The 111886-nt window shown below is 65.6% G+C and carries 110 protein-coding genes (2 of these 110 running past the window's edge); 45 read left to right on the forward strand and 65 right to left on the reverse strand.

The genetic code is table 11. The annotated features are described in order from the left end of the window. From QFZ36_RS11660 to QFZ36_RS11670, 3 genes are all read left to right on the forward strand, one after another. Positions 1-423: the end of an SDR family oxidoreductase gene (locus tag QFZ36_RS11660; protein WP_306639187.1), read on the forward strand. The gene continues 426 nt to the left of window position 1, outside the view; the window shows 423 of its 849 coding nt (coding positions 427-849); its start codon lies off the left edge, out of view; its stop codon occupies positions 421-423. A 138-nt stretch (positions 424-561) separates the two neighbouring features. Further along, a complete protein-coding gene (locus QFZ36_RS11665) occupies positions 562-1701 on the forward strand; it encodes a sulfite oxidase (protein ID WP_306636599.1) in 1140 nt (379 codons plus the stop codon). 85 nt (positions 1702-1786) lie between these two features. Further along, complete coding sequence (locus QFZ36_RS11670) at positions 1787-2167, forward strand: RNA-binding S4 domain-containing protein (RefSeq protein WP_306636601.1); 381 nt, start codon at positions 1787-1789, stop codon at positions 2165-2167. Between the two features lie 9 nt (positions 2168-2176). Here QFZ36_RS11670 and QFZ36_RS11675 read toward each other — a convergent pair whose 3' ends face one another. Then, the gene (locus tag QFZ36_RS11675; protein ID WP_306636603.1) at positions 2177-2683 is read right to left on the reverse strand and encodes a hypothetical protein; all 507 of its coding nucleotides are present in this window, start codon (positions 2681-2683) and stop codon (positions 2177-2179) included. A 116-nt stretch (positions 2684-2799) separates the two neighbouring features. Here QFZ36_RS11675 and QFZ36_RS11680 point away from each other — a divergent pair, with 116 nt between their 5' ends. The 3 genes from QFZ36_RS11680 (at position 2800) to QFZ36_RS11690 (ending at position 5966) form a co-directional block, all read left to right on the forward strand. After that, on the forward strand, positions 2800-4290 hold the full coding sequence (locus QFZ36_RS11680) for an HNH endonuclease (RefSeq protein ID WP_373427040.1): 1491 nt from the start codon (positions 2800-2802) through the stop codon (positions 4288-4290). A 115-nt stretch (positions 4291-4405) separates the two neighbouring features. After that, positions 4406-5023, forward strand: coding sequence for a uracil-DNA glycosylase (locus QFZ36_RS11685; protein WP_306636604.1), 618 nt, complete (start codon positions 4406-4408; stop codon positions 5021-5023). Between the two features lie 13 nt (positions 5024-5036). Beyond that, complete coding sequence (locus tag QFZ36_RS11690; RefSeq protein WP_306639191.1) at positions 5037-5966, forward strand: hypothetical protein; 930 nt, start codon at positions 5037-5039, stop codon at positions 5964-5966. Positions 5967-5979: 13 nt separating this feature from the next. Here the strand turns inward: QFZ36_RS11690 and QFZ36_RS11695 are convergent, their stop codons facing one another. Together QFZ36_RS11695 and QFZ36_RS11700 are read right to left on the reverse strand one after the other, a co-directional pair. After that, on the reverse strand, positions 5980-7242 hold the full coding sequence (locus tag QFZ36_RS11695; protein ID WP_306636606.1) for a type II toxin-antitoxin system HipA family toxin: 1263 nt from the start codon (positions 7240-7242) through the stop codon (positions 5980-5982). Further along, positions 7239-7505, reverse strand: a complete 267-nt coding sequence (locus QFZ36_RS11700) for a type II toxin-antitoxin system Y4mF family antitoxin (RefSeq protein ID WP_306636607.1) — start codon at positions 7503-7505, stop codon at positions 7239-7241. Before QFZ36_RS11700 ends, QFZ36_RS11695 begins: the two co-directional genes overlap by 4 nt. 335 nt (positions 7506-7840) lie before the next feature. Here QFZ36_RS11700 and QFZ36_RS11705 point away from each other — a divergent pair, with 335 nt between their 5' ends. From QFZ36_RS11705 to QFZ36_RS11730, 6 genes are all read left to right on the forward strand, one after another. Continuing rightward, positions 7841-8953 carry a thermonuclease family protein gene (locus QFZ36_RS11705; protein WP_306636609.1) on the forward strand — a complete coding sequence of 371 codons (1113 nt, stop codon included), beginning with the start codon at positions 7841-7843 and terminating at the stop codon, positions 8951-8953. Positions 8954-9218: 265 nt separating this feature from the next. Next, on the forward strand, positions 9219-9848 hold the full coding sequence (locus QFZ36_RS11710; protein WP_306636611.1) for a DedA family protein: 630 nt from the start codon (positions 9219-9221) through the stop codon (positions 9846-9848). A 41-nt stretch (positions 9849-9889) separates the two neighbouring features. Then, positions 9890-10597 (forward strand): FadR/GntR family transcriptional regulator, encoded by a 708-nt coding sequence (locus QFZ36_RS11715; protein ID WP_306636613.1) that lies wholly within the window; start codon positions 9890-9892, stop codon positions 10595-10597. 29 nt (positions 10598-10626) lie between these two features. After that, a complete protein-coding gene (locus tag QFZ36_RS11720; protein WP_306636615.1) occupies positions 10627-11703 on the forward strand; it encodes an asparaginase in 1077 nt (358 codons plus the stop codon). Positions 11704-11709: 6 nt separating this feature from the next. After that, a complete protein-coding gene (locus tag QFZ36_RS11725) occupies positions 11710-13152 on the forward strand; it encodes an aspartate ammonia-lyase (RefSeq protein WP_306636617.1) in 1443 nt (480 codons plus the stop codon). A gap of 29 nt (positions 13153-13181) precedes the next feature. Next, positions 13182-14696, forward strand: a complete 1515-nt coding sequence (locus QFZ36_RS11730) for an amino acid permease (protein ID WP_306636619.1) — start codon at positions 13182-13184, stop codon at positions 14694-14696. A gap of 89 nt (positions 14697-14785) precedes the next feature. Here QFZ36_RS11730 and ggt read toward each other — a convergent pair whose 3' ends face one another. Beyond that, positions 14786-16663: a gamma-glutamyltransferase gene (gene ggt, locus QFZ36_RS11735; RefSeq protein ID WP_306636620.1), complete on the reverse strand. Its 1878-nt coding sequence runs from the start codon at positions 16661-16663 to the stop codon at positions 14786-14788. A 199-nt stretch (positions 16664-16862) separates the two neighbouring features. On the opposite strand from ggt, the gene QFZ36_RS11740 reads away from it, so the two are divergent. Together QFZ36_RS11740 and QFZ36_RS11745 are read left to right on the forward strand one after the other, a co-directional pair. Then, positions 16863-18179, forward strand: a complete 1317-nt coding sequence (locus tag QFZ36_RS11740) for an ATP-binding protein (protein ID WP_306636623.1) — start codon at positions 16863-16865, stop codon at positions 18177-18179. A 9-nt stretch (positions 18180-18188) separates the two neighbouring features. Further along, positions 18189-19448: a low temperature requirement protein A gene (locus tag QFZ36_RS11745; protein ID WP_306636624.1), complete on the forward strand. Its 1260-nt coding sequence runs from the start codon at positions 18189-18191 to the stop codon at positions 19446-19448. On the opposite strand, the gene QFZ36_RS11750 is transcribed toward QFZ36_RS11745, so the two are convergent. From QFZ36_RS11750 to gluQRS, 3 genes are read right to left on the reverse strand one after another with little or no spacing between them, the layout of a single operon-like run. After that, positions 19426-20079: an HD domain-containing protein gene (locus QFZ36_RS11750; protein ID WP_306636625.1), complete on the reverse strand. Its 654-nt coding sequence runs from the start codon at positions 20077-20079 to the stop codon at positions 19426-19428. The two genes, QFZ36_RS11745 and QFZ36_RS11750, sit on opposite strands and share 23 nt — an antisense overlap. 26 nt (positions 20080-20105) lie before the next feature. Next, the gene (locus QFZ36_RS11755; protein ID WP_306636626.1) at positions 20106-20321 is read right to left on the reverse strand and encodes an AsnC family protein; all 216 of its coding nucleotides are present in this window, start codon (positions 20319-20321) and stop codon (positions 20106-20108) included. 32 nt (positions 20322-20353) lie between these two features. Further along, entirely contained in the window at positions 20354-21241 is an 888-nt protein-coding gene (gluQRS, locus tag QFZ36_RS11760; protein WP_306636627.1) for a tRNA glutamyl-Q(34) synthetase GluQRS, read from the reverse strand. A 334-nt stretch (positions 21242-21575) separates the two neighbouring features. Here gluQRS and QFZ36_RS11765 point away from each other — a divergent pair, with 334 nt between their 5' ends. The 3 genes from QFZ36_RS11765 to QFZ36_RS11775 all read left to right on the forward strand — a co-directional run bounded on the left by QFZ36_RS11765 (position 21576) and on the right by QFZ36_RS11775 (position 24260). Then, positions 21576-22043 carry an Lrp/AsnC family transcriptional regulator gene (locus QFZ36_RS11765; RefSeq protein WP_306636628.1) on the forward strand — a complete coding sequence of 156 codons (468 nt, stop codon included), beginning with the start codon at positions 21576-21578 and terminating at the stop codon, positions 22041-22043. 79 nt (positions 22044-22122) lie between these two features. Then, positions 22123-23610: a WXG100 family type VII secretion target gene (locus QFZ36_RS11770; protein ID WP_306636630.1), complete on the forward strand. Its 1488-nt coding sequence runs from the start codon at positions 22123-22125 to the stop codon at positions 23608-23610. A gap of 137 nt (positions 23611-23747) precedes the next feature. Beyond that, on the forward strand, positions 23748-24260 hold the full coding sequence (locus QFZ36_RS11775) for a hypothetical protein (RefSeq protein WP_306636632.1): 513 nt from the start codon (positions 23748-23750) through the stop codon (positions 24258-24260). 20 nt (positions 24261-24280) lie between these two features. Here QFZ36_RS11775 and QFZ36_RS11780 read toward each other — a convergent pair whose 3' ends face one another. Next, positions 24281-24736 carry an Lrp/AsnC family transcriptional regulator gene (locus QFZ36_RS11780; protein ID WP_083435594.1) on the reverse strand — a complete coding sequence of 152 codons (456 nt, stop codon included), beginning with the start codon at positions 24734-24736 and terminating at the stop codon, positions 24281-24283. Positions 24737-24841: 105 nt separating this feature from the next. Here QFZ36_RS11780 and QFZ36_RS11785 point away from each other — a divergent pair, with 105 nt between their 5' ends. Further along, positions 24842-25480 (forward strand): LysE family translocator, encoded by a 639-nt coding sequence (locus QFZ36_RS11785; RefSeq protein ID WP_306636634.1) that lies wholly within the window; start codon positions 24842-24844, stop codon positions 25478-25480. A gap of 7 nt (positions 25481-25487) precedes the next feature. Here QFZ36_RS11785 and QFZ36_RS11790 read toward each other — a convergent pair whose 3' ends face one another. From QFZ36_RS11790 to QFZ36_RS11815, 6 genes are all read right to left on the reverse strand, one after another. Then, a complete protein-coding gene (locus QFZ36_RS11790; RefSeq protein ID WP_306636637.1) occupies positions 25488-26465 on the reverse strand; it encodes a hypothetical protein in 978 nt (325 codons plus the stop codon). 56 nt (positions 26466-26521) lie between these two features. Continuing rightward, on the reverse strand, positions 26522-26833 hold the full coding sequence (locus QFZ36_RS11795) for a nuclear transport factor 2 family protein (RefSeq protein WP_306636638.1): 312 nt from the start codon (positions 26831-26833) through the stop codon (positions 26522-26524). A gap of 102 nt (positions 26834-26935) precedes the next feature. After that, positions 26936-27439, reverse strand: coding sequence for a DUF456 domain-containing protein (locus QFZ36_RS11800; protein WP_306636640.1), 504 nt, complete (start codon positions 27437-27439; stop codon positions 26936-26938). A gap of 98 nt (positions 27440-27537) precedes the next feature. Next, a complete protein-coding gene (locus tag QFZ36_RS11805; RefSeq protein ID WP_306636642.1) occupies positions 27538-28737 on the reverse strand; it encodes an NAD(P)-dependent malic enzyme in 1200 nt (399 codons plus the stop codon). Between the two features lie 283 nt (positions 28738-29020). Further along, entirely contained in the window at positions 29021-29629 is a 609-nt protein-coding gene (locus QFZ36_RS11810; protein WP_306636644.1) for a TetR/AcrR family transcriptional regulator, read from the reverse strand. Between the two features lie 137 nt (positions 29630-29766). Beyond that, positions 29767-31089, reverse strand: coding sequence for an MFS transporter (locus QFZ36_RS11815; protein WP_306636646.1), 1323 nt, complete (start codon positions 31087-31089; stop codon positions 29767-29769). 143 nt (positions 31090-31232) lie between these two features. On the opposite strand from QFZ36_RS11815, the gene rraA reads away from it, so the two are divergent. The 3 genes from rraA to QFZ36_RS11830 all read left to right on the forward strand — a co-directional run bounded on the left by rraA (position 31233) and on the right by QFZ36_RS11830 (position 35156). Beyond that, positions 31233-31727: a ribonuclease E activity regulator RraA gene (rraA, locus tag QFZ36_RS11820; RefSeq protein ID WP_306636648.1), complete on the forward strand. Its 495-nt coding sequence runs from the start codon at positions 31233-31235 to the stop codon at positions 31725-31727. Positions 31728-31835: 108 nt separating this feature from the next. Beyond that, positions 31836-33488 (forward strand): MDR family MFS transporter, encoded by a 1653-nt coding sequence (locus tag QFZ36_RS11825; protein ID WP_306636650.1) that lies wholly within the window; start codon positions 31836-31838, stop codon positions 33486-33488. Between the two features lie 228 nt (positions 33489-33716). Next, positions 33717-35156: a sugar porter family MFS transporter gene (locus QFZ36_RS11830; RefSeq protein ID WP_306636654.1), complete on the forward strand. Its 1440-nt coding sequence runs from the start codon at positions 33717-33719 to the stop codon at positions 35154-35156. A 120-nt stretch (positions 35157-35276) separates the two neighbouring features. Here the strand turns inward: QFZ36_RS11830 and QFZ36_RS11835 are convergent, their stop codons facing one another. The 6 genes from QFZ36_RS11835 to QFZ36_RS11860 form a co-directional block, all read right to left on the reverse strand. Then, positions 35277-36494 carry an MFS transporter gene (locus tag QFZ36_RS11835; RefSeq protein ID WP_306636657.1) on the reverse strand — a complete coding sequence of 406 codons (1218 nt, stop codon included), beginning with the start codon at positions 36492-36494 and terminating at the stop codon, positions 35277-35279. 28 nt (positions 36495-36522) lie between these two features. Next, positions 36523-36969: a MarR family winged helix-turn-helix transcriptional regulator gene (locus QFZ36_RS11840; protein WP_306636659.1), complete on the reverse strand. Its 447-nt coding sequence runs from the start codon at positions 36967-36969 to the stop codon at positions 36523-36525. 34 nt (positions 36970-37003) lie between these two features. Next, positions 37004-37207, reverse strand: coding sequence for a hypothetical protein (locus tag QFZ36_RS11845; protein WP_306636661.1), 204 nt, complete (start codon positions 37205-37207; stop codon positions 37004-37006). A gap of 143 nt (positions 37208-37350) precedes the next feature. Further along, positions 37351-38514, reverse strand: a complete 1164-nt coding sequence (locus QFZ36_RS11850) for a mannitol-1-phosphate 5-dehydrogenase (RefSeq protein ID WP_306636662.1) — start codon at positions 38512-38514, stop codon at positions 37351-37353. Beyond that, positions 38514-40607: a PTS mannitol transporter subunit IICBA gene (locus tag QFZ36_RS11855; RefSeq protein ID WP_306636664.1), complete on the reverse strand. Its 2094-nt coding sequence runs from the start codon at positions 40605-40607 to the stop codon at positions 38514-38516. The genes QFZ36_RS11850 and QFZ36_RS11855 overlap by 1 nt, the downstream gene beginning before the upstream one ends. A gap of 82 nt (positions 40608-40689) precedes the next feature. Continuing rightward, entirely contained in the window at positions 40690-41415 is a 726-nt protein-coding gene (locus QFZ36_RS11860; protein ID WP_306636666.1) for a TetR/AcrR family transcriptional regulator, read from the reverse strand. A gap of 161 nt (positions 41416-41576) precedes the next feature. On the opposite strand from QFZ36_RS11860, the gene ptsP reads away from it, so the two are divergent. Beyond that, positions 41577-43262 (forward strand): phosphoenolpyruvate--protein phosphotransferase, encoded by a 1686-nt coding sequence (gene ptsP, locus QFZ36_RS11865; protein WP_306636668.1) that lies wholly within the window; start codon positions 41577-41579, stop codon positions 43260-43262. A 21-nt stretch (positions 43263-43283) separates the two neighbouring features. On the opposite strand, the gene QFZ36_RS11870 is transcribed toward ptsP, so the two are convergent. Then, positions 43284-44078, reverse strand: a complete 795-nt coding sequence (locus QFZ36_RS11870) for an alpha/beta fold hydrolase (RefSeq protein ID WP_306636670.1) — start codon at positions 44076-44078, stop codon at positions 43284-43286. A gap of 57 nt (positions 44079-44135) precedes the next feature. Here QFZ36_RS11870 and QFZ36_RS11875 point away from each other — a divergent pair, with 57 nt between their 5' ends. Next, positions 44136-44537, forward strand: a complete 402-nt coding sequence (locus QFZ36_RS11875) for a helix-turn-helix domain-containing protein (protein ID WP_306636672.1) — start codon at positions 44136-44138, stop codon at positions 44535-44537. Here the strand turns inward: QFZ36_RS11875 and QFZ36_RS11880 are convergent. Continuing rightward, positions 44500-45720 carry a PucR family transcriptional regulator gene (locus QFZ36_RS11880; RefSeq protein ID WP_306636674.1) on the reverse strand — a complete coding sequence of 407 codons (1221 nt, stop codon included), beginning with the start codon at positions 45718-45720 and terminating at the stop codon, positions 44500-44502. The two genes, QFZ36_RS11875 and QFZ36_RS11880, sit on opposite strands and share 38 nt — an antisense overlap. Positions 45721-45953: 233 nt before the next feature. On the opposite strand from QFZ36_RS11880, the gene ald reads away from it, so the two are divergent. Then, a complete protein-coding gene (gene ald / locus QFZ36_RS11885) occupies positions 45954-47072 on the forward strand; it encodes an alanine dehydrogenase (RefSeq protein WP_306636676.1) in 1119 nt (372 codons plus the stop codon). A 93-nt stretch (positions 47073-47165) separates the two neighbouring features. Here ald and QFZ36_RS11890 read toward each other — a convergent pair whose 3' ends face one another. The 6 genes from QFZ36_RS11890 to QFZ36_RS11915 form a co-directional block, all read right to left on the reverse strand. Then, on the reverse strand, positions 47166-48236 hold the full coding sequence (locus QFZ36_RS11890) for a Gfo/Idh/MocA family protein (protein ID WP_306636678.1): 1071 nt from the start codon (positions 48234-48236) through the stop codon (positions 47166-47168). Between the two features lie 134 nt (positions 48237-48370). After that, positions 48371-50071: an ABC transporter family substrate-binding protein gene (locus QFZ36_RS11895; protein ID WP_306636680.1), complete on the reverse strand. Its 1701-nt coding sequence runs from the start codon at positions 50069-50071 to the stop codon at positions 48371-48373. A gap of 49 nt (positions 50072-50120) precedes the next feature. Further along, positions 50121-52358 (reverse strand): ABC transporter ATP-binding protein, encoded by a 2238-nt coding sequence (locus QFZ36_RS11900; RefSeq protein ID WP_306636682.1) that lies wholly within the window; start codon positions 52356-52358, stop codon positions 50121-50123. Beyond that, entirely contained in the window at positions 52355-53344 is a 990-nt protein-coding gene (locus QFZ36_RS11905; protein WP_306636685.1) for an ABC transporter permease, read from the reverse strand. Before QFZ36_RS11905 ends, QFZ36_RS11900 begins: the two co-directional genes overlap by 4 nt. A gap of 2 nt (positions 53345-53346) precedes the next feature. Beyond that, a complete protein-coding gene (locus QFZ36_RS11910) occupies positions 53347-54330 on the reverse strand; it encodes an ABC transporter permease (RefSeq protein ID WP_091419553.1) in 984 nt (327 codons plus the stop codon). Positions 54331-54682: 352 nt separating this feature from the next. Further along, complete coding sequence (locus tag QFZ36_RS11915) at positions 54683-55291, reverse strand: TetR/AcrR family transcriptional regulator (RefSeq protein ID WP_373427041.1); 609 nt, start codon at positions 55289-55291, stop codon at positions 54683-54685. A gap of 128 nt (positions 55292-55419) precedes the next feature. Between QFZ36_RS11915 and QFZ36_RS11920 the strand changes: the two genes are divergently transcribed. From QFZ36_RS11920 to QFZ36_RS11945, 6 genes are all read left to right on the forward strand, one after another. Next, positions 55420-55977 carry an NAD(P)H-dependent oxidoreductase gene (locus QFZ36_RS11920; RefSeq protein ID WP_306636691.1) on the forward strand — a complete coding sequence of 186 codons (558 nt, stop codon included), beginning with the start codon at positions 55420-55422 and terminating at the stop codon, positions 55975-55977. A gap of 112 nt (positions 55978-56089) precedes the next feature. Then, the gene (gene ligD, locus QFZ36_RS11925) at positions 56090-57334 is read left to right on the forward strand and encodes a non-homologous end-joining DNA ligase (protein ID WP_306636695.1); all 1245 of its coding nucleotides are present in this window, start codon (positions 56090-56092) and stop codon (positions 57332-57334) included. Between the two features lie 125 nt (positions 57335-57459). Then, positions 57460-58269 carry a hypothetical protein gene (locus QFZ36_RS11930; protein WP_306636696.1) on the forward strand — a complete coding sequence of 270 codons (810 nt, stop codon included), beginning with the start codon at positions 57460-57462 and terminating at the stop codon, positions 58267-58269. Between the two features lie 100 nt (positions 58270-58369). Further along, the gene (locus QFZ36_RS11935) at positions 58370-59662 is read left to right on the forward strand and encodes an aminotransferase-like domain-containing protein (RefSeq protein WP_306636698.1); all 1293 of its coding nucleotides are present in this window, start codon (positions 58370-58372) and stop codon (positions 59660-59662) included. A gap of 48 nt (positions 59663-59710) precedes the next feature. Continuing rightward, a complete protein-coding gene (locus QFZ36_RS11940) occupies positions 59711-60139 on the forward strand; it encodes a universal stress protein (protein WP_091419548.1) in 429 nt (142 codons plus the stop codon). A gap of 155 nt (positions 60140-60294) precedes the next feature. Next, positions 60295-60630, forward strand: coding sequence for a hypothetical protein (locus tag QFZ36_RS11945; protein WP_306636700.1), 336 nt, complete (start codon positions 60295-60297; stop codon positions 60628-60630). Positions 60631-60672: 42 nt separating this feature from the next. On the opposite strand, the gene QFZ36_RS11950 is transcribed toward QFZ36_RS11945, so the two are convergent. The 8 genes from QFZ36_RS11950 to QFZ36_RS11985 all read right to left on the reverse strand — a co-directional run bounded on the left by QFZ36_RS11950 (position 60673) and on the right by QFZ36_RS11985 (position 69716). Continuing rightward, entirely contained in the window at positions 60673-61290 is a 618-nt protein-coding gene (locus QFZ36_RS11950; RefSeq protein WP_306636702.1) for a phosphatase PAP2 family protein, read from the reverse strand. A 13-nt stretch (positions 61291-61303) separates the two neighbouring features. Further along, complete coding sequence (locus QFZ36_RS11955) at positions 61304-62794, reverse strand: dihydrolipoamide acetyltransferase family protein (RefSeq protein WP_306636704.1); 1491 nt, start codon at positions 62792-62794, stop codon at positions 61304-61306. A 7-nt stretch (positions 62795-62801) separates the two neighbouring features. Then, positions 62802-63782, reverse strand: coding sequence for an alpha-ketoacid dehydrogenase subunit beta (locus tag QFZ36_RS11960; protein WP_306636705.1), 981 nt, complete (start codon positions 63780-63782; stop codon positions 62802-62804). Then, entirely contained in the window at positions 63782-65053 is a 1272-nt protein-coding gene (pdhA, locus tag QFZ36_RS11965; protein ID WP_306636707.1) for a pyruvate dehydrogenase (acetyl-transferring) E1 component subunit alpha, read from the reverse strand. Before pdhA ends, QFZ36_RS11960 begins: the two co-directional genes overlap by 1 nt. Before the next feature lie 149 nt (positions 65054-65202). After that, positions 65203-66321, reverse strand: coding sequence for a histidinol-phosphate transaminase (locus QFZ36_RS11970; protein WP_306636709.1), 1119 nt, complete (start codon positions 66319-66321; stop codon positions 65203-65205). A 129-nt stretch (positions 66322-66450) separates the two neighbouring features. Continuing rightward, entirely contained in the window at positions 66451-66870 is a 420-nt protein-coding gene (locus QFZ36_RS11975) for a hypothetical protein (RefSeq protein ID WP_306636711.1), read from the reverse strand. Beyond that, the gene (locus tag QFZ36_RS11980) at positions 66871-68346 is read right to left on the reverse strand and encodes a pectinesterase family protein (RefSeq protein WP_306636713.1); all 1476 of its coding nucleotides are present in this window, start codon (positions 68344-68346) and stop codon (positions 66871-66873) included. Next, positions 68346-69716: a pectate lyase family protein gene (locus QFZ36_RS11985; protein ID WP_306636714.1), complete on the reverse strand. Its 1371-nt coding sequence runs from the start codon at positions 69714-69716 to the stop codon at positions 68346-68348. The genes QFZ36_RS11980 and QFZ36_RS11985 overlap by 1 nt, the downstream gene beginning before the upstream one ends. Before the next feature lie 262 nt (positions 69717-69978). Between QFZ36_RS11985 and QFZ36_RS11990 the strand changes: the two genes are divergently transcribed. Beyond that, on the forward strand, positions 69979-70401 hold the full coding sequence (locus QFZ36_RS11990) for a phage holin family protein (RefSeq protein WP_306636716.1): 423 nt from the start codon (positions 69979-69981) through the stop codon (positions 70399-70401). Positions 70402-70454: 53 nt separating this feature from the next. On the opposite strand, the gene QFZ36_RS11995 is transcribed toward QFZ36_RS11990, so the two are convergent. Next, entirely contained in the window at positions 70455-71789 is a 1335-nt protein-coding gene (locus QFZ36_RS11995) for a hypothetical protein (RefSeq protein WP_306636718.1), read from the reverse strand. Then, positions 71789-72091, reverse strand: coding sequence for a hypothetical protein (locus QFZ36_RS12000; protein ID WP_306636720.1), 303 nt, complete (start codon positions 72089-72091; stop codon positions 71789-71791). Before QFZ36_RS12000 ends, QFZ36_RS11995 begins: the two co-directional genes overlap by 1 nt. Positions 72092-72252: 161 nt before the next feature. Here QFZ36_RS12000 and purB point away from each other — a divergent pair, with 161 nt between their 5' ends. Further along, positions 72253-73695, forward strand: a complete 1443-nt coding sequence (gene purB / locus QFZ36_RS12005) for an adenylosuccinate lyase (protein WP_306636722.1) — start codon at positions 72253-72255, stop codon at positions 73693-73695. A 126-nt stretch (positions 73696-73821) separates the two neighbouring features. Next, positions 73822-74496 carry a histidine phosphatase family protein gene (locus tag QFZ36_RS12010; RefSeq protein WP_306636724.1) on the forward strand — a complete coding sequence of 225 codons (675 nt, stop codon included), beginning with the start codon at positions 73822-73824 and terminating at the stop codon, positions 74494-74496. Here QFZ36_RS12010 and QFZ36_RS12015 read toward each other — a convergent pair. Genes QFZ36_RS12015 through QFZ36_RS12025 form a run of 3 tightly spaced genes read right to left on the reverse strand, consistent with a single transcriptional unit; the run spans position 74493 to position 76282 of the window. Next, positions 74493-75419: a serine/threonine-protein kinase gene (locus tag QFZ36_RS12015; protein WP_306636726.1), complete on the reverse strand. Its 927-nt coding sequence runs from the start codon at positions 75417-75419 to the stop codon at positions 74493-74495. The genes QFZ36_RS12010 and QFZ36_RS12015 overlap by 4 nt on opposite strands. Continuing rightward, positions 75416-75697 (reverse strand): hypothetical protein, encoded by a 282-nt coding sequence (locus QFZ36_RS12020; RefSeq protein ID WP_306636728.1) that lies wholly within the window; start codon positions 75695-75697, stop codon positions 75416-75418. The genes QFZ36_RS12015 and QFZ36_RS12020 overlap by 4 nt, the downstream gene beginning before the upstream one ends. Before the next feature lie 60 nt (positions 75698-75757). Next, the gene (locus tag QFZ36_RS12025) at positions 75758-76282 is read right to left on the reverse strand and encodes a MarR family winged helix-turn-helix transcriptional regulator (protein ID WP_306636730.1); all 525 of its coding nucleotides are present in this window, start codon (positions 76280-76282) and stop codon (positions 75758-75760) included. Between the two features lie 144 nt (positions 76283-76426). Here QFZ36_RS12025 and QFZ36_RS12030 point away from each other — a divergent pair, with 144 nt between their 5' ends. From QFZ36_RS12030 to QFZ36_RS12050, 5 genes are all read left to right on the forward strand, one after another. Then, positions 76427-76930 (forward strand): GNAT family N-acetyltransferase, encoded by a 504-nt coding sequence (locus QFZ36_RS12030; RefSeq protein ID WP_306636732.1) that lies wholly within the window; start codon positions 76427-76429, stop codon positions 76928-76930. A gap of 63 nt (positions 76931-76993) precedes the next feature. Continuing rightward, positions 76994-77428 (forward strand): acyl-CoA thioesterase, encoded by a 435-nt coding sequence (locus QFZ36_RS12035; RefSeq protein WP_306636734.1) that lies wholly within the window; start codon positions 76994-76996, stop codon positions 77426-77428. 205 nt (positions 77429-77633) lie between these two features. After that, positions 77634-78710, forward strand: coding sequence for an extracellular solute-binding protein (locus tag QFZ36_RS12040; protein WP_306636736.1), 1077 nt, complete (start codon positions 77634-77636; stop codon positions 78708-78710). Positions 78711-78762: 52 nt separating this feature from the next. Further along, positions 78763-79830 carry an ABC transporter ATP-binding protein gene (locus QFZ36_RS12045; protein ID WP_306636738.1) on the forward strand — a complete coding sequence of 356 codons (1068 nt, stop codon included), beginning with the start codon at positions 78763-78765 and terminating at the stop codon, positions 79828-79830. After that, entirely contained in the window at positions 79827-81638 is a 1812-nt protein-coding gene (locus QFZ36_RS12050) for an ABC transporter permease (RefSeq protein ID WP_306636740.1), read from the forward strand. Before QFZ36_RS12045 ends, QFZ36_RS12050 begins: the two co-directional genes overlap by 4 nt. Here QFZ36_RS12050 and QFZ36_RS12055 read toward each other — a convergent pair whose 3' ends face one another. Further along, positions 81639-82694, reverse strand: a complete 1056-nt coding sequence (locus QFZ36_RS12055) for an FAD-dependent monooxygenase (RefSeq protein WP_306636742.1) — start codon at positions 82692-82694, stop codon at positions 81639-81641. A 54-nt stretch (positions 82695-82748) separates the two neighbouring features. Between QFZ36_RS12055 and QFZ36_RS12060 the strand changes: the two genes are divergently transcribed. Continuing rightward, positions 82749-83285, forward strand: coding sequence for a TetR/AcrR family transcriptional regulator (locus QFZ36_RS12060; protein ID WP_306636744.1), 537 nt, complete (start codon positions 82749-82751; stop codon positions 83283-83285). On the opposite strand, the gene QFZ36_RS12065 is transcribed toward QFZ36_RS12060, so the two are convergent. From QFZ36_RS12065 to QFZ36_RS12075, 3 genes are all read right to left on the reverse strand, one after another. After that, the gene (locus QFZ36_RS12065; protein ID WP_306636746.1) at positions 83282-84472 is read right to left on the reverse strand and encodes a 4-hydroxybenzoate 3-monooxygenase; all 1191 of its coding nucleotides are present in this window, start codon (positions 84470-84472) and stop codon (positions 83282-83284) included. The two genes, QFZ36_RS12060 and QFZ36_RS12065, sit on opposite strands and share 4 nt — an antisense overlap. A 122-nt stretch (positions 84473-84594) precedes the next feature. After that, on the reverse strand, positions 84595-85338 hold the full coding sequence (locus tag QFZ36_RS12070; RefSeq protein ID WP_306636748.1) for an IclR family transcriptional regulator: 744 nt from the start codon (positions 85336-85338) through the stop codon (positions 84595-84597). A gap of 37 nt (positions 85339-85375) precedes the next feature. Further along, positions 85376-86479: an FUSC family protein gene (locus QFZ36_RS12075; RefSeq protein ID WP_306636750.1), complete on the reverse strand. Its 1104-nt coding sequence runs from the start codon at positions 86477-86479 to the stop codon at positions 85376-85378. 163 nt (positions 86480-86642) lie between these two features. On the opposite strand from QFZ36_RS12075, the gene QFZ36_RS12080 reads away from it, so the two are divergent. After that, entirely contained in the window at positions 86643-87470 is an 828-nt protein-coding gene (locus QFZ36_RS12080) for an amino acid-binding protein (protein ID WP_306636752.1), read from the forward strand. A 15-nt stretch (positions 87471-87485) separates the two neighbouring features. Here the strand turns inward: QFZ36_RS12080 and QFZ36_RS12085 are convergent, their stop codons facing one another. The 16 genes from QFZ36_RS12085 to QFZ36_RS12160 all read right to left on the reverse strand — a co-directional run bounded on the left by QFZ36_RS12085 (position 87486) and on the right by QFZ36_RS12160 (position 103048). Further along, positions 87486-88406 carry a diacylglycerol/lipid kinase family protein gene (locus QFZ36_RS12085; protein WP_306636754.1) on the reverse strand — a complete coding sequence of 307 codons (921 nt, stop codon included), beginning with the start codon at positions 88404-88406 and terminating at the stop codon, positions 87486-87488. 83 nt (positions 88407-88489) lie between these two features. Beyond that, positions 88490-89863 carry an NAD(P)(+) transhydrogenase (Re/Si-specific) subunit beta gene (locus QFZ36_RS12090; protein WP_306636756.1) on the reverse strand — a complete coding sequence of 458 codons (1374 nt, stop codon included), beginning with the start codon at positions 89861-89863 and terminating at the stop codon, positions 88490-88492. Further along, positions 89860-90165 carry an NAD(P) transhydrogenase subunit alpha gene (locus tag QFZ36_RS12095; protein WP_306636758.1) on the reverse strand — a complete coding sequence of 102 codons (306 nt, stop codon included), beginning with the start codon at positions 90163-90165 and terminating at the stop codon, positions 89860-89862. The genes QFZ36_RS12090 and QFZ36_RS12095 overlap by 4 nt, the downstream gene beginning before the upstream one ends. Then, a complete protein-coding gene (locus QFZ36_RS12100) occupies positions 90165-91334 on the reverse strand; it encodes a Re/Si-specific NAD(P)(+) transhydrogenase subunit alpha (protein WP_306636759.1) in 1170 nt (389 codons plus the stop codon). Before QFZ36_RS12100 ends, QFZ36_RS12095 begins: the two co-directional genes overlap by 1 nt. Before the next feature lie 301 nt (positions 91335-91635). Beyond that, complete coding sequence (locus QFZ36_RS12105; protein ID WP_306636761.1) at positions 91636-92448, reverse strand: IclR family transcriptional regulator domain-containing protein; 813 nt, start codon at positions 92446-92448, stop codon at positions 91636-91638. 11 nt (positions 92449-92459) lie between these two features. Further along, positions 92460-93170 (reverse strand): 3-oxoacid CoA-transferase subunit B, encoded by a 711-nt coding sequence (locus QFZ36_RS12110; protein WP_306636763.1) that lies wholly within the window; start codon positions 93168-93170, stop codon positions 92460-92462. A 1-nt stretch (position 93171) separates the two neighbouring features. Next, a complete protein-coding gene (locus tag QFZ36_RS12115) occupies positions 93172-93873 on the reverse strand; it encodes a 3-oxoacid CoA-transferase subunit A (protein ID WP_306636765.1) in 702 nt (233 codons plus the stop codon). A 5-nt stretch (positions 93874-93878) separates the two neighbouring features. Next, positions 93879-95093 carry a thiolase family protein gene (locus tag QFZ36_RS12120; RefSeq protein ID WP_306636767.1) on the reverse strand — a complete coding sequence of 405 codons (1215 nt, stop codon included), beginning with the start codon at positions 95091-95093 and terminating at the stop codon, positions 93879-93881. Beyond that, positions 95090-95530 carry a 4-carboxymuconolactone decarboxylase gene (gene pcaC, locus QFZ36_RS12125; protein WP_306636769.1) on the reverse strand — a complete coding sequence of 147 codons (441 nt, stop codon included), beginning with the start codon at positions 95528-95530 and terminating at the stop codon, positions 95090-95092. The genes QFZ36_RS12120 and pcaC overlap by 4 nt, the downstream gene beginning before the upstream one ends. Continuing rightward, positions 95527-96345, reverse strand: coding sequence for an alpha/beta fold hydrolase (locus QFZ36_RS12130; RefSeq protein ID WP_306636770.1), 819 nt, complete (start codon positions 96343-96345; stop codon positions 95527-95529). Before QFZ36_RS12130 ends, pcaC begins: the two co-directional genes overlap by 4 nt. Beyond that, the gene (locus QFZ36_RS12135) at positions 96338-97822 is read right to left on the reverse strand and encodes a lyase family protein (protein ID WP_306636772.1); all 1485 of its coding nucleotides are present in this window, start codon (positions 97820-97822) and stop codon (positions 96338-96340) included. The genes QFZ36_RS12130 and QFZ36_RS12135 overlap by 8 nt, the downstream gene beginning before the upstream one ends. Beyond that, the gene (pcaG, locus tag QFZ36_RS12140) at positions 97819-98376 is read right to left on the reverse strand and encodes a protocatechuate 3,4-dioxygenase subunit alpha (RefSeq protein WP_306636774.1); all 558 of its coding nucleotides are present in this window, start codon (positions 98374-98376) and stop codon (positions 97819-97821) included. Before pcaG ends, QFZ36_RS12135 begins: the two co-directional genes overlap by 4 nt. 5 nt (positions 98377-98381) lie before the next feature. Beyond that, complete coding sequence (gene pcaH / locus QFZ36_RS12145; protein ID WP_306636776.1) at positions 98382-99254, reverse strand: protocatechuate 3,4-dioxygenase subunit beta; 873 nt, start codon at positions 99252-99254, stop codon at positions 98382-98384. A 43-nt stretch (positions 99255-99297) separates the two neighbouring features. Beyond that, positions 99298-101166 (reverse strand): bifunctional sugar phosphate isomerase/epimerase/4-hydroxyphenylpyruvate dioxygenase family protein, encoded by a 1869-nt coding sequence (locus QFZ36_RS12150; RefSeq protein WP_306636778.1) that lies wholly within the window; start codon positions 101164-101166, stop codon positions 99298-99300. Then, complete coding sequence (locus QFZ36_RS12155; protein WP_306636780.1) at positions 101166-102047, reverse strand: shikimate dehydrogenase; 882 nt, start codon at positions 102045-102047, stop codon at positions 101166-101168. Before QFZ36_RS12155 ends, QFZ36_RS12150 begins: the two co-directional genes overlap by 1 nt. A 173-nt stretch (positions 102048-102220) precedes the next feature. After that, positions 102221-103048, reverse strand: a complete 828-nt coding sequence (locus QFZ36_RS12160; protein ID WP_306636782.1) for an IclR family transcriptional regulator — start codon at positions 103046-103048, stop codon at positions 102221-102223. A gap of 232 nt (positions 103049-103280) precedes the next feature. Between QFZ36_RS12160 and QFZ36_RS12165 the strand changes: the two genes are divergently transcribed. Further along, positions 103281-104600, forward strand: coding sequence for an MFS transporter (locus QFZ36_RS12165; protein WP_306636784.1), 1320 nt, complete (start codon positions 103281-103283; stop codon positions 104598-104600). A gap of 116 nt (positions 104601-104716) precedes the next feature. Here the strand turns inward: QFZ36_RS12165 and QFZ36_RS12170 are convergent, their stop codons facing one another. Continuing rightward, a complete protein-coding gene (locus tag QFZ36_RS12170) occupies positions 104717-105793 on the reverse strand; it encodes an ATP-dependent DNA ligase (protein ID WP_306636786.1) in 1077 nt (358 codons plus the stop codon). A 57-nt stretch (positions 105794-105850) separates the two neighbouring features. Continuing rightward, complete coding sequence (locus tag QFZ36_RS12175) at positions 105851-106774, reverse strand: AEC family transporter (protein ID WP_306636788.1); 924 nt, start codon at positions 106772-106774, stop codon at positions 105851-105853. Between the two features lie 170 nt (positions 106775-106944). On the opposite strand from QFZ36_RS12175, the gene QFZ36_RS12180 reads away from it, so the two are divergent. The 4 genes from QFZ36_RS12180 (at position 106945) to QFZ36_RS12195 (ending at position 111351) form a co-directional block, all read left to right on the forward strand. Beyond that, the gene (locus tag QFZ36_RS12180) at positions 106945-107973 is read left to right on the forward strand and encodes a TIGR03885 family FMN-dependent LLM class oxidoreductase (RefSeq protein WP_306636790.1); all 1029 of its coding nucleotides are present in this window, start codon (positions 106945-106947) and stop codon (positions 107971-107973) included. Next, the gene (locus QFZ36_RS12185) at positions 107970-109664 is read left to right on the forward strand and encodes an alpha-amylase family protein (RefSeq protein WP_306636792.1); all 1695 of its coding nucleotides are present in this window, start codon (positions 107970-107972) and stop codon (positions 109662-109664) included. Before QFZ36_RS12180 ends, QFZ36_RS12185 begins: the two co-directional genes overlap by 4 nt. Before the next feature lie 39 nt (positions 109665-109703). Then, positions 109704-110930 carry a pyridoxal phosphate-dependent aminotransferase gene (locus tag QFZ36_RS12190; protein WP_306636794.1) on the forward strand — a complete coding sequence of 409 codons (1227 nt, stop codon included), beginning with the start codon at positions 109704-109706 and terminating at the stop codon, positions 110928-110930. 184 nt (positions 110931-111114) lie between these two features. Further along, positions 111115-111351, forward strand: coding sequence for a hypothetical protein (locus QFZ36_RS12195; protein WP_306636796.1), 237 nt, complete (start codon positions 111115-111117; stop codon positions 111349-111351). 96 nt (positions 111352-111447) lie between these two features. Here QFZ36_RS12195 and QFZ36_RS12200 read toward each other — a convergent pair whose 3' ends face one another. Further along, a complete protein-coding gene (locus QFZ36_RS12200; protein WP_373427042.1) occupies positions 111448-111768 on the reverse strand; it encodes a MoaD/ThiS family protein in 321 nt (106 codons plus the stop codon). Further along, positions 111728-111886: the 3' end of a WD40/YVTN/BNR-like repeat-containing protein gene (locus QFZ36_RS12205; protein ID WP_306636798.1), read on the reverse strand. It continues 948 nt past the right edge of the window; the window shows 159 of its 1107 coding nt (coding positions 949-1107); the start codon falls outside the window, past its right edge — the gene reads right to left on this strand; it ends in the stop codon at positions 111728-111730. The genes QFZ36_RS12200 and QFZ36_RS12205 overlap by 41 nt, the downstream gene beginning before the upstream one ends.

The following is a 111886-nucleotide window of genomic DNA, read 5'->3' on the forward strand; positions in this document are numbered from 1 at the left end:
GACTTCCTGCCGCTCCTTTGCGGCGAAGACGGCGTGATCCGCGGGCCCGCCGGGGAGGGCGTATTTTCCGCAGTGGCGCGCGAGGACATCGCACGCTGTGCCGTAGCAGTGGTGCGGGATCCAGCAATCCACAAGGGCAAGACCTACAACCTCACGGGCCCGGAGGAACTCACCATGGCTGAGGCTGCCCGGATCCTCACCGCAGGAACCGGGCGGACCATCACCTACCACCCGGAAACCACGGAGGAAGCGTACGCATCCCGGGCCTCGTATGGTGCGCCGCCCTGGCAGGTGGACGCGTGGGTGAGTACCTACACCGCCATGGCCGCCGGGGAGATGGCCGGGATCTCCCCGGACATCCACGGGCTGACGGGGCAGGACCCCCTGAGCCTGTCCGAGTTCCTGAAGCGGCCGCAGCTGTAGCGGCTGCAGGTTTGGCCGGCGGGCGTTGACGCGGGCGTTGACGGGCCGGCGGCGTGGGCGTAAACCTGATGCAACGGGCGCTGCCCCGGGCAGCACCCGAAGCCGCAGGAATCCGAGTGCCAGCAGAATCGCAGCGCCATGACCCAAATCCAGCCAAATCCACAGTCCACCCTTCCCGCTACGGCCCCGAAACAGCAGGTGTCTGCCCCCGCCGGCCCCGCAGCCGGACCAACCACCGGACCGCTCACTCCGGAGGAACTCCAACTGGGCGCCCGCAACCACTCCATGCCCCTGGAAGCCCTTCGCCGTGATATCACTCCGCCGGGCCTCCACTACGTGCTCACCCATTTCGACATCCCGTTTATCGACAACGGGGCCTGGCACCTGCGGGTCAACGGCGCGGTGGAGCGTGCCCTCGAACTGAGCATGCCGGCGCTGCGCAGGGACCCCGCCATTACGGTGCCGGTGACGCTGGAGTGCGCGGGCAACGGCCGCTCGCTCCTGAAGCCGCGGCCACTGAGCCAACCGTGGGTGCTTGAAGGAGTGGGCACGGCTGCCTGGACCGGGGTTCCGCTCGCCTATCTCCTCGGGAAGGCGGGGATCCTTCCGCACGCAGTGGAAGTGGTGTTCACCGGCGCTGATGCCGGGATCCAGGGCGGCGTCACCCAGCGGTACGCTCGGAGCCTGCCGATCCGTGAGGCGATGCGTGCCGACATCGTACTTGCTTACAAAATGAACGGCAGCGAACTGCCGCCCCAGCACGGATACCCTCTCCGGCTGGTGGTGCCGGGCTGGTACGGCATGACGAGCGTGAAGTGGCTGGAATCCATCGAAGTGGTCACCGCGCCTTTTGGCGGCTACCAGCAGCAGGTCGCGTACCGCTACCAGGATTCAGCAGACGACGCCGGCACACCGGTTTCACGGATCAGGGTACGTTCGCTGATGGTTCCGCCGGGCATGCCGGACTTCTTTACGCGGAACCGGGTGATGCCGCGCGGTCCCGTGATGCTGCAGGGCAGGGCCTGGTCCGGGCACGGGGCCATTACTGCTGTTGAAGTAGGGATTGACGGCACGTGGCTGCCCGCGCAGCTGGAAGAATCTGCCGGCGGCTTCGCGTGGCGGAAATGGACACTGCCATGGGTGGCGGATCCGGGCGAACATGAGCTCACGTGCCGTGCCACCGATGCCAGTGGCGCCACCCAGCCCCTGGAGCAGAACTGGAACTACCAGGGGCTGGGCAACAATGTGGTGCAGCGGGTCAGCGTCAGGGTGGAATAGGCCCGGGGCGGTTCTAGGCCCGGGCCGGTTCAGATGGCGACTGCTCGGAGGAGTCCCGCTGCCGGGGCTATACTCGGTGCCAGCCATGACCAGCCTTCCTTCCTCCCCCGCCAGCGTCCGAATTGATGCGTGGCTGTGGGCCATCCGCGCATACAAGACCCGCTCGGCGGCAACCGCCGCCTGCCGTGCAGGGCACGTCCGGCTGAACGGAAGCCCGGCCAAGGCTTCTGCCACGCTCGTCAACGGGGACAGCGTCACCGTCCGGATGTCCGGTTACGAACGGATCCTTGAGGTGCGCCGGCTGATCAACAAGCGCGTGGGCGCGGAGGCCGCTTCCCACTGCTTCACCGACCACACACCGCCGCGTCCGGCAGCCCCCGCACTGGGCCTGCCGCAGCGCGACCGCGGCGCGGGACGGCCCACTAAGAAAGACCGGCGCGAGATGGAACGGCTGCGCGGGGCCTGACGGGCCTGGTTAGTTCTTCACCCGCGCGCGCACCAGGTTCGCGAACGGCAGTTTCCCGTACTCCTCGATAAAGGCTGTGTGGTACTCCGCTTCGGCTTTGCTGAGGGCTTCGGGGGGCAGTTCCATCCAGGCAATTAATAACTGCCCGGCGTCCTTGAGTTGCCAGACCAGGCGCCCATCCCAGTGCCCCGGCGGTTTACCTTGCCCGAAGTCCAGGAACTCCTGGATCTGCCTCCTCAGGCCGCGGTTGCCTTTGCTGCCTGGACCGGCCTTGCCCAGATAAAGGACGACGGCGGCCTCCACCCACGCGGCTGCAAGCTCCGGCTCCTGCAGCGACGGATCCTTCTTCTTAAATACACCTGCGGTGCTCTTCTTCAGGAAGTCCGGCTGGAACCCGTCCGGCCTCAGGACAGCGAAGATGCCCGTTCCCTGCGGGACCCGCGTGGCATCGAGGTCTTTGCCGGACCTAAAGCCCGCAAAGCCTTCATCTTTCAGGCCCTTCCTGGTGAACTGCATCCCTACATTGAACAGCATGGGCCCGGGGCGGTTGCTGCTTTATTCACAGCGGCTGGTTATCCACATAGGGCGCGAGGGTTCGTGCCTATGGCTGGGCCTGCTGGAAGACTTTGTTTATGGAAGCGGATCAGTTATCGGCAGGGGCGGTCCCGGTGGTGAAGCGTGCTGTGCCTTCTGTTGCTGATGTCCTTGCATTGCTGGCTGCTGTTCCTGTCGCTGACGACGGAGCCGGAAAGATTGATCAGATGCGGGAATTCGAGGACGTGAAGTCCGCGGTCGCCGCGAAACAGGCCCGGATTGCCGTTGCCTATGACCTTGAGGTGCGGCGGGAACAGTCAGCGGCCGGTATCCCGGCCGCTGAACTCGGCGCCGGGGTAGGCGCCGGGGTAGGCGCGCAAATCGCCCTGGCCCGGCGAGAGTCCCCGGCACGCGGCGGCAGGCTGCTGGGCCTGGGGAAAGCCCTGGTCACCGAGATGCCCCACGCGTTCGCGGCACTTCAGAGCGGGCAGCTGAGCGAGTGGCGGGCCATCCTGATCGTGAAGGAAACCGCCTGCCTGTCCGCCGAAGACCGGGCCGCGGTGGACGAAGAAATCGCCGCGGACACCGGCACCCTGACCGGCTGCGGGGACCGGGCCATCACCGCCGCCGTCCGCACCGCCGCCTACCGGCGCGACCCCCAATCCTTCGCGAAACGGGCTTCCCATGCCGTGGCGGAACGGACCGTCAGCCTGCGCCCGGCACCGGAAACCATGGCCTACCTGACCGCGCTGGTCCCGGTCGCGCAGGGCGTCGCCGCCTACGCAGCCCTCACCCGGCACGCAGACGCCCTCAAATCTTCCGGCGATGAGCGGTCCAAGGGCGCCATCATGGCCGACGAACTGATCGAACGCATCACCGGCACCCCGGGCGGCTACACCGGCATCGACCTCCAGCTCGTCATGACCGACCGGACCCTCTTCCAAGGCGACAGCGAACCCACCCGCCTCACCGGCTACGGCACCGTTCCAGGTGAATGGGCCAGGAAAGCATTCACAGGAGAACTGCTGGCCGGTGGAGGATCTGGCGTCGCCGCCATCGGACCAAAAGGTCCGGAGACGGGAGCACGTGGTTCCGGGCCTGTTGGCGATGCGTACAGTGCCGGGTTCAACGTCTGGCTTCGCCGGCTATACACAGCACCAACCAATGGGGAACTCGTCGCGATGGACTCCAAGGCCCGGCTCTTCCCGCCTGGGCTCCGCCGGTTTATTCAGGTACGGGATGACACCTGCCGCACCCCGTACTGCGACGCGCCGATCCGCCACCTGGACCACGTCATCCCTTGGCATGACGACGGACAGACCACCAGTGTCAACGGCCAAGGCCTCTGCGAAGCCTGCAACCACACTAAAGAAACACCAGGCTGGGCCGCAAAGCCGGTAACCTGGCCAGGGCAACGGCACACGGTGGAACTCCAAACTCCCACCGGGCACACTTACCGATCAACCGCCCCGCCCCTGCCCGGGGCTCCCTTGCCTGCGGCTGCTAAGCCGGCCTCCCGCCGTCGACGGAGATTACGGCACCGGATGAAAGCGCTCAAACGCGCCCATAAGACGCGATTACCGGTGTGAGCACAACCTCCGCAGCAGAAGGGAGACAACACTTCCCCTGCCCACCCTCTAGGCCGGAAGCGTAGAGTGGCCTAAGACGCCTGATTCTGGACGCCTTGCTGCTGAGGGAGAAATCGTGACGATTGACTGGGACGAAAAGAAAGCCCTGCTACAGGAACCGAACATCGCGAAGGTAACCCAGCTTTGCGACGAACTGATGGAAAAGAAGCCGGGCTCCACCGTTCCCTACATCGACCCGGTGCACGACGAGGATGAATGCCGGATCGTCAGCCTGCAGGTCAGCCCCGGAAAAGGCACCGAATCCGGCTTCGTCTCGCACTACAACGATGACGAAGCGGCCCGCCGCGCCACCCAGATTTACGAGCTCGCTGAGCTCGATTCCCGCTACGTTATGCCTTGGAACGCGTACCCCTGGGTCCGTGATCCGGGGATGCCCTCGGCGCTGAGCGTGCAGGAAAAAACTGATGGCCTGCGGCCCTTCCGCCAGTTCCTCAAGATCAACTCCCGGGTTTCAGCCATCATCGCCCACGGCACGGACGCCTCCACCTTCCTCACCCTGTTCGAGAAGACCTACCATTCGTCGCTGAAGAACAGCGGCATCAAGGTTTACAAGGCCACGGCCCTCGGGGGCCGGGCCTTTGCTGTCTCCGAAGCCAAACAGGAAGAGCTGCTGGCCAAGAACGTGGAAATCTATAAGGACGCCATGCAACGGGCAGGCATCCAGCACCTTTGAGCCCTTGATGCCAATGGATGTCCTCGATTGGCTGCTCGACGGTGACCCTGCCATCCGCTGGCAGGTCCTGCGCTACCTGACGAATGCTTCGCCTGGGGAGGTTCAGGCCGAGCGGGACCGCGTCGCCACCGAAGGCTGGGGCGCCAGGCTGCTCGCACTGCAGGGGATGGACGGTCAATGGGCAGGCGGCACTTACTGGCCGGCGAACGACGACGGCCCCGGCCAGCCTTGGACGGCGACCACCTACACCCTGCTGCTCCTGCGGGACTTCGGCCTGAACCCCAACAGCCGCGAAGCGAGGCATGCGGTAAAGCTGGTCCGCAGCAACAGCCGTTGGGAAGAAGGTAACCAGCCCTTCTTCCAGGGCGAAGTGGAACCGTGCATCAATGGCATGGTCGTGGCACTCGGAGCCCACTTCGGAGAGAACGCGGACCAAGTAGTTGAGCGGTTGATCCGCGAACAACTCGACGATGGCGGCTGGAACTGTGAGGCCGAGAGAGGCTCCACCCGTTCCTCCTTCCACACCACCATCTGCGTTTTAGAGGGCCTTCTTGAATATGAGAGGGCCACAGGGGGAACGCCGGGATCCCGCAAAGCCCGGCACCGGGGAGAGGAGTACCTGCTGGAGCGCGGGTTGCTGCGGCAGAAGTCCACCGGCGGGCTGATCAGCAGGGACTGGCTGAAGTTCTCCTACCCGACACGCTGGTTCTACGACGTCCTCCGCGGGCTCGACTACTTCCGGGCCGCCGGCGGCAACCCGGACCAGCGGCTGGAGGAGGGCATCGAAGTAGTGACATCCAACCAGCAGCCGGACGGCAGGTGGCTGCTGGAAAACACCCACCCCGGGAGCGTCCACTTCGCAATGGAGGACGGCGACGGACAACCAAGCCGGTGGAACACCCTCCGCGCTCTGCGCGTACTGCGGTGGTATCAGGGCGGCTAAGCCACGCCCGTGCTCACCCTTCCATCAGCCTGCGGCGGTGCTTCAACTCCTTGACCCACGCCCTGGTGACCAAGTCAGGAAACGGCGATCCGCCGTCGTCATTGCGCTTTGTCCCGGCTCCGCCCAAGCCACGAAAAGCCGTCCCCGACTCGAGGTCCGCAATCAACGGTCCCGACGCCTTGAGCGCGATCTCCGCCACCTGGGCGGCCGCGCGGTCCGCGAGTCCCAGCTCGGAGGCCCAACCCAGGAACTGGCGGCGCGAAATCCCCGTCCGCTTTCCGTTTATGGTCAAGGCAAGGGTCTTATCTCCGTAAACCACGGTGGAAGGGATGTCGTACACCGGGGCGATGGTCCACTCCCCGTGTGACTGCTGCACCATCGATACGTTCTTCGCGTGCAGGTCTCCGTTACCTGTCAGCCAGGCGTACGCTGCCTGGATCGCCAGGTTCCGGAGCGCCGGAAGCGGCGCGGAGCAGTGGTCCGCGAGCGCGTGGCACACCTGGCCGTACCCCACGTTGTACTTGTCGGCAGGATAGAGCTTCAGCACCTGCGCGCCGTCCTCAACGGCAAGGCGCCGAAGGTCCCGCAGCCCTGATCCTGGTTCTGTCCCCGGCTCTGGCACACGGTCAAAACGCTCCACCAGCAGCCCCGGCCGGCCGGCAATATCCCGGATCAGCTGAACGCGGCTGAGCGGGATCCGAAGCTTGGCGGCGTAACGGAACATCACCAGCTCGTTCTCGACGACGTGCGGGAACTCGGGCGCATTTAGCTTCAGGATGAACTGCCGGCCGGCATTGGCCACCGGCAGCGAAATCATTCCCGCGGACAACTTATCCTGTACCCCGGCGAGGGCTACAGGATCAATGAGGTCCGGATCACCGAGCAGCTGGTCAAAGTCCAAGGCCTGCTGCGGATCCAGCTGGACCGCGTGCTCATCCCTGTTCAGGGGTTCGCCATGCCCGACGATCTGAACGTCTCCGACAGGATTGCCGCCGGCTGCAATCAGGAGGGACAGGTCATCGTCCGCGCTGGTCTTGATGGAACGTCGCAGGGCGTTGAGCCGGCGGCCCTCCGGCAGCAGACCGGTGAAATACGGCGGGGCGGCCCCGGCGCCGGAGAGGACTGGTTGGCTGGTGAGCGGCAGGGAAGTGGCGACGGCGGGACCACCGGAGGTGAGATAGCCCGGCATATAGCTGAACCTGGTACCGCCGTCGTGCCGCTCGAGCCGCGCGGCGAGCACGCCCGCCTTGTAGATATCGGCAATGCGGTGCCTCACGGCCGGGCTTCCTCGGGGCTCGCCGTCATCGTGCCTTGCCGGGCAGAGGCGCCTGTCCGCGTAGTCAGCTGGAGGTCCAGACCGAGAGTATCCAAAAGCGCCAGGAGTGAGTCGAGCTGGACGCTCTGTTTGCCTTGTTCAACGAACCGCACGAAGCGCTCCGACACCCCGGCCAGCTGGGCGAGATCCTGCTGCGTCAGGCGCAGGATAGCGCGGCGGGACCGGGCTTCGGCGGCAAGATGGTTCGAAAAGGATGCCTTCATCGAATCTCCCCCTCCGGCACGAACGTTCCGATTAGTGATGCTGCCTCAATTCTATGGGCACCCCCATTCTGGTCAACAGCTATCTTTCGGAACGAACGTTCCGGAGAGTGGCGTGCAGACTACTGCAACTTGCGGCCGCCTATTTCCGCTCCTGCTCCAGCCACGGAATCCGCGCCGTCCGCAGGCAGGGCAGAGAACTCTCCCGATCTTGAGCTTCTCTTGAGGAAGCCTTGCGTCAGGACGTTCAGCATAAATGTAGAAAACTTCCAGGTTCTCCTAGGTTGGATCCTCTACGCCCTGAAGCATCTGGCCGTAAGTGCTAAGGAAAGCTCTGAATGAAAAACCTGATTGTGGCTTCGCTCGCCACGGCCGCACTGATTGCGGGATCCATATCAGTAGGTGCAGCTGCAAACGCAGATTCCGGAACGGTGGTGCGGGTAGTCGACGGTGACACTCTAATCGTCTCCATCAACAATGGTGATCACACCATTCGACTTCTGAATGTGGACACGCCTGAAACAAAGGACCCCAATCAGCCGGTGGAATGCCTTGGCCCGCAAGCCTCGAAGTACTTGGAAGAGACGCTTCCGAAAGGCACTCAAGTAAGGCTGGAATTTGATGTCGAACGGCACGACAAATACGGCCGCACGCTGGCCGGGGTTTTTGCTCCGGACGGTTCTCTCGTGAATGCCGAGATTGCAAGGGAAGGGCTGGGGATACCGGTGCAGTTCGGCGAAAACCGCAAGTTCCTTCCCCCCGTGCAGGCAGCCTATGAGGAAGCCCGGACCGCGCAGGCCGGCCTGTTCTCTGATGAGATCGAGTGCACGCTGCCCGCGAAGCTGGCAGAGACAACCAAAGCACTGGAAGAAGCAGCCGGAACTGCGCCGGCAACAACGTCGGCGGCCGCAAGCACGGCGGCGTCGGTACTGGTCACGAAGCTGGCCGCCGCCAAATCCCTCAGAGCCATCTTTAGCGCAACCAAGGACGCCAACAGGGCGATCTACTGGGCTGGGCTTTCCGTTGCTGCCACCACGGCCGGCCTCGCCGTTCTCGATAACAAGATCGCCACGGGGGAGCAGAAGAGGGACGAATTCAAGTCACAGCAGTCGACGTTGGCGGCAGCTGAAAAGAAGGCTGAAGAAGAACGGCTGGCAGCAGAAGCCCGCGCCGCCGCAGAAAAGAAGGCCGCTGAGGAACGCGAAGCCGCTGAGAAGAAGGCGGCCGATGAAGCAGCAGCCGCCGCAAAGACCGCTGCAGAGGAAGCCGCCCGCCAGGCCGCGGCAGAAGCAGAGCGGCTTCGGAGACTGCCCGCACCTGCGCCTTACGTGGCCCCGGCTCCCCGGCCATATGTTCCGCCCGCACCGGCGCCCTATGTACCACCGGCACCCTCCAAATACACAGGGCCTCGGTGTTATGCACCGGGCGGGAAGACCTGGAGCCCCTGCTAAATAAATAGCGAAAGCGAACGGGTCCCAGGCATTCTTGGGACCCGTTGGCGTCTGAAGCAGGAGTCTCTTATGGATTACTTGTCCGCCTCGGCGCTTTTTCGGCGCTCCTCGATGCTCTGGGCAACATTGAGGACCGCATCCTCCGAGCTGGTACACCTGATCGAGAAACGCAAGCGGAACGTTATGTACACCAGCTTCCTCGACGAACTCGGCGAGCTGGAGGAAATCAGCTCCATTTCCTGCACCTCAGGCCTAGGATGTCCCCATGACGGCCTTCGTCGACGGCCTCCTGAACGTCAGCCCGCTGGTGGCCTACATCGCCGTCTTCTGCTTGGTCTTCGCCGAAGACGCGTTGTTTGTCGGCTTCGTCATTCCCGGTGAGACGGCGGCCGTGCTGGGCGGGGTGGTGGCCAGCCGCGGTGAAGTGCAGCTGGCTGCCATGATGATCGTTGCGGTGCTGGCCGCGGTCCTGGGCGACACAGTGGGCTACGAGGTGGGCAAGCATTTGGGTTCCCGGTTCTCCAGGTCCCGGGCACTATCCAGGCACCAGAAGCAGATGACGAAGGCCGAAGACTTCCTGCAGCGCAAGGGCGGCTGGGCGGTCTTCCTGGGCCGTTTCATCGCCTTCTTCCGGGCAGTGATGCCCGCCCTGGCCGGCACGTCCCGGATGCCCTACAGACGATTCCTGGTTTTCAATGCGGCGGGAGCCCTTGTCTGGGGCGCTGGCTTTGTCCTCCTCGGGTACCTCGCGGGCAACTCCTACGAGGCAGTGGCGAAGGCAGCCGGCCGGGACATCGCCGTCGTGATCGCCGTGCTGGCCGTGGCCGGGCTCATAGCCTGGCACTTCGGTTCCCGGCGGCAGCGCCAGCGCGCAGCCCGCCAGCCGGAGAGGTAGGAAAGTTTGACAGGCACTGTGACGCCTGCCATATTTAAAGCGTGAACCTGTCAGACAGCCGGACAGCAGGACAGCCTGCGGCCCTTCCGCTCGCACGGCTTAGTGCTGCCGAAGCGGTGTTCAACGCCATCCGCCAAGACATCGAGTCCGGCCGGCTGGGAGTGGGCAGCAAGCTCAACTCGGAAGCAACTCTTTCCCAGCAATATGCAGTTAGCCGCTCGGTGATCCGGGAAGCACTCCGCTCCTGTACCGCGCTGGGCCTCACGGTAACCAAAACGGGCAAGGGCACATTCGTGGTCGCCAACAAAGTGGCCAACGATCTCACCCTGGGCCAATACTCGGCCCGGGACCTGACCGAAGCACGCCCACATATCGAGGTTCCCGCAGCCGGGATGGCCGCGGAGCGCCGCAGCAAAGAGGAGCTTGAAACCCTCCGCCACATTGTTGCTGCCATGGCCACCGAAACCGATCCGGAATCCTGGGTAGCCCTGGACTCGAGCTTCCACGCCGCCATTGCCCGCGCAAGCGGCAACAAAGTATTCGCCAGCGTGGTGGCGGACATTCGCGGTGCCCTGGCCCACCAGTCCGAAACGCTGAACATGGTGGCGGACCGGAAGCACGCCTCAGACGTGGAACACCAGGAAATCTTGTCCGCCATCGAGGCTGGCTCTGCCGAAATAGCGCGTGACGCCATGGCCCGGCACCTGCAGGCCGTGGGCCTTGCCCTCGACTCCATCCTTAACAACTAACGACCGCAACAAAACCACCCAAGGATCCCATGCCCTCCCCTGTGTTTTCCGCTGCCCGCACTGCTGCCCCGGCAGAACTGGCCCTGCCGCAGCACCAGCCCCTGGTCGCCGCAATTCGTGACGGTCTGGTGGAAAGTGTGCACTACGGTTCGGCGATTGCCGTTGCGGCTAACGGAGCACCTCTGGCGTCTGCGGGCGATCCCCTCGTGCCGTTTTATCCCCGGTCCTCTCTCAAGCCGCTCCAGGCCGTGGCCATGGTCCGCGCCGGGCTCCAGCTGCCGGCCGATCTCCTTGCCTTGGCCGCGGCAAGCCACTCCGGCGCAGCGGAGCACCGCGAAGGGGCGCTCCGCATCCTCGAGCTGCACGGATTGAGCGTCAGCGACTTCGAGAACAGCACCGACCTCCCCTACGGCGTGAACGAGCGCGAAGAATGGCTGCGCAACGGCGGCGGACCCACCCAGCTCACCCAGAACTGCTCCGGAAAGCACGCCGCCATGGCCGCCACCTGCGTCATCAACGGCTGGCCGGTAGAGGGCTACCTGGATCCCTCCCACCCCCTGCAGCGGCTTGTAGCCGAAACGGTCAGGGAGCTGACCGGTGAGGAGCCCTTCGCCCTCAGCACCGACGGCTGCGGTACACCACTGTTCGCCCTGACGCTCCGCGGCATGGCCCGCGCGTTCGGACGCATCGCGTTCGCTGCGGCAGACTCCCTGGCAATAAACGACGACGGCGGGCAGGCTGCCCAGAGTGCGGAAGCCGCCGTCGGACTCGCCATGCAGCGGCATCCGGAGATGGTAGCCGGGGAAGGCCGCGACGTCACCGAGCTGATGCGCCTGCTGCCGGGTTCGGTGGCGAAGGACGGCTTTGAAGGCGTACAGGTGGTGGGCCTGGCGGATGGCAGCGCCGTCGCCGTGAAGATTTCCGACGGCGGCGACCGCGCCCGCATGCCCGCCACCGTGACCCTGCTCGGGGCGAGCGGCGTGGACACCGCGCCGCTCGCCGCCATCGCAACCGCCCCGGTCCTCGGTGGGGGCCACCAGGTGGGCCTGCTGCAGGCCACCGACTTTTTGAACCAACCGTCCGCACCCGTCAACGAAGCCCTGTAAGGACACATGACTGCCATCGACACCGCCGGGAACCCAGCACAACCGGCTGCACCCACACGGACCCGGTCCGAACACGATCTCCTCGGGGACCGGGACGTCCCCGCCAGCGCTTACTGGGGCGTGCACACGCTCCGGGCGGTGGAGAACTTCCCCATCACCGGCCAGAAACTGTCCTCGAACATGCACCTGGTCCGTGGCCTGGCAGCGGTCAAGCTCGCCGCAGCCCGCACCAACCGCGAACTCGGACTGCTGGACCCCGAACGCGCCGACGCCATCGAGCAGGCCTGCCAGGACATCCTGGCCGGCGAACTCGCCGACCAGTTCGTGGTGGACGTCATCCAAGGCGGTGCCGGGACGTCGTCGAACATGAACGCCAATGAGGTCATCGCCAACCGCGCCCTCGAAATCCTCGGCCACCCCAAGGGCAACTACGCCCGGCTCCACCCCAACGACCACGTGAACCTCTCCCAGTCCACCAACGATGTGTACCCCACCGCCGTGAAGCTGGGCACCATCTTCGCCGCCCGGGAACTGCTGGACGCACTGGCCGAACTCGAGGAAGCCTGCGCCTCCAAGGCGCTGGAATTCCGCACGGTGGTCAAAATGGGCCGCACCCAGCTGCAGGACGCCGTGCCCATGACCTTGGGACAGGAATTCGGCACCTACGCCATCACCATCGGCGAGGACCGGCTCCGCCTCGCCGAAGCCGAACTGCTGATCCACGAGATCAACCTCGGCGCCACCGCCATCGGCACCGGCCTCAACGCCCCGGCAGGCTACGCCGAAACCGCGTGCCGGCACCTGGCCGAAATCACCGGACTTCCGCTGGTCACCGCCGTCGACCTCATCGAGGCCACCCAGGACGTGGGCGCCTTCGTGCATCTCTCCGGAGTGCTCAAACGCGTCGCCGTCAAGCTCTCCAAAATCTGCAACGACCTCCGCCTGCTCTCCTCCGGCCCCCGCGCCGGCTTCGGCGAAATCAACCTGCCGGCGGTCCAGTCCGGCTCCTCCATCATGCCCGGCAAGATCAACCCGGTGATCCCGGAAGTGGTCTCCCAGGTGGCCTACGAGGTAGTCGGCAACGACGTCACCATCACCATGGCCGCCGAAGCCGGGCAGCTACAGCTCAACGCCTTCGAACCCGTCATCGTCCACAGCCTCCACAAGAGCATCTCCCACCTGGAAGCAGCCTGCCGCACCCTCACGGCACGCTGCATTCGGGGCATCACCGCCAACACCGCGCACCTCCGCCGCACGGTGGAGCAGTCCATCGGCCTGGTCACCGCCCTGAATCCCCACCTGGGCTACGCCACCGCCACCGCCATCGCGCAGGAAGCACTCGCCACCGGCAAGGGCGTCGCCGAACTCGTCCTCGAACACGGACTCCTCACGGACACCCAGCTCCAGGAACTCCTCAGCCCCGAACGCCTCGCCAACCTCAGCAAGTAGTCCCCGACCGCCCCCTGAAGGACCCAGCCATGACAAACTCCCCCATACCCGACCACCTCATTGACGGCGGGCACGCGCACGCGTCCGAGACTTCCCTGCACGCGGAGGACAAGGGCTACCACAAGAACCTCAAGCCCCGGCAGATCCAGATGATCGCGATCGGCGGCGCGATCGGCACCGGCCTGTTCCTGGGCGCCGGCGGCCGGCTCAACGCCGCCGGACCGTCCCTGGTCATCGCCTACGCCGTCTGCGGATTCTTCGCGTTCCTGATCCTCCGCGCCCTGGGCGAACTCGTCCTCCACCGCCCCTCCTCAGGCTCCTTCGTCTCCTACGCCCGGGAATTCTTCGGCGAAAAAGCCGCGTTCGTCTCCGGCTGGTTCTACTGGATCAACTGGGCCACCACCACCATCGTGGACATCACCGCCGCCGCCCTCTACATGCACTTCTTCGGCAACTACATCCCCTGGATGGCCGACGTCCCGCAGTGGGCCTGGGCCCTGACCGCTCTCGTCGTCGTCCTCGCCCTGAACCTCGTCTCCGTCAAGGTCTTCGGCGAAATGGAATTCTGGTTCGCCCTGATCAAGGTCGCCGCCCTGGTCATCTTCCTCATCGCCGGCACCTACTTCGTCATCTTCGGCACCCCCGTGGACGGCCAACAAGTCGGCCTGAGCCTGCTCTCGGACAACGGCGGGATCTTCCCCAACGGCCTGCTGCCCATGATTATCCTCATGCAGGGCGTCCTGTTCGCCTACGCCTCCATCGAACTGGTCGGCACCGCCGCCGGCGAGACCGAGAACCCCGAAAAGATCATGCCCAAAGCCATCAACTCCGTGGTCTTCCGCATCGCCGTGTTCTACGTCGGCTCCGTCATCCTCCTGGCCCTGCTCCTGCCCTACACCTCCTACGTCAAAGGCGTCAGCCCCTTCGTGACGTTCTTCGGCTCCATCGGCATCCAGGGCGTGGACGTCATCATGAACCTCGTCGTCCTCACCGCCGCCCTGTCCTCGCTGAACGCCGGGCTCTACTCCACCGGCCGGATCCTGCGCTCCATGTCCGTCAACGGCTCCGCCCCCAAGTTCGCCTCCCGCATGAACAAAGCCGGCGTCCCCTACGGCGGGATCGCCATCACCGCCGGCGTGTCCCTCCTGGGCGTCCCGCTGAACTACCTCGTCCCGGCCGAGGCCTTCGAAATCGTCCTCAACGTCGCCTCCGTCGGCATCATCATGACCTGGGCCACCATCGTCCTGTGCCAAATCCAGCTCAAACGCTGGGCCGACAAAGGCTGGCTGGCCCGCCCCTCCTTCCGGATGTTCGGCGCCCCCTACACCGGCTACCTCTCCCTGCTCTTCCTGGCGGGCGTGCTGATCATGGTGTTCATCGAATCCCCGCTCACCATGCTCGTCACCGCCATCGCCTCCGTCCTCATGGTGTTCGGCTGGTTCGCCTGCCGCAAACGCATCCACGAAATCGCCGAAACCCGCGAAGGCCACACCGGCCTCTCCCCGGTGGTCGCGAATCCGCCAGCTGCGACATTCAAGAAGTAATCCCGCTCTAGCGCGTACGACGGCGGCACCTGGGTTCTGATTTTGGAGAACCCAGGTGCCGCCGTCGTTAGCTGTTGTTCAGTTCCTGTTCAGTGTGATCGTGTCACCACCATCGCCGAGCCACCGCCTCGCCGTACGGGTTCAGCTACGGCAGTCACGGATTTACCGTCGCGGCTGAACTCGATGGCTGTCGCGGCACCGATCTCCGCCGCGGATGTTCCAAGGGCACCCGGTGTAGTAAAGCTATGCCCGTACCGGGCCGACAAGACCTTCCCCGATGGCGAGTCGATGAATGCCTGTTCGGCCGAAACTTGGGCCGTGTTGCGCTGGGAGGCGCGGGGGGCGGCCAGGGCGTCCTCGATGCTCATGCCGAGGTCGATCCGGTTAATCAATGTCTGGAGAACCGTGGTGATAATCGAGGCTCCGCCAGGGGACCCAAGCGCCAGGACCGGCTGGTCATCCTTGAGCACGATAGTGGGCGACATGGACGAACGCGGGCGTTTGCCCGGCTGTATGCGGTTCGGGTCCGTTTCGTTGAACACCGGCGAGAAGTCGGTGAGTTCGTTGTTCAGGATGAACCCGCGGCCGGGAACCACAATGCCGGACCCGCCAGTCTGCTCGATGGTGAGGGTGTACTCCACCACGTTGCCCCATTTGTCGGAGACTGTGAGGTTGGTGGTGTTGATATTCTCGCTGTCCTTTTCGTCCTCGTGGGCACCAGGCTCAACGTCGCAGGCGCCGTCGTAGTCCACCACGTCTCCGGCCGCCACCGGCTTCGTCGCCGCGTGCAGCGGGTCGATCTCGCAGGCCCGCTCCTTCCCGAATACGGGGTCGAGGAGCGCCTTCGTGGGGACGTCGACAAAAGCGGGGTCACCCACATACTTGCCCCGGTCCGCGAATGCCAGGGCGCTTGCTTCCAGGTAGTGGTGCAGCACAGCAGATTGGTTGCTCGCATTGCCATCGCCTTTCACCAGGCCCGGCAGATCGAACGTCTCCAGGATGTTCAGTGCCTCGCCCACGGTGGTGCCACCGCTGCTGGACGGGGCCATGCCGTAGACGTCGTAGCCGCGGTAGTCCACGTGGGTGGGATCGCGGTCCAAGACCTTGTAGTCATTGAGGTCCTCGGCCTTCATGACGCCAGCTGGCCCAGGAACCGGAACCATAGGATCCAGAGAAGACGGCGCGTTCCGGACGGTGGAAACGATCTCTTCTGCCAGCTCGTCCTCGTAGAAGGCATCCATTCCCTCCCGCGCAAGGAGACGGTATGTCTGAGCCAGATCTTCGTTCTTGAAGGTTGATCCCACGGCGGGCGCATCGTTGTCCGGTCCCGGCAGGAAGAGCTTTCTGGTTGCTTCGAACGGAAGGAAACGATCCTTGTTTTCGAGGGTCTGCTTGCGGAATGTCTCGTCCACCGCAAACCCGTCCGTTGCCACGTCAATGGCGGGCTCCAGGACGTCGCCAAGGCTTAGGCTCCCCCAGCGCTTCAATGCCCGCTCCCACGTAGCAGCAGTACCGGGAACCCCCACGGAAATGCCGCTGGTCGCCTGCTTCTTGAACTCAAATGCCTCTTTGGTGCCGGGCTTTATGAACGCGTCCCTCGGCATCGCCGCCGGGGCAGTCTCCCGGCCGTCGATGGTTCTGACTTTGCCCTCCCGGGCGTCATAAAACACAAAGTAGCCGCCCCCGCCGATGCCGGCGGAATACGGCTCTGTGACGCCAAGGGTGGCTGCCGCGGCGACGGCTGCATCGACGGCGTTACCGCCTTCGCGTAGGACTTCGATGGCTGCGGCAGATGCGTCAAGATCCACCGTGCTGACGGCACCGCCGTAGCCCATGGCCGTAGGAGTCTTTTTGATCTCCTCGGCAGCCCCGGAATGTGCAGAGGCGGGGCTGATGATGGCTCCGGTGGTCACGCTCATTGCCAGCGCAGCCGTTATGGCGGCGGCCCGGCGTCCCAGAATTGGCATGATTGCTCCTGAAAGGGTTTTGAGTGATGTGGGTCACGCTACTCCTCGGCCAGTGGACACTCAACGGAATTCCCTACCCAACGGGCCCCCTCTAAGCGTCATGCAACCGACCGGCAACGCCCCGCGGCGCCCGGTTCGCATATGCTTCGCTGAGTAGCTCACGCTGGCTCAAGGACGAACCACAACAGGAGTAATGCTGATGACCAACTGGCGGATCAGGGACTTCCACTCATCGGACCTGGACGGGATCCTGCACCTCTGGGAAACCCTCAAGGCCCACAACGTCGAGCCGGTTTATGCCCTCTCCGAGGTCCTCGCATCCTGCGAGAAGGACCACGCCGTCGTGGCGGTGCAGGGCGACCAGGTGGTGGGCGCCGCCGTCGGACGCGCCGCGCACGACCAGGGCTGGATCGTTTTCCTGGCCACCCTGCCCGAATACCGCGGCCGGGGCATCGGCACGTCGCTGCTGGCCGCCGTCGAAAACCGCATGGCCCCGCATGGGCTGAACAAGCTCTCGGCACTGATGCCCGAATCCGAAACCCGGGTGGAAGCTTTCCTGGGCCGAGGCTTCGCCCTCAAGAAGAACCTGCGTTATTTCGAACGGACCATCCCGGTCCAGCGGCAGGAACTCGGCGCACTCGGCCAGCTCGGCGGGCGCGTCCTGGCCCGCGACCTGTGGGAAAACGTGGCCGGCATGCGCAAGGAAAAGGAATTGCTCGAACGCCGGCTCGTCCTTCCCCTCGCAGAGGCGGACCTTGCGGACGAATTCGGTGTAGTGCCGCCGCGCGCCGTCGTGCTCTTTGGCCCTCCGGGCACCGGGAAGACCACTTTCGCCAAAGCCATCGCCTCCCGGCTGGAATGGCCGTTCGTCGAAGTCTTCCCCTCCCGTCTCGCCGCCGATCCCCAAGGCCTGGCGGGGGCGCTGCGTGAGACGTTCCTGGAAATCGCCGAGCTGGAGCACGCAGTGGTGTTCATCGACGAGGTGGAGGAGATCGCCTCCCAGCGCTCCGGCGAACCACCGTCGCCGCTCCAGGGCGTCACCAACGAACTCCTCAAGATCATCCCGGCGTTCCGCGAACAGCCGGGCCGCCTGCTGGTGTGCGCCACCAACTTCATCCGCGCCCTGGACACCGCCTTCCTGCGCCACGGCCGCTTTGACTACGTCATCCCCATCGGACTGCCGGACCGGCAGGCCCGCGAAGCCATGTGGCAGCGCTTCATCCCTGCCCCCGTGGTGGATGCCGTGGACGTGGAGCTGCTCGTGGAACGCACCGAGGGATTCTCGCCCGCGGACATCGAGTACGCCGCCCGGAGCGCCTCCCAGCGGGCGCTGGAAAAAGCTGTGTACGACGACGGCGGGCTGGCCTCCGGCGGCACAGTTTCCGTCCGGGAGGCGGTACGGAAGGGGCCCTCCACGCAGGACTACCTCGACGCCATCGCCGAAACCCGGACCACCGTCAGCGCAGAAGTCCACCAGGAGTTCCTGGAGGACATCGACGCGTTGGGCCGCGTGTAACTTTGGTTTATGTCCTCCAATCCCCTCCGGCACGCCATGGCACGCATGGGCGGCCGGGACCCGCATGAGAAGCACCGGGCCGCGACACCGCTGGAACTCTTTTTCGACCTGACGTTTGTGATCGCGTTTGGCGTGGCCGGCAGCCAGTTCGCCCACGAAATCGCGGAAGCGCACTTCATCCCCGGCCTGCTGGGGTTCTCGTTCGCGATGTTCGCCGTGATCTGGGCGTGGATCAACTTCACGTGGTTCGCCAGCGCCTACGACACCGACGACTGGATCTTCCGGGTGGTCACCATGATCCAGATCGTGGGAGTCCTGATCCTCGCCATGGGGATCGAGCCCATGTTCCGTTCCCTCGTGGAGGGGAAGCACGTGGACAACGCCGTGATTGTGGGCGGCTACGTGATCATGCGGCTCGCGCTGGTGACTCAATGGCTCCGGGCCGCCCGGCAGGATCCGGCAGGCCGCGACACCTGCCTGCGCTACGCCAAGTACCTCGTGGTGGTGCAGCTCGGATGGATCGCCGTGCTCTTTATCGAGGCCGACGTTTCCACCACTCTGATGATGATCCTGCCCTTGATCGTGCTGGAGATGGCCACCCCTTATGCGGCCGAGCGCAAGGCCAGGACCCCCTGGCACGCGCACCATATTGCCGAACGGTACGGACTCCTGGCCATCATCGCCCTGGGCGAATGCCTGATCGGCGCTATCGAAACCCTGCGCGCCATTGTGGGGACCCACGGCTGGAGCGTGGATGCTGCATTGGTGGGCTTCGGCGGAACGGCCCTGGCCTTCGGCATGTGGTGGATCTACTTTCTGCTGCCCGCCGGACGGGCGCTCCACTTGCGCCGCCACAGGTCGTTCCTCTTCGGCTACGGCCATATTCCGATCTTCGCCGCGATCGCGGCCACGGGCGCAGGGCTGCATGTGGCCGCCTACTACATCGACCACGAAGCCCACATCAGTGCAGCAGCCGCGGTGGCCACCATTGCGGTCCCGGTGGCACTGTTCAAGGGCTCGCTGACCTGGCTGTACAGCGTGATGATTGGTCCGGACCGGACTGTTATCTCCGTGGCGGCTGGGGTGCTGATAACGCTGGCGGCTTCAGTCGGCCTTGCTGCGGCCGGAGTGTCCGTCCCGGTATGCCTGCTGGTGATTGTGCTGGCACTCGGTGCTTCCATAGTTATCGACGAGCGCCGCGGCTCCGAGCGGCTGCACCACGCCCTGGAAAAGCTGGAGGCGGAAACTAGCGCTCCTCAGCAGGCCTAGCCTCAGGCACGGCCGCGGTGGCGGCGTCCGTTTCCTCGTAGGACAGGTTCTCGTAATCCGTGGTGTCTTCCTCGTCCAGCCGGTTGTCCAGCTCCTCCAGCAGCCACGGATTGACGCGCGCGAGGATTTTCCGGACTTCCTCGACCTCGACGGCGGCGTACAGCACCGGCCGGGCGTCGCGGTATTTGGTGACTGGGGCTTTGTCCGGCCACTTCTCCGCCAGCGCCTGGACCCGCTCCGGCAGCGAGTTGTGGGCGTTGTCGGCGATCTTGACCAGGGCAGCATCGTGGTCCTCGGCGATCTCGCGGATCCCCGACTGGTAGTCGTCGGGGTTGCTGTGCAGCCGGTTGGTGACCCGTTCAATGATCTCCACGGCCCGCTCGGAGACGCCCATATCCAGCAGCGCCTGCCGGGTTATCGGAGTGTCTTCGGCGATGTCGTGCAGGTACCCCGCAATCCGGATGTCGTCGTCGAAGTCCGCCAGGGCGTCACCGACGGCGAGGACATGCTCCCGGTAAGGCCGCTTCAGCTTGTCCTTCTGCCGGTTGTGGGCCACCTCGGCCAGGACCTTGGCAGTCTCAACGGTGAACCTGGGGGCCGGATTCTGGTCCGGAAAATGCTCGTCTGACATATCCCAAGCCTAGGCTGGCCAGGACCCTACTGCTTGCCATACTTTCGGTGCACCGCCTGTTTGCTGACACCCAGGCACAGTGCAATGGCCTCCCAGGACAGTCCGGCCTGCCGCGCGCCGCGGACGAGGGCCGATTCGGTGCGGCTCACTTCCTTCTGTAATTCGGCGACGGCGTGCAAGGCCTCTGCCGGCTCCATGCCGTCCATCGATCCCACCAGCGTTTTCATCCGTTCCACCTCCATGCCGTCAACAATAGTTGACGCGCCTAATGGCGTCAACGAAAGTTGACACCCCATACCCACGGCTCCCTGGGCAACCCGGCCGGATTGAAAGCGTTCAGCGCCTGTTCCAGGGATCCGGCCGGAAGCCCCAACGATTCCAGCAGCCGGTCCCGCACTGCATCGGAAGAAACGCCAGCACCAGCCAGGTCTTGCAGCGTCACCGCGCCGTCCCGCTTCGCCAGCCGAACGCCGTCGTGGTTCACCACCAGGGGGACATGCGCATATTCGGGAACAGGAATATTCAGGAGCGAGGCGAGGTAGGCCTGCCGCGGCGTTGACGGGAGGAGGTCGTCGCCGCGGACCACCTGGTCGATGCCCTGTTCAGCGTCATCCACCACAACGGCGAGGTTGTACGCAGTCACTCCATCGTTCCTGCGGAGCACAAAGTCATCCACCATGCCGGTGTAGGTTCCGTGCAGCACATCATGCACGGTGTATTCCGAGACGCCTGCCCGAAGCCGGACGGCAGCGGGCCGGGTGGAACGCTTGAACTCCAGCTCAGCCGGGTCGAGGTTCCGGCAGGTCCCCGGATAGGCGCCCTGAGGCGCATGGGGAGCCGAGGCCGCCTCCTGGATTTCGCGGCGCGTGCAGAAGCATTCGTAGGTGAGGCCGGCGGTCTGGAGCCTGGAAATCGCTGCGGTGTACAGGGAGCCCCGGGCGGTCTGGCGTACCACCTCGCCGTCCCAGGTCACGCCAATCGCCGCCAGGTCCCGCAACTGCTCCGCCTCCGCGCCGGACCGCGCCCGGTCCAGGTCCTCCACCCGCAGCAGGAAGTTCCGGCCGGTGGAGCGGGCAAACAGCCATGCCAGGATCGCAGTCCGAAGATTTCCTGCATGAAGCTCACCGGAGGGGCTGGGGGCAAAGCGGCCGGCGGAGGTCATGGATCCAGCCTATGCGGGAGGCAGGCGCGCGGGGACAAACACAAGAGCCCCTCAGCTACCGATGACTTCGGGAGTCCGACGTCGGTAGCTCAGGGGCTCTTGCTGTGGTTGCTTCAATGACCATGGTGTGAACAAGCGTCAATCAGCGGCAGCCTCCTTGCGGGAAGCGGTGTCCAGTTGCCGGGTGATGTGCCGGGGAACCTGTAGCCTGCGGGAATCGGCGGTAGCCTTTGCCCTTGTTGCCACAATTTCAGCAGACATCCTACAGTTAGGGCAACCAGCGGAACCTGAGATGATCAGTTTGACCAATCGTGGAGCCTCCAACCGACAGGAAATGATCAGATTGCAGGAACTGGACGCCACGGACAGGCGGATCCTGAGTGCACTGGACGACGACCCCCGCGTTCCCATCATGGTGCTGGCGCAGAAGCTGGGCCTGGCCCGCGGAACAGTGCAGAGCCGGCTGGAGCGGATGACGGCGTCCGGCGCCTTGCGGCCCAACAGCAGCAGGGTGCTTCCTGCGGCGCTCGGACGGGGGGTGGCCGCCGCGGTCAGTGCTGAGTTGGACCAGAGCCACCTCAACGAGGCCATCACTGCGCTTCGGAAGATTCCCGAGGTCCTGGAATGCCATGCACCGGCGGGCGACACCGACCTGCTGATCCGTGTGGTGGCCACCAGCCCGGACGACCTCTACCGGGTGTCAGAGGAAATCAGGCTGTGCCCGGGAATCGTCCGGACCTCCACCAGCATGTTCCTCCGCGAAGTGATCCCCTACCGGACCACCGGCCTGCTGAAGGAATAGCCGCGGGCGGGGAGCTCTCCCCATCGCCTCTTCGCCAGGCGGCGGTTAGGCTGGCACGGGAGTCCAAACGGGGGGAAGCATGGCAGGGAATTTTTACGGTGCTGACCTAGTGCAGCTACGGCAGCTTGCCAAGGACCTTGCCGGCGGCGCTAACAGGCTGAACGCCCTGGGCCAGCAGCTCGGCAGCAGCATCAGCTCCACTGCATGGAGGGGGCACGACGGCGAGCGCTTCCGAAGCGAGTGGACGTCCGCCCATCTGCGGTTCCTGAAGTCCGCAACGGCAGGGCTGGAAGCGGCGTCAAAGGCGCTGCTCGCCAACGCGGACGAGCAGGAGAAGGCCAGCACCCGCGGTGGCTCGGGCGGGCCCGGCGGCGGGAGCGGAGGTCAAGGCGGCGGTTCGGGTACCGCCCAGGACCTGACGGACACCCTGAACTCCATGACCCCTGACGAACGCCGGGAATACCTCCAGAGCGAAGAATTCAAACAGTGGGCGCTGGCCAACCCTGACGCCGCCAAGGCCGCCATGGATTCTGCGGCAGACTCTGGCCTGATCACCAGGAACTCCAAGGCCTACCGGGACTTCCTCAGTTCCTACTGGAACCAGCAGGCCATGCTGGATATGGGCATTGACCTCCAGGACTGGGACACCTCAAAGGGCACCGAATACAACTGGGAAACCACCAGGAAGGTCTACGACTTCTACGGCCAGGCCTACCTCGCCAACCCTGACCTGCAGTGGGCCGGCATGGCCAACATGATCGGGCCGTCCTTCGCCGGCGGCTTCAGGGACATGGCCATGCTCCGGGATCTCGCCCAACAGATCGCGGACAACCCCGCGTCGGACATCCCGCTCCCCGTCCTGGACCAGATCGAACAGCTCGCCGGGATGACGGACCAGGAAATCCGCTTCTACGAAACCAGCATGCTGGACATGAACAAGGAAATCTTCCTGGACCAGGCCCGCCAGCACCAGGCCTACATGGACGGCGGCCTGGCCGAGATCAACAGGCTGCGCGACTCGGGTGCCATCGATCCCGGTACCGCGGAGGAGTGGGCAAAGATCGATTCCGGAGACCCCGGGCTTGTCCGGGAGGGCAACACGGCCCTGCTCTACCGTGAGCAGAACGAGATCATCGCCGACGACTACGGTTCCATGCGCAACCACCCGGGCGGCGAGGCTGTGACCTACATGGTGACACTGGCCGGCGAGCCCTCCATTCCCGGCGCGAAGAGCTACGCGGAAGTGTTCCCTTTCGAGTTCAGCGTTGAGAGTCCCGGACCGGAAAACGTGCCCTTCACCAACTGGGACAACCCCACACAGTTCCGCACCGACTTCACCACGGGTTTCCCCGACGGCAACATCTCCGACGCAGACCAGCGCTGGGCGCTCATCCGGCAGGATACGCTGCCGGCCTACCAGGACCTGCTGGCCACCGATCCTGCCCGGGCCCGGCAGGTCATCGCCTCGGACTTCGATGACCGGGTGGAACAGTACAGGCCTACCAACAACATCCCCGGGATCATGGACCGCTTCCTGGACCGCTTCGACGCGGAGGTCCACCAGTGACTCCATTACGCGGAAACGCAACCACCCGCTTAAGGCGCCAGGCCGCCGTCGTACTCCTGGCACTCGCTGCAAGCCCCGCGTTGGCGGGATGCCAGATCAGTGGGCCAGCCGCCGAACCGACCTCTCAAGGGAGCACCGTGAACACCTCCGAATTCTCCACCCTCGACGCAGCCGGTGTGGCCGCGATCCGTGACTCCAAAACCGCACGGCTGGACATGACGTCCGGGCGGCTCAGCAAGGACGACGTCCGCGTGACGCAGGACAGCTATGGGCCCGAAATCAACACCAAGGACTCGGGCAAAATCAGCCTGATCATCGCCGCACCGTCAGGCGAAATCAGCGGGGAGACGGACCGTATCCGTTTCAACACCACGGATCAGCGCAGCGATTTCAGCGAGGTCACCTACTTCCTCACGGCGAATACGCCCAAGGAGTACTTCCAGCTCATCCGCGAGGGCGTCGACCGGTACGGCATTTCAGCCGACTCAGCCGAAGAGTGGATCAGCAGCACCCAAGCTGACCCGGGTTCGAAGAGCGATTTCTCCATCACCTCCGGCCGGTCCACCGGGCTCGACGTCAACTACGACCTGCGGTACGACGGCGGCAAGGACACCCAGGTGATCATTGTCCACATCCGCCCGGTGAGCTAGGCCGGGCTTCAGCAACGTCCCTAGACCGGCGGGCCGGCGTTGGACTTCAGGTTCTTCATCACCAGGGTGGACGTCAGCCGCTCCACCCCCGGCAGAGACGTGAGTTCGGCGTCGTAGAAACGCTGGTAGGCGGGCAAGTCCTCGGCGATGACCTTCAACAGGTAGTCGGGTGAGCCAAAGAGCCGTTGCGCCTCCACGACATTCGGATTCTCCGCCACCCGGTTTTCGAAGACCTCCATGGTGGCGCGGTCCACCTGGCGCAGGGTGACAAACACAATTGCCTCAAAACCCAGTCCCACGGCGGAGGGATCAATGTCCGCCCGGTAGCCCCGGATCACACCTGATTGCTCCAGGTCACGCAGCCGCCGGTGGCACGGGGCCACCGTCAAACCGACCTTGGCGGCGAGCGCCGTGGCGGTCATCCTGCCGTCTTCTTTGAGGTGGCGCAAAATATTTCTGTCGATGTGGTCAATCACGCAAGAAGCTTACCGCCATACGACCGATACGGGCGAAAAAGGACAGCACTTCTGCGGCCAAAGTATCTAGGGTTTGTCCTGACGCACCATGTGGCAGGAGAAAGAATGAATCCGGAGCTGTTTTTGGCCTTTGTGCTGGTGGCGGCCGCCTTGGCATGCACCCCCGGCGTGGACTGGGCGTACTCCATTGCGGCCGGGCTCAGGCAGCGGAGTTTCGTGCCGGCCGTGGCAGGGCTTTGCGGCGGATATGTCCTGCATACGGTCCTGCTGGTGGCGGGACTGGCGGCCCTGCTCACGGGGATGCCCGGCGTCCTGGGCTGGATCACGCTGGCCGGCGCGGCGTACTTGTTGTGGCTCGGCATCAGCACGCTCCGTTCCTGGCGCGAAGCCAGCTTCACTGCCGGGGCTGGCACTGGGGGCAGCACCAGGCTCCGCACATTCCTTCAGGGCATGGGCACCAGCGGCATCAACCCCAAGGGCCTGCTCTTCTACGTGGCGCTGGTTCCCCAGTTCGTGAGCGCCGATGCGTCCCTTCCCGTGCCAGTGCAGTCGGGCCTGCTGGGGATGACGTTTGTGCTGCTCGCGGGCCTTGTGTACACCGCCGTCGCCCTGCTCTCCCGCACCCTGCTGCAGAGCCGGCCGGGAGCCGCCCGCCTGGTGACCCTTGCCAGCGGAGTGATCATGGTGGTGCTGGGTGCGGTACTGCTCGGCGAGCAGCTGCTGCCGGTTGTTACGGCGAAGTAAGGCCCCTTTACTCGTCGCTGAGCTTCTTCCAGTCCTGTTCCCAGATCCGGCGCATCTCCTCGTCCTTGCGGATGGGTACCGGCGCGGCGATCTCCCTCTGTGGCACGGGGTCCTCCCGGCGCCGGCCCCAGTCACGCGGGTTGAGCGAGCGCCGGCTGGAGTCCAGCACCAGCAGCGCCCGGTCCGTGAGGGCGTCATTGCGCAGCGTCAGGTGGGTCTTGCGCCGGCGCAGGACCTCGGCGAGCGCCTGGTGCGCCGCCTCGTACCGGCCTTCGCGCCGCAGGGCCCGCGCCCGCACCAGCAGCAGTGCGGCGGAGAGATCGTCGGCATTGAGCAGGCCTTCGGTCCAGTCGATCACCGTCCGGCTCCGGCCCAGGGTCAGCGCCAGTGAGCAGCGCGCCAAAGCCATGGGGAGCGACGGCGGCAAGCCGGCCAGGGCGTCCAGCGCAGCTTCCGTGCGGCCCGTCTCGCGGAACGAGTGTGCCAGCGCAAGGAATACCGACTCCTCGCTGAACAGGACCGGAATCTCCACGCGCTCGGCGAGTTCGATCCGGGTGACGATCCGGGTGAGGTAGCTGGACGAATAGCGGTTCGCTTCTTCGTCGTTCCTGGTGGTGAGCCCGCGCTGCAGGAGTTCCGATGCGCGCAGGTAGCCGCCGTGCTTGTACACGAGCAGCCCGGACATGAGGTAGCAAAGTCCTGCCCAGCCGGGGTAAGTGCGGGCCAGCGTGATCAGCCGTTCGGGCTCACGGCTGGTGAAGACGGCCTCGTGCACTGCCCTGGCCGGCTTGGGCAGCATCCGCTTGAGCCGGGGGATCTCCCCGTCCAAGGAGATCAAGGCGGGGTGGCGCCCGCCGAGCACACCGGTGAGCAGGCCGCCCACTCCGCCGGCAAGGTCATGGACGGGTGTGCGCAACTGGGGCTCGCCGAACGGTGTGAGGTCGCGGCTGTCCCAGTAGATCGGTGCAGGGTCCCCGGCGGTCATCCCTCCATGCTAACCGGGTCTTCCGGCCCGTTGGATGCCCGCCGGGACGAAGGGTCTCAGCCGCGTTCCATAAACCATTCGGTGAAGGCGGAAGCCCGGCCACCCGGGTCCAGCCGAATGACCCAGAGGTTGTCGTACGTGGGCCGGCCCCCCGAATAGGCAGTGACACCCTGGACGAAAGCGGTGCCGGCGTCCACGGCCAGCAGCTCCCAGCTGAACGTCCAGTCCCCTGGTACATCCCGGGCGGCGAGCCAGGCATCGACGATGCCGTCCTGCCCCTTCCAGGCATGCGGATCGTTGGGCCGTGTTTCGTACACAGCGTCCTCGGTAAAGAGGGCACGGATGTCCTCGGCCGGTTGTTCGTCCATGCTGCCTGATACTTGTCCATCCAGGCCTGCACGCGCTCCCGTGCTGAATCCCGCTCCGTCATGCTGCCGTTCTACGCCCAGCCCCACGCGGGCGCAAGCGTTTCAGCCGTTCGCAGCGGCGACCCACACGCCGATCACCCAGGTGCTGGCCGCGAGGCAGGCCAGGCCGAACTCGGCGAGCATTCCCAACCCCGTTGCTTTCAGGGCGGCCCAGCTGGAGGTTGCTGCGCTTCCGAGGTTCCTGGTGCGGGCGAGTTCGCTGAGCAGCAGGCCCGCGGCGAAGCCCACGAAGAGTCCCACCACGGGGATGATGAACATTCCCGCCACTCCGGCTACCAGCCCTGCCACGATGCTTAAGCTGGGGATAGCGTGCTCCTTCAGCTTCCGGCCCGTGAGGACAGCACTGGCGGCCATGCCTGCCACCACGAACACCATGGCAATCGCGAACACCACCCAGCCTGCGGTGCCGGCGCCGCCCCAGATGGCCCATGCCAGCAGGCTTGCGCCGATCAGGATGCTGCCCGGAAGCACCGGGATGACTGTGCCCGCCACGCCGACAAGAATTGCCAGGCCGCACAGGATGGTCACCAAGGTTTCGGAATTCATGCACCCCAGTCTATGGTTGGCGCCCACTTAACCCCCGACGGCGGCACCTCCCCCGCAGGAGAGGCACCGCCGTCGTACATCCGGTGAGGGAAGGGCCGCTACTCCGCTTCCACCGCGGCGGCGACGGCTGCGGTCACAGCGGGCGCAACACGCGGATCCAGCGGGCTCGGCACGATGTAGTCCGCCGAAAGGCCTTCCGCTGCAAGCTCCGCGATGGCGTAGGCAGCCGCGAGCTTCATCGCCGGGGTGATGCGGCGGGCACCGGCGTCAAGGGCGCCGCGGAAGATGCCCGGGAAGGCCAGCACGTTGTTGATCTGGTTGGGGAAGTCGCTGCGGCCGGTGGCCACCACGGCGGCGTACTTCACGGCGACCTCGGGCAGGACCTCGGGGTCCGGGTTGGACAGCGCGAAGACGATGGCGTCCTGGTTCATCAGCGCGAGGTGCGCTTCGTCCAGCTTGGAGGAGGAGACGCCGATGAAGACGTCGGCTCCGGCGAGGGCTTCGGCCGGGCCGCCTTCCACGCCGCGGGGGTTGCTGCGCCCTGCGATGTCCGCCTTCTTGCTGGCAGGGTCCGCCGCAAGGTCCTTGCGGCCGGCGTTGATGATGCCGCGGGAATCCAGCAGCACCACATCGTTAATGCCGGCGGCCAGCAGGATTTCGGCGACGGCAATGCCGGCCGCCCCTGCACCCGAGACCACCACGCGCAGGCTGTCGAGTTCGCGGCCCGTCACCTTGGCGGCGTTGGTCAGGGCAGCGAGGGCAACCACGGCGGTGCCGTGCTGGTCATCGTGCATCACCGGGCAGTCCAGCGCTTCGATGAGCTTTTCCTCGAGTTCGAAGCAGCGCGGTGCGGAGATGTCCTCGAGGTTGACGGCGCCGAAGCTGGGGCGCAGGCGGACGAGGGTTTCCACGATTTCGTCGACATCCGTGGTGTTGAGGACCAGCGGAATGGAGTCCAGGTCGCCGAAGGTCTTGAACAGGGCGGACTTGCCTTCCATCACGGGCAGCGAGGCGCTCGCTCCGATGTTGCCCAGTCCCAGGACGGCCGTGCCGTCACTGACCACTACCACCAGGCGCTCGGCCCAGGTGAGGGTGCGGGCCAGTTCAGGTTTGGCGTGGATGGCGCGGCTGACTTCGGCCACTCCCGGGGTGTAGGCGATGGACAGGTCGCGCTTGGTGGACAGCGGGACGGTGCTGGCGATGGAGAGCTTGCCGCCCTGATGGGCGTCGAAGATCTCGGCTTCGCTCAGCGCGGTGGCTGCGGAGTTGTCAGTGGCTGCAATTGCGTCAATGGACACGTCGTTGTCTCCTGGTGCTCGCCGTGGGCACACGGCACATGGTGCTCAGGCCCGAAAGAACCTGAGGCATTGGAAGAGGTGCGGCGGATTACCCAAGGGTGGCGGGTCCGATGGAGCTTCGGGGATACTCCCTGCTGCTCCGTTTCCATCATGCTAGCCAGCGGGAGAGGGCATCCCGGGACGATTTGACGGCGGTTGCCCGTGCTAAAACGTTTTTCCGACCACTTTCGTGACCCACGTCACGGCAATAAGCCGGATTTAATGACGTATTGGTCTAGACCGGTTACGCGGTCTGATGGAGTGTGTAGCTGCCCTCGGTGGCCGGAGCAAGCCGGGCGCAGGCCTTTTTGAGGTCCTCTTCGGCCTCAAAGAGGGACAGCCGCCGGTTCCTGACGGACTGGACCAGACCAGTGACCGTCAGCAGGAGCACCCTGGCCACAATGGCGTCACCGCAGGCATTGGCCACCACCTTTTCGCCCAGCGCGTCAATGTCGCGCAGCAGGACGGTGGTGTCCCGGTCCGGAAGGTACACCCCGCGGCTCAGGCACTGCTCCACTGCCGGCTGCATGACCCGCATGTGGAAGATCTCCATCACCAGGCCGCCGAGGGCCCGGCCCCGAAACCTGGCAGCGGTGGCCCGCCCTGCAGCCTGCAGCTCGCCGAGCTGGTGCCGGTAGAGCGCCAGCATCAGGTGCGTCGGGGTGGGAAAGTAGCGGTATAGCGTGCCCAGCGGAACATCCGCCTTTGCCGCCACCTCAGTCAGGTCCACGGACTCCAGGCCCTTGCGGGCAGAACTGCCGGCAGCGTCAAGGATGCGGTAATAGCGCAGCCGCTGGCGCGGGGCTGAGGGCATGGCGGCCATGGGCGGATGATCTGGAAGGGTCTCAGGCATCTGTATTCCGGGTTGAGTTTTGACGGTGCAGCAGCCAGGAGCGTCCCCATCCCGGACCGCCTGCGATCCGGTTCAACTATACGGCACAGCCATGTAGCGCAATTAGTCAGCCGGCTTACTTCCGGCATCCTGGAAGGTCAGCGGACGCCCTTGATCTTGACGACAAACACCGCACCCAGGAGGCCCATGACAGCCGCAGTAATGAACAGCGTGAAGTACCCCCCGAAGTACGTCACCGCGAGGAACGCGAGGCCGGTCGCGAACACCTGCGGCAGCGAAGCGGCCACGTTAATGACCCCCATATCCTTGCCACGGTCGGCGGCCTGCGGCAGCACCTGCGTCAGCAGCGCAAAGTCAACGGCCTGGTAGGCGCCGAACCCCACGCCCAGGATGGCGGCGCCAACCAGGGCGCCGGTCCATACTGGGAAAAACGCCATAGTGAGGCCCGCGAGGGCAATGAGGACTGAGGATCCGATCACAAACGGCTTCCGCCGGCCCAGCCGGTCGCTCCACGGCCCCGCGATCACCGCAGTAACCATCACCAACGCCGCATAAATGCCGGTCAGGATCAGGACTCCCAGCGCCGGGTTCTCAAGCTTGAGGACGTCCCCGAGGAAAAAGATCAGGTACACAATGGTCAACTGGTTGCAGACGTTCACCAGGAAGCGGGTGAGCCAGGCCCAGGCGAAGTCCGGGTGGCGGGCCGGGCTGATCCAGAAGCCGCGGAGGAAGCTGCGCCACGAGAAAGGCGGGCGGAGCGCCCTCGGCAGGGGCGGGTCATTCCGGTGGAACAGGTACGGCAGCACCGAGAACAGCAGGGCGACAGCACACAGGGCGTAGCCCACCATGTAGTTTCCCGACACCACCGCCCCGAAGACTGAGCCCAGGAGGATGCCCGCTGTTTGGCCCAAGGCCGCAACTCCCCCCACTCCGCCGCGCTGCAGCACCGGCACCCGGTCCGGGATGGCGGCGGTGATGGCCGCATAGGCCGCGTTGGCGCCCAGCTGGACCAGGCACCAGAACAGGACCATCAGGGCAACAGCCGTGGCCCCGGACAACGCCAGCAATGCTGCCGTGGCCAGGACGGCACCGCCCAGTACCCAGGGGGCACGCCGGCCGAAACCCGAGACCGTCCGGTCAGACAGCGCCCCGAACAGCGGATTGGCCACCAGGGATACGGCGGCACCGCACCCAAGTACGAGGGACGCGATGGCTTCCTTGTTTGTTTCGTCGATGCCAGTGGCCTGCTCGGCGATAAAGATGTTGATGGGCCCGAAGAACGCGGCATTGATGCCGACGTTGACCAGCACCAGCCCCGTGACCCACCGCGCGGTGACCTTCGCCGTCGGCTCGGCGAGCGCCGCCGTCGAATACTCTGCTCCGTCGCCGGGTTTTGATGAGGAACCGGGATCCGGCGCATGGCCGGGATCCGCTGCTGCGGGTATGTCTGGCAGGCTCATGGCTGGTTCCCCCTGGACGGTTAGCGATAAAAGTCAGACTATCGTGGGCTTCATGGCCCGGCTTGTTATTCGGCAACCTAATTTGCGGCAGCGTGCTGCCCGGCGACCGCAAAACGTGTGAGTACTGAAGACCTGGAGATCCCATGACGGCACCAGCCCAAAACCCCGCCAACAACATCAATACCGCCGACCTCTACGACGAACGCGGGGACGAGCTGGCCTCGGTGTCCCTGCAGTTCCAGTCCCTCGGCGGGCGCTCACACTTCAGCGGCGCGGCAAGGACCATCCGCTGCTTCCAGGACAACGCCCTGGTCAAAGCCACCCTTGGCACGCCGGGCAACGGCAACGTGCTGGTGGTGGACGGCGGCGGCTCGCTGGGCACGGCATTGATGGGGGACATGATCGCCGAAAGCGCCGTGGCCAACGGCTGGGCCGGCGTCGTGATCAATGGCGTCATCCGGGACCGCCAGGCGATCGCCGCGCTGGACCTCGGGGCGAAAGCCCTCGGCAGCAATCCGCGCAAGAGCGCCAAAGCCGGGGCCGGCGAAATTGATGTGGATGTGGAGATTGACGGTGTGACCATCCGCGCCGGCGCCATGATCTGGTGCGATCCGGACGGAATCCTCGTGGAGCGCTGAGGCGGCCAGGCCGCAAAGGACGAACACGTCCGGTTTCGGGGAATAGGTCCCGGCGTAAGATAGTTACTGAAAGCAACTATCAGAGCTTATTTCTTCCCTGGAGCACCCATGTCCCAACCCCCCGCCGCGCGCGCCGCCGGAGAAACCCTCACGCAGCGCCAAATCGTCACCGTTATGGTCGGCCTGATGCTGGGCATGTTCCTGGCCTCGCTGGACCAGACCATCGTGTCCACGTCCATCTACACCATCGCCAACGACCTGGATGGTCTCTCGCTCCAGGCCTGGGCCACCACCGCGTACCTCATCACGTCGACCGTGAGCACACCCCTTTATGGCAAGCTGAGCGACATCTTCGGCCGCCGCCCGCTGTACCTGACCGCCATCATCATCTTCCTGGCGGGTTCCCTCTACGCCGGCTCGGTGCACTCCATGACCGAACTGGCCATTGCCCGCGGCGCCCAGGGCCTGGGTGCCGGTGGCTTGCTGGCACTCGCGCTGACCATCATCGGCGACATCGTGTCCCTCAAGGACCGGGCCAAGTACCAGGGCTACTTCATGTCCGTGTTCGGCATCTCCTCGGTGCTTGGCCCCGTGGTGGGCGGCGCATTCGCCGGCTCGGCCAACATCCTGGGCTTTGACGGCTGGCGCTGGGTGTTCTTTATCAACCTGCCCATCGGCCTGGCAGCACTGGCAGTCGTTTTCCTGTTCCTGCACCTGCCGGCCAAGCACGTGAAGCAGAAGATTGACTACTGGGGTGCCGCAGCCATTACGGTGGCCATCGTGCCGCTCCTGCTGGTTGCGGAGCAGGGCCGCAGCTGGGGCTGGGCGTCCCTGAACTCCTTCCTTTGCTACGGCCTGGGCGTGGTGGGCGTTGCCTGGTTCCTGCTAGCCGAGAAGCGGGCCGGTGACTACGCGCTGATCCCGCTGCGGCTCTTCCGGAACGCAACCTTCGGCCTGTCATCGCTGCTGAACTTCATCATCGGCATCGGAATGTTCGGTGCGATCGCCATGCTCCCGATGTACCTGCAGCTGGTCAAGGGCCTCACGCCCACCGAGGCCGGCCTGATGATGATCACCTTCACCGTCGGCATCCTCACGGGCTCCATCACCGCGGGGCGCACCATCTCCTCGTCCGGCACCTACCGGATCTTCCCCATCATGGGCACGGCCATCCTCACCGCCGCCGCCATAGTGATGGGACTGTCCCTCGGCGTGGACACGGGCCTGTGGGTCCCCGGCGTAATCGCCGTGTTCTTCGGCATGGGCCTGGGCTTCTGCATGCAGCCGCTCACCCTGGCCATGCAGGTATCCGTGCCGCGCCGTGACATGGGCGTGGGCACGTCCTCCGCAGCGTTCTTCCGCTCCATGGGCGGTGCCGTAGGCACTGCAGTGTTCATCTCCATGCTGTTCAGCCTGGCGGCCAGCCGGATCGCGGACAGCATGAAAACGGCCATGGGAAGCTCCGACTACCAGGCCGTCCTGCGCGACCCAGCCGTGGCAGCGGACCCCGCCAACGCCAAGCTGTACGAGTTCTTCCAGAACGGGGCGTCCAACGATTCCCTCAACGACACCAGCTGGCTCCATACCGCCAACAGCACGCTGACCCGGCCCATCACTGAGGGCTTCGCCTACGCGATCGACACCGTTATGCTCACGGCAGCCGTCCTCACCGGCATCGCGTTCCTCATCAGCTTTGCGCTGCCCAACAAGAAGCTGTCGGACCCCAAGGCTGCCCCGCAGGAACCGGCGGCGGTGCACTAGCCCTCCCCCGGTAACGCGGACTGCCCCAGGGGCACCCCATTGAAGAGGACGACGGCGGCGCGGCCCGCCGTCGTCCTCTTGCTTTCTGCGGGGTGGTGGGAAAGCCCCGAGTGGAACAGGCCGCCATGGCGTGGAACACTGTGTAACGCGTGTGCGCCGGCCAGTGGCCGGTTCCGCAGCCGACGACGTCCGCACCGCATCCACCCGAACCCAGACCAAGGGAGCACCATGCCCACAGCCCAGGAGCAGACAACCGCCCGGATACCTCGGCGGGTGATCTGGCTGGCACTCGCAGGTGCGGTGGGCGGATTCCTGTTCGGCTTCGATTCGTCTGTGGTGAACGGCGCGGTGGATGCCATGAAGGACGAATTCGCATTATCCGAGGCCGTGACGGGCTTCGCCGTGGCCATTGCCCTGCTGGGCTGTGCGGCCGGCGCCTTCCTCGCCGGCAAGGTGGCGGACCGGTACGGCCGCATCCCCGCCATGAAACTGGGTGCGCTGCTGTTCCTGGTCAGCGCCATCGGCACCGGCTTCGCCTTCGGCGTCTGGGACCTGATCTTCTGGCGCCTGGTGGGCGGGCTGGGGATCGGCCTGGCCTCGGTCATTGCCCCCGCGTACATTTCGGAGATCTCGCCCCGCAAGGTCCGGGGCCGGCTCGCATCGCTGCAGCAGCTCGCCATCACCACCGGCATCTTCGCCGCGCTGCTCTCCGACGCGCTCTTCGCCACCAGTGCAGGCGGAGCGGACCAGGCGTTCTGGCTGGGAATTGAGGCCTGGCGCTGGATGTTCCTGGCCGCCGCCGTGCCCGCCGTGGTCTACGGCTGGGTTGCCTACACGCTTCCTGAATCCCCGCGGTTCCTGGTGTTCCTTGGCAAGGAGGACGAGGCCCGCAAGGTGTTCGATTCAATCGCCCCGGCGGAGGACACCGACCGCCACATCCGCGAGATCCGCGAAGCCATCGAGGAAGACAAGCTGGCCGGCCAGAAGGGCTCGCTGCGCGGCAACTTCTTCGGGCTGCAGGCAGTGGTCTGGGTGGGCATCATCCTGTCCGTCCTGCAGCAGTTCGTGGGCATCAACGTGATCTTCTACTACTCCACTACCCTGTGGAAGGCCGTGGGCTTCCAGGAGAAGGACTCGCTCGCCATCTCGGTGGCCACGTCCATCACCAACATCCTGGTTACCCTTGTGGCCATCGCCCTGGTTGACCGGATCGGCCGGCGGCCCATCCTGCTGGCCGGTTCGGTGGGCATGGCAGTTTCCCTGGGGGCCATGGCGCTGGCGTTCTCCTCGGCAGTGGGATCCGGCGAGGAGATTTCCCTGCCGGGCGCCTGGGGCCCCGTGGCGCTGGTGGCCGCGAACGTCTTTGTGGTCAGCTTCGGGGCATCCTGGGGCCCGCTGGTGTGGGTTCTCCTGGGCGAGATTTTCCCGTCCCGGATCCGCGCCCGCGCACTGGGCCTGGCCGCGGCTGCGCAGTGGGTGGCGAACTTTGCCATCACCCTGAGCTTCCCGGTGATGGCTGCCGGGTCGCTGCCGCTCACGTATGCCATGTACGCACTGTTCGCGGCGTTGTCGTTCTTCTTCGTGATGTTCAAGGTGCCGGAGACCAACGGCATGTCGCTGGAGCAGGCGGAGACGCTGTTCGTGGCGAAGGGCTCGAAGAAGGCCTAGCAACGCTCCATCACCTTTCGCAGTATTTCCTCCAACGCCCCATCACTTTTCGGTCTTAAACACCAAACCCTCCATCACGTGCTGTGAAGGAGGGTTTGCTGTTTTCCGGATGGGCAACGGTTACACGACGTGCGGCTCGTGCGCCGCCAGGTACTTCCGGCCGCCCAGGGCAACGCCGACGGCCACCACCATCGCCACCGCCCCGGCGAAGAACGGGACCTGCGGGCCAAAGTGCTCGCCCAGCTGTGCGGCAGCGAACGGGGCCAGGGCGCCGCCCATCCACCGCACGAAGTTGTAGCCGGAGGAGGCCACCGGCCGGGGCGAATCCGAAACGCCCATGGCCAGCTCGGTGTAGATGGTGTTGTTGATGCCCAGCAGGGCGCCGGAGACCACTACGAGGACGACGACGGCAGGCACCGAGTGCCCCGCGGCCAGCCCCAGAAGGGTGAGCATCAAGGCCAGGAGGGTTCCGGCCAGGACCCTGGTGGCCCCGAAACGGTTCTGCAGCACGGGCGCCACAAACACCGAGAAGACGGCCACGGCCACGCCCCAGCCGAAGAACACCCCGCCGATCCCGTAGGCGTCCATGCCCAGGATGAACGGGGTGAACGCCAGGATGGTAAAGAAGCCGTAGTTGTAGAACAGCCCGCTGACGGCGGTGGTGCGCAGTCCCTTATGGCCCAGGGCCAGCAGGGGATCCCGCAGGCGGACTTTCCGCTCCGGAAGCGGGGTCCTGGGAAGCAGCACGATCAGGGCCACAAAAGCGGCAGTCATCAAGGCCGCAGTTCCGAAGAAGGGTGCCCGCCACTGCCAGCCGCCCAACAGGGCGCCCAGGAGCGGGCCAAGCGAAATGCCCAGGCCCAATGCGGCCTCATAGAGGATGATGGCCGTGCCTGCACCGCCGCTGGCAACACCGACGATCACTGCCAAAGCTGTGGCAACGAACAGGGCGTTACCCAGCCCCCATCCGGCCCGAAACCCCACGAGCTGATCCACGCTGCCGGACAGGCCCGAGAGCGAAGAAAACACCACAATGACGGCGAGGCCGATCAGCAGGGTCTTCTTGCCGCCGATGCGGGAGGAAACGAAGCCGGTGATCAGCATGGCCACTGCCGTCACCAGGAAGTAGCTGGTGAAGAGCAGGGAAACCTCGCTGGGGCTGGCGTCGAGGTTGGTGGCGATGGCGGGCAGGATGGGGTCCACCAGTCCGATGCCCATAAACGCGAAAACGGCGGCCAGGGCTGTGGCCCATACCGCCTTTGGTTGTTTGAGGAACGAGGCCTTTTCGGCCTTCAGGGTTGCTTCTGCTGCCGGCAGTGTATCTGCTTGGCCGTTCATGGAGGGTGCTCCTAAAGGGGTGCTTGCGTCATTGCTGCAGCGACGCGTTGATTTTTCCGATGACGGGAAGTGCGGCCGCCAGAGTCTGCCGGTCCTGGTCGCTGAGCGAGCTGAGGATGCCGGCCATCACGGCGTTCCGCCGCGTATTGGCAGAGTCGACGGCGGCGCGACCCTCGGCGGTGAGCACCACGCGGACGGCTCGTGAGTCATCCGGGTCGGGTTCTCGGCGGGCCAATCCTGCCCGCTCCAGCTTGATGATCTGCTCCGTGGCGCTCGGCACCCGGACGCCAAGGTTCCGCGCGATCTCCCCTACCCGTATGCCGTCGTCCAGCAGCATCTTCAGGGTGCTGAGCTGGGCTGCGCTAAGTTCGCCCTCGGAATCGAGCCGCCGTACCAGGTACACACTGTGGCGGAGGGCCTCCCGGAAGTCACCGGCAAGCGCCTGCAGGGCCTTATCATCTCTTTTTCCAGTCATCGTTAGGTAGCCTAACAGTTAGGCTACCTAACAATCAAGCGTTTAGGGTTAGTTTCATGACCAGCAGGTGCGAATGGTCGGCGTCGATCGCTTGGAAGGCAAGCTCATAGGGCGCCATGTCCACGGTCCGTTCACGCCCTGAACCCAAGGCGTCGTCCGGGAGCAGCCGCACGATGGCCGGCAGATGGGCGGGTGAGGCGTGGCGGAGGCGGAAGGGATCACAGCACGACGCCGGCACTCAAGTGAGTGCCGGCGTCGTGATTGCGGACGCATTGGTCAGAAATCCGCAGGAGGTGATGGGGCGTTGGGATAAAAGCCGCAGGAGGTGATGGGGCGTTGGGATAAAGGCCGCAGGAGGTGATGGCGCGTCTCTTGCGGCCTTTAGGCGGGGGTGCGGGCCACCTCCGCCTGGCGCTCCTCAACCAGCGTGGAGACGGCGTTAAACAGCGGGTGCTCCGGCTCCAGGCCCGTGATCCGCGCCGTGGCGTCAGCGGGACTGCTGGATGCCAGGATTTCGGCGAGTTCGGTTGCCTCGGCGTCGGCGGGGTCGTTGAAGCGCAACGCAGCGGCGATAGCGCCGAGCAGGGCCTCCGGCACCACTCCCCGTTCGGCCAGCTCCGCAGCCGGCCCGATGAACCGCTCGTGCCGGCTCAGCTTCCGCAGCGGTGCCCGGCCCACCCGGTTCACGGTATCCGGCAGGTACGGGTTGGAGAACCGGACCAGGATCTTCTGGACGTAAGCTTCCTGTTCATCGTTGCTGAAGCCGTGTTTGCTGACGAGGAGCTGTTTGGTCTCTTCCAGCACCGCCCGGACGTCCTCGGCAACATCCTGGTCCGCCATCGCATCGGAAATCTTCTCCAGGCCCGCCTCGAACCCTAAGTAGGCGGCCGAGGCGTGCCCGGTGTTCACCGTAAACAACTTCCGCTCGATGTACGGCGAAAGCTCGTCCACAAAGGTGGCACCGGGAATCGCCGGGGCGGAACCGCCAAAGGCAGTCCGGTCGATAACCCATTCGTAGAACGTCTCCACTGTGACGTCCAGGCCCTGGCCCGCGGCCTGGTTGGGCACGATCCGGTCCACGGCGGTGTTGGCGAATACGGCCTTGCCATCCAGCGCCCCGGCGGCTGCCCCCGGCTGGGAAGCCACCTCCTTGGCCAAGATGTCCGTGGCGTTGATGGCGTTCTCGCAGGCCATCACCTGCAGCGGCGCCCGTCCGGGCTCCCTTGCAACGATGCCCCTGGCGATGACGGGCGCCACGAACTTGAGGATGTGTGGACCGACCGCTGTGGTGACGATGTCCGCCGTCGCGATCTCCGCGACGAGTTCAGCTTCCTGGGTGTTGGAATTCAACGCCCGGAAGTTGTCCACGGTCCGCACGGCCGGGTTTTCGCCCACCTCGTGCACGGCGTAGCTGTCCGCCTTGGCGAGCTGGTTGATGAGCTCCTCGGCGACGTCGGCGAACACCACCTCGTAGCCTGCGTCGTGCAGGAGCAGGCCTACGAAGCCGCGTCCGATGTTTCCGGCCCCGAAATGTACTGCCTTCACTATGCGTTGACCTTTCCGAAGAGCTCCAGGACCTCGTCCTCGGTTGTTGCGGCCTCAAGCCGGGCCACCTGTTCCTTGTTGGTGAAGACCTTTGCGATGGAGGACAGGATGTGCAGGTGCTCGTTGTTGATGCCCGCGACACCCACCACGAACTTGACCTGCTTGCCGTTCCAGTCGATGCCTTCCGGGTAGCGGATCACGGACACGGCGGACTTGCGGATGTGGTCCTTGGCCGCGTTGGTTCCGTGCGGGATGGCCAGGAAGCTGCCCATGTAGGTGGACACGGACGCCTCGCGCTCGTGCATGGCCCGGACGTAGTCCTCATCCACGGCGCCGCGGGCCAGCAGGAGCCGGCCGGCTTCGTCGATGGCGGCGTCACGGGTGGTGGCCGAACCGTTCAAGACCACGCTCTCCCGCGCCAGGATTTCCGGTGCCCCGGCCGCTGGCTCTTCGGTTTCTGAAGTTCCAGTTTCGGATGGTCGGGCGGCGGTTCCCGCCGCCGCAGTTCCGGCCCCTACACCGGTTGCAGGTCCTGAGGCCGACGCTCCGCCGGGCGTCCCCGCCCCGGCGTCCGGGCCTTCGGTTGCAGACGTACCCTCGGTGTTGCTGTCCCTGACCAGCTCAACGATTTCGTCATAGCGCGGGCTGTTCATGAAGTTGTCCACGGAGTAATGCACGGCGCTGGAGGTGGCCGGTTTTGCGCGCTCGGTCAGGTCCTGGTGGGTGACCACAACGTCGTAGGAGTCGCTGAGGTTGGCGATGGACGCGTTGGTGACCTTGACGTCCGGGAACCCGGCAGCCTTGATCTTGTTCCGCAGCACCGAGGCGCCCATGGCACTGGAGCCCATTCCGGCGTCGCACGCGAAGACGATGTTCTGCACTGGCCTGGCGAGGACGCCCACGCCGCCAGCTCCGGCAGCGGCACCCGCGCCGGTGAGGGTGGAAGCGACCGAGCTCTTCTTGCCCTTCATCTGCTCCATCCGGGAGGTAGCGTCATTGAGGTCAACCTCGTCACTGTGCTTGGTGGTCCTCAAGATGACCGAGGCCACCAGGAAGGAGACGGCGGTTGCCAGCAGAACAGCCAGGATGACGCCGACGTAGCTGTCACGGGAGGTCTGGGCGAGTACGGCGATAATGGATCCGGGAGCGGAAGGCGCAACCAGGCCGGAATTAGTGATGGCGAGGGTAGCGATGCCCGTCATGCCTCCGGCAATCGTGGCCAGGATCAGCAGCGGGCGCATCAGCACGTATGGGAAGTAGATCTCATGGATGCCACCGAGGAAATGAATGATGGCTGCGCCGGGAGCGGAGGCCTTGGCTGCCCCTTTCCCAAAGAACATGTAGGCGAGCAGAAGCCCGAGCCCGGGGCCGGGGTTGGCCTCGAGCAGGAACAGGATGGACTTGCCCTGGTCCAGTGACTGCTGGATGCCCAGCGGGGTGAGCACGCCGTGGTTAATGGCGTTGTTCAGGAACAGCACCTTGGCTGGTTCGATGAAGATACTGGTCAGTGGCAGCAGGCCGTTGTTAACCAGGAACTGCACCACGTTGCCGGCGCCCGTACTGAACGCGGTGACCAGCGGCGAGATGCCGTAGAAGCCCAGCATGGCCAATAATCCGCCCCAGATGCCTGCGGAGAAGTTGTTGACCAGCATCTCGAAGCCCGGGCGGATCTTGCCGTCCCAGATGGTGTCGAGTTTCTTCATGGTCCAGCCGCCGAGGGGGCCCATGATCATGGCGCCGATAAACATCGGGATGCCGGCGCCAACGATCACGCCCATGGTGCCGATGGCACCCACCACGCCGCCGCGGACGTCATAGACCATCCGGCCGCCGGTGTAGGCAATCAGGAGCGGCAGCAGGAATTTGATCATGGGGTCAACAAGGCCAACGTTCTTTACGCCCGCAGCGTTGTTGCCGAAGCCGCCCAGTTCGGGGACGGGAATCCAGCCCTTCTCGATGAACAGGGCTGTAATGAGGCCCCAGGCAATAAAGGCGCCGATGTTGGGCATAATCATTCCGGACAGGAAGGTCCCGAACTTTTGGACGTGCACACGTGCGCTGGTGCGGGGTTTTGCAACTGTCTCTGTTGCCATGTGATTTCCTAACCGTCATTCCTGCAGCTGCGCAGGATGGTCCGATATTTACGACGACGTACTGCTGGACGTTCTGGCGTTTTTAGCCCGCCGGGCTGGCGGAGATGCGGTGAAGCCACTCGAGGAAGAGTTTGAGTTCCGAGCTGGAGAGCTGGTCTGAGTGCGAGGCCTGAAGTGCGGCGTTCAGGGCAATCGCGGCCACCACTACCGAGGACTTTCCGGTGTCGCCGGGGGCCGCGCTGGCGGGCTCGGCTGACACCGCGAAGATCATGGCGTCCCGGGTCATGGTGGACAGTTCGAGGTTCCGTTCGGTGGCGGGCTCCGCAATCAGCATCAGCGTCACTCCCACGTTGGCGGCCAGGATGGACCTGGCTGCTTCCCTGGGCTGGACGTTCAGCTGGCCCGCCGCCGCTGCCTTGTTCAGCATCTCCTCCATCAGCGCCTCGGCATCTGCAACGATGGCGGGGCGGCTTTCGGGCCGGATATTGCCGAACATCACCAAGTACAACTCCGGCTGGTTAAGCCCGAACTGCACATGGTTGTCCCACATTCTCCGGATGTCCTCAAGCGGCTGTCCGGAAGGGGCGAAGTCCCTTTCGCCCGCAACATACTCTTCAAACCCTGCGGCGACGACGGCGTCGAACAGACCTTCCTTGTCACCGAAGTGGTGGTACAGCGTGGGAGCCGATACCCCTGCCAGCTGCGTGATCTGGCGTGTGGAGACCGGCGCTCCCGCGGATTTTGCCAGCAGTTCCGCGGCTGCACGGAGCAGTCGCATTTTGGGGGGAAGCTGGCCATCCAAACTCATAACCGCTACCCTAGCACCTATAGCATTGCTATATGAACTGAATCACATACAATTTTTTTCAGGCACGTTTCCCGCCTCCGGATGTAGCAGTCCCCCGGCGGACCGGCATGGCGCCGGGACAGATCGGCGGGCCTGCAACCGGCAGAGAATGAGGACCTTCAGTGCAGAACTTCCCAGGAGTAGGCGTCAGCCCAGGCCGCGTCATCGGCACCGTCCGGCAGATGCCCAAACCCATCAGTGAACCTCCGGCCGGCGAGCAGCTGGCAGCAGGCACCACCGCCGAGGAAGCCACCGCAGCCCTGAAGGCCGCCGCCCAGGCAGTGCACGACGAACTGAAGTCGCGTGCCGCCCATGCCACCGGCGACGGCAAGGCAGTCCTGGAAGCCACGGCGCTCATGGCCAAGGACACCATGCTGATCAAGGGTGCGGCCAAGCTTGTTGCCCGCGGAACCTCCAGCGAGCGCGCCATCTGGGAGTCCGGCTCCTCAGTCTCCGAAATGCTGCACAATCTGGGCGGCTACATGGCCGAACGTGCCACTGACGTCCTGGACGTGCGGGCCCGGATCGTCGCCGCGCTGCGGGGCGTGCCCGCGCCCGGCATTCCCGCCTCCAGCACGCCCTTCGTCCTGGTGGCCGAGGACCTGGCCCCGGCGGATACCGCCACCCTGGACCCGAACAAAGTGCTGGCGCTGGTCACGGCAGGCGGCGGCCCCCAGTCGCACACGGCCATCATCGCCCGTTCCCTCGGCCTTCCCGCGGTGGTTGCCGCGGTAGGGGTGGACGAACTCGCGGACGGCACCGAAGTGTATGTGGACGGCGCCGCAGGCACCATCACGTCAGCACCGGACGAAGCCCTGCGCTCCGCAGCAGAGGCCTGGGCGGCCACGGCGTCCCTGCTGGCCGAATTCAGCGGTACGGGTACGACGGCGGATGGGCACCAGGTGCCGCTGCTTGCCAATGTTGGCGGCGGCAAGGACGCCGAGGCGGCAGCCAAGCTGGGCGCCCAGGGCGTGGGGCTGTTCCGCACCGAGTTCTGCTTCCTGGAACGCGACACCGAACCCAGCGTGGAAGAGCAGGCCGCGGCCTACAAGAGTGTTTTTGATGCCTTCCCCGGCAAGAAGGTCGTGCTGCGTACACTGGACGCCGGCGCTGACAAGCCGTTGCCGTTCCTAACGGACTCAACTGAGCCCAACCCGGCCCTCGGCGTCCGCGGCTACCGCACCGATTTCACCACTCCCGGCGTCCTGGACCGGCAGCTGGAAGCCATCGCCCTGGCTGAGAAGCAATCCGAAGCGGATGTCTGGGTGATGGCCCCGATGATCTCCACGGCGGAAGAGGCTGCCCGGTTTGCCTCCATGTGCGCTGACGCCGGCATCAAGACTCCCGGCGTGATGGTGGAGGTGCCCTCCGCCGCCCTCACCGCGGAAGCCATCCTGCGCGAAGTGGGCTTCGCCAGCCTTGGCACCAACGACCTCACCCAGTACGCCATGGCCGCCGACCGGCAGTTGGGCCCGCTTGCCAACCTCAACACCCCCTGGCAACCGGCCGTCCTGCGACTGGTGGGCCTCACGGTGGAAGGGTCACGCGCGGAGGGCAACAACAAACCCGTGGGCGTCTGTGGTGAGGCGGCCGCTGACCCAGCCCTCGCCGTCGTCCTTACGGGCCTCGGCGTGAGCACGCTGTCCATGACGGCCCGTTCCCTGGCGGCCGTGGCAGCGGTTCTCAAGACAGTGACGCTGGAGGAAGCGCAGCAGCTGGCCAAGCTGGCCCTGTCCGCCCCCAGCGCTACCGAGGCGCGCGCATGGGTACGGGAAAAGCTGCCTGTCCTGGCGGAACTGGGGCTCTAACCCGCTGAACCCAGGCTGGGTTCAGGCCGTGACGCCAAACCCGTTCACGGCCCGGACCCAGCCGCTGATCGCCTGGGCGGCGATCGCCGGGGCGGTGTGCTGGAAGACGTGGCCCTGGCCCAGGACCTCGGCCATGATGCCCTGCGGGGCAACCCCGGCAAGGTTCTCGCACCAGGGGCGGCGGGCGATGGGATCCCTGGTACCGCGAAGCACCAGGACGGGCTGCCTAACGCCGGCCAGCCGTTCCTCCAGGGGGTATTCCATCATCACCGGCAGTTCGGTCAGGTACCAGCGCGGGCCAGCCCGGAAGTAGTCGCTGAACACAATCGCGTTGGAGGTCAGGGACTCGCTGAACATGGAGTCCCGCGTCAGCGCGAGGGCCTGCTGTGCCACCGTTTTCCGGCTGGGCTCGACCACCGGGCCCATGAGCACTGCCCCGGCCACCCGATCAGGTTCCTTGAGCGCCAGTTCCACCGCGAACTGGGTACCCATGGAGTGTCCCACCGGTACGTAGGTGGAAACGCCCGCATCGGCCAGGACCGCGCTGACAAACGCGGCAAAGTCTTCAACCTGCAATTGGCGCTGGGGCCGTGACGACTTGCCAAAGCCGGGGAGGTCGAAGGAGTAGACGTCGGCCGCTTCGGCCAGCTCGCGGTGCAGCCGCGCAAGGTAGCGGTGGGAGACGCCTATGCCGTGCAGCAGGACGTAGGTGGGGCGCCCCCCGGTCCCGCCAGCCACCCCTGCAGGCTGGACGGAAGCGTAGAGCCTTCCCTGTAAACCGCCGGATTCAACGTCCCGGCCACCACTCAATGCCATCAGGTGAGCATACCGTCAGAACGGCGAAGGCCCCGGTAAGCCCGATAGGCTGGGGCCATGGCACTGATCGCTCCCAGAATCGCGGACGCCCTCCCGCCCGAGGAGGCCGGGAAGCTGCAACGGGCCCTCGCCGGCAGCGACGACATCACTGTTTTTGTGGACGGCACAGTCCACCGGCTCCCACCCCTGGCGCGGGACGCCGTCGTGGACCTCCTCCGACGGTTCAGCCGCGGCGAGGCGGTGACGGTCAGCAGCGTCGAGGACATGCTGACCACCTCGAAGGCTGCGGAGCTGGCGGGAATCTCCCACACCTACCTGCGGAACATGACCGACCGCGGCGAGATCCCCGTGGAGTACCGCGGCAGCCACCGGCGCATTCCGCGGACCGCCATCATGGCCTGGCTCGAGGAGCAGAAGAAGGTCAAATCCGGGGACGAGCCGCCCAGCGCCGCATCTTGAGGGCGGCGTGGAGTTCCAGGCGGGGCATGCCCTTCAGCGGATCTACCCCGAGCAGTTGGCGGATGCGGCCCAACCGGTTGTAAATGCTGCTCCGGTGCAGATGGAGTTTGGCTGCGACGTCCTGGACAGACCCGTCATTGTCATACAGGAGTTCCAGGACCGGGATGAGTTCGCCGTTGCGGTCGTGGTCCTCAAGGACACGGAAGTAGACTGACCCGGGGTCAAACCAGGCTCCAGCCCCTCCCCCCACTGATGCCAGGAGCTGATAGATGCCGGTGGACCGGCAATCCACGAGCTCACCCAACTGCGGGTCAACGGCGGCGGCCTGGGCGGCCAGTCTCGACTGCCGGTAGGCTTCGGCGAGCTCACGGGGCTTGGCAAACCCCTCGCTGATACCCAGGATGATGCGGTGCACCGGGCGGCCGGAACGTTTGGCCAGCTCCAGCTGATAATGGACCAGGACCTGCGCATGGTTTGCCCTGCCCGAAGACTCACGGAAGAGCACCACGGAGTGGGTTTCCGTCCCCGCGCTGAAAAGGGCGACGTCCACACCCACCGTCGCCTGGAGTGCTGCGGACCGGTGGATGAGGGTTGTGGCGATCGGATCGGGGCCCCCGGCCCAGCCGTCGGCGTCCAGCACCGTCACCATCTGCCATGGCCCCCGGCCCTGGATTTCCTTCCAGCCCGCCACGGCGGCCACGGCGTTGGTTTCCCCCGCGCACGCGGCCAGGAACTCCCGTTCGCGCCCGCGCCGGAATTCTGACTCGGCGGTGTTGGAGTCCAGCAGCAGCGCCGAGAGCATCTCCACTTCGTTGGTGACGGCCGGCAACTGGGTGAGGATCGCCGTCGGATTCTCCTCTACCGAGTCCTGCTGCACCCACAGGTAACCCACCCGGAAACCGCGGACCATCAGCGGGACGCAGACGCGGCCCAGCATGCCCAGGTGCGGATTGGCCGGGACCACCACCGGGCGGACGGCGGTGGCTATGCCGTGCGAAAGCTGCCAGGCGCTCACATCCGCCGGCACTTTCTTGCTGAGGAGGAAGTTCACCCGGACGCGGTCCGCATGCGACTGGTTGGAGCTGTAGGCCAGCAGCACCCCGTCCAGGTCCTCCAGGGAAAGGCCGCGGCCCAGCTTCTGCGCCACCTGCTCGACCAGTTGTTCCACGCCCTGCTGCTGCATGGGCCAACACTACTGCTTTTGGACCGCTGCCCACGAACGGACGCGAGGCGACACTTGACGCTCCATCGCTGGACAAACGTCGAGCCAGCCGCGGGAAAAATCGCAGAATTGCGGGGTTTTACTGCGGCTGCTTTGGGCACTGAATGTCAGCTGGCTCACAACCGGATTTATCGTGGAAATACGAAATCCTTCCGCACTTTTCCGGCTTACCAGCCGAGAACCTGGAGCCCACGATGATCATCGGCGTCCCCAAAGAAATCAAGAACAACGAATTCCGCGTAGCCATCACGGCCGCCGGTGTCCACGAGTTCCGCACCCACGGCCACACCGTGCTCGTGGAACGAGGCGCAGGGCTGGGCTCAGGAATCACCGACGAGGAATATGCCATCGCCGGCGCCGAAATCGTGAACGAGGCCGACGACGTCTGGGCCCGCGCCGACATGGTCATGAAGGTCAAGGAACCCATTAAGGCCGAATACCACCGCTTCCGCAAGGGCCTGATCCTCTTCACCTACCTCCACCTCGCCGCCGAGCCCGAACTCACCCGCGAGCTCATCAACTCGGGCGTCACCGCCATCGCCTACGAAACCGTCCAGGAAGGCCGCACCCTCCCGCTCCTGGCCCCCATGTCCGAGGTGGCAGGCCGGCTCTCCGTCCAGGTGGGCGCCTCCTCCCTGATGGCACCGGCGGGCGGCAAGGGCGTGCTGCTCGGCGGCGTACCCGGCGTCCGGCCGGCCAAGGTAGTGGTCCTTGGCGCGGGCGTCGCCGGAACCAACGCCGCCGCCATGGCACTGGGCCTCGGCGCGGACGTGACCATCCTGGACATCAACATCCACCGCCTGCGCGAACTGGACGCCCAGTACCAGGGCCGGCTCAAGACGGTGGCCTCGAACAAGTACGAGATCGAGAAGTCCGTAGTGGACGCCGACCTGGTGATCGGTTCTGTCCTGATCCCCGGCGCCAAGGCACCCAAGCTGGTGACCAACGAGCTCGTGGCCCGGATGAAGCCCGGCTCCGTCCTCGTGGACATCGCCGTGGACCAGGGCGGCTGCTTCGAAGACACGCACCCCACCACGCACCAGGAACCCACCTACAAGGTCCACAACACCATCTTCTACTGCGTGGCCAACATGCCGGGCGCCGTGCCCAACACCTCCACCTACGCCCTGACCAACGTCACCCTTCGGTACGCAGTGTCCCTGGCCAACCTGGGCGTGAAAGCCGCCTTCGACCGCGACCCAGCCCTCGCAGCCGGCCTCAATATCGCCGCCGGCCACGTGGCCCACCACTCCGTCTCCGAGGCCCATAACCTGCCCCTCGTAGCGGACTGGCACGAACTGGTTTCGGCGTAGTCTCCCGGGCTCCGCCCCGCAGCGGAGACCATCCCCGCGTGCTGCTCCTTCGTCGCTCTGACGCACGCTTCCGGATGGCCTCCGCTGCGGCCGTTAACGAGCCATTGCAGCCAGTTCACGTGCTTTTTCTATGATTTTGAGGACTTCCACCGGTCCTGCCGGATCTACTGGGAGGGGTAGGGGCGACTTTGCTCCTCCGTCGAGGATCTTGTCTGCCAGGATCCGGTAGAACTCGGGGTAGGCGCCGCGTTCGGTGGGCAGGGCGTCCAAGTGGCCGTCACGGCCCAGGAGCCCTGCCCACTCGGGCGCCTCCTCGCCGTACTCAGCGTCGAGGGGACTGCCGCCGGCCACGATGTAGGGCTCCTGCGGATCAACGCCGTTCTTGGTGAAGGCCCCTACGGAACCCAGGACGCGGAACCGTGCGCCCTGCTGCGCGCACAGCATGTTCATGGTGAGGTGGCTCAGCACCCCCGACTCGTGCCGCAGCACCAGGAACACGTCGTCGTCCGCCCGCTCATCCTGCCGCCTGGCCCTCAGTTCCGCATGGGCCACGGTGGCCGGGCCGAACAGCAGGAGGGCCTGGTCGATCAGGTGGCTGCCGAGGTCGAACAGGACGCCGCCGCCGTCGGCCGCAGTGGCCCGTGCCTTCCAGGCCTTCGCTATGGTGGGCGACCACCGCTCGAAGCGTGATTCGAACCGTGCCACCTTCCCCACGGCCTCCGCTGCCAAAAGCTTCCGGAGCGTCAGGAAGTCGCCGTCCCAGCGCCTGTTCTGGAAAACGGTCAGCACCCGGCCCAGCTGACGGGCCAGGGCAGTAAGTTCCTGGCCCTCGTCGCTGCTTACCGCGAAAGGCTTGTCCACCACCACGTCCAGCCCGGCCTCCAGGGCCGCCTTGGCAAGCGGGTAGTGCGTGGCCGGCGGGGTTCCCAGCACCACCAGGTCGAGGCCGGCGGCGTGCGCGAGGACCGCATCGCCGTCGTGCACTGTCCTGACGCCCGGGTAGCGGGCAGTCGCCGCCTTCTGCCGCTCCGCGTTGGACGTGGCGATGATATCCAGCGAGTAGCGCCCGTCAGCACCGATTAAGGGGGCGTGGAAGACGCTGCCCGATAGTCCATAGCCGACGACGGCCGTGCGGATGGTGCGTTCAGCTTCAGTCCCGGTCATGGGACTACGCTACTCCCGCACGCTCTCTCACTTAATGGCCCCCTAACCGCCAACGCTCTCTCACTTCCTCGAAGAAAGTGAGAGAGCGTTGCGGGAAAACCCACATTAAGTGAGAGAGCGTCCCGGGGGCGGGGTTACTTCTTTTCCCAGCCGAGGGTGGTCCAGTCCGGAACCTGGGACAGGCTCCGGAACAGGGACGGGCCATAGTTGGCCAGGCCGGTGCGGACGAAGGAGATCTGCGGGCCGTTGAAAAGTACTCCCATGGAGAAGTACTTGGCCATGTGCTTTTTCTCGATTTCCATGGCCGCCTTGTTGCGTTCGGCATTGTCCTCGATGGAGGCCACCTTGGCGATCTCGGCATCCAGTTCGGCATCGCCGAGCTTGTTTACGTTGATTTCCGAATTGTAGAACTGTGTTACGCCTTCGGTTGCATCCGCGCTGACGGTGTAGCCCGACAGGCTGACGTCGAACTCACGGGTCCCAACGATCTTGCCGAAGTCAGCCGATCCATGCTGTGCGATTCCCACGTCCATGCCTCCGGCCTTCAACTGGTCCACCAACGTCTGTGTGGTGGCCAGGGAAGTGGGGTCATCACCGAAGTTGGCGACTTTGTAAGAGACGGGCACGCCGTCTTTCTCCATGATGCCTGAAGCGTTGGGCGTGTACCCCGCGTCGGTAAGGATCTTCTTGGCAGCCTCTGGCCCGGTTTCCTTGACGGGGTAGTTGTCTTGGTAGTACTCCGAGAAGGGCAACAACAACATGGAGCCGGAACTAGGCTCTTGCCAGTTGAGGCCGTTGAAGCGGACATTGCGGATGGCTTCCCGATCGACCGCGGCGAACATGGCTTTGCGAACAGCGGCGTCGGTAATCTTCTGGGCGTTGATGTTCATGCCACCGGCGAAAAGTCGCTGACCTCGCCTGACCTCAGAATCCTTCGTGCCTTCGAGCTGTTTGTAGAGCGAGATGGTGTTGGCTGACATGGCGTCGATTTCGCCATTCTTGAAGGCGGCAGTTTGGGCGCTGCTCTCCAACTGACGGAAGACGACGTTCTCAAGTACAGGCTTGGTGCCCCACCACTTTTCGTTAGGCACCAGGCTCACGGTCTTGGCGGCGCTGTCGTATTCGTCCAGCTTGAACGGACCGGCCATCCACTCCGGGTGCATGTCGCCACTAAAGCCCTCGTTAAAGATCTCGGGGGTATTGACGGCCGGGTGGATGATCCCTGTAAACAATGAATCCAAGGGGTAGACAGGCTGGCTCGTCTTGACGATGACTTCCTTGTCGCTGCTGCCGGCCTCCACTGATTCCACAAAGGCGTAGTTGCCGGAGCTGACGATGTCGTAGCCGGCGTCCGGGCTCTTGAGGATGTTCCACGTGTTCTGGAAGGCCTTGACGTCAATGGGGGTGCCATCGTTGTAGGTGGCCTTCTCGTTCACCTTGATGGTGATGGTCTGCTTGCCATCCTTGACTTCACTGTCCACGGACTCGCAGAAATCCTTGTTGGGGACAACCTTTCCATCGAAGGCGATGTCCCAGCAGCCCCAGGTGCCCGCTTGGTCGATGGGGCGGTGCAGTGCAGTGTTGTCCGCGCTGTTGCCGTTATTGGAGAAACCGTTGAAGTCCGGGCCGATGTTGCCCAGCGGAAGGGTGACCTTGCCGCCCTGTTCAAGATCGGCTGCCGGCTTTTCATTAATGCTGATGAGCTTGGACAGGTCACTGCCTGCCTCCTGCCCCTTCGCCGTTTCCGGCCCGCTGGCTCCGCCACCGCCGCAGGCCGTCAGGGTCAGAGCAGCGGCAATGGCCGCCGCTCCGCCGATCTTGGTCAGATTCCTCATGGTGTTCCCTTCGTTGGTGCGGGTGGTGATGCTGGTGATGGGTGGAAATCTAGGGTGCATGATGGTCCGCGGAATCGTGGACTACCAGCATGTCCTCGTCCAGTTCTCCGTCGGGGAAGAAGCAGGCGAAGCGTTGGTCCAGCGCGGGCAGCGGGCCGGCCGCCAGGGCCTGGGCAGCTGCGGAGGGTGCCACTGGTTCCAAGGGAGGTTCCAGGGTGAGGCACTTTTCCTTCTTCGCAGCCGGCAGGGCGGCGAAAACGGGGCAGCGGGTGGCGAAGTTGCAGCCCTTGGGGGCATCCAGCGGGGAGGGCAGGTCGCCTTGGAGGGTGATTCGTTCCCGGCTCCGCTCCACCTGCGGGTCCGGCACCGGGATGGCCGAGAGCAGGGCCCGGGTGTAGGGATGGCGGGGGTTATCGAACACCCGGTCCACTTCGCCGATCTCCACGATCTTGCCCAGGTACATCACGGCGACGCGGTTGGAGATGTGCCGGACCACTGAAAGGTCGTGCGCCACCAGGAGGTAGCTGAGGCCAAGTTCGGCGCGGAGCTTGTCCAGGAGGTTGATCACGCCCGCCTGGACCGAGACATCCAGGGCGGAGACGGGCTCGTCGAGGACCACGAGTTTGGGATTCACGGCCAGGGCCCGGGCGATGCCGATGCGCTGGCGCTGTCCGCCGGAGAACTGGTTGGGGAAGCGGTTGACGTGGTCCGGCTGGAGGCCCACCAGCTTCATCAGTTCCATGATGCGCTTCTTGATGGCCTGCCGGTCCATGCCTGCGTTCTGGAGCGGTTCGGCGAGGACTTCATAGACGGTGAAGCGCGGGTCCAGGGCGCCGGTGGGGTCCTGGAACACCATCTGGAGTTCCCGCCGCATCGCGCTCTTGGTCCGGGCATCGGCGGCCTGCTTGTTGCTGAGCCCGCCGATCACCACCTCGCCGTCCTGGTCCTTGTGGAACTCCATGATTTCCAGCAGTGTGGTGGTCTTGCCGGAGCCCGACTCGCCCACGATGGAGAAGCATTCCCCCTCGCGGATGTCGAAGCTGAGCCCGTCCACAGCTTTCACCGTGCCGATCCTCCGCTTGAGCAGGGCGCCTTTGGTCAGCGGGAAGTGTTTACGCACATCCTTTAACTGCAGGACTGCGGTGCGCTCTTCCCGCGGGATGGAGTCGAAGTTGGAGACGGGCACGGGCGGGGCCGAGAAGACGTCGTGGACGTCAACGTCGCCGCCGAGTGAACCGGACTTGATGCAGGCGGACCGGTGCAGGTTGCTTGCTGCCACTGGGGCCAGCGCGGGTTCGCCGTCCAGGCAGGCCTCGGAAGCGAGCGGGCAGCGGGGCGCGAATGAGCAGCCGGTGGGTGTGTGGATCAGGTTGGGCGGTATGCCTTCGATAGGGACCAGCGACGCCTTCCCCGCCACGTCCACCCGCGGCACGGCGCCCAGCAGGCCCATCGTGTAGGGCATCCGGGGGTCGTAGTAGATATCCACCACTGCCCCTGTTTCCACAGGTTTGCCGGCGTACATCACCATAATGTCGTCTGCCATACCCGCCACGACGCCGAGATCGTGCGTGATCATCACGACGGCGGCACCCGTTTCCTCCTGCGCGGTATGCAGCACCTCCAGGACCTGGGCCTGGATGGTGACGTCCAGGGCCGTCGTCGGCTCATCCGCGATCAGGACCCGGGGGTTGTTCGCAATGGCGATGGCGATCATCACGCGCTGGCGCATGCCGCCGGAGAACTCGTGGGGAAAGGCTTTCAGCCTGTCCTTGGGGCTGGGGATCCCCACCATGGCCAGAAGTTCGACGGCGCGGGCTTCTTTGGCCTGCTTGCTCATGCCGGGATGGTGGATGGTGAGCGCTTCGATGATCTGGCTGCCCACCGTATACACAGGCGTCAGGGAGGACAAAGGGTCCTGGAAGACCATGGAAAGCTCGTTGCCGCGGTAAGCGCACATCGCTTTATCGCTGAGGCCCAGCAGCTCCTTGCCATGGAGCCGGACCGAGCCGACGACCTCTGCGGTGGTGGGCAACAGACCCATGATCGCCAGCGACGTGACGGACTTGCCGGAACCGGATTCCCCCACGATGCCGAGCGTCTTGCCGGGAAGGAGGTCAAAATCAACACCCCTCACGGCGTGCACCACCCCGTTTTCGGTATTGAAGCTGACGTTGAGGTCCCGGACGGACAGGACGGCGTCGGTGGGACCGTGCAGCCCCGCGACGTGCAGCCGCTCCACGGCTGACTGGGGCTGTTCGGTAGGCCCGGCAACGATTTCGCTGCTCATGAGGCGCTCCTCTTCACAAGGGTTTTCGGGGCCTTGCGCTTGCTTGCGCTGCCGCTGGAGCTGGAGCTCGGATCGAAGGCGTCGCGCAGTCCGTCGTTCATCATGGCCAGCGAACCGGTAAGCAGGAACATCACGGCGAGGGGGACCCAGAACATCCAGGGAAAAGTCTGCACCTGTGAGGTGGCTCCGCCGATGAGGACGCCGAGGCTCACATCCGGGACCTTGATGCCGATACCGATGAAGGAGAAGGCCACCTCCGCAAGGATGGCGCCCGTGACGCCGCGGGTGACGTCCAGGACCAGCAGCGAGCCGATGTTGGGGACCAGGTGGCGCCAGACAATCCGGCGGGGCGGGACGCCCATGTACTGTGCGGCCTTGACGTAGTCCCGCTGCATCAGGGACATGGACAAGGACCGGATCAGGCGGGCTGTACCCATCCAGCTGAAGACCAGCAGCACGATGATCAGCAGCAGCCAAGAGGGCAGGTCACGCTTCAGGCCTGCGCCTCCGCCGCTGGTGGCTACGGCGACCACCAGCAGGGCCGGCATCATGATGAGCGCCTCAAGGATGAAAAGCATCACCTTGTCCGCCTTGCCGCCGAAGTACGCCATGGTGCACCCGTAGACGGCGGCGATCAGGACGGACACAAGGCCCACCACCAGGCCGATCAGGATGGAGATCCTGGTGCCTTCGACAGTCATGGCGTAGAGATCGATGCCTGCCTGGGAGGTGCCGAGGTAGTGCTCGGCCGACGGCGGAATGCCGATGTTGAAGGGGTCGATCGTCTCCTTGTCCCACTGCGTGAAGTACCCGCCGATGAAGGAAAAGATGGTCAGCCCGAGGAAGATGGCAAGGCCGGCCACCGCCGTCTTGTTGCGCAGGAAGCGGCGGAAGATGATGGTGTTTTTGCCGATGACGACGTCGGCATTTTCCAGGTGCGCGTCCTGGGCGACGGCTGCCGGGTCCACGGCGTTGAGGTTGGTCATGGCTACTGCACCCGCACTCTCGGGTCAACAAGGGTGGTGGCGAAGTCCGCCAGGATGGCCCCCAGGGCAAAGATGACGGAACCGTAGGCAAGGGTGGCCGTGGCGGCGTTGACGTCCTGGAGGGAGATGGCGTCAATGCTCCAGGAGCCCACGCCGGGCCAGGCGAAGATCTTTTCCGCGAAGAACCCGCCGGCGAAAATCGCCGGGATGGTGAACGCGATGCTCTGGGCCACGGGGATGAACGAAACCCGCAGCGCATGCCGCGAGATGGCCTGGTTCCGGGTGAGTCCCTTGGCACGGGCCGTCCGGACAAAGTCCGCGTTGACGTTGTCCAGGAGGTACTGGCGCTGGGCTATCTGGTAGGACCCCCAGCCCACCAGGGTGATGGCAATGGTGGGAACGGCGTAGTGCGCCAGCATGTCCACGAACTGCGCCCATCCCGGCGCTGTCCCGGGGGTGGAGATGCCGGTGACGAAGAAGATGCGCTCCCCCACGGTTTCGTTGATGTTGATGGCGCCAAGCTGCACCAGGAAGTAGGCGATGGGCGCGGGCACTATGTAGGCCAGGTAGCTGTAGGACGTGATGACCCGGTCCTGGAACTTGTACTGCCGGGCTGCGGAGTAAACCCCCAGCGCCACACCGATGACCAGGGTCAGGATGATGGAGGCCAGGAAAAGCCGGGTGGAGATCCAGACGCGGTCGCCAAACTCGGCGTTGATGTAGGCACCGTTGGGGCTGCGGCCCCAGTCCCAGCGCGTGACGATGGCCGTGAGCCATTCCACGTAGCGCTCCCAGGGGCTAAGGTCCGGGTCAAGGCCTTTCAGGCGCATGGAGTTGGCCACCTGCTCCGGCGTGGGCCGGGGGATGCGTTCCTGTTCCAGCAAGGCCGGTTTCAGGGAACTGACGGCCAGGAAGTATCCCGCCGAAGTGGTCAGGAAGATCATAAAAACGTACGTGATGCCGCGCTTTGCGAGGTACCTGAGCATGGGACTAGTTCTGTTTCGCCGCCGGCAACTGGATGACGGGGCACCAGGAAGTCCGCTGATGGACCAGGGTATCGGGCAAATCAACAATCACGTGCTGGATCCTTCCGTTTTCCCCGCGTTAGCGGGGGTTGTGCCGCCTCGCAGGGTCCTTTGCCAGCGGATAGCTGGCAACCCGCTGGCTGTGGGGCCAGTCCTGTGGACTATGTTGCGGGTCACATTCCAGAGGAAACTATCACAAGCGCCCCCTTAAACTGTGGGCGCATGCGCACAAAGCCACGTGCCCGTATCAGATTGTTATGAATAACTTTGTGAAATTGATGTGACTGGACGAGGGGGCTGGAAAAGGCGTAATCTAAGCGCCGCTGACAACCCGTGTGACAAGATCCCGCCAGGATGCGGCCAGCCGCTCCACACTCACACCATGTGCCTGCACGAGGTTGAGGAGCCTGTCCGGGGCGAGGGTGGCGGCCAGCGAGCGGGCCATCAGCCAGGGATCCGTTTCGAAACCCCCTTCGCGCAGGAGTACTTCGATGTGGCGGTGCCACAGGGCTGCGGCAGGGGGTTCGGAACGCCCGTGCGGCGTGTTTTCGGCCGCGCGCGCCAGATCGCCGAATTCCATGGTGTAGGCGATGCGTTCCACGCCGAACGCGATGAGGCGCCCCAGCGCCGGCGCTCCCGGGCCCAGCGGCGGCGGCCCGAACAGAAAGCGCTCCTGGAACGCCGCCTCGGATTCGCTCAGCAGCGTGAGCATGAGTCCGGCACGGCTGCCGAAACGGCGGAAGATGGTGCCTTTGCCCACTCCCGCCTGCTCCGCGAGCCGGTCCATGGTCAGCCCTTCCGCACCGCATTCACCAATCAGTTCGCGGGCCGCCATGAGCAGGCGCTCCCGGTTCCGCGCAGCATCGCTGCGTTCCGCGCCGTCCCTTGACGACTGCGGGGGCCGCATTGAGATGGAGCTCACATTCCATATTCTAGACCCGAGGAATAAGAAGCGGACCATAGTCCGTTTACATGGGTGAAGGCATCAACAAGCCTGTGTTGTTCCCGGCCGGCGGTCCCCCTCCCGCCGCCCTTACCCCAGGAGTCCCCATGACTAAGAGCACCGTCCTCACCCTCGTCGGCAGCCTGCGCGCCGAGTCCACCAACCAGAAGCTGGCCGAAGCCATCCAGCTGAACGCGCCGGAGCAGGTGGAGGTTGTCATCCACGAAAGCCTGGGCAACATTCCCTTCTACAACGAGGACATCGACGTCGAAGGCCACGTTCCCGCCGCCGCTGCCGCCCTGCGCGCCGCAGCCAACGAGGCCGACACCCTCCTGCTGGTGACCCCCGAGCACAACGGCACCGTTCCTGCCGCACTGAAGAACGCCATCGACTGGCTGTCCCGCCCCTTCGGTGCCGGCGCCCTCGCAGGCAAGCCCACCGCCGTCGTCGGAACTGCCTTCGGCCAGTACGGCGGAGTCTGGGCCCAGGACGAGGCACGCAAGGCGGCAGGAATCGCCGGCGCCCAGATCCTTGAGGACGTCAAGCTTGCCGTTCCGGGCTCCATGGTGCGCTTCGCCGAACTGCACCCGAAGGACGACGCGGAGGTTGTGGAGCAGATCAAGGGCGTGTTCGATGCCCTTGCAGCCGTCCAGACTGCCGCCTAAGCAGCAACCACAGGTGCCCGGCGCGAATCTTCGCGCCGGGCACCGTTTTGCTTAACCCGAATGGGGCAGCCGTGCTCTGGCTGCCGCAGCCGATCATTGCTAGCGTGACGCCATGAACCCCTCGAAGACCCCGGCCGAGATCCTCGACATCGCCGGCGCCGAGGTGCGCATCTCAAGCCCTGACAAGGTGGTGTTCCCCGGGCCCGGGCTGACAAAGCTTGACCTGGTGAACTATTACCTCTCCGTTGCGGACGGAGCGCTGCGGGGCGCCGGCGGCCGGCCCATGGTGCTCAAGCGTTTCCCCAAGGGTATAGACGCCGAACCGTTCTTCCAGAAGCGCGTACCCGAGAACCACCCCGACTTTATTGAGACGGCAACGCTGCACTACGCATCAGGAGCGTCAGCCGAGGAAGCCGTGATCCGCGACGCCGCAGGCCTGGCTTGGGTGATAAACCTCGGCTGTCTTGACCTCAACCCGCATCCCGTCCGCGCAGAGGACCTCGAGCACCCGGACGAACTTCGGGTGGACCTGGACCCCATGCCGGGAGTCGACTGGTCCCAAATAGTTGACACCGCCTTCGTGGCGCGCGAAGTGCTCGACGACGCGGGCCTGGTGGGGTGGCCTAAGACGAGCGGGTCCCGTGGGCTGCACATTCTGGTCCGCATCGCACCGCAATGGTCGTACCGTGACGTGCGGCTCGCGGCCGAAACGCTCGCCCGCGAGGTGGAGAACCGCGCCCCTGGCCTCGCCACCGCACGGTGGTGGAAAGAGGAGCGCGGGGAGAGCGTCTTTGTTGACTTCAACCAGAACGCAAAGGACCGCACGGTGGCGTCCGCCTACTCAGTCCGGCCCCTGCCCGATGCCCGTGTGTCAACGCCGCTGGCGTGGGATGAGGTGCCTTCTGCCCGGCCGGAGCAGTTCACGGTGCGCACGGTGCCCGGACGTTACGCGGACGTGGGCGACCCGCACGCGGGGATGGACGATGTAACGGGCTCGCTGGACGGGCTTCTGGCACTGGCCGCTGAACTCGGCCCTGCCGAAAAAGCACCGCGGAGCGGCGACGGCTCCGGGCGCCGGCAGTCGGCGATGCCGTTGATCGAGGTTGCGCGGACCAAAACCAAACCCGAGGCGCTGGCCGCCCTGGACGAGTGGAAGTCACGGCATGCCCACCTCATTCCGGCCCTGCATCCGGCGGACATCCTGGTTGATGGAATGCGTGGATCCAGCTCGCTCTGGTACCGCGTCCGGGTGAACCTGCAACACATCCCGGAGGCGGAGCGGCCGCCGAAGGAGGACCTCATCGCGGACTACGATCCCTGGGCGGGAAAGGTGTGGCCAGGCCGCCAGGGATCCTGACACGACGTACGGCACCGCCGTGACCAACTCTTGTCCCAACCGGTACCTCCCGGACATTCCCCGGTAAATGCGCCGGCCGTAACGTTAATCCACGGAACGTACCCGGACGGGATTGCGGTGCAGGCATGGCAGACAGGCGCAGCGGTGGCAGGCGGGTGGCGGTGGTGCGCGCCGTACTGACGGCGACTGCCCTGGCGTTTCCACTGTGGCTCACCTCCTGCTCCAGCCCGTCCCCTTCAGCCACTGCCCCGCCTTCCTCGGCCCCGCTGGCGGCCGCCGCCCCCGATCCCCATCCCACCGAGGCGGCGCTGCCTGCTGACCCCGCCCCCCAGCCGCAGGACCCGCCTCCGCCCGGAGCAGCGGCCAGTCCCGTGCCACTGGAAACGCAGGCAAGCGGGCCCCCTGCCACCTCCACCGGAACCTCGCCGGGGGGCACCTCCGTTCCCGGCACGGGCCCGTCGGCAGTGCCGGCGTCGGAAGATCCCGCCCCATCCGCCCAAGCTCCCTCAGGCGGTACCGCTGCCAGGCGGGCCGTGACGGCCTACTACGTGCTGCTGGACGACGGCGGCAGCAAAGGCGTGCGCTTCGGCTGCAACGACAGCCTGGTGGGGGTAGTCCGAACCAGTCCCGGCGGGGAGCCACTGCCTGCCGCGGTGGGCGCGCTGCTGGAAGCACCAACCGAAGCAGTGTTGTCCAGGCCTGCATCTGACCTGTACAACGCACTGTCCGGTTCCGACCTGAAATTCCTGTCGGGCAGCTTCGACGGCACCACGGTCACGCTCTACCTGGCCGGAACGCTTCGGCTGGGAGGAGTTTGCGATATCCCCCGGGTGGAAGCGCAGTTGGCCCAAACGGCGGTGGCCGCTGTGGGTGCCGTCCGCGCTGAAATCTATGTCAACGGCCGCGGCCTCGCGGAAGTCTTGCGGTTGGACTGACCGGCCTGCGCCCGGTTCCCGCCGCAGTATTTCCGCAGCCACGCATGTTTCACTAAACGGATGTTGCCCTACTGGCAACTGGCGGCTGTATATTGTGGATGTGAGCCACGAGACACTCGACGCCGCAGCACGGACGCTGCCAGCCGAAGCCATTGATGCCATCGAGCGGGCGGCCACGTCCGCCCACCGCCATGAGGAACTGTTCTCAGAGCGCGCAGCCAACATCCGCCAGTCCGCGGTCCGTGACGTTTTTGATATTTCCTTGCGGCCCGGACTTGTTTCACTTGCCGGCGGAAGCCCCTACCTGCAGTCCCTTCCGCTGGACCGGCTGGCCACCACTGCGGCTGCCATCATCGCCGAGGACGGCCTGACCGCACTGCAGTACGGCAGCGGGCAGGGCACCCTCGAGCTCCGCACACAGATCTGCGAAGTGATGGCGGCCGAAGGCATCCTCGACGCCCGGCCGGAAAACGTGGTGATCACCGCAGGATCCCAGTCAGCGCAGGACGTCGCCACAAAACTCTTCTGCAACCCTGGTGACGTGGTGCTGGTGGAAAACCCCACTTATGTAGGCGCGCTGAATGCCTTTGAGGCCTATCAGGTCCAGGTTGAAACGGTGGAGATTGACGGGGACGGCCTCGTTCCGGATCTCCTCGAGGCGAAGATCGCGGCCCTGCAGCTGGCGGGCAAAAACATCAAATTCCTGTACACGATCCCCAACTTCAACAATCCCTCCGGCATCACCCTCGCTCCGGAGCGGCGGCAGAAGATCGTGGATATATGCCGCAACTCGAATATACTGATCCTTGAAGACAATCCCTACGGACTCCTGCGCTTCGAGGGTGAGCTGCTCGCACCGCTCCGGGCGGACAATCCGGGCGACGTCATTTACATGGGGTCCTTCTCCAAGATCTTCGCTCCCGGGCTTCGCATTGGGTGGGCCTTGGTGCCGGAACACCTGCAGCGCCGGTACTACCTCGCGGCGGAAGCCGTCACGTTGTGCCCGCCTGCCCTCAACCAGATGCTGGTCTCCGCGTACCTGCGGGACTACGACTGGAGGGGCCAGATCGAGACCTACCGCGGACTGTATGCCGAGCGCTGCCGTGCCATGCTCACAGCCCTTGAGGCCCACATGCCCGCGGGCACCAGCTGGACCACCCCGGAAGGCGGCTTCTTCGTCTGGGTGACACTTCCGGACGGCGTGGACACCTACCCGCTGCTGCTCAAGGCGATCGACGCCGGTGTGGTATTCATCCCCGGCGCCGCCTTCACGCCGTCGGACGAGCCGTCCAACAAACTGCGCCTCGCCTACAGTGCCGTGCCTCCGGAAGCGATCACCGAGGGCGTGCGCCGCCTGGCGCCGGTCCTGCGGGAAGCCATCGCCGGGCTGTAGCCTAGGGCTCACCGGACTTAAGCCGCATACCAAGCAAAGGAGCAGTATATGAGCGGAATCATCGTTGTAGGGGTCGACGGCAGCGGGACGGCAAAGAAGGCTGCGGAGTCGGCCCGCGACCTCGCTGCAGCGCTGGGCGCATCCCTTCACGTGGTCTCGGCCTTCGACAGCGACCGCACCGAAGTCTTCGGCAGCGGCAGCGACCAGTGGATCGTCTCCGACGCTGACGCCGCGGAGCACGTGGCCCGCACCGTAGCCGAATCCCTGGGCCGGGACATCAAAGTGACCTATTCCGCGGCCCGCGGGCGCCCGGCGGACGCCCTCATCAAGGAGGCCCTGCGGATGGAAGCCCGGATCATCGTCGTGGGAAACCGGCGCATGCAGGGCATTGGCCGTGTCCTGGGCAGCGTGGCCAACAGCGTGGCCCACAACGCACCCTGCGACGTCTACATCGCCAACACCTACGACGCCGACTAGCAGTTACCGCGGACACTCCCCCTGGTGGCACAAGTCGCTGCGGGGGGTGTCTGTTCTCACGCCTAATACGCCGGTTAAGCCCCTGGCGCAACGATAAAATTGGATAAGCCCCAACGGCGCGGACACCCACCATCCACGATTATCAAGGGGCTCCATTGCTCACTCTCCAGCGCCGCCAGCTCGTCGGCCACGACATCCTCCTGGCCCGCCACGGAAACCACATCTGCTCCATGCGCGTCGACCGCGGCAACGGCACCGTGGTGGCACTCCTGGACGACGGAACCGTGGACAGCGCGCCGAACCTTATCTCTCCCGACCTGCAGCTTCCGGAGACAGTAGCCAGCGTGATGCGTGAGGACTGGAAGATTATGACGGTCTGCACGGCAGTGGCCGCCGGAATGGCTGCCTTGATGGTGACGGCAGCGATTGCCCTGGGAACAACGGCAGACCCGGCCCTGCTGGAAGCGCTCTCCGCGTATTCGTCCTACTGACGGAAAAAGCCGCTGCCGGACAAGGGCGCGTCCGTGTCCGGCCTAGGCGACCATCCAGCCTTGCAGGACCCACCAGATCCCGGCCATCACTATCCCGCCAAACAGCGAACCGGCAACTACCTGTGCCACCGTATGGGCCCGCAGCACCACCCGGGACCAGCCCACAGCGGGGACGAGCAGAAGAAACGGAAGCCATGCCGGGCCGAGCATCAGGACGGCGATCACTGTGGATGAGGCGATCGCGGCAGCATGTCCGCTGATCTTCCAGAACGGGCTGACACCCGCCAGTACCACCACTCCGCCCACCACTGCCAGCACCATGGCCACGACGTTTTGCGGGGCCCCTGCCGCCGTCAGTACCAGCAGCCCCGCCACGATCGATCCCAACGCCATCAACAGCACAGGGGCCCGCTGCTTGCGGTCACTGACGTGATGATCCGTGACTTTTCCCCGCCGCACCAGGACCAGCAGCAGGATCAGCGGGACCACACAGACAAACAAGGCCGCCAGCGCCCCGTACGCCATGGTGCCGGGGAAACCGGGCTCCGTGAGGGGGCTGATCAGCAGCTGCACGGTGACCACCACGGGCGGCTGCAACGCCTCGGTGATCCATCTGGCAGCCCTGTTTTTGGCGCGGATGGCACCGGCATTGATGACCATGGTTGTCAGTTTCCTAGTCCAGCAGCAGTGCCGGTTCCTCCAGGATGGCAGCGACGTCGGCCATGAAGCGGGCGGACAGGTCGCCGTCCACCACCCGGTGGTCGAACGAGCCGCCGAGGGTGGTGATCCAGCGCGGAATCACTTCCCCGTCCAGCACCCAGGGCTTCTGCTTAATGGTTCCGAAGGCCACGATGGCCACTTCGCCGGGGTTGATGATCGGCGTACCGGTATCGATCCCGAGCGCTCCAATGTTGGTGACGGTCAGCGTTCCGTCCTGCATCTCGGCAGGCTGGGTCTTTCCGGCCCGGGCGGTAGTGGCCAGGTTGTTCAAGGCCAGCGCCAGCTCTTTCAGCGACAGGTCCTGGGCATTCTTGATGTTCGGCACCATCAGGCCGCGGGGTGTTGCCGCAGCGATACCCAGGTTCATGTAGTGCTTGACGTGGATTTCGGCGGCGCCTTCCGCGGTGTCCACCCAGGTGGCATTGACGCTCGGGTTGCGCGCGGCCGCCCAGATCACGGCTTTGGCGAGGATGAGCAGGGGCGATACGCGGATGCCTTCGAAGTCCCTGGACGCCTTGAGCCGCTTGACGAATTCCATGGTGCGGCTGGCGTCAACGTCCACAAAGATGCTGACGTGCGGTGCCGCGAAGGCCGAGTCCACCATCGCCTTGGCCGTTGCCTTGCGGACTCCCTTGACCGGGATCCGCTCGATGCGCTGGTCCTGGGGCTTTCCGGCCTTGCCCCAAAATCCGTCGGCCTTGTCCAGTTCAGCGTCCCGCTGCGCCTGGTAGCTGACCAGGTCCTCGCGGGTTACTTCGCCCCGTGAGCCCGTGGCCACCACGTCTGCCAGGTCGATACCCAGGTCGCGGGCGATCTTGCGGACCGGCGGTTTAGCCAGGACCTTATTGACGAGCCCGGTGATGGCGCCGCCGAACGTGGGCCGGTTGTCCACCGGTTCGCTGGCTGGGCCTGCGGCGGCGCTCTTTGCTTCTGCGGAGACTTCGGCCGGCGTATGGGGCTGGACGGGCTCCACTTCCGGGGCGTTGACCGTGAGGGTACCCAAGGCTGGCGCGGTTCTGCGCGGCCGCCGCTTGACGGCGTCTGCCTTGGGCCCGGAGCCCACCAGCGGGCCGCCGGCCAGGGAACTGTCTGTAACTGCCGCACTATCTGTTGTGCCGCCGTCGGACTCCGGAAGCTTGCCGTACATCGGCTGCACAGGCATCTCCAGAGCAGGCACGTCAGCCGGGGTGGGGTCGCCCGCAACCTCATCGCTGACGCTGATGATGGCGGTGCCGACGTCGATGGTGACGCCCTCGGGAACCAGCAGTTCGCTGACGGTCCCGGCGAACGGCGAGGGCAGTTCCACGATCGACTTTGCTGTCTCGATCTCACAGAGAACGTCGTTGATGGCGACGGCGTCCCCGGCTTTGACCTTCCAGGAGACGATTTCCGCCTCAGTAAGGCCCTCGCCGACGTCCGGGAGGTTGAACTTGTTCAGGGTCATGGTGTCCTCAGTAGGAGAGGGCGCGGTCCAGCGCCTCGAGGATGCGGTCGATGTCCGGAAGGTAGTCTTCCTCCACCTTGGCAACGGGGTAGGGCATGTGGAAGCCGCCTACGCGGATCACCGGTGCCTCCAGCGCATGGAAGGCACGCTCACTGATCCGGGCAGCTATTTCGCCGCCGATCCCGCCGAAGGTGGGGGCCTCGTGGGCCACGATCAGCCTGCCAGTCTTCTGGACCGAGGCGGTGACGGTATCGAAGTCAATGGGCGAGATGGAGCGAAGGTCGATGACCTCCAGGCTGTGTCCGTCCTCCTCCGCGGCGTTTGCAGCTGCAAGGGCGACCGGAACCAGCGGCCCGTACGCCACAATGGTGGCTGCTGTTCCGGTGCGCAGGACATGGGCTTTGAAGGGATCCGCGGCGGTGCCCGGAGCCTCCACGTCAACCTCGCCCTTGAGCCAGTAGCGCCGCTTCGGTTCAAAAACGATCACGGGGTCCTGGCACTGCACTGCCTGCTGGATCATCCAGTAGGCGTCATGCGGGTTGGACGGGGTGATGATCCGGAGCCCTGCCGTATGGGCGAAGAGCGCCTCGGGTGACTCGGAGTGGTGCTCGATGGAGCCGATGCCGCCCCCGTAGGGGATGCGGACCACTACCGGCACACTGAGGTTGCCGTTGCTGCGCGAGTGGATTTTCGCAAGCTGGGTGGTGATCTGGTTGAAGCCGGGGAAGACGAAACCGTCGAACTGGATCTCGCACACCGGGGTGTACCCGCGCAGGGCGAGGCCGATCGCTGTTCCGATGATGCCGGACTCGGCCAGCGGCGTGTCCACGACGCGGTCGGGGCCGAACTCCCCGATCAGCCCGTCGGTCACGCGGTAGACGCCGCCCAGCGCGCCGATATCTTCGCCCATCAGCAGGGACTTGGGATTGTCCGTCAGGGCTGCGCGAAGGCCCTCATTGATGGCCTTGGCAATGGTCATGGTGGTCATCAGTGGCCTGCCTTTGGGGATGCCTGGGCTGTTACTGCCTGCCTGGCCGGTTCTTCCGCCGCTTCCTCACCTGCGAAACCTGCCGAGTACTCCTCGAACCATGCGAGTTCTTCGGCCACCAGGGGATGGGCTTCAGCGTAAGTGTTGGCAAAGGCGGTGCGGATGTCCGGAGTTTCAAGGTCGTGGGCGGTGCGGCGGACGTAGGCGGCGAGCTCATCCCCGTCGGCTTTGACCTTGGCGAAGAATGCCTCGTCGGCCATACCCTCGGAGCGCAGGTACTTCTCCAGTCGGGCGAGGGGATCTTTGGCCCGCCAGGCCTCTTCTTCGGCCGCCTGCCGGTATTTGGTGGGATCGTCCGCAGTGGTGTGCGCGCCCACCCGGTAGGTGAACGCCTCAATCAGGACGGGACCGTTGCCCTGCCGTGCGTGCTCCAGTGCCCATTCCGTAACGGCGTGGACCGCGATGACGTCGTTGCCGTCCACCCGGATGCCGGGGAAGCCGTAGCCCTTGGCCCTGTTGGACAGCGGCACCCGGGTCTGTACGGCGGTAGGGACGGAGATAGCCCAGTGGTTGTTCTGGCAGAAGAACACCACGGGGGCGTTGTAGGAGGAGGCGAAGACCATGGATTCGTGGACGTCACCCTCGGAACTCGCGCCGTCGCCAAAGTAGGCGATCACCGCCGCAGCCGGTTCCGGACTGGAAGTGCCGGAAGATGCAGCGTTGGACGCGGCCAGCTTCTGGTCCCGCTGGATGCCCATCGCATAGCCCACTGCGTGGAGCGTCTGGGCGGCCAGGACCAGCGTGTACAGGTGGAAGTTGGTGTCCTTGGGATTCCAGCCGCCATTGGAAACCCCGCGGAACTGGCGCAAAAGCTCGGCAAGGTCCACGTTGCGGGTCAGGGCGACCCCATGTTCGCGGTAGGTGGGGAAGATGTAATCCTGCGGCTGGCTCGCCCGGCCCGAACCGATCTGAGCCGCTTCCTGGCCCGTCAGGGGAACCCAGAGCGCAAGCTGGCCCTGGCGCTGCAGCGCAGTGGCTTCCACGTCGAACCGGCGGATGGCGGCCATGTCCGCGTAAAGCCCGCGGAGCACCTCCGGAGTCAGCTTCTCGGCATATTCGGTGTAGACAGCATCAAAGCCGAGCTTCCCGTCCGGGCCGAGGAGCTGGACCATCTGCGCCGGGGGCTCGCCCATGACCGCCTCGGCATCAGCCTCGCGCTGGTCGTCTACAGCTGTTCCGTCGAACTCGGTGGAAGGCAGATGTGTGCCCATACCGTCTCCTTGTTTGCCGCATGCGGATGCAATGCAATGTCGCTGGGATATATGCCTCCAAAGGAATAGATTCCCTTTGTGGCATATATGATGGCTTACTGATCCTAACTTTATCTTCAGTAGGTACGCGTGAAGCTACTTGTGAAGTGCTAGGAACCGCGCGGGGCCTTTGTGTAGTTCGCACATAACGCCAGGAACCGGCTGTTCGCTTCTTCCTCGCCGATGCTCACCCGCACGCCTTCGCCATCGAATGCCCTGACTGACAGTGCTTGCGTACCTGCCAGTTCGGCAAAGTCTGCGCTGTCAGCTCCGAAGTCGAGCCAGACGAAATTGCCTTGGGCGTCAGGCACAGCCCAGCCCAGGCTGCGCAGCCCTGCCGTGACGCGGTCCCGCTCATCCACGAGCCTTTGTACCCTTTCTACAACCTGGGGGTAATTTTGGAGGGACACAATTGCTGCCGTTTCTGCAATTTGCGACACGGCGAACGGTGTGGCCGCGACCCGCAGGTGTTGGGTCAGCTCCGGGTTGGAGACGCTGTAGCCCACGCGCAACCCGGCCAGCCCATGTGCCTTTGAGAAGGTGCGGAGCACCACCACGTTGGGGTACCTGCGGTAGAGGCTGATCCCATCTACCGCGCCGGCCTCGCGCACGAACTCCTGGTACGCCTCGTCGATGACCACCACCACGTCGGCCGGGACTGAGCGGATGAAGGCTTCCGTCTCAGCCGAACCCAGGGCAGGGCCGGTGGGATTATTCGGCGTGCAGAGGAGGATGACTTTGGTTCGGGCGGTAACTGCCGCCGCCATTGCCTTCAGGTCGTGGCGGCCCTCGTTCGTCAGCGGGACGGGAACACCTTCCGCACCCGAGAGGCCCACGCTGATGGGGTATGCCTCAAAGGAGCGCCAGGCGTAAACCACCTCGTCCGGCTTACCGTCTTCATTCCGCCCCGCGAACGCGGCCAACAGTTGGTTCAAGGCCCCCAGGCTGCCGGCGCCGGTGACAATATCCTCCGCGGGAACATCAAGGAACCCGGCGAGCGCTGTGCGCAGCCGGCTGCTCAAGGGGTCCGGGTAGCGGTTGAAGTCCGTCTGGTTCGCGATGGCCTCGACGACCGCGGGAATCGGAGGCAGCGGATTTTCGTTCGAGGACAGCTTGTAGCTGGCCAGCCCGTCCACGGCCACGGGAGGTTTGCCGGCGGCATAGCGGGGCAGCCTTGCCACCACAGGACGCGGCTGGATACCCCCGGCAAGGGTGTTTGATGACGTCATGGAGACCAGCCTACTTCTCCCGATGCGGGAGGGAAGGCGGGATTGGCTATGGGTTCCCGGGGCGGGGTGGCCGGGGTTCCCCCTGGTTGCAGGGACCCTCCGGCCACCCGTTCCTTATGCTGGCGCGGCCTAGCTTGCCTGCCGCAACGTTTGAGCACCTGTCCACGTGCTGTCCGCCCGGGTGCCTGCCAGTTGGGGCGCCCAGCCGTCCGTTCCCTGCAGATAGGCCTCCAGCGTGAAGTCCCCGGCCAGCTCCGGCTCCAGTTGCGGCCTGTCCGGAGTTATGCGCGCTCCCGGGCCGTGGTTATTGAACTCATGGAAGCGTGCCTCCCGCCAGGAGAATCCGCTCATATCCGTCCAGGGCGTGCCGGAGATGTGGGCACCTAACCAGGAATCCCGGACCAGGACCTGGGCAATGGCGTCCACGTCGCCGCTGGGATGCCAGGGCCGGCCCAGGTGAACCGATCCCGCCGCAGCTTCGGAGGTAAACCGGCAACCGGTAAAGAGGTACCCGTGCTTGATCTTGCTGTTCTGGCTCCCGGCGGACACTTAGCCGTTGTTGCTTCCGGAACCACGGTCCAGGGACCGGATCCCGCAATTTGAAAAAACGGCCGTCCCGCGGCCAAAGATGAAGTCCACGTCGCCTTCCACGTAACAGTCGCTGAAGAAGAACCGTGCGGGTACGCCGCGGGCGGGCGAGTCAACCAGGAGGGTGTCCTGGTTGCCCAGGCACCGGACGTTATGCAGGACAGCGCGGTCCCCTGTCAGGAAGAGTGCCACCGCCTGGCGGTTCGCTATGTGCTGGTTGGCCGCTTCGTCAAAGTCGTTGCTGAACGTGAGGTTGGAAGCAATGAAATCGGCGCCGTCGATCCGTACGCTGGCGCTTCCGCCGGTGCCGAAGGATCCGCTGCCATCCGGCTTGGGAGTACCGGAGGCATTGTTGTAGACCAGCACAACGTCTTCTGTGCTCTCCCCCAGCCCGATAAAAGAGACTCTGGGTTTGTCCGCCGGGACCCTGATGGCCTCGCGGTAGATCCCTGGCTGGATCCGGATCAGGGTCCGGCGGGTGGTTCCCGGGGGCACGGAGTCGACAGCCGCCTGGACAGTCCGGAAGGCCAGGCCTTGACCCACGTCAAGGACCAAAGGCTTGTCCACCGGGCGTTCGCCGGGCCAGTAAATACCTGCCAGGGGATCGAGGGTGGTGTTGAGCTGGAAATACCCCGGTGGGATCGTCTGCTTTGCCTGCAGTTCGGAGGCAACGAGCTTTGCCACGGCAAGGGCGCCCTCCGCCTGGAAGTGTGTGTTGTCGGCGACCCCGTTGGGGTACTGCGGATATTGACCGGGTGCCGTATGCAGGAAGTGGGTTTTGGTTCCCTCGGCGCCCAGCTCCTGCCAGAGGGCCTTCGACGAGGCGGTGAGGTCCACCAAGGGCGTGCCGGTGGAGGCGGCAAGCTCCCGCACGGCCTGCGGGTATGCGCCATGGGAGTCCTGGGCACGGCCAAGGGGACTAAACCTGCGGCGTTCCACCGGCGTGACCAGGACGGCCTGCGCCCCCTTTGCAGCGGCACCGTCGAGGTACTTTTGCAGGTACTCCTTGAAAGTGGTTTGAGAATCTGTGCCCCTCGCCGGGTCTTCCACTTTTTCGTCGTTGTGGCCGAAGGAAATGAGGAGGTAATCGCCGGGCTGCAGCAGGTCCAGCACCTCCGCCAGGAGGCCGGCATCGGCAAAGCTCTTGGACGAGGCCCCGGACCAGGCGTAGTCGAAGACGCCGGCCTGCGGCCCCAACAGCAACGGGAGGGCCTGTCCCCACCCGGCGCGCGGACGTTCCGAATGCTGGTACGCGGAGGAGGTGGAATCGCCGACGACGAAAATCACCGGCCTGGAGCGGGAAGAACTTGGGCTGGCTGTCCGGACGGCGGCCAGGGATTCCCCCGCGCCCGGCCCTGCCAGCCCCGCGGCCGCGGTAACGGCTCCTGCCGCCGCGGCCGCCAGAAGGGAGCGGCGGCTGGGTTGGAAGCGGCGCATCAGTGCACCTCTCCGGCCGTGAACACGGGTCCGACGGCGTCCGCCAGGAGGGCGGGCACTGCCTGGGCAGCATTCACATGGGTCCGCAAAACAGGCGCCCAGGTGTCGTCGGTGCCCAGTTGCCTGTCAGCCGGGGCTGCAGCGTTGTAGGCGGTCCGAAGATCGACGGTCTTGCCGTTGACCGCGTTTCCGCTGGTGGTGATGACCTTTCCCTTGAAATAGCCGATCAAAGAGCCGACTGGAATTTCAGGGGGGAGCGTGAAGGCATTCGCCTCCGCGCGGATGTGGGACTCTACGCCCGCGCCCAGCGTGTAGCCGTAGGGAATCGCGGATGTTGGGCCCGTGATGAAGTGGTTGTTGTAGACGTCCACCTGGCCGTACCGGACCCGCGGGGCCCGCTGGCCCACATTCTCGAAGACGTTGTGGTGGATGGTGACGCGGAGTTTGCCTGCGTCTCCGCGGTTGGTGGAATCCGTGGATCCGATGAGCAGGAGTTTGTCGTGTTCGGAGAACCGGTTGTAGGACATGGTTACGAGGTCTGAGCCGTTGGTGACATCCACTGCTCCGTCATGGACCTGGTAGGGCCGGCCGAAGTAGCTGGGCTGCGTGCTGTCGAGGTTGGGCGCGTCAGTGAAGTGCGCGTGGTCCACCCAGACGTGCTTTGAGCCGTTGATGATCTGCAGGAGGTCGTACTCGCTGTTCCAGTTGCCGGTGGCGCCGTCGGTGGGGTCCCAGGAAGGAAAACAGTCGGCGGCGTCACGCACCGTGAGGTTCCGGAAGATGACGTTTTCACCGCCGTTGATCCTCAGGGCGGCGCCGGTGATGCTGCTGTCCGGCCCGGCTCCCACAACCGTGGTGTTGCTGGGGATATCCCAGCGGATGGTGGCGGCCTGCCTGGACGCGGCGAGGCGGCGGGCGCTTTCCTGCAGGCCAGCCGGCGCCTTCGTTGTTCCATACCGGACCGGGTCGAAGTCGTAAAGGTACTGGGAAAGCGAGAACCCGGTACCGGCGGCATAGTCCTCGCAGCTGATGGGTGAGCCGTCGGTGCTGGTGTTGGCAGCAATGTCGCCGTGGACCCGGATGATTTTTGGTTGAGTCCCGGAGGCAAGTGCGGCCAGGAGTTCTGCCCGGGTGGCAACGTCGTAGATCCGCTCGTCCGTGGCAGCTGACCCGCCCGTGGTACCGGCCTCCAGGGAAGCCCAGCCATCATCTTGAGCGAGCACCTGGCGTTCGAGCGGCTGGCGGGCGGTCTGGGCTGCCGGATCTGCTTGAGGCGCCGGCGATGCGAATGATTGGGCGGGCGACGCGAGCAGCGATATTGCGAGGGCGGCCACAACTGTCACTGGCGCCATGGGCATCTTGTTGCGCATGATCTCTCTTCCTCCATTGGAATGAACCACGCTTCGGCGCCAACGAAAATTGAAGGCGCGCGAGAAAGCGATTTCTTAACTATCGGAAAGCGCTTTCTTCTTGTCAAGGGCCAAGTTGATTTTTGACAATGCCTCTTTGCCGACGGTCACAGCCACTCGGCACCCGCCCTCCCAAAGGCCAGCCGGACCGGGGGGACAGGCAGGTGTGCGCGTTTCCCCACTTTGAGCCAAACCTTCAGGGCGGTATGAAACCATGGGGCCTATGCGACTGATTGCCCGGGTTCTGATCAATGGCCTCGCCCTCTGGGTGGCGAGCTGGATACTGCCGGGACTGGAGATCTCCAGCTCCGCCACAACGGATGCAGTGGCCAACACCGGCGTGACACAAGGGACGGACACCATCGGGATTGTCCTCGCTTATCTGTTCATTGGCGTCATCTTCGGCCTGGTGAACGCTTTGGTCCGTCCTCTGGTGAGCCTCCTCGCACTGCCCCTGACGATCCTGACCCTGGGCCTGTTCACCGTCGTTATCAACGCCGCGATGCTCTACCTGACATCCTGGATCAGCAGCTACACGCCCGTGCACTTCACCATTGATTCCTTCTTTTGGACTGCCGTTTTTGCGGCGATCATCATCACCTTGGTCTCGCTCGTGGCCGGCAGGATTACCGGCACCCGACGGTAGGGGACCGGGCGCCAGAGCTGCGGCCGCCGGAAGTGTTAATAGCGCCCCCTCCGCTACCGCCCGCCGTACCCGCGTTCCTGCCTGCGGTTGTCCGCCGCCTGGAGATCTGACCCGGGAGCCTTGATCCGGGACAGGGAGAAGCGTGTGGCCGTCGCCGTTCCACCCGCTCCCAAAGCCGCGCCGAGTGCCGCAGTGGAGGCCACCAGCGAGGGATCAGTGCTGGCCGAAACCAGCCGGGCGCCGTCCTGGTAGCTGGTGAGCTGATGGCCTGGGCCGATACCCACGTCCTCCCCAGTTTGGGCGTACAAATCATTGGTCATGGTTGCTGTGACCTGGTTCCTGGCGTCCCTGTTTTGCGCGCCGTCTGTGCCAGGGACCCAGTCAGTCCGATGCTCAAGATGGAGTGTGCTGACGTCGGGACCCGGTCTGATTCCCGCCACGGGTGATCCTGCTGTCAGTACGTACTTGAGGTCATAGTCACTCAGGAAATCCTCGTTCGCAGCCAGGTTCATCGCGTGGATTCCACCTTGGCTGTAACCCACTCCCACCACTGTGGCGCCTTTTGGAGCCCCGGCCGCCCTTAGTGCCTCCAGAGCCGCCGCGCTTACATTCTCTGAGTGGTTGCCAACGCCCTCAACTACTCCGTTCAAACCGAATGGGTTCTCGTCGGGGGTATTCAGTTGGGTACCGGGAATCACCACTACATAGGCTTTCTGCCCGTTGTTCTCGACCTCGATCACCTCAATGAAACCCGCGCCACGCGCGTCAATCAGCCGGATACGTTCCAGCAGACCGGCGGGAGAAGGATCAAAATCGATGGGAAGGCTTTCTTGCCGCTGGACTTCAATCGGCTGCGGCCTCATTTTGGGAAGGGTGGCCTCCACGAGCGTCGTGACGAGTGGAGTGGCGTGCACCGCCATGGCTGTCAGGTTTTCGGTGGCTCTTCTGTTGAGGAAGCCACTCCTCCAGAAATCTGCCTGCATTTCCAACTCATTGCCGATGAGTGGCAGGCCCGTACTGGGCGTCCCCGCCAGGGCTTCCGCCGTTTCGTACTCCTGCTTGCAAGCGCGCACCTGGCCGCTGATGCGCTGCAGCTCGGTCCGTACTCTTTGGATGCTCCGCTCTGACTCACCTACCGCGTTCATGGCCAGGCTGCCGGACCACCGGGGCAGGTCCTGGAATGGAACAAGGTCCTCCCAGAGCCGGCGGATTTCAACCTCCATTCCGGAAAGCTCGCCGGCCAGGTCATCCAGCTTTTCGGCGCCGCCCGTCAGCTCCTCCAGCTGGAACCTGATGCCGCCCACGCCTCCGCGGATTGCGAGGGATCCGTCGTCGGGAGGACCGGACAATTGGATGGAACCAGTGCCCGAAGGCGTCACATCGGGCATCAGCGCAGTCCCGGATAGGTGCAGCCGGCGGTTAAGGTCTCCTGGCTGTGCCGCTCCACGGCCGCCTTTGCCTCAACCAACGCCTCAAGGGCGCGGCGCAGTGCTGCCGACTGAAGCAAAACCGCGTCCCGGTAAGCACGCCCGGCCGGCGACTCCCACTGCAGCATCTGGATATCCCTGAAGCTGTCCAACACCGCCTCACCGCGGCCAAGGCAGACGGCCACCCGTTCGGCCAGCTGCTTCACCTGCGAGACGCGAAGCATCTCCTGCTGCAGGTCTGCCCCTGCCAGTTGGCTGTCCATCACCCAACCTCCTTCTTCAACCGGCCTCTGCCGGCGCGGCCCCGCTGATCTGCCTGGGATGAACGCTACGGAGGCCAGCGCGCGGACCCAACCATCGTCGTCGGCTATGTGGACAAGTAACCTGCTAAAGCCGCCGCGGCAGTTCATGAAAGAATCAGCACATGCCTGAAACCGCCGCCACAGCTGATACCCGTACGCCCTCAGGACGCCTGGCCCTCGCCGCGTCCCCGGAAAAAATCGCGCTTGGTCCGCTGGACGGCCGCTACCAGTCCGCCGTCGCGCCCCTCGTTGACTACTTGTCCGAGGCGGCGCTTAACCGCGACCGCGTGGCAGTGGAAGTGGAGTGGCTCATCCACCTGACCAGCAACAACGTCCTTCCCGGCGCCGGGCCGCTGACGGCCCCGCAGCAGGAGCAGCTCCGCGCTGTCGTCACCGAATTCGATGCCGCCTCCGTTGCCGAGCTGGCCGAAATCGAGGCCGTCACGGTCCACGACGTGAAGGCTGTGGAGTACTACATCGGCCGCCGCCTTCCGGCGATCGGCATCGAAAACCTGACGGCCATGGTGCACTTCGGCTGCACCTCCGAGGACATCAACAACCTCTCCTACGCGCTGGGCATCAAGGGCGCTGTGGAGGATGTGTGGCTTCCCGCGGCGCGTGCACTCGTGGCCCAGATCAGCAAAATGGCGGAGGACAACCGCGCCGTCCCCATGCTGTCCCGCACCCACGGCCAGCCCGCAACCCCTACCACCCTCGGCAAGGAACTGGCAGTCACAGCGCACCGCCTGACCCGGCAGCTGGACCGGATCGCCGGAACGGAATACCTCGGCAAGATCAACGGCGCAACCGGCACCTACGCAGCGCATGTTGCGTCCGTTCCCGGCGCAGACTGGCAGCAGGTGTCCAAGTCCTTCGTGGAAGCTTTGGGGCTCACCTGGAACCCGCTGACCACGCAGATCGAAAGCCACGACTGGCAGGCAGAACTGTACGCGGATGTCGCGCGTTTCAACCGCATCCTCCACAACGTCTGCACGGACATCTGGAGCTACATCTCCATCGGCTACTTCGCGCAGATCCCCGTGGCCGGCGCCACCGGCTCCTCCACCATGCCGCACAAGGTCAACCCCATCCGGTTCGAAAACGCAGAGGCGAACCTGGAGATTTCCAACGGCCTGCTGGACACCCTGGGCGCAACGCTCGTCACGTCCCGCTGGCAGCGCGACCTCACGGACTCCTCCAGCCAGCGCAACATCGGCGTGGCCTTTGGCCACTCACTGCTGGCCATTTCCAACGTTGCCAAGGGCCTGGAACGCCTGGACGTGGCTGAGGACGTACTGGCAGGGGACCTCGACACCAACTGGGAAGTCCTGGGCGAAGCGATCCAAATGGTGATGCGCGCCGAGGCGATTGCCGGCGTCGAAGGCATGGAAAACCCCTATGAGCGGCTCAAGGACCTCACCCGCGGCCAGCGCGTTGACGCTGCCCGCATGCGGGAGTTCGTGCAGAGCCTTGGCCTTTCGGCCGATGCCGAGGCACGCCTGCTCGCGCTGACGCCCGGCAAGTACACGGGCATCGCGGACCAGCTGGTGGACCACCTCAAGTAGTCCGGCCGCAGCAGGCAGGAAAAGTACGACGGCGGCGCCGGGCTCGGAAGGGCCCGGCGCCTGCTGCTGTGCGGGCCTTCGCAGGGGCTGGCTTGGCGGCGGCCCTCCGGATGCGAAACTGGAGGCATGAAGCTGCTCCTGATCCGTCACGGACAAACCCCCGGAAACGTACTGGGCCAACTGGATACGGCCCACCCCGGTCCGGGCCTGACCGAACTGGGCGAACGGCAGGCGGAGGCTCTGGCCCGTTCGCTGGTGAATGAGCGGATCGAGGCCCTGTACGCGTCAACCCTGATCAGGACCCAGATCACCGCAGCCCCGCTGGGCCGGCTGCACACCCTGGACGTCGAAGTACTGGACGGCCTCCACGAGATCGAGGCAGGGTCGCTGGAAAAGCTGACCGACCACGAGTCGCACAAGCGGTACATGGGGACAGTGATGTCCTGGGCCGCAGGGGACCTCGACCGGCGGATGCCTGCAGGTCCGGACGGCCACGACTTCTTCGAACGTTTCGACGCAGCCATCGCCAAGGTCCTGGGGCGGGTATCAGGCCGCGAGGCCACGGCCGCGGTGGTCAGCCACGGCGCTGCCATCCGCACCTGGGCCGGGCGCCGGGCGGAGGGCGCGGACCACGAGTTCGCTGCGAAGCACGTGCTGGCCAACACTGGAATCGTCGCGTTGGAAGGCGATCCGGACAACGGGTGGAAACTCCTCCACTGGGACGGCAGCCCGGTGGGAGGCCTGGCACTTGCTGATCCCACCGCCGAGGACCCTACCGGGAAGAACGTTTCGGAGCCTTAGGCCAGCTGCCTGATCCGGCGGGACGGGAAAACGGCCATTCTCCTGCACATGCCGCTCAACTCCCCCTCAGAATCGGCGGGTACAAGCCGGGCGGCCATGGCGGCAGCCTCGGCCGCCGTCGGGCGCGCATCGCTGTCCATCGCGGTCAGTGCCCGGAGCAGGTGACACCATCCGTGGCCAAGGGAGTCCGGAATAACGGGGCTCCGGAGGGTCCTGGCCACCAGCGATTCGATAGCGGTGCCCGGAAAAGCCTTGGCTCCGGTCAGTAGCTCCAGCAGCACCAAGCCCATGGCATAGACGTCCCAGGTGGTCCGTGCCGGCCCGCCCGCAGCCTGCTCAGGGCTCATGTAGTGCACTGTTCCCGATGAGATGCCTGGCTCGGGAGGCGAGCCCGCCGCAGCCACGATGCCGAAGTCGATGATGCGCACAGGGCTCCTCCGCAGTCCGCTGAGCATCAGGTTGGCAGGCTTGATATCCCGATGCACCAGGCCCTTTTCATGCAGGTGGGCCAGGGCTCCAAAGAGGCCGCCAGCCCAGCCGGCAACGTCACCGGCGAGGGGCGGGCGGGTGCGGGCCGCTTCGGCGAGGTTCGTTCCGAGGGCCAGTTCTTCGACCAGGAACGGACGCCCGGCAAGCGGGCTCCCGGCGGGCATGACACCCTGCGCGATGAACCGGATGATGGACGGATGGTCCAAGGCCGCCAGGACTGCGGCTTCGTTATTGGTCCGCTCGAAGTGTTTTTTGGATTCACCCACCGCCACCTTGACGGCTACGTCCGGACCGCCTTCCCGATCAGCAGCGCGGAAGACTTCGGCCAGCGAACCGCGGCCCAGCCGTTCCTTGAGTTCGTAGCGCCCGGCCACCACGTCCGCGGACAGGAGCGCACCTGGTTTTTGGACAACCGCTGCCGCCTGGGTGCTCATGCGGACAGGGCGGGGGCCGCGCCCAAACCGGCGTCGAGCTGAAAGCCGCAACCGCAGCGCCACACCGGCGGCAGCAGGACAGGACCTTCGCTGTCCGGCCCAAAGGTATAGCCGACGGCGACCGGACCCACCGCCGGGGTCACAAGGTCCATGGTGGCGCCGCAATGGACGGCGGCGAGGCCGTCCGGCTCCGGAATCGGCTGGAAGCCCTTCAGGGATGTGCATCCTGCCAAGACATCAGGGGAACCAAGCTCAGTAAAGGTGACCAACGCACTCACGACTCCGTCTGTTGGGTTTCAGGAACTGATCGTAAGCATACATATTACTAGCTGGTCTAGCTAACTAGGCCCGCCACTCTCAGCGCGTCCCTCGTCAAGATGCTCCAAGGCATTGGTCATCTGCTGCAGGAATTCAACTACTACGCGGGCCTCGTCAGCACTGAGCCCTTCCGCTACGGCCATCATCCGGCGGTGCATCGCGCCGAGAGTCACCCGGACCTCCTTGTCCGACTCCACGGTGGGAACAACCACCACCGACCGCCGGTCCGTGGGGTGCGCCTCGCGCCGGACATGCCCGCTGGCCACCAACCGGTCGATGAGCGAAGTGGTGGAAGCGCTGGTGATGCCCAGAAACTGGCTCAGGTCCTTCGGCGCGGCGGTCCTGCCCGAGGCCTGGGCGCGCAGCAGGTAGCGCAACGCGAGGATGTCCGTCTCACCCATCCCCATGGAATCCCGGGTGGACCTTCGGACGGCAGTTTCCGCCGCCCTGTAGTCACGCAGCGATTTCAGCACCGCCGAACTGTAGTCCAACTGTCCGTCCGGACCGTACCAGTAGCCGGAGCCTTCATTACCTGTGGAGCGCATAAGAACATCCTAGGCGAGCTGGTTACTAGCCAGCCAAGCGATCTACCCCGCAGCGTTATCCCGGCGCTTACGCGGAAGAAACACCCGCGTAACCCCGGTCTTTTAGCCTTGTTTTGCATATCCCTTCGGCGAATCGAGGCAGACATGCAGACCAACCCGCGGCTGAACATCCGGCAGGTCACCTGGTCCAACCCCGTGGGCGCCGATCTCCGCCGCGCCCAGCAGGCCGAACTCGACGCCCGCTTTGGCACCCCGGACCACGAACCCGGCCCGCCGCCGTCGGGCGCTGACTGCGCGGTGTTCCTGGTTGCGTACGACAAAGGCTCGGGCCAGCCGGTGGGCTGCGGGGGATTGCGGCTCCTTGATGCGGCTACGGCGGAAATCAAGCGCCTGTACGTCCTGCCCTACACGCGAGGCTCTGGCGTGGCCAGTTCCATCCTCGCCGCACTGGAAGCCGAAGCCTTCAAGCAGGGGATCACGCGCATCAAAGCCGAAGCCGGATCCGCCCAGCCCGACGGCCGGAATTTTTACGAGACCTCCGGCTTCGAACCCGTTCCCAACTTCGGCCCCTACGTTGGCATTGAACACTCCTACTGCTACGCGAAGAGCATCCACGCCCGCAGCGCGGCGCACACAGCGATGGCGTAACAACAGCACCGCGCCAGCCCGTCACACTCGGTGCCGCCTGCGCTCCTCAGCTAACCTCTGCCTATGGAATCAGCAGACATCACCTTCCGCACCCGAAAGTGGGTCCGGCCCGAGGACCTCAATGCGAACGGGACGCTTTTTGGCGGCAGCCTGCTGAAGTGGATCGATGAGGAAGCCGCCATCTACGCCATCCTCCAGCTCGGCAACGGCCGCGCGGTCACGAAATACATTTCCGAAATCAACTTCGTCAGCTCCGCCGTCCAGGGCGACCTGATCGAGATGGGTCTGACCGCCACCCGCTTCGGCCGGACTTCGCTGACCATGCGCGCCGAGGTCCGGAACATGATCACGCGCCAGAGCATCCTGACCATTGAGGAGATCGTCTTCGTCAACCTCGATGCGGCCGGCAAGCCCGAGCCGCACGGCTACACCGAAATCACCTACGAGCGGGACAGGATCCCCACGCACCACCTCACGGACACGCTCCAGCAGGACTGACGCCGGAGTCAACGCACGACGGCGTGCGGGGGCAGAAAGTTAACCCCCGGTTTACGCCCGGGGCACCAGCCGTTCCTCCAACTGGATCAGAGTGGGCAGCCGGGCTGTTTATCGAATCGATAGCAATAACGCCCCGACTTTCGCCATGTCCGGCTATAGGCTGGCCGGACATGCTCCGATTCCAGTCCAGAAATGAGTCCTGATCGTGCGTAAATTCCAAAGTCTGGTTGCCGCCGCCGTCGCCGTCACCCTTCTCGCCGGTTGCGGCGGGGGCGCAGCCTCACCTGCCGCCTCCGGCGGTTCTTCACCCGCTCCTGCCGGTGGTTCCGGCGAAACCCTGGTGATCTACACCAACTCCAATGGCGAAGGCCGCGGCGACTGGGTGACTGCAAAGGCGGCAGAGGCCGGCTTCAAGATTGAGATCGTGGGTGCCGGCGGCGCTGACGCGACCAACAAGCTGATCGCCGAGAAGAACAACCCGATTGCCGACATCGCGTTCGGCCTGAACAACATGTACTTCTCCCAAATCAAAGCCGAGGACGCCCTCGAACCGTACGAGCCTGCGTGGGCCGGGGACGTTGATCAAGAACTGGGGGACGGTGAAACATACTGGCCGCTGGTGAAGCAGGCCATCCTCCTTGGCTACAACTCCGACAAAATCTCCAAGGATGCCGCACCGCAGGACTGGACCGACCTCTGGACGAAGGACGGTCTCAAAGCCCGTTACGAGCGTGTGACTGGTCTCGGCACTGCCACAGCCCAGCTGGTTTTCGCGGGCATCCTCAGCCGCTATCGGGACGACTCCGGAGATCTGGGCATCTCGGATGAAGGCTGGAAGCAGGTGGAGCAGTACTTCCAGAATGGGAGCCCGGCAGTTGCCAAGACTGACCTCTTTGCCCGTATCGCCTCCGGTGAAGTGGACATGGGCCAGATGCCGTCATCGATCATCGCCGAGCGGGAAAAGTCATTCAACGTGAACGTTGAGACCGTGATTCCGTCCGTCGGCGTCCCCCTTGCCGTAGAGCAAGTAGCGCTGGTGAAGGGCAGCAAAAAGAAGGAACAGGCACAGAAGTTCATCGACTGGTTCGGAAGCGCCGATGTCCAGGGCGAGTTCGCACAGAAGTTCAACTCCATGCCGGTGAATCAGGCGGCCGAGGCGAAAGCCAATCCTGAGGTAGTGGCCTTCTTCGCGGACCTTAAGCAGCAGGACATCGACTGGGAATTCGTGCAGGAGAACATGGGCGCCTGGGTGGAGAAGATCGAACTCGAGTACATGACGTAACCGGTTTTCCTGCTTCACGCCCGCCCAGTCCGCTCCACCAGACAGGTTTGCCATGATCCGCTTGGACAACATTGAAGTTTCCTTTGGCGATTTCACCGCCATCCCGCATCTGGACCTGCACGTCCGGCCCGGAGAGTTCTTCACCCTGCTGGGGCCCTCAGGCTGCGGGAAGACGACGGCGCTGCGCACCCTGGCGGGTTTCATCCAGCCGTCCAAGGGCACAGTCCGTGTGGACGGCAAGGATGTCACCCGGCTTCCCAGCGACAAGCGGCAGGTGGGCATGGTGTTCCAGAACTACGCCCTCTTCCCCAGCATGAGCGTGTGGGAAAACATTGCCTTCGGGTTGCGGGTGCGGAAGGAGAAACCTGCGGAGAGCGATCGGATGGTGCGGGACATTGCGCGGCGGGTGGATCTCAGCGATGAGCAGCTGGCCAAGAATGTGGCAGAGCTTTCCGGCGGGCAGCAGCAGCGTGTGGCCGTGGCGCGTGCACTCGTACTGCGGCCCAAGATCCTGCTGCTGGATGAACCCCTCTCCAACCTGGACGCGAAGCTCCGGCACCAGCTGCGGCAGCAGCTGAAGGACCTGCAGAGCCAGTTCGGCATCACCACGGTCTACGTCACGCATGACCAGGATGAGGCGCTGGCGATGAGCGATCGGGTGGCCGTTTTCAACAAGGGCGTGGTGGAGCAAGTGGGAACTCCGCAGGAAATCTATGACCGCTCCGCCACCGAGTTTGTCTGCAACTTCATCGGGGACAGCTCAGCGCTCACGCCGGAGTTCGTCGCGGAGTTGAACCGGCTCTCGGGAGCGGACCTCAGCACGGAAGCCAGCTCCTACCTGCGGGTGGAAAAGGCGTCCCTGAAGCCGGCGGCGGGCGGGGGAGCCGCCGTCGGACTTCCCGGAACGGTAGTGTCCCGTACCTACCACGGCCTGCACAGCCGGTACCTGGTGCGCAGCCACGGCGCGGATATTCGCCTTCTCGTCGGGGAGGACGGCGGCCCGCAACCGGAGCCGGGAAGCCCGGCCACTGTGTATCTCCAGCCTGAACACATCCTGCAGTACCACCGCACGGCAGGTAACGCCGTGGAGCGGGAGGACCAGGCGGTGCCACTGCCATGAGCGGCACTTCGGTCCGCGGCATGGCCCGCTCCCCGTTCGTCCTCGTGGTGGCCGCCCTGCTCACCTGGTTCATCGCTGCATTCCTGGTATGGCCCAACGTCAACATCCTGGTGGCGACGTTCTTTCCGGACGGCAGCTTCTCCGGACGCGCCGCCGAGAAGCTGCTCTCCTCCCAAAGAGCCATGAAGGCCCTGGGGAACAGTTTCCTGCTCGCTGTCGCCTTGTCCATCACAGTGAACCTGGTGGGAATCTTCATCGTGCTGGTGACGCATTATTTCCGGATCAGGGGATCCAGGATCCTCTTCCTGGGCTACGCCTCCACCTTCATCTATGGCGGGATCGTGCTGGCCGCGGGGTACAAGTTCATCTACGGCGACAAAGGAATCGTCACCACCCAGCTGGTGAAGGTGTTCCCCGGCCTGGACACGGGCTGGTTCTCGGGTTTCTTCGCGGTTCTGGTGGTGATGACCTTTGCCACCACCACCAACCACATGCTGTTTGTGGCCAACGCCTTGAAGGGCATTGACTACCAGACAGTCGAGGCGGCGCGGAACCTCGGCGCTTCCACCTGGACCATCCTCCGGCGGATAGTGCTGCCAATGCTCAAGCCAACGCTGTTCGCTGTAACCATCCTGTCCTTCCTCACCGGCCTGGGCGCCCTGAGTGCTCCGCAGGTATTGGGCGGACGGGACTTCCAGACCATCACGCCAATGATCCTGACCTTCACGAACAGCCCCACCTCCCGTGATCTCGCTGCGCTGCTGGCCGTCATCCTGGGCGTGGCCACCATCCTGATGCTCGCGGTGATGTCCCGACTCGAAAAGGGCGGCACCTATTTTTCCGTCTCCAAGGTTTCCTCGGCGCTGGAAAAGCAGGACATCACCAACCCGGTGGCCAACGTGGTGGTCCATGCCGTGGCTTACTTGTTGTTTGCTGCGTACACGCTGCCCGTAGTGCTGATCGTGCTGTATTCGTTTGCCGATGGTGCAGCCATCCAGACCGGACAGCTCGCCCTGGGCAACCTGACGCTGGACAACTACGTGCGGGTCCTGACCCAGCCCTCAGGGCTGAGGCCGTTCATCGTCAGTGTGGTGTACAGCGCCTTGGCCGCCGTGATCGCCGTCGGCGGTCTGCTTTTCGTGGCGCGGCTGCTGCAGAAGTACAGGAACTGGGTGGCGACTGTCTTTGAATACCTGCTGCATATTCCCTGGATCCTGCCCTCGGCGCTGCTCGCGTTGGGCCTGATCATCAGCTATGACCACCCCAATCCGCTGGTGGGCGGTGCTGTTCTCACTGGAACCACCGTGATCCTGCTGATTGCCTTCGTGACCGTGAAGATTCCGTTCACGCTGCGGATGCTCAAGGCCTCCTTCGCCTCGATTAATTCATCGCTCGAGGAGGCGGCGGCCATCATGGGGGCCGAAACCCTCTACGTGTTCCGGCGGATCCTCCTGCCCCTGGTCCTGCCGGCGGCAGCCGCCATCGCGGCCCTGAACTTCAACAGCCTGCTGGACGACTACGACACGGCCATCTTCCTCGCCCACCCGCTGGTCCAGCCCCTCGGCCTGGTGATCAAGGCCAATACGGATGGAGCCGAAGGTGTGGAAGGCGTGGCCAATACCTTCGTCTACACCGTGCTCCTGATGATCATCACGGGGGTCACCATGTATCTGGTCTACGGGCGGGCCAGGCGGAAAGGGACCGCCAAGAAACGGCTTCCTGCCGTGCCGTCCGCCGCTGTGCCTCCGCCCGCCGTCACTTCCGTTTCCGGAGAGGACAGCAAGCTTCCCGCAGCACCCATGCGGTGATCAGGCTGCGGAACCGCGCCCGACGACGGCTCGCGCCGGCCGCCGTCGGGCCAGGTCAAGCAGGCGGTCACGGAGGGGCTGCGCACCTTCCGCGAGCGCGACGCGCCCCAGCGCGGAGGAGGCCAGGCTCAGGGCGCGCGTCCGCAGCCGCCGCTGCCGGTCGTAGGCATGCAGCGCCTGGCCTTCGGGCAGCGTGTTAAGGAGGTCAGCGAGTGTCACCGCGTCCACCAACGACTCGCAGGCGCCACGCCCCAGGGTGGGCATCATGCCGTGTGCGGCATCGCCGACCAGGACGGACCTGCCGCGAACGTACGAACCCAGGCGGGGAACTGTCCAGATCCGCTGCACCAGTAGGTTTTCGGGCGCAGCGGCCGCCAGCACCTGGCGGATGGCCGGCGCGTGCCCCGCATAGCGCTCCCGGGCCTGCTCCAGGGCTGAAGCTGCATCGATGCCATAGGGGCCGAGGTCGGACCGGTAGCTGGCGTACCAGAACATGCCGCTGTACGAGGCGGCCATCCCGAACAGGTCCCCGCGGCCCCAGTACTCGCCGACAGCGTCCGGGCTGACCCGCGAGGGAAGAGTCCCGCGGAGGGCAAGGTAGGGCGTGAGCCCGGCAGTGGTACGGGCACCCCACGCCTCGCGGCGGACCATGCTGTGCACACCGTCGGCCCCTACCAGCAGGCCGCCGTCGGCCGGCAGAGCCTGGGCATGGCTGGTGACCCGGCGCACGGTTCCGGGCACCGCTGCATCAAGCAGCCGCAACAGATCGATCCGGGAAATGCCGAACATCCCGCCGGCGTCGACGGTAACCCACGGCTCGCCCGCGGCGTTACGGACCGACCCGCTGCCAATCACCGGGCTGACGGCCCGCGCCTCCGCCAGCACCCCAATCCGTTCCAGTGCGAGCTGGGCGTTCGGCCACATGCCCAGGGCGGTACCGACGGTGGGCAGCTCCGGCCGCTTTTCGTAAACGGTCACCTCGAAACGGCCCGGGTCCAGGCTTGCGGCGAGCGCCAGCCCTGCAATGCCGCCGCCAACAATCGAGATCGTTTCCATGCTGCAATTTTACTACTTTTGTAGTGGTATGGAAGAGGCAATTACACTGGGCCCATGCCTGACCGCCGGACCCAACTGCTGGATGCCGCCTTGGCCGTTCTGGCGGACAAGGGCATGAAGGGCCTCACCCACCGGGCGGTGGATGCCGCCGCCCACCTGCCCGAAGGCACCACCTCCAACTACTACCGGAACCGTGCAGCCCTCGTGGAAGCGGTGCTTGACCGCCTGTTGGAGCTGGATGCCGCACTCCTGCAGGACCAGGGACCCGCCGGTCCGCCGCAGAACGTTGAGGAGCTGGCAGGCCAGCTGGCCACCCTGATGCTGGCGCTGGCCGGGCCGCACGCGGGGCTCACCCGCGCCCGGCTGGCCATCTCCCTCGACAAGCCGGAGTCAGTGACGGCCGGGCACTTCCGGCTGGTGGGCGGCCTGGAGCGGGCCCTCGCCGCGCTGGGCGTAACTGATGCGCCGGGCCGGGCACGGGACGTGGCCGACTACGGCGACGGCGTGCTGCTCCACCTTTTAACGGTTCGGCGCGACGAGCAGCCCGACGCTGCAGCCATCGCCGCAGCAGTCCGACGGCTGCTGGGTTAGCTTGCGCCCGGCCAGCCGGTGTAGGCCTCGGCGAGATAGGCCATGCCGTGCCGGGAGGAGACCACCGAGTGCATCTCGCCGAGCTGGCGGGCGCGGGAGAAATCGTCCGCGCCGGCCGGAGTGTGCAGCATAGTGGTCATCCAGTAGGAGAACTGCTGCGCCTTCCATACCCGCTCCAGCGCGCGGTCACTGTAGGTTTCCAGCAGCCGGTCCGAGCCGGAGTTGTAGTGGCTGTCCAGCCCTTCGAAGAGGACCTTGACGTCATGGATGGCCAGGTTCAGGCCCTTGGCACCGGTGGGCGGCACGGTGTGCGCTGCGTCGCCGGCCAGGAAGAGGCTGCCGTACCGCATGGGGGTGTGGACGAAGCTGCGGAACGGCAGCACCATCTTTTCGATGACGGGCCCTTCCTTGAGCTCAAAGCCGTTGCCGTTGACCCTGCTGCGGAACTCGGCCCAGATCCGGTCATCGTCCCACTCCGCCACGTTCTCCTTGGGATCGCACTGGAAGTACATCCGCTGGACGGTCTCGGTGCGCTGGCTGATCAGGGCGAACCCATTGTCCGAATTGGCGTAGATCAGTTCATCGGAACTGCGGGGGGCCTCGGCCAGGATCCCGAACCAGGCAAAGGGGTACTCGTGGAAATACCACTTGCGGTGCGCCTCGGGGATCTGGAACCGGCAGTGGCTGCGGGAGCCGTCTGCCCCCACCACGAAGTCCGCCTGGATTTCGAAGTCAGCACCGTCGGCGTCGGTGAACCAGACCTTGGGCCGGCCTTCAAGATTGTGCACCGAGGTGTCGGTGACGCTGTAGCGGACATCACCGCCGTCGTCCTTCCTGCGTGCGGCGAGGTCCAGGAACACGTCCGTCTGCGGGTAAAGCCACACGGACTCCCCCACCAGCTCCTTGAAGTCCACGCGGTGGCTCTCCCCGTTGAAGCGCAGTTCAATGCCGTCATGCCGGTCCCCGTCGCGCAGCACCCGGTCCGAAACGCCGCTGTCCACCAGCATGTTCACGGTTCCATGCTCCAGGATGCCGGCGCGGACGGTTTCGGAGATGTCCTTGTGGCTTCGGACTTCGATGACAGTGGATTCGATGCCCGATTTTGCCAGCAGGTGGGACAGCATCAGTCCGGCGGGCCCGGCTCCCATGATGGCCACCTGAGTGGTGATGGTCTTGCGTGTTGGCATTGGACGTCTCGCTTCGTTGCGGGGCTCCGCAGGGGCGGTGCCGGGTGGTGGGTCTGGCAATCAGTGTGCGCCACCGGCGGTGATTGCCGACACGGCAATTCCGTTGAATGGGACTTGGCCGTTCAGGAATCGGAGAGACGGCGGGCGATGCCCCGGGCGGCAGTCTGCAGCGCGGGGACGAGTGCCTGCAGGCGCATCTCGCGCAACGGAACTACCACGCCGAGCGACGCCACGGCGCGTTGCTTCCTGTTGAGGACCGGGACGGCGATCCCCCAGGTGTCCGGATCCACCACGCCCTTCAGCTGGGCGAAGCCCTGGTGGGCCGTTTCGGCCAGCAGGGTGCGGACCTCGTCCCTGGTAATTTTCCGGTCGGGGTCGGCAAACTGGTCCAGGTACTCACCCTGGAGCGCCTTGTCCTGGTGCGCCATCAAGGCCAGCCCGGCCGACGAGATGTGGATGGGCATCCGCCCGGCCACCTGGGCGCGGTTGGCCACCGAGCCCCGCCGGGACAGCCGCTCTACAAAGAGCGCCTCCCAGCCATCAAGCACCGCCAAATTAACGTTCTGGTTCAGGACGTGCTGGATGTCCTCCATAAACGGCATCGCGGCCTGCCGCAGCGCCAGTGCAGGGGACGTGCGGTTGACGAGCTCCCACAGGCGGAGCCCCGGCCGCACGGTACCCCCGGGACCGGTGTCCAGCAGTCCATGCCCGGCGAGCTGGCGGACCAGCCGGTGGGTGGTGGTCAGCGGCAATCCGGAGCGGGCTGCAAGCTCGGAAAGCTGCAGGGCGCCGACGTCCTGGGGAAATGCAGCGATCAGCCGGACAATCCTGTCCACCACCGAATCGCCCGAAGCGGAGTTGGCCATTACCCACCCCGTTTCCGTTCAATGGGACGTGTCCAGCTTACCCTTGCCGCGCCTGTGAAGAGTGGGAAACTTTGCCGGACCCCGCCGTCGTGCGTTCCCGCAGCCGGCGCCACGCCCCTGGTGCCAGCACCACCGCAATGCCGACGGCGGCCCCGATGACCGTTTCGATAATCCGGTCCCGGAGCAGGATTCCAGGCGGGGACGGCACCACCAGAAGAGTGGAAATCAGGGCAAGGGGCGTCACGAAGAGCTGGGCGAGCAGGTACTGGCGGATGATGAACATTTCGGCACCGAACTGGCACAGGGCCATGACCAGTACGGTCTGCCAGGGCTCGAGGCCCAGCAGCACAATGCCGGCCAGGATCGCCAGCCCAAGAAGGGTTCCGATGATCCTCTGGATGCCGCGGCGGACCCGGTGCCTGGTGGTGTGCCCCACGAGCGGGACAACCGCGGCAACCATGGCCCAGTAATTGTGCCCGAAGCCCAGCAGCTCTCCGGCCCAGGTGGCCAGGGACCCGGCCAGTCCGGCGGCGACCAGGTAGCCCAGGGCCTCCAGCCAGGCGGCGCGTTTCTCATTGGGCGTGCGGCGGACGCGCCGTGGCCGGACCCAGGGGCTGCGGTGGCTGGGGAGGATCCTGGCGGAGAAGCCGATCAGCAGGCAGAACGCGCTGGTGAGGACGGCAACCAGCATGGCCTGCCACAGCGGCGGCTGGTTGGGAATCGATGCGATGGCCGCGAATGCGAAGATGTGGAACAGCGAGCCCGCCGGACGGATCCGCCACCAGGAAATGAACAATGAGCAGGCACCCGCCACAAGGGTGGTCGCGGGAACCAGGAGCCAGGCTGTACCCGCGCTGTCGAGGCTAAGGGCCGCAGCGGTCCTGGCCGCCACCGTGGCCAACAGGATGACGGCCAGCATCAGCAGTCCCGCCCGCAACTGGAGGGCGAAGCGGGTGCCGTGCGGTTCGCCGCGGCCGTAAATGCCGGTGAAGGCCCCGAAGGACGCGAAGATGGCGAGGTCCAGCCGGCCCAGCAGCACCAGCGTGAGGAGCGGAACGAAGACGCCCACGGCGCACCGCAGCGCGGGGTGGTGGTCCTTGTTGCCGGGACCAATACTGAACATCTCGGCGAGCAGCTTCAAGGGGCAGCGCCTTCCTGCGGAAAGGGGGTGGACTTCTGGCGGGCGGCCGCGCTGACGTTCCTGCTAAATCCTACGGCGCCACCCTCCACAACCGGCCACGCCGTTCCCATGAATGGAACGGCAGGGCAACACCGCTGAAACAGCGCCATCCGATGCTTGAGGCATGAACCCTCCCGTACGGAACACGCCCGCGGCCGAATTGAGCTGCGAAGTTTGCGGCATGATGCCCGAACCTCCCAAAGCGCGGCTGACCCTGGCCAATGTGGCCGTGATGCTGCCCATCGAACTCCTGGTACACGCCCTGGTGGTGGAGACCCACCTGCCTTACGTGGCCAAGGTGCTGGTTCTCACCCTCACAGCGACGGTCCTGGTGATCTGGGTGGCCGAACCTTCAGCAGCCCGGATCCTGCGGGGCTGGCTCCACGCGCCCGCGCTGCGCCACCGGCGGAAGCTGGGCGCGGCCCCTGCGCTCTGGCGGGCCCGCACCGTCCTGCGCGACGAGCCGGGTTCCCTGCAGCGGCTCACCGGTTCACTTGCCAGGACAGGAACCAACATCCTGAGCATCCATGTGCACCCGGTGGCGGGCGGAGTCCTGGACGAATTCGTCCTCTCGGCTCCAGGGAACCTCGGCGAACGCCAACTCCTGGACGCCCTGCAGGACGGCGGCGGCACCCGCCCGCACGTCTGGCCCACTACCGCCCTGGCCATGGCCGACGGCCAGACCAAAGCCCTAAGCCTTGCTGCCCGGATCGCGGACGCGCCGGATGAGCTTCCACTGGCTGTGGCGGAGCTGCTGCAGGCAAGGATCCTCACCCCCGCCGAAGCCGTGCTGGAGAAGCACGACGCCGGGACCCGGCTGAAGATTCCCACCGCGTGGCACGGGCCCATCACCTTCGTCCGGCCCGGCGAGCCGTTCACGCCGGCGGAATCGGCGCGGGCCCACCGGCTCGCAGAACTCGCCGAGATCCTGGCGCATCAGCGGGCAGGCTAGGCCAGGTAGCAGCACTTACATCCGCAGGGTCAGGGCGCCCGGGTCCATGGTCATCAGGACATGCTTGCCCTGGCCCTCGTGGTCGCCGTCGAGCTGGTAATCATCCTTGTGCTCCAGGGTGATCTCCACGGTCTTGCCCTGGAAGTACTCCACTGCCGTGTCCTTGCCGCGGCCCTTGCCGATCATCCCGACGATCACGGAGAGCCAGCCCAGCTTTCCGTGGTGGGGTGCCAGCACGGCCACGTCCAGTAAACCGTCATCCATTTTGGCCTCAGGGAAAATCTCCAGCCCGCCCTGTACCTTGCCGCAGTTGCCCACCATGACGCTTCGTACACCGCGGTGAACAGCGACCTTGCCGTCGATCACGATGGTGGCCTTCACTGGCTTGCCCGGCAGGTTCCGGATCCCGGCGTCCACGTAGGCCAGCCAACCTACCTTGTGCTTAAGCTTCTCGTCCGTATCGGCCATGATGGTGGCGTCGTACCCCACTCCGGCCATCACCAGGAAGAGCTGCTCCTGGTCCGGGTCACTGCGGCGCGCGCGGACGACGTCGATTTTCCGCTCGGTGCCGGTGAGCGCACCGGCCATGGCGCCGTCGTAGTCCGTGACGTCCATGCCGAGGTTGCGGGCCAGGAGGTTTCCGGTGCCGAGCGGAAGCAGGCCCATGGGGGTTTCGCCGCCGGAGAGAACCTCGGCCACGCACCGGACGGTTCCGTCACCGCCCGCCGCGATGACGATGTCAGCCCCCTGGGCAAGGGCGTCCTTTGCCTGGCCGACGCCCGGATCCTCTTTGGTGGTTTCGAACCAGAGCGGCTCGCCCCAGCCGTTTTCGACGCAGTGCTTGGCAACGAGTCCGCGCACGTCGATGTCCACCGGCTTGGCAGGATTGATGATGATGGCTGCGCGTTGGGGGGCAGTGGAGCTGTTGGCAGTCATGGTGTCCTCTGGTGGAAATGGGAAGTGTACTTCTAAAAAGAAGAGTAGCCTGCGCGTCGAGCCGATCGAAGCAGCCCGGCAGGCTAGAGCGTCTTGACCGCTCCAAGCACCTGGGCCAGGGAGTCCTTGGCGTCGCCGAACAGCAGGGACGTCTGGGGTTCGTAGAGCAGTTCGTTCTCGATTCCGGCGAAGCCCGGCCGCATGGACCGTTTCAGGAACACCACCTGCCGTGCGTCCGCCACCTCCAGGATGGGCATGCCGTAGATGGGCGACCCGGAGGACGTCTTGGCCGCCGGGTTCACCACATCGTTGGCACCCACCACCAGCGCCACGTCCGCCGTCTTGAACTCCGGATTGATCTCGCCCATCTCCTTGAGCGATTCGTACGGCACGTTGGCCTCGGCCAGGAGCACATTCATGTGCCCGGGCATACGGCCGGCCACTGGATGGATGGCGAAATCGACGTCGATCCCGCGGGCCTCGAGGGCCAGCGCCAGTTCCGCCGCCGTGTGCTGGCCCTGTGCCACAGCCAGGCCGTAGCCGGGAACAATGATCACGCGCTGCGCATAGCCCAGGAGCACGGCCACGTCCTCGGCGGTGGAGGATCTGACGGGACGCTCGCTCACGGCGGTGGATCCCGCCGTCGAGCCTCCCCGGAAGGCGCCGAACAGGATGCCCGCAACGCTGCGGCCCATGGCGGCGGCCATGGCACGGGTGAGGATGGTGCCTGACGCGCCCACCAGGGTGCCCGCCACCACCAGCAGCACATTGCCGAGCACCAGGCCCGAGGCGGCCACCGCCAGGCCGGTGAAGGCGTTCAACAGCGAGATCACGATCGGGACGTCGGCGCCGCCCACGGGAAGCACCAGGAGGATCCCCGCAACGAGGCCCAGCACCAGCAGCAGCACCGCCAGCGCGGACGAACCCGTGAGGATAACGGCGATGCCGGCCGCCACCGCCGCGAGCAGCACTGCCGACATAACGGCCGGCAGGCCCGGGAACACCACCGGCCGTGTGGTCATCAATTCCTGCAGCTTGGCAAAAGTGACGCCGGAGCCGGCAAAGGAAACGGCACCCACCAGGAGCGTGAAGACGATGGCCAGGCGTACCCCCGACTCTTCCGCGTGGCTCAGTTCCAGGAGCGCCACAAGTGCCGCAGCGCCGCCGCCCACCCCGTTGAACAACGCCACCAGCTGCGGCATCTGGGTCATTTTGACCCGGCGTGCCACTGGAGCTGCCACCACCGATCCAAGGGCTATCGCTGCCAGGATCCAGGGGACGTTCTCCAGCCGGGAGGACAGGAACACGGCGACGACGGCGATCAGGGCTCCCAGCGCGCCGATGAGGTTCCCGCGCCGGGCAGTGCGCGGCGAGTTGAGGCCGCGCAGCGCCAGGATGAAGCAGACGGCAGCGGCCAGGTAGAGCAGCGAGGTCCAGACGGGGTCGAGGAGGCTCATTTGGCGGGCCCCTTCTTCGCAATCTCTTTCCGGGCGTGGAACATATGCAGCATCCGGTCGGTTACCACAAAGCCGCCCACGAGGTTGGCGGTGGCGAGGACGACGGCGACGAGGGCCACCGCCAGCACCCACGGGTCCGCTGCTTGGCCGGCCACGATGATGGCACCCACCAGGATGATCCCGTGGATGGCGTTCGCGCCGGACATCAGCGGCGTGTGCAGGGTACTGGAGACCTTGGAAACCACTTCGAAGCCAACAAACACGGCCAGGACCGTGATGGTCAGCAGGCTTATTCCGTCCATCAGAGCGCCCCTTCCCGCCGGCTGCCGGCTCTCGCGGTGAGCAGTTCGGCGGTGGGCTGGTGCCGCACCGCGCCGTCGTGCGTGAGGCAGGCTCCGGCGAGCACATCGTCGCCGAAGTCCGGCGCCACGGTGCCGTCCTTGATGACCAGGGCCAGCAGGTTGGCCACGTTTTTGGCGTAGAGGCGGGACGCGTCCGAGGCCATCGCGGAGGGTGCGTCCTTCAGGCCCACCAAGGTGACGTAGCCGGAGCCGTCGGCTGTGGGCACCGGGATGTCCTGGCCGGGCACCACGCCCTCCACGTTGCCGCCGGACTCCGCGGCGAGGTCGACGACGACCGAGCCCGGCCGCATGCCCTGCACCATCTCGGTGGTGACCAGGAGCGGTGCGCGCCTGCCGGGGACGGCCGCCGTCGTGATGAGCACGTCCGCCTGTGCCACGTGGGGGGCGAGCAGCTGCCGTTGCCGGGTGCCGGCGTCGGAACTGAGCTGGCGGGCGTAGCCCCCGGCCGCCTCCGCGGTTTCAACGTCCAGGCGGATGAAGGTGCCGCCCATGGAGGCCACTTCGTCGGCGGAAGCGGGGCGGATGTCGTTCGCGAAGACCCGGGCCCCCAGGCGTTTCGCGGTGCCGATGGCCTGCAGCCCGGCCACGCCGGCGCCGAGCACCAGGACCCGTGCGGGCGGAACAGTCCCGGCCGCAGTCATGTACAGGGGGAAGAACCGGGGCAGCCGGATGGCCGCCTCGAGCACGCAGCGGTAGCCCGCGACGAGAGCCTGCGAACTGAGCGCGTCCATGGACTGGGCGCGGGAGATGCGGGGCACCAGCTCAAGGGCGAACGCGGTGATGCCGGCATCGGCGAGTGCCTCAACAGTGGGGAGTTCGGACGACGGCGACGCGAGCCCCGCTGTGACCGCTCCCCGCTTCAGGGACTTCACCGTCTGCGGGTCAAGGGGCCGGACATGGGCCAAAACGTCCAGCTGTGCCAGGTCCAGCTCCGGGACAATCTTCGCTCCGGCCTGGACGTAGGCCGCGTCCGGATGCCCGGCGGCTGCTCCCGCATCCGCCTCGATGAGCAGGTCCACGCCGAGCGCCACCAGTTGCTTGACCGTATCGGGGGTGGCGGCCACCCGCCGTTCACCCTCCCGGCGTTCCCGCGGTATGCCCAGTTTCACCCGCCGACTCCCCTCGCTGAACGGATGCGGCAGCGCCGCCCTGCCGGGCCGGACCTGGTTCCGTTGGATCAGGGGGTTCGCAAAGCGGCGCTGCTGCACGTAGTTGGCTTGAGTCTATGGCCCGGAATGCTGTGGCGGGAGTAGGGCGGTGCGCTTGGGTGGCAAAGAGTTACCTTTGCCGTACCGGTCTGCGCAATGAAACCCTGGCTCGCTGTGCAGGGGCAGTCCCTGCGCAGCGAGAGCCGTGCTCATGGCGCGGTCCGGCACGGCCGGGGTGAATCCCGCTGCGCTGAAGCCGGGCTTATCCCCGGGCGCCCAGGTCCGCGGAGATGAGTTTCGCCGTCGCCACGATTTCCCGGGCAACCGACGCTAAGTACGCGTCCGGGTCCGGTTGCGCTGCGACAGTCTGGGCCTGAAGCGAGACGTTGACCGCCGCGACTACCTTTGGGCCGTCATAGACCGGCGCCGCTACGGACATCAGGCCCAGCTCCAGCTCCTGGTCCAGCAGGCACCAGCCCTGGGCCCGGACGGTATCCAGCACCGGGAGCAGTTCTTTGACGGTTCCTATGGCCCGCGGCGTGAGCGGCTTGATCTCCGCGGCTGCCAGGTATGCCTTCAGGTCAGCGGGCGGCAGGCCGGCGAGGAGCACCCGGCCCATGGACGTAGCGTACGCCGGGAAGCGCGTGCCCACGGTGATGCCCACGTTCATGATCCGGCGGGTGGTGACGCGTGCGATGTAGGCGATGTCAGTCCCGTCCAGCACGGCCGCGGACGTGGATTCGCCGAGTTTGAGGGACAGCTCCTCCAGGTGCGGCTGCGCCAGCTGCGGCAGCGACAACCCGGAGAGGTACGCGTAACCGAGCTGGAGCACTTTGGCGGTGAGGGCAAATGTCTTGCCGTCGGTCCGCACATAGCCCAGCTCCACCAGCGTGTGCAGGAACCTCCGCGCTGTGGCCCGGGTCAATCCGGTCCGGGCCGCCACTTCGGTGAGGGTCATGACCGGATGGTCCGTATCAAACGCGCGGATCACGGCGAGCCCGCGGGCCAGCGATTGGACGTACTGGTCGCTGGCCTGCGGGGCAGGCGGGGTGTCCGTGCGGACGGCGTCGGTCATGGTAACCAATCCTAGGTGGCAGTGACCGCTGAGGTTTCTACAGGCTCAACCACCGACCCGGCGGCCTTCAGCGGGACGGGGACGAGTTCCTGGAGTTCTTCGAGGGTGCAGCCGAAGGTTTCGCGGACGGTGACGCCGTCGGGTCCGGTGAGGAACACGGCTTTGTCGGTGTAGACGCGGGTGACGCAGCCGACGCCGGTGAGCGGGTAGGTGCAGGTGTCAACGATCTTGGAGGCGCCCTCGCGGGTGAGCAGGGTCATCATCACGAACACGTCCTTCGCGCCGGTGGCGAGGTCCATGGCACCGCCGACGGCGGGAATCGCACCCGGTGCGCCGGTGTGCCAGTTCGCCAGGTCACCGGTGGCGGAGACCTGGAACGCGCCCAGGACGCAGATGTCCAGGTGCCCGCCGCGCATGATCGCGAAGGAGTCCGCGTGGTGGAAGTAGGAGGCTCCGGGGAGTTCGGTGACGGGGATCTTGCCGGCGTTGATGAGGTCGCTGTCGATCTGGTCACCCTCGGCGGCGGGGCCCATGCCGAGCATCCCGTTCTCCGTGTGGAGCGTGATGTCCTGTTCCTCGGTGAGGTAGTTGGACACCAGGGTGGGCTGGCCGATGCCGAGGTTCACAAACGATCCCGGGGCGATGTCCCTGGCGACGAGCCGCGCGAGGTCGTCCCGGCCCAGGGGTGCGGCGGAGGTCTGGATGGATGTTGCCGTGGTCATCTCAGGCCACCTTCTCACTAGTGCCGGCGGCGCGGCGGTCTGATGCCGGGACGCGGACAATGCTGTTGACGTAGATCCCGGGCGTCACGACGTTTTCCGGGTCCAGCCCGCCGGTGGGGACAATCTCCGAGACCTGCACGACGGTCTGCTTCGCGGCCGCGGCCATGATCGGCCCGAAGTTCCGGGCCGTCTTGCGGTAGACGAGGTTGCCCTTCCCGTCAGCTTTGAGTGCCTTGATCAGGGCGACGTCGGCGTGGATGGGTGTTTCGAACACCTGCCCGCGGCCGTCGATGATGCGGGTTTCCTTGCCCTCGGCGAGCATGGTGCCGTACCCCGTGGGCGTGAAGAACCCGCCGATCCCGGCCCCCGCGGCGCGGATCCGCTCGGCCAGGTTGCCCTGCGGCACGAGTTCGAGTTCGATCTCACCGGCCTTGTACTTGGCATCAAAGTGCCAGGAGTCGGACTGCCGCGGGAAGGAGCAGATCATCTTTTTCACCCGGCCTTCCTTGATCAGCAGCGCCAGGCCCTGGTCGCCCTGCCCGGCGTTGTTGTTCACCACCGTCAGGCCGGTGGCGCCGCACTCCAGCAGCGCGTCGATCAGCTCGAACGGCTGCCCGGCGTTGCCGAACCCGCCGATCATCACCGTGGAACCGTCCTTGATCCCGGCCACGGCCTCCTGGACCGAATCTACAAAATTCAGCATTTCGCTTATGCCTTTCCTGAAGTGACGTTTTCGAGCACCACGGCGAGGCCCTGCCCCACGCCGATGCAGATCGCCGCGACACCCCAGCGCTGGCCGGAAGCCTGCAGGGACCGGGCGAGGGTGCCCAGGATCCGGGTCCCGGAAGCACCCAGCGGGTGGCCCATCGCGATCGCCCCGCCATGCCGGTTCACAATTCCCGGGTCGATGCCCCAGGCGTTGATGCACGCCAGGGACTGCGCGGCGAACGCTTCATTAAGTTCGACGGCGCCCACCTGGTCCCAGCCGATCCCCGCCTTCGCCAGGGCCTTGTTCGCCGCCTCCACCGGGGCGAAGCCGAAGTACTGCGGGTCGTTGCCGTGCGCACCGCGCCCGGCAATCCGGGCCAGCGGCTCCAGCCCCAGCAGCCCGGCGGCACTCTCGGATCCGATCCAGGCCGCGGAGGCGCCGTCGGACAACGGGGACGCGTTACCCGCCGTGACGGTGCCGCCCACCTCGGCGCCTTCGGGTTCGTTGCGGAACACGGTCTTCAGGGCCGCGAGCTTTTCGGCGGTGGAGCCGGGGCGGATGCCTTCGTCCCGGACCAGGTCCGTGCCCGGGACCGGTGCCACAAGGTTGTCGTAGAAGCCTTCGTCCCACGCTGCGGCGGAGAGGTTGTGCGAATCAGCGGCAAACTGGTCCTGCTGCTCCCGGGTGACGCCGTATTTCTCGCGGAGCCGCTCGGTGGCCTCGCCCAGGGAGATGGTCCATTCCTTGGGCATGGCCTTGTTCACCAGGCGCCAGCCCAGGGTGGTGGAGGCCAGGGTCATGTCACCGGCCGGGTAGGGCTTCTCCGTCTTGGGCAGCACCCAGGGGGCGCGGGACATCGACTCCGCACCGCCCACCAGCATCAGGTCGGCGTCACCGGCGTTGATCTGGCGTGAGGCGATAATCGCAGCGTCCAGCGACGACCCGCACAGGCGGTTGACCGTGGTTCCCGGGATGGACACCGGCAGGCCCGCCAGCAGGGTGCCCATCCGGGCGATGTTGCGGTTCTCCTCACCGGCGCCGTTGGCGTTGCCGAACACCACCTCATCAATCCGCGCAGGATCCAGCGCGGGAGCGCGCTTCACTGACTCCCTGATCACGTGCGCGGCGAGGTCATCCGGACGGACTCCTGCGAGGCCTGAGCCAAACTTGCCGAACGGGGTGCGCACTGCGTCGTACACAAAAGCCTGGTTCATGGGGTTGTGTCCATTTCTCGAAAGACCTGCTGGGCGGTTTTGAACGCGGTGTTTGCGGACGGGACGCCGCAGTAGATGGCGGTCTGGAGCAGGATTTCCTTGATCTCGTCCCTGCTCAGGCCGTTGGTGAGGGCAGCGCGGATGTGCATGGCCAGCTCTTCCCAGTGCCCGTGCGCCACCATCGCGGTGATGGTGACGGCGGAGCGCATCTGCCGGGTCAGTCCCGGCCGGGTCCAGATGCCACCCCACGCGATCCGCGTGATCATGTCCTGAAAGTCTTCGGTGAACTCGTCCTTGTTGGCATTCGCCCGGTCCACGTGCGCGTCACCAAGGACTTCGCGCCGGACCGTCATGCCGCCGTCGTAAATCTCCTGGCTGGTTGCACCGGGCTGAACCACGCCGTGCCGTTCAATTCCCTGACGTTCTGTGCCACTCATGCGCCTGCCTCCCGAGTTTCGGCCCACGAGATGAGGCCACGCATCAGCTCCGCCACGTGCGCGGGCGCCTCAGCGGGAGCAAGGTGCGCCACTCCCTCGAGCGAGACGGCGGTGGCAGTGCCGCCGCCGGCGGTGATGCCGGCGGCCACTGCCTCGGCGAATGACGGCGGGGCAACCTCGTCCAGCGCGCCCGCGATGAGCTGGGTGGGGACACGGATGCTGCCCAGTTCCTCGCGGACGTCAAAGGCTGCCAGCGCTTCACAGCAGAAGGCGTAGCTGAAGCGGTCGGCGTCGCGCAGGGCGTGCAGGAGCCGGCTGCTCACCTCGGGCTCGCGGTCCATGAATCCGGGAGCGAACCAGCGCTGCGCCGAACCCTGGATCATCACCGGAGTGCCCTGGCTGCGGACCGTTTCGGCGCGCTCCAGCCATCCCTCAGGGGTGCCGATCTTGGCTCCGCTGTTCTGGACGGAGAGGCTCTTGAGCCTCTCCCCGTGTTTGATGCCCAGCTGCAGGCCGGTGGCACCTCCCAGCGAAACCCCTGCGTAGTGGAAGGCTTCACCGGGGGCGATGGAGTCGATCAGGTCCACCACCGAATCAGCCAAGGCGGCGACGTCGAACGTTTCGGTTGCGGCGGGCGAGACGCCGTGGCCGGGCAGGTCCCAGGCCACCACGTCGTAATCGTTTCCCAGCAGGGACGCAGCCCTGTTCCACAGGATCGAGGAGGTGCCCAGGGACGGGCCGACCACCAGCAGAGGGTGGCCGCCCAGGGGTCGCTGGGGTGACAGCAGCGCTGCCTTCAAGGCTGGTTTAGCCACGGGAAGCTCCATTCGCATCGGTGTCTGAAGATGAATTCGCGGCAAAAGCCGGGTACGTGGCAAGGATCCGCCGGGAGATCTCCGCAGCCTCGCCGAGGTAGCTGGCCGGATCAAGGAGTTCCTCCAGCCGCACGTCCGGCAGGACTGATGCCGGGACGGCTTCGCGGAGCAGCTTGCGGTACGTGGCGGCCTGCTCCGCAGTCGGCGCCTGGAGGGTCCGGTCCACCACGGCCTGCAGCTGCTGCTTGCCGTTGCGGCCATCCTTGTCCTCCAGCAGCGGGGCCACGGCGGCGCCCACGCCCTCGGCCAGGAGCAGTGGACCGGCGAGGTCCAGGTTGCGGCGCATGGCTTCCGGGAAGACCTGCAGGCCCTCCGCGAGCTCCCGGAGAGGCCCGGCGGCGCCCAGTGCCAGGGCCAGGAGCTGCCGGAGCGCGGGCCATTCGGTGTGCCAGGCGCCGTCCGGACGCTCGTCGTTGAAGTTCGCGGCAGCCAGGTGCAGCTGGGCTGCCAGGCCCGGGGCCTGCAGCGCTGCGCTGCGGACCAGCACGGACAGCACCGGATTCTGCTTCTGCGGCATCGCGGAGGAGACGCCCCGGCCGGCGGCCCGCGGCTCGGCCAGTTCGCCCACCTCCGGCCTGCTCAGGAAGAGGACGTCGGCCGCGATCTTGCCGAAGGAATCCAAGACTGCCGTCAAGGCATGCCCCAACGACGTGATGGCCAGGCGGTTGGTGTGCCACGGCGCCGGAGCGGCAGAAAGGCCCAACTGGGACGCCAGCGCATCAGCCAGGCTGAAGGGCGTGGCGGACGAGCCGGACGTCAGGACACTGCCCGCAGCCAGGGTCCCGGCGGCTCCGCCGAACTGCACCGGGAACTCCACGTTCTCCAGGTTTCGGCCTGCGGCGGCGACGCCCTGGAACCACTGCGCGGCGCGGAGGCCAAACGTGAACGGCAGCGAATGCTGGGTCAGGCTCCTGCCCACGCACAGCGTGTCCGCATGCTGCTCCGCCAAGGTGGCGAGCGCCGTCGTCGCGCCTTTCAGGTCAGCCAGCAGCGCCTCCACGGTGTTGCGGGCCAGCAGCATCAGGGCGGTGTCCAGGACGTCCTGGCTGGTCAGTGAGGTGTGCACGGCTTTCCCGGCGCCGACGTTGCCGGTGTCCAGCACCGCGACCTGCTTGCGGAGGTCGCCGAGCAGCGGGATCACGGGGTTGCCGCCGCCTTGGGCACGGCGGGCGATGTCCACCGGATCGTAGCGGCCCGCCTCAGCAGCGGAAGCGACGACGGCGGCCGCACCGGCGGGTGCCAGGTCCGCCTTCTCCAGCACGGCAGCCCAGCCGGACTCCACGGCGAGGATCGCCGCCAGCACTGCCCGGTCCCCCGTCAGCACCCCGACCAGCGGCGATGCCGAGACAGGGCTGAGCAGGCCGACGTCGCCGTCGGCCCTCACGGCCCCGCGTGCCGGGCTGGCCGCGTCAGTCACTGGAAGTCCAGGAAGACTGTCTCGCCCTCACCCTGAAGGCGGATATCAAAGGTCAGGCCGCCGTCGGGATCGCGCCGGGCGATGAGGGTCTGGCGGCGCTCCGGGTCGAGCGAGCCGAGCAGCGGGTCGCTGGCCAGCGCCTCCTCGTTTTCGGGGAGGTAGATGCGGGTGAAGAGCCGGTTGGTCAGGCCGCGGGCAAAGACGGCCACGGAGATGAACGGCGCGGCCCCAGGCTTCGTGGGGCCCGGGTTGACGGTGGTGAAGGTGTACACGCCGCTGTAACCAACGGAGCCGCGGCCCCAGCCGGTAAACGTGTAGCCGTCGCGGACCAGCGAGCCGGTTTTCTGGACCACGTTGCCCTCGGCGTCGGGCTGCCAGATTTCCAGGATGGCGTCCGGAACGGTCTCCCCGGCGCCGTCATACACGGTGCCCTGCAGGCGGATGGAGCCGGGCGAACCCGGTGCGAGGAGTTCGTTGTCCTTCTCGAACGGCAGCGCGTAGCCGTAGAACGGGCCGACGGTCTGACCGGGGGTGGGTACCAGTTTGGTGCTCATCTTTCCTACTCCTCATCACCTTCTGCGCCGAGCGCCTCATTTTCGGTCCACGTCCGCTTGGGGCCGGTCAGGACGATGTCCCAGTTGTAGCCCAGCGCCCACTCGGGTTCGGTGAGGGTGTGGTCGTAGTTGGCCACCAGCCGGTCGCGGGCGTCCTGGTCCACGATGGTCTGGTAGATGGGGTCCAGCGGGAAGAGCTGGTCGCCGGGGAAGTACATCTGGGTGATGATGCGCTGGGTGAATTCGCTGCCGAACAGCGAGAAGTGGATGTGCGCGGGGCGCCAGGCGTTCAGGTGGTTCTTCCAGGGGTAGGCGCCGGGCTTGATGGTGGTGAACCGGTAGGAGCCGTCCGGGCCGGTGATACAGCGGCCGATGCCCGTGAAGTTGGGATCGATCGGTGCGGGGTGCTGGTCGCGCTTGTGGATGTAGCGGCCGGAGGCATTGGCCTGCCAGATCTCCACCAGCTGGCCTGCCACCGGGTGACCGTCGCCATCCAGGACTTTGCCGGCCACGATGATGCGCTCACCCTGCGGCTCGCCGTTGTGCTGGATGGTCAGGTCCGATTCCAGGGCGTGCACGTCCTGGTGGCCGAAGGCCGGGGAGTACAGCTCGATGGTCTCCGGGTCCGCGTGGTGCAGGCTCTTGGTGGGGTGCCGCAGGATGCTGCTGCGGTAGGGCGGGTAGTCCAGCCGCGGCTGGGTCTCGGCCGGGGCGCCGTCCTTGAGGGCCCGCACATAGGCGTCGCCGATCGAGTTGATCTCTGCACTGAGATCCGCCTGGGTTTCCACGTTCCTGGAAGACCCGTGCGCGGCGTGCGGCTCGGCGGGAGGCACGAGTTCCTCGGATTCGAGCGCTTGTGCGGTGTGGTCTGAAGGCACAGCCGGCTCCTTTCGGTTTTGGATTCTTAGGTGGTGTACAGGTTCAGGGGCGGGCGAGGTCGTACTGGACTGCGTGGCGCACCGGAGCATTGGGCGCCCCGTAGCCGTCGTAGTTGCCGCGGCGTTCCACCATTTCGAAGAACACGCTGCCCACGGTGGCGGTATAGAAATGGAGGAATTCCCCGCTGGCGTCCCGGTCATACAGGAGGTTGAGCTCCTGGAGGGTGGCCAGCAGGCCCGGTTCAAGGTCGAAGCGGGCGTCCAGGTCCTCGTAGTAGTTGGCCGGAATCTGCAGGAACTCGAGGCCGCGGTCGCGGGCGGACCTGGCGGCGGACACAAGGTCGTCCACGGCGAACGCGATGTGTTCCTGGTAGGTCTTGCGGGCGTGCTGGGCCGGTGCCTGCTGTACCGGGGCGAGGTTCAGAACGAGCCGCACGGCGCCGTCGGACGTCTGCATGACCTGCGAGCGCACCAGGCCGCTGGGGCTCGGCACCTCCGCGAAGGGCTGCGGTTCCAGTGCCAGGGCGCTGGTGTAGAAGAGGACGGCTTCGTCGAAGTGCTGCCACGGCTGGGCAAGGTTCACGTGATCGATGACAGCATTCTGTGACTGCCGCGGGTGTTCCAGCCCCTCGCCGAATTCGTGCGTCCAGGCGGCGGTGCCGTCGGGGCTGCCCTGGCACAGGAAGATCTCGGTGGAGTCCGGGGCGGAGATGCCCTGGAACACTTCCTCGTCAGCCTGGACCTTGCGGGCCACCACGGGCGCTTTCAGCTGCTGGGCCCGGGCAGAGGCAATCACGGGGGAATCGACGTCGAACCCCAAAGCGGCGATGGCCGGCTCCGCGTGGGTGGCCGCCTGTTCGTTGATGATCACGCGCGCCTGGCCCATGGTCCAGAGCTGGACGTCCTTGGTGCGGTGGCGGCCTTCGAAGGTAAAGCCAAGCTGGCCCAGCAGCTTTTCAAGCCGGGCGGTATCGTCCGCCTTGACCTCTGCGAAGTTGAAGCCTGCCGGTTCGCTCACCTTCGGCAGCGTGGCCAGTTCCATGGGATAACGACGGCGGGCGGCGGCGCCTGCGGCACCTTCCGAGGCGTTCCCGGCAAGCCATTTGGCACTCTGTTCCTCAAGCCAGATCAGCGATCGCATGGCGTCCACGGCGGTGCGCTCGACGTCGGACTGGCGGAACACGTCGTTGAAGACTTCCAGGGAAACCGGGCCGGTGTAGCCGGCACGGACCACGTGGCCCATGAACTTGGCGAGCTCAAACTGGCCTTCGCCGGGGAAGACGCGGTAGTGCCGGCTCCAGGACAGCACATCCATCGAGAGCTTGGGAGCGTCCGCTACCTGGACGAAGAAGATCTTTTCGGCGTTGATCTTCTCGATCGGCGCCGTGTCCCAGTCGCGGGAAAGGATGTGGAAGGAGTCCAGGCAGGTGCCGAAGTTGGGATGGTCCACCATCTCCACCAGGCGGTAGGCGTGCTCGTAGTCGTTGACGTACTTGCCCCAGGCGAGGGCCTCGTAAGCGACCTTGACACCATGATCCCCGGCCAACTCCGCGAGTTCGGTGAGCTGCGACGCGCGGAGGTCATCATCGTCGATGGTGGCCGTGGCCACGTTCGAGCAGACCAGGATGGTGTCCATGCCCAGGCGGGACATGAGCTTGAACTTCGCTTCGGCGCGCCGGAGGTTGGCCTTCAGCAGATCCGGGGTGACGCCGTCGAAATCCCGGAAGGGCTGGTAGAGGTCCAGTCCCAGGCCGAGGTCGGCGGCCATTTTGCGCACATCCTCGGGGCCGAGGGGTGACGTGACCAGGTCCTGCTCAAAAATCTCGATGCCGTCGAAGCCCGCGATGGCGCAGGCCTGCATCTTTTCCTTCAGCGTGCCGGACAGGCAGACCGTGGCGATTCCGGTGCGCATCAGGCGGCCACCTCTTCGGCGGCCACAAGCTCCAGGAAGTGGTTGCGCATGCGGTCCGGGTCGGGTTCAAGGCCGGTGAAGATGCGGAAGGCGTCAGCTGCCTGGCCTACTGCCATCCGGCCGCCGTCCAGCACCTCGCATCCCTTGGCGCGGGCGCCCCGGACCAGTTCGGTGTCGATGGGGCGGTAGACGATGTCCGCCACCCAGTGGCGCGGTTCCAGCAGCTCAAGGTCCAGCGGAACGCCGGGGTGTGCGGCCATGCCCACCGGGGTGCAGTGGACCAGGCCGTCGGCGAGGGGCATCAGTTGGGGCAGTTCCCCCGTCGTCCGTGCCGTGACGGTGCTGTCCGGGAAGAAGCCGGCCAGCTCCTCTGCGCGCGCGGCGGCACGGGCGGGGTCCATGTCCACCAGGTCCAGCGTCTTCACGCCGGCTGTGAGCAGGGCGTAGGCGACGGCGGAGCCTGCCCCGCCGGCACCCAACTGCACCACACGGTCCAGCCTCGCGCCCGGAAGGCCGGATGCCAAAGCCGCGGCGAAACCGGAGAAGTCGGTGTTGTGGCCGATGAAACGCCCATCCTCAATCACCACGGTGTTGACGGCGCCGAGCCGGAGGGCATCCGGGGAGACCTCGTCAAGGTGCTGCAGCACCAGCTGCTTGCAGGGGTGCGTGATGTTCAAGCCGTTGAAGCCCAGGCTGCGGGCGCTGTGAAGCAGCTGGCCGACGGACTCGCCGGGAAGGCCCAGCTCCAGGAGGTCAATGGGGCGGTAAAGGTAGCGCAGGCCCTGCACGTCCCCTTCGCGTTCGTGCATGGGCGGGGTGAGTGACGGCATTACGCCATCGCCGACCAGTCCCACCAGGTAGGACTCAGTTCGATTGCTCATCCGTGCAGCTCCTTTGATACGGCACCAGCCGGGCGGCGCAGCCTTGGCATACGCAACGGGACCGGTGATAGGGATTACAGTACAACACTTGTTCACATCTTGCACTCTTGTTCTAGATACGAACAGGAGCCCGAAAGCGGCCTCCCACAGCCGCCGAACTTCAGCCCGTTCGGCTAACGCAGTGGAAGCCTGGCCGAGAGTTCGGCGGCAGCTTCCTGCAGCAGCGGCACATGGGCAGCCAGCGCCTCGACGCTAAGGCGGAAGACGGGGACGGCGGTGGCCAGTGAGGCGAAAGCGTGGCCCTGGGAGTTGAAGACGGGCACGGCAACAGCGCGCATGCCGAGTTCGTTCTCCTCATCCATCAAGGCGTAGCCGCGGCTGCGGACCTGCTCGATTTCCGCCCGGAAGGCGTCCCGGTCCGTGATGGAATACTCCGTCAGCGGCTCCAGCTCCAGCTCCTCCACCAGGCGCTGGCGCTCGGCGTCGTCAGCGAAGGCCACCAGCGCCTTGCCCACCGAGGTGGTATGCAGCGCACCCAGGTGCCCGGGGTCGCTGGTCACCCGGAAAGTGCGGGGCCCGTCCACCTTGTTGACGGTGAGGTGGTGGTGGCCGTCGCGGACGCTAAGGATGGTGGCCTCACCGGTCTGCTCGGTGACGCGGCGCAGCACGGGCAGGGCGGCGCCGGCGAAACCGTGATGGTTGGAGACGCGCTGGCCCAGCTGGAAGATCCGCAGCCCCAGGTGGTAGCGGCGACCGTCGGGCTCGTAGTCGACGAAGCCGTCCCGGGTCAGCGAACCCAGGAGGCGGTAGGTGGTGCTGAAGGGCAGCTCCGCCCTGCGCGAGATCTCCGCGGCACTGGCGCCGCGGGGCTCGTCGCCCAGGAGGACGAGCAGGCCCAGGGCCTTGCCCACCATGTCCGTGCGGTCCGCCTTCGCAGCCTTGGAGTCCATCTTGGGGTCAGCAGAAACGCCATTGTCCGCTGTGGCTTGATTCACACTCATGCCGTCCATGTTGCCACATGGTGGGAGCTATTTCTAGATGGTGATTATTTTCTTGACAGGTGACTCCACTCACAGTCATCATTGCTGTATTGCACAAGTAGCTCCCACCATGTGGCTACTGTCCGGGTCCTCCCGCCACTGCAGCCGTGCCGACCAAAGCCAACACCCAGGCCGTGCCGGCTGAAGCTCCCCCGATCCATCCGCGACAAAGTCGTCACATCTAAGGAACTCCATGAGCCAGATACTTCCGTCCGCCGAGCCAGGCATCGCTGCCCCGGCCGGGACGCCGAAGAAGGCAGCCCTCGCCAGCTTCCTGGGCAGCGCCGTCGAATACTACGACTTCTTCATCTTCGGTTCCGCCGCCGCCCTCATCTTCCCCAAGGTCTTCTTCCCCGATGCTGACGCGAACGCGGCCATCATGTCCTTCGCCACCTTCGGGTTCGCCTACGTCGCCCGTCCGATCGGCGCCGTCATTCTGGGCCACTTCGGCGACAGGGTGGGCCGGCGGAAGGTCCTCATGTTCACCCTTCTCCTGATGGGTGCCTCAACCTTCATCATCGGCTGCCTCCCGGACTTCAACACCGTCGGCTGGTGGGCTCCCGCCCTGCTGGTGCTGGCCCGCCTTTGCCAGGGACTCTCCGCCGCCGGAGAGCAGGCCGGCGCCTCCTCCATGACGCTGGAACACGCCCCGGACAACCGCCGCTCCTTCTTCACTTCCTGGACCCTCACCGGCACCCAGGGCGGCCAGATCCTCGCCGCGCTCGTCTTCATCCCCGTCCTGGCCCTCCCGGACGAGATCAAGTACGGCATCGGCTGGCGCATCCCGTTCTGGCTCAGCGCAGTCGTTGTTGTGGTGGCGTTCTTCATCCGCCGCACCCTGCACGAACCGCCGGCCTTCGAGGAAGCCCAGAAGTCGGCCCAGATCTCCAAGCTCCCCGTCGCAGACCTGCTCAAGGGCCACTGGCGCGACGTCCTGCGCGTCATCTGCTGTGCCTTCATCGCCGCAGTCTCCACAGTTTTCGGCACCCTTGCCATCAGCTACGCCAAGACCGTTGCCGGCGTTGACGGCACCACCACACTCTGGCTCGTGGTGGGCGCCAACCTCGTAGCCCTGGGCACCCAGCCGCTGTTCGGCATGCTGGCGGACAAGATCGGCCGCAAGCCCGTCTTCATCTACGGCGCCCTCGCCAGCGCCGCCCTGACGCCCGTGTTCCTGCTCAGCCTGGAATCAGGCAGCGTGCCGCTGATGTTCCTGGCCGCCATCGGCTTCTTCTCCTGCGGCTACGCCGCCTCCAACGCCGTCTGGCCGTCCTTCTACGCCGAGATGTTCAGCACCAAGGTGCGCTTCTCCGGCCTGGCCATCGGCACCCAGCTCGGCTTCCTGATGGCAGGTTTCGCCCCGGCCATCGTTGCAGCCATGGGCGGCATCAAGCCGGGCGGCTGGGTCCAGATCAGCATCTTCACCGCCATCATCTGCGCAGTGGCAGCCATCTCCGCGCTGACCGCCAAGGAATCCTTCAAGGTTCCCACCAAGCAGCTCGGCCTGAAGTAACCTTCCGCCGGACCGGAAGCACATTCCAGCCCGGTTTTCAGACCGGAAAGCCCGCCATTCCCCCAAATGGCGGGCTTTCCTTTTCCAAAACCGGGCTGTTCCGGCACCCCGCGCCCCTAAGGCCGCCCGGTCTCCAGCACCGACGCCAGGTCGAAGCTGACAGGTTCCTCCAGCTGCGCGTAAGTGCACGATTCCGGATCCCGGTCCGGGCGCCAGCGGTTGAACTGGGCGGTGTGCCGGAACCGGTCGCCCTCCATGTGGTCATAGCGGACCTCCACCACGAGGTCGGGCCGGAGCGGCACGAAGGACAGGTCCTTGCCGGCGCTCCAGCGGCTGCCTTCGGAGTTCCGCGGCGTCCGTTCGCCTTCCTCCTGCTTGGCCCAGGCCCACGGATGGTCCTCGAAGTCGGTGACGAGCGGCTGCAGCTGCTCGAACAGCTCCTGGCGGCGCTTCATCGGGAAGGCGCCGATCACGCCCACGCTGGCCAGGCCGCCGTCGTCCTTGTACAGGCCGAGCAGGAGCGAACCGATAGCGTCCGGCCCGCTCTTGTGCAGCCGGTAGCCGGCCACCACGCAGTCCGCGGTGCGCTCGTGCTTGGTTTTGAACATCACCCGTTTGTCCGGCTCGTACCGTCCGTCCAGGCGTTTGGCCACCACCCCGTCCAGCCCGGCGCCTTCAAACTGCTCAAACCACTGCCCGGCCGTGTCCTTGTCCGTGGTGGCCGCGGTGAGGTGGACGGGGGCTTTGCTGGCGGCGAGCGCCTTCTCAAGTGCCGCCCGCCGCTCCGTGAAGGGCCTGTCCCTGTAGTCGTCTTCGCCCAAGGCCAGCAGGTCAAACGCCACGAACGAGGCCGGGGTCTGCGCCGCGAGCAGCTTCACCCGGCTGGCCGCCGGGTGAATCCGCTGCTGGAGGGCGTCGAAATCCAGCCGGTCGCCGGACGGGCCGATCAGGATAATCTCGCCGTCCACCACGCACCGGGGCGGCAGGTTTTCCCTTAAGGCTTCCACGAGTTCAGGAAAGTAGCGGGTCATGGGCTTTTCGTTGCGGCTGCCGATCTCCAACTCGTCGCCGTCCCGGAAGATGATGGACCGGAAGCCGTCCCACTTGGGCTCGTAGCTGAGACCGCCTTCCGGGATGCCGCTGACGGCCTTGGCGAGCATGGGCGGGACGGGCGGCATCACGGGAAGTTCCATGCTGCCCATTCTTGCCCGGCGACCGCCCCTGGCGGAAGACCAGCGGAAGACCGGTGCTCAGCCGGCCAGCAGCCAGACGATCAGGATCAGCGCCGGGGCTGCCGCCGCTGTCGAAAGGAGGATGGTTTCCCGGGCCACCGCCACCCCGCGGCCGTACTTGCCCGCGAACAGGAACACGTTCTGGGCGGAGGGGAGCGCTGCCATCAGCACCACGCCCAGGAGCATGTGCTGGTCCAGGCTGAAGAGGAAGCGCCCGACGACGAAAGCCACCAGGGGCATCACCGCAGACTTCAGCGCGGTGGCGGTCAGGATTTCCGCGGTATGCCCGCCGCTTTGCAGCATGCGCGAGCCGTGCAGGGACATGCCAAAGGCCAGCAGCACCACCGGAACGGCCGCCCCGCCCAGGAGCGTCAGCGGCGCCATCACCGGGCCGGGAAGCTCCACCTTGAACGCCGCCAGGACAACGCCCAGTAGAGAGGCGATGATCATGGGGTTCCGGAACGGTTGGGTCAGCAGCAGGCGGGGAGAAAACCGGCCGGCGGCGGAAAGGTCCAGAAGAGTGAGGACCAGCGGCGCGAACAGGAGCAGCTGGACCAGCAGGACCGGCGCCACCGGGGTTGCGTCGCCCAGCGCGTACAGCGTGATGGGGATGCCGATGTTGTTGGCGTTGACGTAGGAACTGGCCATGGCCCCAACGGCGGTTTCGGCCAATGGGCGCCGGAACCACAGCCGGCTCGCCGCCACATACAGCAAAGCAGTCACGGCAGCCGTGATCATGGCCAGCGGAACGTAGGCGGAAAAGACCACAGTGAGGTCGGATTCGAGGACCACCGTGAACAGCAGCACCGGGTTGGTGATAAAGAAGGCGGTGCGGGTCAGCGCCGAAACGGTCGGCTCTCCGCCCAGTCCGCACCGCGCGGCAATGTAGCCCACCGCAATGACGACGCCGATCACCGCCAGCCCGATCAGCACACCGACCACAAGAGGTACTTCCTTCCAGTTCCGCCAGCTGCGCAGGACCGCAGCGGGCGCAGTGTTACAAGTTACAAACTTATCTGACAAGTGGCAGGCCGGCTGCACCGGTGCCGCATTCCGCCAACCGCCCGGCCGAAACCCTCGACAGGGCACGCGCCGGACGGTAGAGGTTAACGATGGTTACTGTCGGCTTCCACGCTTCACACGAACAGATCAGCCCCGCCCGGCTCCTCAGGGACGTCCAGCACGCGGAGCGGGCGGGCTTTGACGCGGCTATGTGCTCGGACCACATCGAGCCGTGGTCCGCCCGGCAGGGACACTCCGGCTTCGCCTGGTCCTGGCTGGGAGCAGCGCTGGCCACCACCAATCTCCGGTTCGGGGTGGTCACGGCGCCCGGCCAGCGGTACCACCCGGCCATCATCGCCCATGCCTCGGCCACCCTGGCCGGCATGTTCCCGGGCCGGTTCTGGATGGCCACCGGCAGCGGGGAGAACATGAACGAGCACATCACCGGGGATCCCTGGCCGCCCAAGGACATCCGCCAGCGCCGGCTGGAGGAAAGCGTGGAGGTGATACGGCGCCTGCATCGCGGCGAGGAGGTCACCCACCGCGGCCTGGTCACCGTGGAACAGGCGAGGATCTGGGACGTTCCGGACAACCCCCCGCCGCTCATTGCTCCCGCGGTCAGCGTGGACACCGCCCGGCGTGCGGCCGCATGGGCGGATGGCCTGGTCACCGTGAACCAGCCGGCCGACAAGCTCAAGGACATGCTGGCGGCCTACCGGGACAACGGCGGGCAGGGCAAGGCTGTCCTGCAGGTCCATTTGTCCTGGGCCGGGAACGAAGAGGAAGCTGTTGCCGTTGCGCTCGACCAGTGGCGGACCAACACCTATGATCCGCCCATCCCTTGGGATTTGCCCACCGCCGGACACTTCGACGTGGTGGGCGAACACGTGACAGCGGAGCAGGTCCGCAAAACCGTGAACGTCTCGGCGGACCTGGGCCAGCATACGGAGTGGCTGGCCGAATACGCAGACTTGGGCTTCGACGAGCTCTACCTGCACTTTGTGGGCCAGGAGCAGGCTCCCTTCATCGACGCGTTCGCCGCGGAGGTACTCCCGCAACTGCGCATGCCGGGCAGCACCCCGGCGGTCCCGCAGCTTTCTGCGGCCGGTGCCGAACCGGCGTCGGGCGCTTCGGCATGAGGATCGCCGAAACCTCCGACCTCTGGTGGAAAAACGCCGTGATCTACTGCCTGGACGTCGAGACATTCTTTGACGACGACGGCGACGGTTGCGGCGACTTCGCCGGCCTCACCCAGCGTGTGGACTACCTGGCCGCCCTCGGCGTAACCTGTATCTGGCTGATGCCGTTCTATCCCTCCCCGGACCGGGATGACGGCTACGACGTGACCGATTTCTTCACCGTTGATCCCCGGCTTGGGACCTTGGGTGATCTGGTGGAGTTCGTCCGCGCCGCCCGGGACCGGGGCATGCGCGTAATCGCGGACTTCGTGGTGAACCATACCTCGGACCAGCACCCGTGGTTCGTGGAGGCCCGGACGTCAAAGGACAACCGGTACCGGGACTACTACGTGTGGCGGAGCGACACACCCCCGGACACGTCATCGGAGGTGGTGTTCCCCGGCGAGGAAACGTCCTTGTGGAACAAGGATGAGACCACCGGCGAGTGGTACCTGCACATGTTCGCCAAGTACCAGCCGGACCTGAACGTGACCAACCCCGGCGTACGGAACGAGATCGCCAAGGCGATGGGCCTGTGGCTGGAACTCGGGTTGGACGGTTTCCGGCTGGACGCCGTGCCCTTCTTCCTCGAAACCCGCGGCCAGCCCAAGGACGAGGCCGCCAACCTGGATCCGCACGGCTACCTCGAGGCCCTGCGGAGCTTCGTGAACCGCCGCAACGGCAGCGCGGTGCTGCTCGGAGAGGTAAACCTGCCGTACAAGGAACAACTGGAGTACTTCGGCGGCCCCGACGGCAACGAACTCAACATGCAGTTCGACTTCCTGTCCATGCAGCACCTCTACCTGTCGCTCGCGCGGCAGGATGCCCGGCCCCTGGCGGAAAACCTGAAGAGCCGCCCGCCGCTGCATCCGGACAACCAGTGGGCCATGTTCGTGCGCAACCATGACGAACTCACCCTGGACAAACTCACGGACGGCGAACGCGGGGAGGTCTTTGCCGCTTTCGGGCCCAAGAAGAACATGCAGGTGTACGGGCGGGGCCTGCGCCGCCGGCTTCCCCCGATGCTGGACGGCGATCCGGAACGCCTCCGGATGGTGTACTCGCTGATGTTCTCCCTGCCCGGCACCCCGGTGCTGTTCTATGGGGAGGAGATCGGCATGGGTGAGGACCTTCGGCTCAAGAGCAGGGCCGCCGTGCGCACCCCCATGCAGTGGAGCGACGGGAAAAACGGGGGCTTTTCCACGGCCAAGGCGGCGGACCTGGCGGTCCCGCTGGCAAGGGGAGAGTACGGCCCGGACCACGTCAACGCGGCTGCCGCCAGGCGGGACCCCGATTCACTCTTCAACTTCATGGCAACCCTGATCCTGCGCTACCGGGAGAACGCGGAGCTGGGGTGGGGCGGCTTCGCCCTTATCGACCAGCCGGAGCGCGCGGTCTTCGCGCACACCTGCAGCTCGGACGGCGGCATGCTGGTGCTCCTGCACAATCTGGGCGAGGATCCGGTGACGATCAGCGCCAACGCCGGCCGGGAGGATAGCCCGCCGCAAGCCTTCAAGGACGCCGCCCTGCTGGACGTGTTCGACGGCGGGAGCGTGCCTTTGGAGCCCGACGGCGGCTTCACCGTGGAGCTGGGCCGTTACGGTTTCCGGTGGTTTCGGCTGCACCGGAAGGGCGACCGGCTGGCACCCTGACAGGGACGCCCGGCGCCGTCCTTTATGAAAAGATCAACCATGCGCGCCATGCAACATTCCAGCAAACTCCAGAACGTCCGGTACGAACTCCGCGGGCCGATCCTCCAGGCAGCGAAGAACATGGAGGCCGAGGGGCACCGGATCCTGAAGATGAACCTGGGCGATACCGCCCCGTTCGGCCTGGAAACCCCGGAATCGGTGGTGGTGGATATGATCCACCACCTGCGGGGCGCGCAGGGCTACAGCGACTCCAAGGGAATCTTTTCCGCCCGGACCGCCATCTCGCAGTACTACCAGACCCGCGGCCTGATGCAGATCGGCGTGGAGGACATTTTCATTGGCAACGGGGTCAGCGAATTGATTTCCATGTGCCTGCAGGCCTTTATGGAAAACGGCGACGAGATCCTGGTACCGGCACCGGACTACCCGTTGTGGACGGCGGCTGTGACCCTGACCGGGGGCACGCCTGTCCATTACCTGTGCGACGAGGAGGAAAACTGGTGGCCGGACATGGCCGACGTCGAGGCAAAAATCACCAGCCGGACCAAGGGCATCGTGATCATCAACCCGAACAACCCCACCGGCGCCGTTTACCCCCGCTACATCCTGGAACAGTTCACCGCCCTGGCCCGGAAGCACAACCTGGTCCTCTTCTCGGACGAGATCTACGAGAAGGTGCTGTACGGGGAAGCCGTGCATATCCACACGGCCGCCGTGGCTGAGGACGTCTGCTGCCTGACGTTCAGCGGCCTGTCCAAGGCCTACCGGATGCCCGGCTACCGTGCCGGCTGGGTCGCAGTCACCGGGCCGCTGGCCGCCACCGCCGCGTACCGGGAGGGGCTGGAGCTGCTGGCGTCCCTGAGGCTGTGCCCCAACGTTCCTGCCCAGCATGCCATCCAGACATGCCTGGGCGGCTACCAGAGCATCGAGGCACTGGTGCGCCCCGGCGGCCGGCTCCGGGAACAACGGGACCTCGCGCACAAGCTGCTGACCGCCATTCCGGGCATCACCTGCGTGCCGGCAGAGGGCGCCATGTACCTGTTCCCGCGCCTGGACCCGGAACTCTACCCGATCGCCAGCGACGAACAGTTCGTCCTGGACCTGTTGAAGGACCAGAAAATCCTGGTGTCCCACGGCTCGGCGTTCAACTGGCCCACGCCTGACCACTTCCGCTTTGTGATCCTCCCGTCTGTCCTGGACATCGAGGAAGCCGTCCGCAGGATCGCAACGTTCCTCGCCGCCTACCGCAACCGCGAGGCAGCGTAGCCAGCGGCTGCCCAGGAAGACCTCTGCCTTGGGTGCCACGCCGCCGGCAGACCCTTGGCGGGAAACAGTTCCGGCTCAAAGAACTAACCGGCGCCTAACCATCAGGAAACCAAGGCGCAACATTGCCACTCCACACTGGTAGTGCAGGCAAGAGCCGGCACCAGCTCCAGCCAGGAGGCCCCCCATGTTAAAGAGAGCAGCAGCCCATGTAACCAGAGTCCGCGCCCTGGACCAGCTCCGCCGCGGCGACGAGATCGAAGCCCGCCTTTCCATTGGCCCTTCCTACGATGACGTAGTGATCCGCCGGGGCAGGGTCCAGGAGACGGCGCCGGGAATCGGAGTGGTGTGGATCCTGGACAGGATGACAGGCCTGCGGAAAGCAATCAATACGGACGAATGCAGCGTCTGGCGGGTTGCCTGAACCGGACGCGCGGCGGCGCCGGAAATGCCGGGCTGCGGCAGCGGGTGCAGTCAGTAAGGACTGCCCGCTGCAGGAGCCTGGCCTTCCGGGCCGGTATCAGCCGCCCGCCACCGACTGGATGACCAGCACCTCCTGGCCGGGTGCAACCTCCGTGTCCAGGCCCTGCAACCGCCGCACCTCGTCACCATCCACGTAGACATTCACGAAGCGCCGCAAGGCTCCCGTCTCGTCCCGAAGCCGGCGGGCAAGGACAGCGAAGTCGGCGGTGACGGAATCCAGCAGTTTTGCCACGGTCACAGGTCCGTCCGCGGGCGCAGTCAGAACGGACTGCCCGCCGGCCAGTGGCTGCAGGATGCTGGGAAGTACTACCGATATGTCAGGCACCGGCCACCACTGCCGCCCGGACGCACAGGACATCCGGAAGATGTGCCACCACTTCCGAGAATGTCTCCCCTTCGTCCGGGCTGGCATAGACACTGCCTCCGCGCGTGCCGAAGTACACGCCGGACGGTTCCGCCGAATCCACGGAGGCTGC

This window comes from Pseudarthrobacter siccitolerans (genome assembly GCF_030823375.1).
Taxonomy (GTDB): domain Bacteria; phylum Actinomycetota; class Actinomycetes; order Actinomycetales; family Micrococcaceae; genus Arthrobacter; species Arthrobacter siccitolerans_A.

Coding starts and splice junctions, on each gene's coding strand:
- QFZ36_RS11870 (WP_306636670.1), bottom strand. CDS start 44,078: ATGGCATTGAGTGGTGGCCGGGACGTTGAATCCGGCGGTTTACAGGGA.
- QFZ36_RS12190 (WP_306636794.1), top strand. CDS start 109,704: ATGCGCGCCATGCAACATTCCAGCAAACTCCAGAACGTCCGGTACGAA.
- QFZ36_RS12065 (WP_306636746.1), bottom strand. CDS start 84,472: ATGCCAACACGCAAGACCATCACCACTCAGGTGGCCATCATGGGAGCC.
- QFZ36_RS11740 (WP_306636623.1), top strand. CDS start 16,863: ATGACCAACTGGCGGATCAGGGACTTCCACTCATCGGACCTGGACGGG.
- QFZ36_RS11690 (WP_306639191.1), top strand. CDS start 5,037: ATGGATGTCCTCGATTGGCTGCTCGACGGTGACCCTGCCATCCGCTGG.
- QFZ36_RS12045 (WP_306636738.1), top strand. CDS start 78,763: ATGATCCGCTTGGACAACATTGAAGTTTCCTTTGGCGATTTCACCGCC.
- QFZ36_RS11970 (WP_306636709.1), bottom strand. CDS start 66,321: ATGACGTCATCAAACACCCTTGCCGGGGGTATCCAGCCGCGTCCTGTG.
- QFZ36_RS12185 (WP_306636792.1), top strand. CDS start 107,970: ATGAGGATCGCCGAAACCTCCGACCTCTGGTGGAAAAACGCCGTGATC.
- QFZ36_RS11800 (WP_306636640.1), bottom strand. CDS start 27,439: ATGAATTCCGAAACCTTGGTGACCATCCTGTGCGGCCTGGCAATTCTT.
- QFZ36_RS12200 (WP_373427042.1), bottom strand. CDS start 111,768: ATGTCCTGTGCGTCCGGGCGGCAGTGGTGGCCGGTGCCTGACATATCG.
- QFZ36_RS11810 (WP_306636644.1), bottom strand. CDS start 29,629: ATGCCTGAGACCCTTCCAGATCATCCGCCCATGGCCGCCATGCCCTCA.
- QFZ36_RS12010 (WP_306636724.1), top strand. CDS start 73,822: ATGAAGCTGCTCCTGATCCGTCACGGACAAACCCCCGGAAACGTACTG.
- QFZ36_RS12030 (WP_306636732.1), top strand. CDS start 76,427: ATGCAGACCAACCCGCGGCTGAACATCCGGCAGGTCACCTGGTCCAAC.
- pcaG (WP_306636774.1), bottom strand. CDS start 98,376: ATGAGCACCAAACTGGTACCCACCCCCGGTCAGACCGTCGGCCCGTTC.
- QFZ36_RS11880 (WP_306636674.1), bottom strand. CDS start 45,720: ATGCAGCAGCAGGGCGTGGAACAACTGGTCGAGCAGGTGGCGCAGAAG.
- QFZ36_RS11930 (WP_306636696.1), top strand. CDS start 57,460: ATGGCAGACAGGCGCAGCGGTGGCAGGCGGGTGGCGGTGGTGCGCGCC.
- QFZ36_RS11940 (WP_091419548.1), top strand. CDS start 59,711: ATGAGCGGAATCATCGTTGTAGGGGTCGACGGCAGCGGGACGGCAAAG.
- ligD (WP_306636695.1), top strand. CDS start 56,090: ATGAACCCCTCGAAGACCCCGGCCGAGATCCTCGACATCGCCGGCGCC.
- QFZ36_RS11680 (WP_373427040.1), top strand. CDS start 2,800: ATGGAAGCGGATCAGTTATCGGCAGGGGCGGTCCCGGTGGTGAAGCGT.
- QFZ36_RS11795 (WP_306636638.1), bottom strand. CDS start 26,833: ATGGACGAACAACCGGCCGAGGACATCCGTGCCCTCTTTACCGAGGAC.
- QFZ36_RS12060 (WP_306636744.1), top strand. CDS start 82,749: ATGCCTGACCGCCGGACCCAACTGCTGGATGCCGCCTTGGCCGTTCTG.
- QFZ36_RS11950 (WP_306636702.1), bottom strand. CDS start 61,290: ATGGTCATCAATGCCGGTGCCATCCGCGCCAAAAACAGGGCTGCCAGA.
- QFZ36_RS12015 (WP_306636726.1), bottom strand. CDS start 75,419: ATGAGCACCCAGGCGGCAGCGGTTGTCCAAAAACCAGGTGCGCTCCTG.
- QFZ36_RS12155 (WP_306636780.1), bottom strand. CDS start 102,047: ATGAGCAATCGAACTGAGTCCTACCTGGTGGGACTGGTCGGCGATGGC.
- QFZ36_RS11890 (WP_306636678.1), bottom strand. CDS start 48,236: ATGACCGGGACTGAAGCTGAACGCACCATCCGCACGGCCGTCGTCGGC.
- QFZ36_RS11705 (WP_306636609.1), top strand. CDS start 7,841: ATGAAAAACCTGATTGTGGCTTCGCTCGCCACGGCCGCACTGATTGCG.
- QFZ36_RS11835 (WP_306636657.1), bottom strand. CDS start 36,494: ATGAACGGCCAAGCAGATACACTGCCGGCAGCAGAAGCAACCCTGAAG.
- QFZ36_RS11910 (WP_091419553.1), bottom strand. CDS start 54,330: ATGCTCAGGTACCTCGCAAAGCGCGGCATCACGTACGTTTTTATGATC.
- QFZ36_RS12160 (WP_306636782.1), bottom strand. CDS start 103,048: ATGAGTGTGAATCAAGCCACAGCGGACAATGGCGTTTCTGCTGACCCC.
- QFZ36_RS12055 (WP_306636742.1), bottom strand. CDS start 82,694: ATGGAAACGATCTCGATTGTTGGCGGCGGCATTGCAGGGCTGGCGCTC.
- QFZ36_RS12105 (WP_306636761.1), bottom strand. CDS start 92,448: ATGACCGACGCCGTCCGCACGGACACCCCGCCTGCCCCGCAGGCCAGC.
- QFZ36_RS11725 (WP_306636617.1), top strand. CDS start 11,710: ATGACTGCCATCGACACCGCCGGGAACCCAGCACAACCGGCTGCACCC.
- QFZ36_RS11905 (WP_306636685.1), bottom strand. CDS start 53,344: ATGACCAACCTCAACGCCGTGGACCCGGCAGCCGTCGCCCAGGACGCG.
- QFZ36_RS12050 (WP_306636740.1), top strand. CDS start 79,827: ATGAGCGGCACTTCGGTCCGCGGCATGGCCCGCTCCCCGTTCGTCCTC.
- QFZ36_RS11710 (WP_306636611.1), top strand. CDS start 9,219: ATGACGGCCTTCGTCGACGGCCTCCTGAACGTCAGCCCGCTGGTGGCC.
- QFZ36_RS11995 (WP_306636718.1), bottom strand. CDS start 71,789: ATGCCCGATGTGACGCCTTCGGGCACTGGTTCCATCCAATTGTCCGGT.
- QFZ36_RS11920 (WP_306636691.1), top strand. CDS start 55,420: ATGACTAAGAGCACCGTCCTCACCCTCGTCGGCAGCCTGCGCGCCGAG.
- QFZ36_RS11860 (WP_306636666.1), bottom strand. CDS start 41,415: ATGAGTTTGGATGGCCAGCTTCCCCCCAAAATGCGACTGCTCCGTGCA.
- QFZ36_RS11825 (WP_306636650.1), top strand. CDS start 31,836: ATGTCCCAACCCCCCGCCGCGCGCGCCGCCGGAGAAACCCTCACGCAG.
- QFZ36_RS11830 (WP_306636654.1), top strand. CDS start 33,717: ATGCCCACAGCCCAGGAGCAGACAACCGCCCGGATACCTCGGCGGGTG.
- QFZ36_RS12165 (WP_306636784.1), top strand. CDS start 103,281: ATGAGCCAGATACTTCCGTCCGCCGAGCCAGGCATCGCTGCCCCGGCC.
- QFZ36_RS11665 (WP_306636599.1), top strand. CDS start 562: ATGACCCAAATCCAGCCAAATCCACAGTCCACCCTTCCCGCTACGGCC.
- rraA (WP_306636648.1), top strand. CDS start 31,233: ATGACGGCACCAGCCCAAAACCCCGCCAACAACATCAATACCGCCGAC.
- QFZ36_RS11855 (WP_306636664.1), bottom strand. CDS start 40,607: ATGGCAACAGAGACAGTTGCAAAACCCCGCACCAGCGCACGTGTGCAC.
- QFZ36_RS12000 (WP_306636720.1), bottom strand. CDS start 72,091: ATGGACAGCCAACTGGCAGGGGCAGACCTGCAGCAGGAGATGCTTCGC.
- ald (WP_306636676.1), top strand. CDS start 45,954: ATGATCATCGGCGTCCCCAAAGAAATCAAGAACAACGAATTCCGCGTA.
- QFZ36_RS11765 (WP_306636628.1), top strand. CDS start 21,576: ATGATCAGATTGCAGGAACTGGACGCCACGGACAGGCGGATCCTGAGT.
- QFZ36_RS11700 (WP_306636607.1), bottom strand. CDS start 7,505: ATGAAGGCATCCTTTTCGAACCATCTTGCCGCCGAAGCCCGGTCCCGC.
- QFZ36_RS12025 (WP_306636730.1), bottom strand. CDS start 76,282: ATGCGCTCCACAGGTAATGAAGGCTCCGGCTACTGGTACGGTCCGGAC.
- QFZ36_RS11730 (WP_306636619.1), top strand. CDS start 13,182: ATGACAAACTCCCCCATACCCGACCACCTCATTGACGGCGGGCACGCG.
- QFZ36_RS11770 (WP_306636630.1), top strand. CDS start 22,123: ATGGCAGGGAATTTTTACGGTGCTGACCTAGTGCAGCTACGGCAGCTT.
- QFZ36_RS11990 (WP_306636716.1), top strand. CDS start 69,979: ATGCGACTGATTGCCCGGGTTCTGATCAATGGCCTCGCCCTCTGGGTG.
- QFZ36_RS12180 (WP_306636790.1), top strand. CDS start 106,945: ATGGTTACTGTCGGCTTCCACGCTTCACACGAACAGATCAGCCCCGCC.
- QFZ36_RS12150 (WP_306636778.1), bottom strand. CDS start 101,166: ATGCGCACCGGAATCGCCACGGTCTGCCTGTCCGGCACGCTGAAGGAA.
- QFZ36_RS11875 (WP_306636672.1), top strand. CDS start 44,136: ATGGCACTGATCGCTCCCAGAATCGCGGACGCCCTCCCGCCCGAGGAG.
- QFZ36_RS11675 (WP_306636603.1), bottom strand. CDS start 2,683: ATGCAGTTCACCAGGAAGGGCCTGAAAGATGAAGGCTTTGCGGGCTTT.
- QFZ36_RS11980 (WP_306636713.1), bottom strand. CDS start 68,346: ATGCGCCGCTTCCAACCCAGCCGCCGCTCCCTTCTGGCGGCCGCGGCG.
- QFZ36_RS12110 (WP_306636763.1), bottom strand. CDS start 93,170: ATGACCACGGCAACATCCATCCAGACCTCCGCCGCACCCCTGGGCCGG.
- QFZ36_RS11955 (WP_306636704.1), bottom strand. CDS start 62,794: ATGACCCTGAACAAGTTCAACCTCCCGGACGTCGGCGAGGGCCTTACT.
- QFZ36_RS12120 (WP_306636767.1), bottom strand. CDS start 95,093: ATGAACCAGGCTTTTGTGTACGACGCAGTGCGCACCCCGTTCGGCAAG.
- QFZ36_RS11745 (WP_306636624.1), top strand. CDS start 18,189: ATGTCCTCCAATCCCCTCCGGCACGCCATGGCACGCATGGGCGGCCGG.
- QFZ36_RS11840 (WP_306636659.1), bottom strand. CDS start 36,969: ATGACTGGAAAAAGAGATGATAAGGCCCTGCAGGCGCTTGCCGGTGAC.
- ggt (WP_306636620.1), bottom strand. CDS start 16,663: ATGCCAATTCTGGGACGCCGGGCCGCCGCCATAACGGCTGCGCTGGCA.
- QFZ36_RS12090 (WP_306636756.1), bottom strand. CDS start 89,863: ATGAGCCTCCTCGACCCCGTCTGGACCTCGCTGCTCTACCTGGCCGCT.
- QFZ36_RS11790 (WP_306636637.1), bottom strand. CDS start 26,465: ATGACCGCCGGGGACCCTGCACCGATCTACTGGGACAGCCGCGACCTC.
- QFZ36_RS12080 (WP_306636752.1), top strand. CDS start 86,643: ATGAACCCTCCCGTACGGAACACGCCCGCGGCCGAATTGAGCTGCGAA.
- QFZ36_RS11960 (WP_306636705.1), bottom strand. CDS start 63,782: ATGACCACCATGACCATTGCCAAGGCCATCAATGAGGGCCTTCGCGCA.
- QFZ36_RS12170 (WP_306636786.1), bottom strand. CDS start 105,793: ATGGAACTTCCCGTGATGCCGCCCGTCCCGCCCATGCTCGCCAAGGCC.
- QFZ36_RS11985 (WP_306636714.1), bottom strand. CDS start 69,716: ATGCGCAACAAGATGCCCATGGCGCCAGTGACAGTTGTGGCCGCCCTC.
- QFZ36_RS11750 (WP_306636625.1), bottom strand. CDS start 20,079: ATGTCAGACGAGCATTTTCCGGACCAGAATCCGGCCCCCAGGTTCACC.
- QFZ36_RS11815 (WP_306636646.1), bottom strand. CDS start 31,089: ATGAGCCTGCCAGACATACCCGCAGCAGCGGATCCCGGCCATGCGCCG.
- QFZ36_RS11755 (WP_306636626.1), bottom strand. CDS start 20,321: ATGGAGGTGGAACGGATGAAAACGCTGGTGGGATCGATGGACGGCATG.
- QFZ36_RS11720 (WP_306636615.1), top strand. CDS start 10,627: ATGCCCTCCCCTGTGTTTTCCGCTGCCCGCACTGCTGCCCCGGCAGAA.
- QFZ36_RS11785 (WP_306636634.1), top strand. CDS start 24,842: ATGAATCCGGAGCTGTTTTTGGCCTTTGTGCTGGTGGCGGCCGCCTTG.
- pdhA (WP_306636707.1), bottom strand. CDS start 65,053: ATGGGCACACATCTGCCTTCCACCGAGTTCGACGGAACAGCTGTAGAC.
- gluQRS (WP_306636627.1), bottom strand. CDS start 21,241: ATGACCTCCGCCGGCCGCTTTGCCCCCAGCCCCTCCGGTGAGCTTCAT.
- purB (WP_306636722.1), top strand. CDS start 72,253: ATGCCTGAAACCGCCGCCACAGCTGATACCCGTACGCCCTCAGGACGC.
- QFZ36_RS12085 (WP_306636754.1), bottom strand. CDS start 88,406: ATGACTGCCAACAGCTCCACTGCCCCCCAACGCGCAGCCATCATCATC.
- pcaC (WP_306636769.1), bottom strand. CDS start 95,530: ATGAGTGGCACAGAACGTCAGGGAATTGAACGGCACGGCGTGGTTCAG.
- QFZ36_RS12195 (WP_306636796.1), top strand. CDS start 111,115: ATGTTAAAGAGAGCAGCAGCCCATGTAACCAGAGTCCGCGCCCTGGAC.
- QFZ36_RS12070 (WP_306636748.1), bottom strand. CDS start 85,338: ATGGCCAACTCCGCTTCGGGCGATTCGGTGGTGGACAGGATTGTCCGG.
- QFZ36_RS12035 (WP_306636734.1), top strand. CDS start 76,994: ATGGAATCAGCAGACATCACCTTCCGCACCCGAAAGTGGGTCCGGCCC.
- QFZ36_RS12115 (WP_306636765.1), bottom strand. CDS start 93,873: ATGCTGAATTTTGTAGATTCGGTCCAGGAGGCCGTGGCCGGGATCAAG.
- QFZ36_RS11670 (WP_306636601.1), top strand. CDS start 1,787: ATGACCAGCCTTCCTTCCTCCCCCGCCAGCGTCCGAATTGATGCGTGG.
- QFZ36_RS11900 (WP_306636682.1), bottom strand. CDS start 52,358: ATGAGCAGCGAAATCGTTGCCGGGCCTACCGAACAGCCCCAGTCAGCC.
- QFZ36_RS11895 (WP_306636680.1), bottom strand. CDS start 50,071: ATGAGGAATCTGACCAAGATCGGCGGAGCGGCGGCCATTGCCGCTGCT.
- QFZ36_RS12095 (WP_306636758.1), bottom strand. CDS start 90,165: ATGGACGGAATAAGCCTGCTGACCATCACGGTCCTGGCCGTGTTTGTT.